The organism is Paraburkholderia steynii, assembly GCF_900100565.1.
Classification (GTDB): Bacteria; Pseudomonadota; Gammaproteobacteria; order Burkholderiales; family Burkholderiaceae; genus Paraburkholderia; species Paraburkholderia terrae.
Genome location: NZ_FNDI01000003.1, coordinates 302,873 through 416,980, shown reverse-complemented (window position 1 = coordinate 416,980; position 114,108 = coordinate 302,873). Strand labels below are relative to the sequence as shown.

The window sequence follows — 114,108 nt, the reverse complement described above, 5'->3', positions numbered from 1 at the left end:
GCGGAACGCAGGATCAGGATTGCCGTGAGGCCGGGCAGCAGATAGGGCCGTTGCAGATGCCACAGAATCTTGCTCCACCTGGGCGTTTCGAGGCGCGCGGCTTCTTCCGCTTCCTTGGGCACCATCGTCAGGCCTGCCAGCAGAATGAGCGCGCAGAACGGCGTCCATTGCCAGATGTCCATGATCATCACCGAGACGAACGCGAGCGTCGGATCGGCGAGCCAGTCCTGCGGCGGCACGCCGACCAGACCGCCGATGTAGTTCGCCACGCCGAACTGCCGGTTGAAGATGAGCCGCCCGATCAGGCCGACGACGGCATACGTCGTCGCCATCGGAATCACCAGGCTGACACGCGCGATGGTGCGCATCCACGGCAGCGTCGTGCGATGGAGCATCAGCGCGGCGAACAGTCCGAGCGCGACTTCGATCGGCAAGGTCACGCACAGGAACAGCGCCGTGCGTCCCAGCGCACCCCAGAACGACGGCTCGCTCAGCGTCGCGATGTAGTTGTCGAACCAGACGAACGGCGTGCCCGACGCCAGATCCGCGAGCTTGTACTGATGAAACGAGTTGTACAACGCCAGCAGCAGCGGATAGATGCCGATTACCGCCAGCGTGAAGATCGCCGGAATCAGAAACCAGAACGCGGCCGAACCCGGCAAGCGCACCCGCGAGCGGGGCCTTGCCGGTGTCATGCCGTTACCGGGTCGAGCAGTGCTGTTCAACATCGATGCTCCCTTCGGTGCGGTGCCGTTACTTCAGCAAGGGCTTCTTGCCGCTGTAATAGCCCGCCTTGTTCAGTATCTCTTCCGTCTTCGAGCCGATGGTCTGCGCGCCGTCTTTCACCGACACCTGGCCCAGCATGATCTTCGTGCCCCATTCGCCGATCACTTCCGACACGGCCGGCCATTCCGGGAAGCGCGGACGATAGTCAGGTACGCCGCCTTGCCACGACTCGACCATCGGCTTCACGAACGGATACTTGTCCTGCACGGCCTTGTCCTGGTACACGGCTGTGCGCGCGGGCACACCACCCGCTTCGAGATACGGCTTGGCCATTTCTTCGGAGGTGATCCACTGGATGAACAGCCACGCCGCCGCCTGCTTCTTCGCATTCGACTTTGCGTTGACGGCCAGCGAGAAGCCGCCGAGCGCGGGCTTCAGACCTGCGGGACCCTTCGGCTCCGTGGTGATCGCGAGGCAGTTGCCGATCTTCGATTTGCTCGGATCGGTGAGCGTCGGATAGAACGCCGACCACTCGGTGATCATCGCGACCTGGCCTTGCGCGAGCGCGTTGACGGCTTCGGCGTGATCGAAGTCGACGATGCCGGGTGGCATGTACTTCATCAGTTTCTGCCGGTATTCGAGGCCCGCCTGCGATTGCGGCGACATCAGGTTCGACTTGAACTTGGCGTCGAGCAGCGAGCCGCCATTCGGCCACAGCACGCGCATGAAACTGTCCGCGGACTGCGTTTCGCCGCGCCGCGACTGCAGCGCGAACGCGAACTGGTTCTTACTGGCCTGCGTCAGCTTTGGCGCATAGGTATTGAGCAGTTCGTCCCAGGTCTTCGGCGGCTCGTTGAAACCCGCTTCCTTCAGCATGCACTTGTTGTAGAACATCAGGCCCGAGTAGTTATCGAACGGCAAGCCGTACGTGACCTTGTCCCATGAGCCGAACGAGTCGAGCAGAATTGGGAAGAAGCCTGGCAGGTTCAGCTTCGGGTCAGCGAGCTTCGGGTTGTCCGTGAAGGTCTTGATGGGCACGAGCCACTTGTTGCTTGCGAATTCACCAATCCAAACGACGTCGACGAGCACCACGTCCTGATCGCCGCCGCCGACGAAGTTGAGCACTTCCTTCTCGCGCGTGTTCTCGTACGGGATCACTTCCCACTTCACGTTGATGCCCGTTTCCTTTTCGAACTGCGGAATGAGTTTCTGCGCGGCCTTGTAGCCGGGGCGATCGAGAAAGATCGCCTTGATGGTGGTGCCCGAGTACGGCTGCGCGGCTTCCTTCAATGTCCATGCATCCGCGTTGGCAGCGCAGAGCAGCGACGCCGTGGCAAGTGACAACGCTATGGCAGAGGGCTGCAGAAAGCGCTTATTCATCGTTCGTCTCCTTGATTGTTCTTGAACCATCGGCAAATGCCGCGGCCTTGATCGTCATTGCGGCGACGTGCATCGACGCGTGCAAAACGTACGGCGCGCCCTCGTCGTTTCACTTGTAATTTGCGTTTTACAAATGTATATTTTGACGCGCACCTGTTGTCAAGAAGAAAATCGTCAAATGCTGGATGGTGCGTCGCGGCATGTGCGATTCGAGTTCGCCGCAGATTCGCCGCGCGAGGTTGTGCATCCGTCATGACGCAGCCATTGCTTTGCATGAGACCAGCGCATGGCGCTGTACGACCTTGCATGGGACAGGAGACACGCATGAGCGCCGTACATTTGCAGCAGATCCGCAAAGCGTTTGGAGGCACCGACGTGCTGAAGGGCGTCGACATCGATGTGAAGGAACACGAATTTCTGGTGTTCGTCGGCCCGTCCGGATGTGGCAAGTCGACCTTGCTGCGCAGCATCGCAGGGCTCGAGCGGATCGATTCGGGCCGCGTCGTGATCGAAGGCGAAGACGTGACGGAGCTCGAGCCGTCGGAGCGCGGCGTGGCGATGGTGTTTCAGTCTTATGCGCTGTATCCGCATATGTCCGTGTACGAAAACATCGCGTTCGGGCTGCGCATGATCAAGCTGCCCGAAGCGCAGATCAAGGAGCGCGTGCATCGTGCGGCGGATATCCTGCAGATCGGACAACTGCTGGAGCGCCGGCCACGCGCGCTGTCGGGCGGCCAGCGTCAACGGGTGGCGATCGGAAGGTCGATCGTGCGCGAGCCCAAGGTGTTTCTCTTCGACGAGCCGCTGTCGAACCTCGACGCCGCATTGCGCGTGCAGATGCGCCTCGAACTGATCAAGCTGCACAAGCAGCTCAACGCTACGATGATCTACGTCACGCACGACCAGACGGAAGCGATGACGATGGCCGACCGGATCGTCGTGCTCAATCACGGCGAAGTCGAGCAGATCGGCTCGCCGCTCGAGTTGTACCGCACGCCGCGCAACCGCTTCGTGGCGGGCTTCATCGGTTCTCCGAAGATGAATTTTCTTGATGTCCGCGTGCTGAAGAAGCACGAGACGGGCGTCACGATCGAGCTGCCCGGCGGCGCGTCGCTCGACGTGCCGTGCAATGGCGACGCCATCGAGCCGGATCAGAAGCTCGTGCTCGGTGTACGACCCGAGCATCTGAGCGAGTCCGCGAATAGCGACACCGACAGCGCGTTATCCGGCGAGGTGATGGTCATCGAACATCTGGGCAGCGAGACGCTTCTGCACGTGCGTCTTGCCGACGAACGGGTGATCCAGGTGAAGGGCTCGGGGGAATCCGCCGCGATGGAAGGGCAGCCGATCAAGCCGGGCTTTTCGAAGCGGCATGTACACCTCTTCCGTCAGGACGGCATGGCGCTCGAACGCAAGCAGCCCGTTGCTGATGCGATGCGCGTGAACTGAAAGCGGACATGGGTCGTCGACGGGCGTAGCCGTCGCGACGGGAGGCGCAGCGCAATGAACAAACAAGGCGTCCACGCGTTGGTATGGGCAGGGGATCTGTCGCCGGAGTCGACGCGCAATGTCATCACCCAGACGAAGAAGGCAGGCTTCGACCTGATCGAACTCTCCTTGCACGGTCCAAAGGTCATGGACCTCTCGCTGACCCGTGACCTGCTACAGGAGCACAACCTCGAGCTTGGCTGCTCTCGCGGTTTGACTTTCGACGCGGACATATCCAGCGAAGACCCCGCGGTGGTTTCGCGAGGCATGGCGCTGCTGGAAGAGGGTGTCAGGATTACCGCGGAACTCGGCGGTGCGTACTTTGGCGGTATTTTGTACAGTGCAATGGGCAAGTACCAAGCGCCCACTACCGCAAAGGGGCGCAGAAACGCAGTGGAATCGCTAAAGCGGATCGCAGAGCTTGCGCAGAAGAAGAATGTCACGCTCGGTCTGGAAGTGGTCAATCGCTACGAGAGCAACCTGCTCAACACGGCGTCGCAAGCGCTTGGCTTGCTGGACGAGATCGGGGCGCCGAACGTGGTGGTGCATCTGGACACCTACCACATGAACATCGAAGAGTGCAATTTCATGCAGCCGGTGCTCCAGTGCGGAGACCGTCTCGGCTACGTCCACATTGGCGAGAGCAACCGTGGATACCTTGGCTCCGGCACGATCGATTTTGCACAGTTCTTCCACGCGCTGGCGATGATCGACTACAAAGGGGTGATCACATTCGAGAGTTTTTCATCCGCCGTTGTGAATGAGCAGTTGTCCAATGCGCTGGCCATCTGGAGAAATTTGTGGGACGACAGCATGGACCTTGCGACACACGCACGCGGATTCATTGCTGGCGGACTTAACGCTGCTGCAAAGGCGAAGCAGCACGGGTAATCGGGTCGAGTGGATTTTTGCTGACCTGCGATCTCACGCCGCCGCCCGGCCGCGCACGCGTCTACCCGGGGTAGCCCTGGGGTGCGCCAGAAGTTCGACGCGACCGCCTTCGTTTTCAGCGCAGATCCTTGTCCGGTATGCCTCGCGGGGCATATCGCGGCCATTGTTTGCATTTCGCGAATGACGTATTCGGTCGTCCTCGCATTCTTTCCATGTTGCACCTGGATCATTCTTCCTCCGTCGGCGCTGTGTACGCCGCGGGCTGCTTGCACTGCGTGCGGTCGCCGTCGAATTTGTCATAGGAGACAAGGATGAGATCGAACCAGTGGGACGTGTCCTACGAATGGAAAGCGGTGACGCTGCTCGCGCTCGGATTCGGGCTGGTGGGCCTGGACCGGTGGCTGATCGCGCCGCTTTTTCCGTCCATCATGAAGGACCTGCATCTGACGGCCCAGGACGTCGGCAACTGTATCGGCATCCTCGGTCTTTCATGGGGTGTCTTCGCTGCGTTGATGGGCGGCATCTCCGACAAGTTTGGACGCCGTAAGGTCCTGATTCCCGCTATTGTTGCGTTCTCGCTATTGTCGGGATTTTCGGGTGTTGCGGGCGGACTCGCGAGTCTGATGGCGGTGCGGGCCCTGATGGGCGTCGCCGAAGGCTCGTTCTGCCCGACGAGTTTCGCCGCGACTGCCGACGCCTCGCATCCGAAACGCCGCGGCTTCAATCTTGGCCTCCAGCAAAGTGGATTCGCGCTGTTCGGACTGGCTCTTTCGCCCATCATTGCGACCCAGCTGCTCAACGTGATGTCGTGGCGGTGGGTGTTCGCTTTGGTCTCCGTTCCCGGGTTGATCCTCGGCCTGCTGATGTTCCGCGTGATTCGCGAGCCGAATACCGCGCCTGCATCGGTGCCCTCCGAGTCGCCTGCGCAGGCGACGGCACAAGCCCGGCGCGGCAACTGGCGCGACGTGCTGAAGAGCGGGAATATCCGTGTCGCGATGGTCGCGCTGTTCTGTGCGATGACGGGCGTCTTCGTGCTGGGGGCGATGTTGCCTCTCTATCTCACCGAGTACCTGGCGCTCGACACGCAGCGCATGGGTATCGTGGTCTCGGCTATCGGCTTTGGTGGATTCGTCGGCCAGTTCGGCTTGCCGGGGCTTTCTGATCTCGTCGGGCGGCGTCTTGCGAGCGTGGTCGGTTTCGCGGGGACGGCGGTCATGCTGTACGTGTTTCGCGGGCTCGGCCCGCAGCCGGTGGCCTTGTTCGCTGTGCTGTTCGTGTCGGCATTTTTCACTCTTGGCCTTGTTTCGCTGCTCTCCGGACCGGTCGCGACGGAAGCGGCACCCGTCGGTATGGTCTCGACGGCAATCGGGATCGTGGTCGGCGCGGGCGAGATCTTCGGCGGCGGGGTGGCGCCTGCGCTTGCTGGTTTCGTCGCGACTCACTTTGGCATTCAGAATATTCTTTGGCTGCCAATCTGCGCAGTGCTGCTTGGCATCGGCGTGAGCCTGCTGCTCAAGGAGACCGCACCTGCCATATTGCGCCGACGCAATGCGTCGACGGGCGAATTTCCTGTGGCCGAGCAATTCGAGTAAAGCCACCGATACTTGGGCTTATGCGCACGGCGTGTTGCTTCGAGAAGAAGTAGCGCGCCGTGCTCGCTTTCATGTGTGCTCAAGCCGATGTTCACGCATGCCACTGTCACCGGCGTCAGCGCGTATACACTGACGTGCTGTACACGATGACAGGGAAGCGGCATGGATCGTTTTCTGAGTATCGAGGCTTTCGTGCGGGTCGCGGAAACGAGCAGCTTCGCCGAGGCATCCCGGCAACTCGGCGTAACCAGTTCGGTCGTGACGAACCGCATCCAGCAACTGGAGCGCTTCGTCAACGCCCCATTGTTTCACCGCAGCACGCGGCACGTGCGCCTCTCCGAAGTCGGCGAGGCTTTCTATCGTGAATGTGCTGAGGTGGTGGGGCGCGTCAACGACCTGACCGATCAGATGCGCGAATTGCGCGCCACGCCCACAGGGCGGCTGCGTATCCAGATGCTGCCGGGTTTCGCGTTGGGTCATTTCGGCGCGGTGTTGGGGGAATTCAACCGGCGCTATCCCGGCATCCAGCTCGACATCATCGTGAACGACCGCGTAGTCGATCCCATCGAAGAGGGCTTCGATGTCGCGTTCCAGGTCTTCCCCGCTATCTCGGAGTCGTTGATCGAGCGGCGGCTCTTTACCGTGAGGCGGCTCTTTTGCGCTGCACCGTCGTACCTCGAAGCGCACGGCACGCCGCAGCATCCTCGCGAATTGCTGCAGCACACGACGGCGCTCTATTCGGGCTATCCATCGCGCAATCACTGGACGATGACGCGCGGCGACGAGGTCTTCGAAATGGAACTGCCCGGCATGATCCGCTCGAACTCTGTGCATCTGCTGCGCGACTATGCGCTGACGGGCGGCGGTGTCGTGTGTTTGCCCACGCTGGTGGCGAGCGCGCCGTTGCTCGACGGCTCGCTCGTGCCCGTTCTGGCGGACTTTGCGCTCTCGCCTTTGAACTTCGCGGCCGTGTACCCAGCCACGCAACGCCAGGCGCTCAAGGTGAAGGCACTGGTCGAGTTTCTGGTGGACTGGCTCGGCACTGAGCCCGGCTGGGATGTGCCGTTGATCGAGCGTGGCTGGGTGCGCTAGAGGGCGGCGCGTCCCATGTGTCGCGCGTGCGGCTGGCCCGGACAGCACCTCCGGGCCGCCGCGCCACTTCGATTAATCAACGCGCGAGCCGTCCAGGTCACGGCATGGGCTTAATTAAGGATCAGTTTCGGATAGCGCTTCGGCGGCTTGTCTTCCAGAATGTCGCGTCCTCGCGCGGTGTCGGCGTAGAGGCGTCCGTGAACGATCCGGCCGTCCCGGACCTTGAACAGAAACAGATGTTCGTTTTCCATCAGATAACCGTTGAGCGCTTTTGCCCGCGTCAGGACAGGGACGATGACGTAATCGTCTGCTTCAAGGACCGCTCTGGCGTCGTAAGTGAAAGTCTCCCACTTGTCATAAACGTGCTTCCAGAAGGCTAGAAACTCCTGCTTTCCCTCGTAGGTTCCGCCATAAGGCAGTGAGTCCGAGAACTCGAAGACGACATCGTCGTCAAGTAAGGCAACGAGGTCGGTCTTGTCGTTGAGCTCGAATCCGCTGAACGCTTTCCGGCATGCCTCGACGATATGGGGGTGTTTCATACGTGTCTCCTGTTTCCATTTCGGATGATGTGTACAACGTTGTGCATATGCACATTATCCGGCGACGTATCCATGAGGGATGCACCGCCAACTCCTGCCCGATCGGCGCGTGCCTAGTCTTTAGCGGTCGCGCCGTCGCCGTCAGCCCAGGGGCTGAATCCGCTATTCAACACGTTGCGCAAAGCGTTGCGCAACGCGACTGCACGCTTTTCGCCGTAGTTTCCTTCGAATTCCTGCTGAACCGCCTGCCACATCGGAAGCGCCGTGCGATAGCGCGCAACGCCTGCGTCTGTAATCACGACCATCCTCACCCGGCGATCCTGTCCGGGGACCATTTCGATGAGCCCGTCCCGTTCCAGCGGTTTCAGGTTCGTAGAAAGCGTCGTGCGATCCATCGCCATGGCGGCGGCCAGATCGCCAATCGTGAGCGGTCCATCTTTGGCGAGCTTGTAGAGAATCGAGAACTGCGTAGCGCGCAGGTCCGCGGGCGCGAGAGCCTGGTCATATGCCGCTGTCAGATACCGGGACGCCTTGCGCGCCGCAAGACAATTGCAACGCCCATCGATATCTTCCAGCAGTTCCTTTTGGATTGCCATGTCGTATTCGCTCAGGTTTCGTCGAACTTGGGAATATACGCGAGGCTCAGCGGCTTTCGTGCGAGGCACCGACGTAGTCGTGCGGTGACGCTTGCGCGGACGAAGCTGGTTTGAGCGTTGCCCATCCAAGGTGTCGCGCGAGAAGTTGTGCCGTCTGCGCCGGCTGCTCCAGATGCGGCCAGTGACCGGAGTGAGCGACGATGCGAAAACTCGCTGCCGGGAAGCGCTCACGGCATTCGGCAGCGATCTGCTCGATCGTGATCACAGGGTCGTCCTGGGCGCCGATCACCATGGTCGGGCCACGATACGCGCACGGTTCATTGCCACGCGAGTCGCCGAGCGTGAACGCATCGTAATACTGGCGAACGGTGGCCTTGTTCATCAATACGTGGGGCGCGGTCAGTGAATCGAGTTGATCGCTGTTCAGATGGGTCGAGAAGGAAACGCGAATCTGACGCTGGACGGCGGGATCGTCACCGCTTTCTCGCAGCAGATCGCGTACTTCGTCCGGCAATGTGTTTCCACGCAAAGGCGTGGGCGTGATCAGCGTCAACGACGCGACCTGCGCGGCACGTTCACTGGCGACGAGTTCCGCGATCTGCGCACCCATGCTGTGTCCGACCAGCGCTACGCGCGACAAACGCATGTCGTCGAACACTTGCACGATATCGGCGACCGCTTGCGCCAGTGTGCATGCGTCGTCTTCATTGCGACGATCACCTGCGCCGCGAAGATCGCGCGCGATCACGGGCACCGAAGAGGGCGCAAGCGCCGCGATCAGATCGTTCCAGACCGTGTGATTGTCGAGGAAGCCATGAATGAAGATCAGCGCGTCGTACGGCGGCTGATCCGGATCATTCGTCAGATCGGATACTGCTGTCATGCTCGTCTCCTCGACAAAGTTGCTTGTCAAACACTGGTGTGGATCATAATATGCGCATATCAACGTATTGTAAAGACGGAGTGCGGCATGATCAGCAGGACTGAAATAGAGTTCGCCGGAGAAGGGGGCATCACGTTGCGCGGCTGGCTGTTTGTGCCCGCCGCGACGGAGCGGCGCGCCGCGATATCGATGTGTCACGGATTTGCCGCCGTTAAGGAACACGGCCTTGAACGTTTCGCGACTGCGTTCGCGGAAGCCGGCTTCGTTGTCCTCGTCCATGATCATCGAAACTTTGGTTCGAGCGACGGCACGCCGCGCCAGGATATCGACCCGTGGGCGCAGATCGCCGATTGGCGCCGAGCTATCACGTGGCTCGAGAGCAGGCCCGAAGTGGACCCCGCGCGCATCGGAATCTGGGGCAGCAGTTTTAGCGGCGGACACGCACTGGTGCTCGCCGCGACGGACCGTCGCGTCAAATGCGTCGTTTCGCAGGTTCCGACCATCAGCGGCTTCGAGCAGGTTCGACGTCGCGTCGCGCCCGATGCGATGCCCGGCTGGACTGCCACGGTGACTGAGGATTTGCGTGAGCAGCATCGTGGCCACGAGCCGCGCGTTCAGGCCGTTGTCAGCGCCGACGCGAGCGTGCCTGCCGCTTATCGATCGCCTGAAGCGATTGCATTCTATTCGCAGCCGCTGGCGGGTGCAGCGTGGGAAAACCGTGTCACGCTGCGCTCGTCGTTTGCCGCGAGCATGTATGAGCCAGGCGTATGGGTAAGCCGTATCTCTCCGACGCCGCTTCTGATGGTCATCGCGAACGACGATCGCGTGACGATGACCGATCTCGAACTCGAAGCCTACGAACGCGCGCTCGAACCCAAGCGGCTCGTGTTGGTGCCGGGTCATCACTTCGATCCGTACGACGCGGCATTTGATCTCGCGAGCGGAGCGGCGGTGGACTGGTTCACGCTGCATCTCGCCGATGGTGGAGCGGCCGGGCGCAAAGAAATTTAACGGGCAGACTTTCACGCCAATCACTTGAGGCAAATGGAGAACACACATGCCGGTATTTCATGCACACATTCCCAAAGGACGCTTCACTCGCGAACAGAAGATCGCGATGGGTAACGCACTCAACATGTCGCTGGTTGAAGCGCTGGGCATTCCCAAGGGAGACCGGTTCATCATGATCAGCGAACACGGCGACGATGAACTGTTCATCGATCCCACGTTCATGGAGATGGAGCGAAGCAAGAACGCGATGATCGTGACGGTCATGGTAGGTGCGCATCGACCTGCGTCGGACAAGGCAGCGTTGATGGCGACGATCACGCGTCTGCTGGAGCGGGACGTCGGCGTGTCGCCCGACGATGTCTTCATCGCGCTCGTGCCCGTGCCAAACGAGAATTTCTCGTTTGGTCGCGGCGTCGCGCAACTGGCCGATATCGCGCCGAGGTGGTAGTCAGGAAGCCGGCCGGGTCGCGACGCAGGTGTTGCGCACACGTCCTGGTTTACGGCGCGGAGGCAGCAATCTGATGCTCAAGTGTTTGGGACCGGCCGTACTAGCGCTCCCGAGCATGCTGATCGTGAAGTGAAAACTGTGGCGGGCTGGCGCGCGAGCACTTCTATCGAAATCTGCGTCGCGCCTACACCGTAGGCACCGTTCCTCCATCGATCACATACTCCGTTCCGCTGATCGCCGATGCGAGCGGCGAAGCCAGAAACGCGATCAGATCCGCGACTTCCGCAGGCTTCGCCGGACGACCGAGTGGAATCCCGCCGAGCGACTTCATGATGATCGCCTTGCCGCCTTCGTAGTCAGTGCCCGCTTCAGCAGCGAGACGTTCCGCCAATGCGACGGCGGCTTCCGTTTCGACCCAGCCGGGCGATACGCGCACGACCCGGATACCTTTGGGCGTCACTTCCTTCGACAGCGATTTGCTATACGCCGATAACGCAGCCTTCGCGGCCGCATAAGCTGTCGTCGATTCGGGCAACGGCAGACGGTTCTGAATCGACGTCACATGAATCACGACGCCTTTTCCCTGCGCAATCATGGCCGGCAAAAGCGCGCGATCGAGTCGCACTGCCGGAAAGAGATTGAGGTCGAGTTCCTTTTGCCATTCGTCGTCGCCGAGCGCAGCAAAGCCGCCGGCGGGCGCGGATGAACCACCGAGCACGTGTACGATTGCATCGATACCGCCAAGCCTTTCCTGAACCGCGCGCGCGACGTTCGCGGAACCCTGTTCGGTGCTCAGATCAGCAGCCACGAAGTGTTGTGCGTCGATATCCTGCGTGTGCGTGCGCGCAGTCGTCAACACCGTCGCGCCCAGTTCGACGAAGCGCTCGACGACCGCTTTGCCGATGCCCTTCGTGCCTGCCGTGACGAGCGTGCGCATGCCTGCGAGGTTCAATGCGTTCAATGCCATATCCGATATGAAGTCGTGAATTGCGATACATTCATTCTCGCTATCAACAACCTGTTCCACAAGAACGCACGAAAAAGTAAGTGACTTACCTATGAGGAAGGTTTATACGGCCGCAACGGCCGCCGCCGATGTTGAAGCCGTTTTTCGTTTGCTCGAAGGACGCTGGAAACTGGTGATTCTTTTTCATCTCTTTGGCGGCCAGGTGCAGCGCTTCTCGGACCTCGAGAAGCTGATTCCCGGCATTTCGCAAAAGATGCTCGCTCAACAGTTGCGGCAACTGGAAGCGGACGGCATCGTCGAGCGGAAGCAATATCCGCAGGTGCCGCCCAAGGTCGAATACCGGATGACCGAGTGGGGACAGGCATTGTGTCCCGCGCTCGATTCACTGCTGAAATGGTCCGAAGAAAAGAACGTGAATAAAGAGGACGTGATTCAAACGAACATGAATCGCGTCGGAGAACCGTGAGGGCGGCTTGACGGCTATTTGTTGCTGCCCGCGCCCGTGCCATAAAGGCCGTTATCGAAGCCACCTGCGCCTTCAGGCTTGTGCGCAGACTTGCCTTTCGCCTTGCCGCTTTGCCCCGGCTTCGCTTCGGCGGCTTGCGGCGTGTTCGATTCGAGCATGTGCGCAGGCGGCGGATCGGACTTCGTCCCCATCGGCGCGGTGCGGTTTTCCTGCGAGCCCGCGCCGCCTGGCGCGGTAATCTGCGCATCGGCGAATGCGGACAGCGACATCGCGGCGCAGAATACGCCCGTCGATGAAAGCAGGCGGCGAGAGAAGGATGAGACACGAGTCGAGTGCATGGCCGGTTGTCCTTACGAAATGATGACGAAGGAGCAGTCGGCGTGCCTGGGGTGTTTCTTTAAGCGCGTGCCGGACAGCCTTACGAGCGGCGCGATGAAGTCATCGCAACGCGCCAGCAGTAACAGGATCACTGCGCGCGCGAGTCGTGGCGATTGACGCTTTTGCGGGCTTGTCCGCTTGCGCAAGCCTTCTTGCCGGAAGAAAGCGCCACACGAGCAGAATCAGTGCAAGCAGCGCGGGCGCCCAGCGGATATCGGTCGCAACGGGTATCGGGTGCGCGTAACGCGCGTCCATCAACGGCGCGCGCAGCGAAGTCGGGCCGACGAGCCGCCTGTAACCGAAGCCGAGATGGCCGGCCAGGGCTTCCAGATACGTTTCCCGGAGTTGCGACAGTTCTTCGTGGCTCTCTGCGACCGCGGGCGCGCCGGGCTCGGGCCGCACCTGCCTCACTTCATCCGCTTGCCAGAAACCGGTGCGCACGCCGTCGGCATTGGTCTTCGGAATCGGCGCGGGCTGGTCGCCGCCGACACCGATCAGCCAGCCATGCACGAGCCCTTGCGGAATGTCGCGCACCGTCGTTTCGTTCGGCGCGACGGGTGGCGCTTCCTGGCCGTCGGTGATGAATACGACATCGGTGTTATGGCCAAGATCGGTGGCGGCGCGGACGGCCGAATAGATTCCGCCTTGCGCGATCACGCTGCTGTTGACCCAGCGCATGTTTCCACCGATCTGATCGAGCGACGAGAGCAGCGCATCGTAGTTGCTGCAGACTTCGACGGGCGCGACCAGCAGCAGCGAGCGCTGATTCGTGAACACGCTCCAGCCGATTTCCGAGCCGCACGGGAAGTGCTGCAATAGGTCGCCCATCGCCGCTTTCGCGAGGTCGATCCGGCTCACGGGCTTGCCGCCGATTGCAACGTCCTCGACGTCCATGCTCTGCGTGATATCGAACGTGACGACATAGCGGAACACCGGGCGCTTGAATTCGACGGGCGGCATCAGGACGGCCGCCGCAAGCAGCAACGACGCAAGCGGAAGCTGCCACCAGCGTCCGCGCACGTAGCGCATCCATGGCCGCGCGTCGCGCTTCACGGCAGTTCCTCCGGCGCTGCGCCGCGCACGTTGATGTTGTGCTGCTCCTTCACATCATTGACGTCATCGGCGGTGTCCTGCGCTTCGGGCGCGAGGCGCAGCGCGCGCTCGAGGTTGTAGCGTGCATCCCAGTTGCCGGGTTCGAGGCGCAGCAGTTCGCGATACCGCGCCTTCGCGGTTTCGAGCATCGGCGGCGAGCGCACGGGGCCTTGCGCGCTGTCGCCCGCAGCTTCGCGCAGATACATGTTGGCGAGATCGTAGAGCGCGAGGCGGCCCGTTTCACTCGAAGGCGCGAGCCGCGACAGGTCGTAGTAGAGCTTGCCCGCCTCTGCATGCTGCCCGGCGCGCGCGAGCGCGACGGCTTGCGCGAGCCGCACGGCGGGCGCGTTGCTGTCCATCGCGGACTTGCTCCATTGCTCGCGCTTTTGCGTGTCGATCGCGGCGATCTCGGCGTTCGCTTGCACGACGTGCTGAAGACGCGCCGCGTAGTAACCGGCGACGCCGACACAGCACAGCGTCGCCACGCCGAACATCAGATGGATGGGCAGCCGCTTCATCGCAGGCTCCGCTTTTGCATGAACCACACGCCGATCAGCAGCGCGCAGCAGACAAGCGCCGTCGCGTAACACCAGGTGCTGCGATCCTGTCTCGGCAGCCGCTCGACGAACGACACGGGCGCGTTTTCATTGCGCGCGATATCGCTCATCGCGCGCGCAACCTGTTGCGGACTGTCGGCCTGATAGAGGCGATAGGGCGTCGGCAGTGACAGGAAGAAGCGGTGAAGTTCGGCTTCGGGCGAATGGTCGGTGTCGGCGGGACGCACGTGCAGGTCGGGGCTGTAAATGCCGCTGCGCAGATAGACGAAGTAAAACGCGACGCCGTTGCGCGACAGCCCGGCGCGTATCTGCTCGCGCGCCACGTCGTCGAGCCGCGCGCCGCCGTCCGAGACCAGCACGATCGCGCGGCTGCTCATGCGCGCGCGGCCATCGAACAGTTCGACGGCATACTGGATGCCGCGGTCGAGCAAGGTATCCGGCGTGCCGCGCCCGATGCCCGTTGCGGCAATCGCAGCGTCGATCACCGTGCGGTCGCGCGTGAAGGGGACGGCCAGCATCGGATGCGTGCCGAACAGCATGAACGCGAAGCGATCGTTCACGCGTTGCGCGACGAACGCGGTGATCGCATCGCGCGCCATCTGGTTTTTGGTTTCGCCTGCCGTGGGCGCGTCGGCGACATTCATCGATCCGCTGCTGATCGGCTGGTTCATGCTGCCGCTGCCGTCCATCAGAATCAGGATCTCCGCGCCCGTTCCCGTGATGCGCGTCTGCTCGCCTGACCAGCCCGGCCCCGCAAGCCCGACGATCACCGCCGCGAGCGCGACCATCGCGGCGGCGCGCCAGATGAACGCGACGACGCGGCCCGCGCGATCGCGCGGCAGCCACGCGACCCACGAATACGGCAGCGTATCGATGCTTCGGCGCAGCAGCGGCAAAGCGGCGAGCGGCAGAAAAACGAGCGCCCACGGATAGAGGAAATCGGGCGGCGTGCTCATCGGTGATGGCGCTTTTCCGCGCGATACAGCGCGCGATACAACTCGCGCAATGAAAATGGCGTCGCTACCGGCAACTGACTGAAGAACCGGTTTGACGAACGCTGGAAGAACTGTTCGAGCTGCGGCTGAAGCTCACGCAGATGTGGCGCTTTCGCCGTCAGGTCCGGTACCGAGCCGGCCAGCACGACGCGTCCCGCCGCTTCGTCGAGCGCGCGATGCAGACCGCGCCACGCATCGGGATTCGCTTCGAGTGCGGCGTCGTCCTGCCGGCCGAAGCGCGACCATGCCTTCGCAAACGGAAGCTGCCGCGCGTCGCGCTGGTTGCGCCATAGCCACCAGCCGAGCCACGCGATCATCACCGCGACGGCTAGCGCGATCCACACGGTCAACGCGCGCCGCAGCGGCGCCGTCGATTCGGGCGCGAGCAGCCGGTCGGGCTGAAGTCCCGTGAGGCGTCCGGCGTCGGCGAGACCCAACGGCGCGAGCGGACCGATCGACAGCGGGCTTGCCGCGACATCGAGCGTCTTGCCCGATGCGAGCCGCAATTGCAGCGGCGGCGTCGAGGTCACGGCGGGCGCGCGCGGCGAGTTCATCACCTGGTAGTCGAGCACGAGCCAGCGGCGGCCGTCGGCATCCGTGCTGATCGACGGTGGCCGGCGTTCGAGCCACGCGTTGACGCGGCCCGTCGACGGCATCGCCGATAGCTCGTTGGCGCGATCGTCCGGGCCGAGCAGCACCTGTTGCGTCACGATGTCGCCGAGCACGTGGCCGAAGGCGCGCGGCTGCTGCACGGTCGCGGGTTCTGCGCGAACGCCAGTGCTTGCGATCATCAAGACGCATGCGAGAGCCGTCGCACAGGTGCCGAGGCGCGTCATGCCGTCATCTCGAGAAAGTAGCGGCTGAGCGCTTCGGGCTCGAACGTGCCTTGATTGAAGAACGGGCGGATGCCGTGACGCGCGAACAGCGCATTGATCTGCGCGCGACGTTCCGTGACGGCGCTGCGCCAGCGCTCGCGGACGGAATCGCGCATCCACATCGAGCGCATTTCGCCCGATTCAATATCGACGAGCGACATCCAGCCGTTGTGCGACGGCGGCTCGATTTCCGCGCGGTCCCACAGCACGACGGGCACGACCCAAGCGTGAGTCAGCGTGTCGAGCAGTCCGGGCAGCGCAGCCAGTGGCCAATGAAAATCGGACACCAGAAAGACAAGACACGCACGGCCGGCAAGACGCGTCGCGATATCGCGCAAGCCGCGCTCGCGCGACTGCGCGCGCGTTTGCCGCGGTACGCAATCGCGCAACAACTCCGCCATCAACGGACCCATGCCACGCGCGTGCCGCGTGGGCACGAAAAGATCCTCGCGCGCGTCGTCGTCGAATGCGAGCATGCCGACCGGGTCGCCGATGCGAAACGCGCTATGCCCGAGCGCTTCGACAAACGCGGCGGCCACTTCGAGCTTCGTGCTCGCGGCGCCGAAGCGCATCGACGCGGACACATCGACGACGGCATGCACGGGCACGGCCACGCGCTGCCGGTGTACGCGCACGAGCCATTCGCGCTGCACGCTGCGAATGCTTGCGCGCACATCGATCCGGCGTGGATCGGGATGATCGAACAGCCGCGTGTGCGCGGCGAACTCCTGGCCGATGCCGACGCTCGACCCGCGATGCCCGCCGGGCCGCGCGCCCGACACCCGCACGGGAAGCCGGTACTGGAACTCCGCAAGCGTGTTCACGGCGCCGCGATCCTCGAAACGATCTGCGTCATCAGCGCATCCGAGAGTTCCTGGCGGCGCAACTCGTAGATGGGCGTGAAGTACACGCGATGCCCGAGCGTCGGTAGCAGCACGCGGTGGATGTCTTCTGGCATCAGATACGTGCGCCCGTCGAGCCACGCGACCACGCGCGCCGCCCGCAGCAGCGCGCTCATGCCGCGCGGGCTCGCGCCGGCGAGAATCAGGCGCTGCATGTCCACGTCGTCGAGCGTGATATCGAACTGCAACGGGTTTTCGGTCGCGCGCCAGATGTCGAGCGCGTAACGTTCGATCGCCTCGCTCGCGTGGATCGTCCGTTGAATGCTCGCGCCGATCGCGTTCAGTCGTTGCCACGGCAGCACGTCGGTCGTGACGCGAGCGAGCAGCGCTTCCGTGTCGTGGAAGTCGGGATCGAAGACGAGCGCGCGCCGTGCGGCCGCGTCCTCGGGCGTCGACATATTCAGTTCGAACATGAATCGGTCGCGCGCCGCCGCCGCGAGTTCGAAGGTTTCTTCCTTCTCGACCTTGTTGCGGTCGGCGAACACGGTCATATAAGGAAAGCGGTATTCGCGATCGAATGCGAACACCGAGCGCTCGGCCATCGCGCGCAACAGCAGCGATTGCACCTGCGGGCGCGCACGGTTGATCTCGTTGAAGAAGAAGGTGGCGAGCCGTTCGCCGTGCTTGATGAGCGGTCCGGGCTCGATGCGCGGCTTGCCCTCGGCATCGACGTACGTGTGATAGACGAGATCGCCCGGCATCAGGTCGATCGTCCCTTCGACGCGCTCGAAATCGCCGCCGATCGCCCGTGCGAACGCGCGCAGGATCGTCGTCTTGCCGACGCCGACACCGCCTTCGAGCAGCACGTGGCCGCGCGCGAATAGCGCGACGTTGATCAGCCGGATGGTCTCGGGCTGCCCGATGACTGCGTTTTCCACCTGATGCTCGATATCGAGCGCGAGCGTGCGCCAGTCTTCGAGTAGCTCTTCGCGGTCCATCGGATTCGCCTCTGCGGTCGGCCAGTGTCGGAAGGGCGACACGTACGCCCGCGGATTCGACGGATTGCGGCGACGAAGCGGTGCTGGAGCGGCGGCGTGCGTATCGGCGACTGCGTGGCGCGCACGGTTCGTGCCAGATTGGTGCAGCGTCGGGCGAGCGGCGCGAGAATTGGACCGCTGGCGGCAGGATGAGGGCACTGTGTCACGCCCGCTGCTACAGAGTGCGCCAGGAATGACGTGCGAGAGCGGTAGAACTCAAGGGCTTCCGAAACGGCGGATGCCCGTCGCGCGCTGGCAAACGGGCATCCTGACAACCTCAAAACATGTGCTGCCGATCAGCCTCCTTCAGCCGAAATGCGCGCCGAGTCGCTGATGCGCGTCGAGGAACCGTAAGGCGTGTCCAGCGACGCCTCCGAATGCTGGAGCGTGTAAGCGCGGCGCATCGGCTTGAGCACGAAGAGCGCCAGGAATGCGGCGACGGCGGCCATGCCCGACGCGAGCATGAACACGGCGTGCCAGCTGCCCGTCGCGGCCGTGACGATGCTCGTGAACGGCACCAGCAACGCTGCCGTGCCCTTCGCCGTGTACAGCAGGCCGGCGTTGGTGGCCGCGAACTTCGGTCCGAACGTATCGCCGCAGGTGGCGGGGAACAGGCTGTAGATCTCGCCCCACGCAAAGAACACGATGCCCGTCAGCACGACGAACGCCACCGGGCTCTGGCCGAACTTCGACAGCGCGAGAATGCCGACCGCCTCGATGGCGAACGCGATGAACATCGTGTTTTCGCGGCCGATGCGATCCGAGATCCAGCCGAAGAACGGACGCGTCAGGCCGTTGAGCACGCGGTCGATCGTCAGTGCGAACGTCAGCGCGGGCAAGGTCAGGCCGAGCAGCGAAACGGGCGAGTCGTGCAAGCCGAAGTCCTTCGCGATCGGCCCGAGCTGCGCCGTCGCCATCAGGCCGCCTGCCGCCATCATCACGAACATCAGGTACATGACCCAGAAGACGGGCGCGGACACCACCTCGCGCGGCGTCGCGTTGTGAACGAGGCGCTTGGCACTGGACAGCGCGTTCTTCGCGGACGCCAGCACGCTGGCGGGCGGCGAGAGCAGGAACATGCCGAGCAGGAACACGACGATGCCCTGGCCGAGGCCGAACCACAGGAAGGTCGCCTCGTAGCCACTGTGCTTGATCATGTTGGCGATCGGCACGACGGTCGCCGCGGAACCCGCACCGAAGCCGGCCGCCGTGATCCCTGCGGCGAGACCGCGGCGGGTCGGAAACCACTTCAGCGCATTGCCGACGCACGTGCCGTAGACAGCGCCCGCGCCGATCCCGCCGATGGCGGCCGCGGTGTAAAGCAGCGGCAGCGACGACGCCATCGAGTTGATCACCCAGGCCACGGCGCACAGCAGCCCGCCGCCGACCACGACAGGCTTCGGCCCGTACTTGTCGACGAGGTAGCCTTCAATCGGCACGAGCCATGTTTCCGTCACGACGAAGATTGTGAACGCAACCTGAATGGCCGCGCGGCCCCAGTGATACTTCTCGTCGATCGGGTTGACGAACAGGGTCCAGCCGTACTGCATGTTGGCGATCATCGCCATGCAGACCACGCCGAATACGAGCTGTACCCACGGTGATGCGTACCACGACGACGGCCCTTCCTGATGCTCTGTCTTCATCGCTGTCTCCTTTGACGACGAGAGTGGGCGCCTTGGCGCCGCTCACGTCGCGTGCACGATAGTTGCGAAACTTGCCTGTTGAGTTTTGCGGGGGCCTGAGCGGCTCTTCCGATCATCGGCGCTAAAAATGCGACGCTGATAGATTCCATACGATATGTGATATATCAAGTAAGTCAAGTGAAAGAGTGGAGGGGTTTTCACCGAGAGGTATGGACTGATGAAAGGAATTTGTATGTAGCCTGCGATTAAGCGAATACACCAAAAAAAAGCCCACCGGCTAGCACGGGTGGGCTGAGGACATGTGCGAGACAGGCGTGTTCGCGACATGCCCTGTCGTTATATATGAAAGTAAAAAGTAAGGAAAGTTTTTTATTTGTAAGTATGTGAGGGTGGTCAGAAGCGTCGGTTGGAGTCGAAATGGGACGACGACTGCGCTTCACGCTCGACGATCTGGCGAGCGGTGCGTTCTCTGTTGCCCCGTTTGTGAAGATGATCTTTGGGCCAGACGCTGTCCGTTTTCGTGATGTGATCGCGTATTTGATAAGGCATCCAAAGCTATTGATGCTTCAGTTTTTGCCTTGTTTTTCAGCTTAAAACGTCACAGAGCATGTTCGATGCAAGGTCGATGTCGCGTGAAGCGCGTTCGTTGTCGCGAGATGCCTGAGGTGCTTCATCTGCCGTCCCAACACCGATCCATCAGTAATAACCCTTCGTTGACGCTTGCCGATGCAAAACGCTAAAGTGTTCGCAATTTGAAAGATTGTGCGATATACGAACAACGGCGCGTGACGTCTTCTACTTCGTATCGCGCCGCGTGTTCGTCACGAGTATGAGTATCGCGCCTCGCTTCTGAGGCAATATAGGATCACAGGCGCAGCATTGCGTCGTGCGTAGCAGGAGACAGTCGATGAACCGCACTTCCGTCGTGAACGTTCAGACGTTCATCAACGAGCAGCCATTCGGTGGCTTTCAATGGCTCGTGTTTTTCATGTGCTTCGTGATCGTCCTGCTGGACGGTTTCGACACGGCGGCGATCGGCTTTATCGCGCCATCGCTCTTGACCGAGTGGGGCCTGTCGCGGCCTGATCTCGCGCCCGTGCTGAGCGCCGCGCTGTTCGGCCTCGCGTGCGGCGCGCTCGGCTCGGGTCCGCTGTCCGACCGGCTCGGACGCCGGTCGCTGCTGCTCACTTCCGTCTTCCTGTTCGGCATCGCGTGCCTCGCGTCGGCGTTTTCGTCGAGCATCGGGCAATTGACCGTGCTGCGCTTCATCACGGGCGTCGGCCTCGGCGCCGCGATGCCGAACGCCGTAACCATGATGGGCGAATTCTGCCCGGACCGCCGGCGCGCGACAGTGATCAACCTGATGTTCTGCGGCTTTCCGCTGGGCGCGGCATTTGGCGGCTTTCTCGCCGCGTGGATGATCCCGCATTTCGGCTGGCGCACCGTGCTGATGCTCGGCGGCGTGACGCCGTTGTTGCTCGGCGTGGTGCTGCTGCTCAAGATGCCCGAGTCGGTGCGCTTCATGGTGGCGAGCAGTCAGCCCGTCGAACGGATTCGCGCGACGCTCGCGCGCATCTCATCGCAGGCGATGAACGCCGGCTCGTTCGTGATGACTGAGACGGCGCCGCAAACGGGCAGCAAGGGGCTTGGCGTCGTGCTGTCGCGCTCGTACATCGTCGGCTCGGTGATGCTGTGGCTCACGTATTTCATGGGCCTCGTGATCTTCTATGCGTCGATCAACTGGATGCCGATTCTGTTGAAGGACGCGGGCCTCACGCCGAAGAGCGCGACGCTGATCTCGGCGCTGTTCCCGCTCGGCGGCGTCGGCGCGGTGCTGGCGGGCGTGCTGATGGACCGCTTCAACGCGAACCGCGTGATCGCCGTGTGCTATGCGCTGACGGCCGTCAGCGTGTACTGCATCGGGCAGGCGGCGGGCAATGTCGGCGCGCTCGTGGCGATCGTGTTCATCGCCGGCGTGCTGATGAACACCGCGCAATCGTCGATGCCCGCCCTCGCGGCTGCGTTCTATCCGACGGAAGGGCGCGGCACGGGTGTCGCGTGGATGCTCGGCGTCGGGCGTTTCGGCGGCATTGCGGGCTCGTTCCTCGTTGCTGAACTGACGCGTCGGCACTTCACGTTTTCCGGCGTGTTCGCGACGATCGCGATTGCCGGTCTGGTGGCGTGCGTCGCGCTGCTGATCAAGCAGATGGCGAGGCCGCAAGTCAGCCAGGTGGCCGGGGCGAAGCTGGAATCGCTGGGCCACTGAGCACGCGGATTTTCTTCGTTTAAAACGGGTTCGGGCTTCGTTTCGCGCCCACGATCGTCGAGATCGTGGGCGCGTTGCTTTTGAGCCTTTGGATTCGAATTGTCAAATGGCTCGACAACCACTAACTCCTCGTTTTCGCGCTTCTAAAGTTTCCGTGACTCGTTGCCGTAAGCATGTTCGAGCGACATGCCGTTTTTGCGCGTGATGGCCCGCGCCACGCATCGCGCAAACGGGTTCTGCGAGACAAGAGTCATGTACAACTATCTGAGAGAGGCCGGGACGCCACGGCCCTGGCTTATTTCGTTTCTGTTTGCAGCCGCGTGCGCAGGCGCGTCGGCGTTCGCCAATCTCCTCGCCCCGCGCATACACATTCAGGCATGCTGCCGACCTGGTCGCCACACTCGCCGCATCACCAGAACATGATGTCGATGAAAAAGCACGTGCTGACGTTGTGCGCGGTTCTGAAAGGCTCGCACGAAGAATTGAAACATCTATATGTCACGCTTTATATCGTCGAGACAGGCTGTCATTGCGCGATCAACGACAATGCAGCAGAACTGTTCGCGATCGACGTGCGGTTCCAGTGAAGGCGCGTGCGCCGTTAGTGAATTGAAATTTGCAAGCAGGTGAGTCAGCGCTGTCGAGCGGTTCAGTCATCCTCGCAAAACACCAGGCAAAACCCAGGTTAAGTCAGCCGTCTTTTTGCCGTTAACCCGAATGGTCCGTTTTCGCGTAGGCTCGCCATCGTCTCGCGAGCGGCCATCCGCGCGCAGCGGACGCAAGCACCACTCACCACCGAACAACGGGGAGCATCAGCGTGATTCACCGCGGACTCATAGGCTTGCTAGTCGTGCTCGTGACACTGGGTGCCACCAGCACCCGCGCATTGGCTGCGGGCGGCCCCGACTGCACACGTCCATTCACACTCGCGCTGCACGACCATGGCCTGCTGTATTCGCAGGACACCAACGCGGGCATCGACAAGGATTTCGCCGACGAACTGAGCCGCCGCAGCGGCTGCGATATCCGCGTGAGCCTGATGTCGCGGGCGCGCATCTGGAAGCTGATCGAGTCCGGCGCGCTCGATTTCAGCCTGTCCGGCATCACCAACGACGAGCGCGACGGCTACGCGCAATTCGCGTGGTACTTCAGCGACAAGTTCTATCTGCTCGTGCGCAAGGACGCCGGCATCCGGCAGCTGTCCGATTTCGAACACAACGACCAGTTTCAACTCGGCGTCATAAGAAGCTTCCGGTATAGTCAGTCCGCTAACGAACTGGTCGATACGCTCGCCGCAGCCAATCGCGTCAGTCAGGCGGGCGGGCTGGAGCCGCTCTACCAGGCGCTGATGCGCGGCACCATTCAGGGGATGATCATCGAGCCGTTCGACTATCCGGCGCTGGATGAGAAGCGCGTCCGCGACATCACCACCATCATCGAATTCAACGACGCCGCCGTGCCGCACGGTCTCATCATGTCGAAGCGGGCGCTGTCGCCGCAGGAGCGGGAGAAATGGCGCGCCCTTGTCGAGGAGATGCGCGCGGACGGCACGGTGCGCCGCATTTTCAGGAAATACTTCAAACCTGAACTCGCGGACTCGATGGTCGACTTCACCCTACCGCGATGAACCGCGCGCGCCTCGTCCTGTTGCCGCTGCTGATTCTCCTGACCGGGTTGAGCATCACCTGGTCAGTGTGGGATCACGAGCGTCAGGCCGCGCGGCGCGAGTTGCTTTCCGAATTCAATTTCGCATTGGGCGATGCCGTCAGTCGCATCGAGCAGCGGATGGCGACCTACGAGCAGATGCTGCGCGGCGTGCAGGGCATGTTCGCGGCGCGCGGCTCGCTCGATCTCGACGCGTTTCACGGCTATCTCGGCGCGATCAACGCGGACGCAAACTTCGCGGGCGTGCAGGCGATCGGCGTCGTGCAATGGGTGCCCGCAGAACACCGGGACGCGCACATGGCCGACATGCGTATCCGCACGGGCCGTCACTACGCGATCAATCCACCTGGCGAGCGCAACGGCTACGCGCCCTTGATCGCGCGCGAGCCGATCTCAGGCGCGGGCAATGCGTTGCTTGGCTTCGACTCGTGGGCCAACGCCGCGCGGCGGCTGGCGATGGAGAAGTCGCGCGATTCCGGCCTTGCCGTCGTGTCGGGCAAGGTGCAACTGGCGTCGGACGCGGGCGCGCCGCCCGTCGCCGGCTTCGTGATGTATCTGCCCATCTACGCGCGCGGCGAGCCGCAGGACAACGTCGAGGACCGCCGCGCGCATCTGCTCGGCTGGGTGTATGCGGCGTTCCGCATGCGCGACGTGCTGGCGAGCCTCTACGGCGAGCAGCCGCCCGGCCTCTACCTGTCGATCTACGACGGCACGCAGCCGTCGGCCGAAGCTCTGCTGTACGGCTCGTCGGAACCGAAGAACCTCGAGGTGATCTCCGCGAACGAATACCTCGTGGTGGGCGGCCACGACTGGACGCTGTCGATGACGGCGCAGCCCGACTTCAAGGCGCGCTTCGGCCGCAACGCGAAGCTGCTGATCGCCTGCACGGGCGCGGGTTTGAGCTTGCTGCTCGCGTTGCTCGCATGGAGCCTCGCGAGCGGGCGCAGCCGCGCGATGCGGCTCGCCTCGAAGATGACGGCCGAAGTTCGCGAAAGCGAGGCCGAACTGCGCATCGCCGCGGTCGCGTTCGATTCGCTCGAAGGCATGATGGTCACGGACGCCGACGGCACGATCCTGCGCGTCAATTCCGCGTTCACCGAATGCACCGGCTACACGGCCGAAGACGTGATCGGCAGGAACCCGCGCATCCTCAGCTCGGGCCGTCACGATGCCGCGTTTTTCCGCGACATGTGGGACACGATCCGGCGCGTGGGTGGATGGCAGGGCGAGATCTGGGACCGCCGCAAGAACGGCGAGATCTACCCGAAGTGGCTGACCATCACGGCCGTAAAGGCGGACGACGGGCGCGTCACGCACTATGTCGGCACGCACTATGACATCACCGAGCGCAAGCTCGCGGAAGAGCAGATCAAGGAACTGGCGTTTTTCGACGCGCTCACGCATCTGCCGAACCGCACGCTGCTGCGCGACCGGCTCAGGCAGGTGATCGCGCTGAGCGCGCAGAACCATACGCACGGCGCGCTGCTGTTCGTCGATCTCGACAACTTCAAGACGCTCAACGACACGCTCGGTCACGACAAGGGCGATCTGCTGCTGAGCCAGGTCGCGCGACGCCTGCTGGCGAGCGTTCGCGAGGGCAACACGGTCGCGCGCATGGGCGGCGACGAGTTCGTGATCGTGCTGGGCGACCTGAGTCGGACCCGCGAAGAAGCGGCAAGCGAGACCGAGAGCGCCGCCGAAAAGGTGCTGGCCGCGCTGTCGAGCCCTTACTACCTCGAAGGCACGGACTTCCGCACGACCGCGAGTATCGGCGCGACGCTGTTCACGGGCCACGAAACGTCGATCGACGAGTTGCTGAAGCAGTCGGATCTGGCGATGTACAAGTCGAAGGAAAGCGGGCGCAACGCGATCTGCTTCTTCGATCCGGCGATGCAGACCGTGGTGATGGAGCGCGCGGCGCTGGAGGCGGCGCTGCGCCGCGCGATCGACGAAGACCAGTTGCTCGTCCACTACCAGGCGCAGGTGTTCAATGGCGCTCGCGTGACGGGCGCCGAGGCGCTGGTGCGCTGGCAGCATCCCGAGCATGGCCTCGTGCCGCCTGCCGAATTCATTCCGCTCGCCGAAGAGACGGGACTGATTCTGGCGGTCGGCGACAAGGTGCTCGATACGGCCTGCCGGCAGCTCGCGCAGTGGGCCAAGCGCGCGGACCGGGCGCATCTGTCGATTGCCGTCAACGTGAGCGCGCAGCAGCTACGGGAGGAAAACTTCGTCGCCACCGTGCTCGACGCGCTCGCGCGCACGGGCGCCGAACCGAGCCGTCTGAAGCTCGAGTTGACGGAGAGCGTGCTGGTCGACAACGTCGAGGACATCATCGGCAAGATGATGTTGCTGCGTACGAAAGGCGTGGTGTTCTCGCTCGATGATTTCGGCGTCGGGTATTCGTCGCTGTCGTATCTGAAGCGCTTGCCGCTGGGGCAACTGAAGATCGACAGGTCGTTCGTGCGCGACGTGCTCGACGATCCGAACGATGCCGTGATCGCGCGCGCGATCGTCACGCTCGCACAGAGTCTCGGCCTGGGTGTGATCGCGGAAGGCGTGGAGACGGAAGCGCAGCGGCAGTTTCTGGCCGATGCGGGGTGTCAGGCGTATCAGGGCTATCTGTTCTGCCGTCCGTTGCCGATCGAAGACTTCGAGGTGTTCGCGGATACGTTCGATTCGAAGGAGTGGGCGCTGGAGACGCCTTGAGTACGCGCGGCTGCGCCTCTGTCTCTTTCGTGCGATGAAGTCGCGACGGCCAGCGGGTGCGACGCACGCCGCCGGCCGGTTGAATCATGCAGGCTTACTTCGCTGCCGCCGTGGTCGGCGTGCCGATGTAATGCAGCCCTTGCAGATGCTCGTTGGCTTCTTCCGTCGATTCGAGCGACGGAATGATGCGCCCAACCAGCAGGCCCAGACCGATGCTCGTCTTCACATACTTGGTCTCGCCGGCGTCCAGATGAAACGTCAGGGTCTTCTCGGTTTCCGTGGTGGTCGAGACGACATAGTCGCCCGCCGGCTCATCGACGTAGAAGAAGCCGCCCGGCTTCGACTTGCCGACCACCTGCCTGTTCAGGTTGATGTCCGGCTGCACAGCCGCGCCGAACATCGAGTTCGAGCGGTAGAAGTAAATCCGGCCCTGCGATTCCTTGATAGTCGGAATCGACGACGCGACGTCCTTGAATTCCGGTCCGCTGGCGCAGCCCGTTGCCAGCAGTGCGGCCGCGGATGCGGCGATCAGAACGCGGGAAAGCTTAATCATGAATGGCCTCGGTGGTTATCGATGTTGTGGGATCGAGCGGCGAGAAGTGCGATTCGCCGGGTAGATAGAAGCCCACCAGACGGTCGCCCTTCACCACAAGCCAGGCTTCATGCATCTGCCGGCCTTCGACGGTGAAAACGTCGTTGACTGGCTTGTACGCGAAGCCTTGGGGAAGCTCGCCCGCGAGACGCCAGAGCGAGCCGCTCGATATACGCCGTGAATACCCCGTCGAGAGTCGGACGCGTACCGTGTCGACCACCCGGATGCGTTGCTGCTGCGTGGCTGCCACCGGCGTCAGGTGTGCGCCCTGAACGGGCAGTGACGGCGCACATGCGCACAACGCAACACAGACGCCAAGCGACGCCAGTAATGTCTTCGTCTTCAAAGCGAGGTCTCTCAGTTTGTTCGGCAACTGCATGTATCGGCTTTTGGACGGGAAACTTGAACCAACGGCCGATTTCGTCGATCGGGCAGAATGTGAGGTATCCGAAACGGCGAGGCCGCAACGATACCTGCTTGCGATGGCCTTCGAAAAGCTTACGTGACGAAGTTTTACGAATACCATTCGACGTACGTCACCTGGCAGAGCGGTCAGGCTGCCTCGTCCCGTCGGAGTTGATAAACTTGCGGATTCAATCGCGCGCTTCACGTGTTGTGCCGTTGTAAGTGGGGCGCTCCGTTATCCTCGAGGAAAAGCACATGATCGATTTGCGCAGCGATACCGTGACCCGTCCGACCAAGAACATGCTCGCGGCGATGACAGCCGCCGAAGTCGGCGACGACGTCTGGGGCGACGATCCGACGGTCCTGCGGCTGCAAGCCACCGTCGCCGAGCGCGCGGGCAAGGAGGCCGGGCTGTTTTTCCCGAGCGGCACACAGAGCAATCTCGCCGCGCTGATGGCGCATTGCGCGCGGGGCGACGAATATATCGTTGGCCAGGCGGCGCACACGTACAAATACGAGGGCGGCGGCGCGGCCGTGCTGGGCAGTATTCAGCCGCAGCCGATCGAGAACGCGCTCGACGGCTCGCTTCCCCTCGACAAGATCGCCGCCGCGATCAAACCCATCGACAATCACTTCGCGCGCACGCGCCTGCTTGCGCTGGAAAATACCATCGGCGGCAAGGTGCTGCTGGCGGGTTACGTCGCCGAGGCCACGCAACTCGCGCGCGATCGCGGGTTGTCGACTCACCTCGACGGCGCGCGCGTCTGCAATGCGGCCGTCGCGTCGAAGCAGCCCGTCGAAGCGCTGTGCGCACCTTTCGATACGGTTTCGATCTGCTTTTCGAAAGGGCTTGGCGCGCCAGTGGGCTCGGTGCTGGTGGGCAGCAAGGCGCTGGTCGACGTTGCGCACCGCTGGCGCAAGGTGCTGGGCGGCGGCATGCGGCAGGCGGGCGTGCTGGCGGCTGCGTGTCTATATGCGCTGGATCACAACGTCGAACGGCTCGCTGAAGATCACGACAACGCCGCGCATCTGGCGGCGGCGCTTGCGCAGATCGATCAGGTGAAGGTGCAGTCGCAGGCCACCAACATGGTATTCGTGCAGTTCCCGCAAGAGCATTGCGCGCCGCTCGAAGCGTGGCTCAAGGAGCGCGGCATCCTTACGCAAATGTTGTATGCGTCGCGGTTTGTCACGCATATGGATGTGTCGCGCGCGGATATCGATACGTTCGTGACGGCGGTGAAGGAGTATTTTGCGCGGTAAGTGAGCGGCATCGCTTCACGCGAGGTTCGTGTGAAGCGCAGTGGCGGCGAGCGCAATACTCGCCCCCGCTTTGCTTACTGTTCTTTCGCCGTAACCGTCGTAACCGTGACGCTTGCCTGCCCCCGATGCGACGGCGCGAACAGCCGCAACCCACTCGCAATACTCGCGGCCCCCGCGAACACGGCGCCCGTCGCCAGCGAAAGCGTCGGGCCATGACGCCCGGCAATACTGAAGCTCAACGCAACAAGCGCAGCGCCCGTTGTCTGCCCAATCAGCCGGGACGTCGCGATGATCCCGCTTGCGCCGCCACTGCGATTGGGCGGCGCGCTCGCCATCAGCGCCTTCAGATTCGGCGACTGGAAAAATCCGAAGCCCGCGCCGCAGATCGCCATGCGGATCGAGATGTCGATCACGCTCGGATGCGGCGGCAGCATCGCGAGCGCGGCCATGCCTGCGCACAGAATCGCAAGGCCGATTGCGCCGAGCAGTCCCGGCGGATAGCGGTCCGACAACCGTCCCGCGAACGGCGCCGCGAGCGCGACGATCACGGGCCAGGGCGTCATCAGAAAGCCGGTTTCGACCTGGCTGCGATGCAGGACATCCTCGAAATAGAAGGGCAGCGACACGAATGCGAGCCCTTGCGCGGCGAACGAGCACACGGCCGTCACCGCCGACAAGGCGAACACGGGCAGCTTGAACAGATCGACGGGCAGCATCGGCGCGGGGTGGCCGGCCTCGCGGCGCATCAGCAGCGCGCCGAATACGATCGCGACAGCCGCCGCGCCGAGCACAACAGCCGTTGACGCGCGCTGCGCCGCTTCGCCGAGCGCGAACACCAGCGCGGCGAACGTGATCACGTTAAGCAACGCCGCAACCCGGTCGAAGTGATGCGTGCCGCGCGGCGTGCGCGGCAGTCCCGGCAACGCGAACGACAGCGCCAGCACGCCGAGCGGCACATTCACGGCGAACAGCCAAGGCCAGTTGGCCACCGACAGGATCAGCGACGCCACCGTCGGCCCCACGGCAAACGACACGCCCACCACCAGCGCATTCAACCCAACCCCCGCCCCCAGCCGATGCGGCGGATACAGATGCTTGATGAGCGCCGTATTCACGCTCATGATGGCCGCCGCGCCGAGGCCCTGCACGACGCGCGCGCCCGCCAGCCACGGCAGCGTCGGCGATAGCGCGCAGGCCAGCGAGGCCGCCGTGAACACGATGATCCCGCTGATATAAATGCGCCGGTGCCCGACGATATCGCCGAGTGCGGCGAGCGGCAGCAGCGTCGCGACCATCGCCAGCTGATAGGCGTTGATGATCCATACCGACGCCGCCGGTCGCGCGTGCAGATCCGCAGCCATGGCGGGCAGCGCTGTGTTGGCGATAGCGGTATCGAGCGAGGCGAGGGCGACCGACAGCATGATCGCCGCCATCGCGAAACGGTGACCGGCGGACATCGGCGCGTCGGCGACGCGTGCCGGATTGGGTGTGTTCTCGGACAAGGACAGGCTCTGCAGAGGACTGAGCGGGGCGCATATCGGCATCGACCGCATCATGGGGCGACGGGCGTGCTCGAAGCGAATGAAGCGATTGTTACAGAGCGGCGCGGATCGTGCTGGGAGCCGCGCAAAAACGGGCCTTCTGAAAGCTGTCTGGAAGCTCGGCCTCACACGCCATCGTCGCAACTAACTGTCAGCTCCCGACCGCGCCGGCGGGGCGAAATGCGCCAACGGCAACACGACGTCAGTTACACGAAGCCAACAGAATCGACAGCTTGCGGATATGCGCCTTGAAGGCGTCGGTCATCTCGCGATCGTGACCGGCGCTCAGATGGGGCGCTTCGGCCAGTTCGACCTGATCCTGGAACTCGTCGGACACTTTGCGCCGTTCGCCCGGCGGAAGCGCGCGGATCAGGGACACAATGAGCAGTTCCTGCGCATGGATGATACCGAGCACGGATTGTGCGTTCATTTCGACCTCCGTCGGAGTACGACGACGCTAGCGGCTTTTACAGCAGGACCCGGCGGGACGCGGCACGGCGATACTGTCTCCGATCCGCCTTGTTACTCATCCATACTAGTGCAAGGAACAGAGCCGTCTGCACCGGCATCGTGCCAGATGCAAAGACTTCAGCGTGAAGCCAGGCAAAATCCAACGCAGCAGTCATGGAACTGCGCAACGGTAGGCGTTGTCTGCTTGGATTAGCGGGCTTTTGATAACGCAATGGCCGCAGACACGGGATTACGCAAATTGTCCTACTCTGCTTATTTATCCACCAGACCGGCTCGCGCCGCCCGCATCCAATACGCAAGCAATCAAGCGCGTGCCGCGTCGTTTTACCGGAGGCTTCGATGACAGCGGTGGATCTGGAATTCGACCAGCTCAACAGTACCGTCGATGCGCTACGGCGCTCGATTTCCAACCGCATGATGTACGGCGTCGGCAAGGACGCCGTGACAGCGCGCCCGCAAGACTGGCTGCACGCCGCGGCGCTTGCCGTGCGCGACCGGCTCGTCGCGCGCTGGATGAAGACCACGCGTCTGCAGTACGAGCAGGATGTGAAGCGCGTGTATTACCTGTCGATGGAATTCCTGATCGGGCGCACGTTCACCAACGCGCTGCTCGCGCTTGGCATCTACGATCAGATGAAGGAAGCGCTCTCGGGCCTCGGCGTCGATATGGAAGCGCTAACCGATCTCGAGCCCGATGCCGCGCTCGGCAACGGCGGCCTCGGGCGCCTTGCGGCATGCTTTCTGGATTCGATGGCGACGCTCGGCATTCCGGGCTTTGGCTACGGCATCCGCTATGAATACGGCATGTTCAAGCAGCAGATCGTCGACGGCGAGCAGCTCGAAACGCCCGATTACTGGCTGCGCGCGGGCAACCCGTGGGAGTTTCCGCGTCCCGAGGTGCAATACATCGTGCATTTCGGTGGACGCACGGTGCAGCGCGACGGTCACGTCGAATGGATCGAAACGCAGCACGTGAACGCGATGGCGTATGACACCGTGATCCCAGGCTTCGCGACGAGTGCGACGAACACGCTGCGCCTGTGGTCCGCGCGCGCGACGGAAGAACTCGATCTGTCCGCGTTCAATCAGGGTGACTATCGTCGTGCCGTCGATGCGAAGAACATGTCGGAGAACGTCTCCCGCCTGCTGTATCCCGACGATTCGACGCCCGCCGGCCGCGAGTTGCGCTTGCGGCAGGAGTACTTCTTCGTGTCGGCGACGATGCAGGACCTGATTCGCCGCTATCAGCGCACGCACAGCACGTTCGGCCGCTTTTCCGAAAAGGTCGCGGTGCATCTGAACGACACGCACCCGGTGCTCGCGATTCCCGAGCTGATGCGTCTGCTGGTCGACGTGCATCATGTGCCGTGGGCGAAAGCGTGGAAAGACATCCAGCAGATGTTCTCGTACACGAACCACACGCTGATGCCCGAAGCGCTCGAAACGTGGGACGTCGAAACGCTCGCGCGCCTGTTGCCGCGCCACCTCGAAATCATCTTCGAGATCAACGCGGAGTTTCTGAAGCACGTCAGCGAGCATTCGGGGCATGACGTCGACATGATCCGGCGCATCTCGCTCGTCGATGAATACGGGCAGCGGCGCGTGCGCATGGCGCATCTGGCGATCGTCGCGAGCCAGAAGGTCAACGGCGTGTCGAAGCTGCACTCGCAACTGATGACGCGCGACATCTTCTCTGACTTCGCGAAAATCTGGCCCGAGCGCTTCACGAATGTCACGAACGGCGTGACGCCGCGCCGCTGGCTCGCGCAGTCGAGCCCGTCGATGTCGCACCTGATCGACGAGCAGATCGGCACGCACTGGCGGCGCGATCTGTTCGAGCTCGGCAAGCTGCGCGATCTGCGCGACGACCCGTCGTTCATCCACGCCTTTCATGAAGCGAAGCGGCAGAACAAGCTGCGTCTGATCCAGCGCCTGCAGCATCACACGAAGATGACGTTCGATCCCGATGCGCTGTTCGATCTACAGGTCAAGCGCATCCACGAATACAAGCGGCAATTGCTGAACGTGCTGCATGTGATCGTGCGCTACAACCAGATTCGCGCGAACCCGGAGCGCGACTGGGTGCCGCGCGTCGTGATGTTCGCGGGCAAGGCGGCATCCGCGTACCGGATGGCGAAGACGATCATCAAGCTGATCGGCGACGTCAGCAAGGCGGTGAATGAAGATCCCATCATTGGCGACAAACTGAAGGTCGTGTTCGTGCCGAACTACGGCGTGAGCGTGGCCGAGCTGATCATTCCCGCCGCGGATCTGTCGGAGCAGATTTCGATGGCGGGCACGGAAGCGTCGGGCACGGGCAACATGAAGCTCGCGCTGAACGGCGCGCTGACGATCGGCACGATGGACGGCGCGAACATCGAGATTTGCGATGCCGTGGGGCGAGAGAACATTTTCATCTTCGGGCACACGGCGGATCAGGTCGACGAGTTGCGCGCGACGGGGTATCGTCCGCGCGAAATCTACGAGCACAACGCCGAACTGAAGGTCGCGCTCGACCAGATTCGCACAGGCTTCTTTTCACCCGACGATCCGCTGCGCTTCTCGGATATCTTCCATACGCTGGTTGATTGGGGCGATCACTACATGGTGCTCGCCGATTTTGCCGCGTTCGCGAAGGCGCAGGACGAAGTCGACAAGCGTTATCTCGACCGGCGCGGCTGGACCAGGAGTGCGATCGAGAACGTCGCGGGCATGGGGCAGTTCTCGTCGGACCGCACGATCGCCGAGTATGCGCGCGATATCTGGAAGGTGAAGCCGCTCGAACTCGAGTGACGCGATGTGATGTGACGTGATGTGCATGACAAAAAGCCGCCGCGCGATTGAACATCGCGCGGCGGCTTTCTGTATTGTGCCGGTTGCTTGACGGACGTTGCGTCAGCTGCCCATGCGCTCGTTGTTGCGCGGCGCGCGCAGTCCGAGCTGGCCATGCGCAAAGTCGAAGTACAAGTCGATGTTCTGCAGCGCCATCAACCCGATCACGATGCGATTGCCGCCGGGCGCGGCTTTCGCGATGGTCGTTTGCGCGTCGTTGAAGCGGTGCGCCCAGTCGCCCACGCCCAGCACCACGTCGTAGTTGCCTTGCGCGATCGGCTTGTGCTCGTCGACGTCGTCGGCCCAGTCGGGCGCCTTGTCGGTTTCGACGCGGATCATGTCGGTGCCGCCCGTCGAGAACACGACGGGCGCGCAGAAGCGCATCTTGCTGCCGACCTGCACGCAGCCGGTCGGCCATTGCGCGGAGCCGTCCTTGCCCATCGTGAGCGGGACGAGCGTGAAGTCTTTCGTCAGCGCGTTCGACGGACTCAACACGAGCAGCGGACGATCGAGATTGGCGCGCACCAGATAGCGCTGGCCGATGTTCGCGGGCAGCGCGCGCAGCGGCTGCGTGCAGCAGGCATCGCGTGGATCGTCGGCGCCGACGCCCAGAATGCCCGAGAATGCCCAGCCGAACTCGCCCGTGTAGCCGTCCTGCGCGATGCAGCGCTTGTTGGTCTTCAGACAGCTGACTTCGTCGACGGCTTGCACGGCGAGATCGACGGACTTCGTGCCGGCGATGCTGAACGGCACCGTGACGGTGGCGCCGGAGACCTGCGCGTCTGTCGCGAACGTGTACGAGGTCCGCATGCCCGCAGCGGGATAGCTCGAACGCGGCAAGACCTTCGACAGCACGCGCACGCCACGCGTGCCCGTATCGAGCATCAGATAGACGGCCTTGCCGTCCATTTGCACGGGCAGTCCGATCGACGCGCGGCCGCGCTTGTCGCTGCGTTCCGCGGACAGCATCACCAGCAGACCGTCGCGTCCTTCGTTGATGAGGCTCGCCTTCGTCTCGGGCGGGACGGGCGTGGAGATCGGCGTTGAACAGGCCACCAGCGAGGCCGCGAGCGCGAGCACGATCAACGCGCCCGCAAAGCCGGCCAGGCGCCGGAAGAAATGGACAGACATCGCACACACCTTGCAGAAGTGCGTGACCTGCGATGACAGCTGTACCAGCCGTTCAGGCTTCGGCGGGTGCAGTCGATCCGGCTCGGCGGTGTGCGCGGGCCTGGCGCGAGGACACGCGAGATGACAGGAGCGCCGACTCTACGCGCGCGAGCATCGCGACCTGCAAAAATGTGTGAAGGTGAATGGTGTTGCTTCAGTGCCGCTGCGCGGCGTGCTGCGGGAGAGCGATCGAGCGCACGCGGCCAATCGTCGCGCGGTGCAGCACGCCCGCGAGTGCGCCGATCACATCGCCGACGCTGCGCGCCATCACATCGACGCGAAACGTGATGGCGTCGTTGCGTTTGTCGACAGTCATCACGAACAGGCGCGAGCCTTCGCCGAGTGCCGCGAGCAGCGCGCGGCGGCCCGCTGCCGACGAGGTGCCGGGTACGGTTACGTCGATCGTCACGAGCGACAGGGCGGCTTGTGTGGAGCGTTCGATGGCGGGCGCGCGGCGCGGCAGCGTGTGCGATGAAGCGATAGCAGTATGCATCGTCGATGCGCCGACGCGAAGTGGGCGGCGCGGCTGTGGAGACGCATTCACTGTAGCGGGCAGCGTCTCAACCCGATGCAAAAAAGGGCTACGTGGGCCGTCAATTTTGTGTAAAGACGGCACGGTGGCGCGCGCGTGCTATTGGCTCTTCGGCGCGGTGGCGGCAGTGGCAGTGGCCGACGCGAGCGCGTCGCGGACCGTTTGCGCGACGCGTTCGACGAACGACAGATCGATGCTCGACAGTGCCTCGCGTTCGCTGCCCGCTGTCTGGACCATCAGGCGATGCGTGACGTCCTGCGTGATCCACGTGAGCCAGCCGACGACGATCAGCATCACGCCGGCCACGACACCCGCCGGCGACGCAAACACCCCGCCGACTACCGCGGCCACGGCGCCGATCAGCGAAATCGCCCAGGGCACGAGTTTGTTCTTCTGCACGGTGACGACGCGCACGTCCTTGATCTCGCGCAACGGAAAGACCTGGCCGGCCGCCGACAGCGCATTGCGCGTGACCGACACGCCGCGTTCGTTGAAAGGGGTATCCATCTATACGGGTTCAAGCTGGGAGAAAGGGCGCAGGGTAACAGAAAATTCCATCGCCCTACCAATTACCGATCAGCCCAAAAACTCCAGCGCTCCCGTGCTCAGGTTGTACATCGCGCCGACGATCTTGATCGTGCCTTGGCTTTCCATTTCGGCCAGCACGGGACTATCGCGACGGATGTTGCCGATCGTCAGTTCGACGTTCTTGCGCGCCACGGCATTCACGAACGCGTAGTTCGTTGCGGAGCGCTCGCCTGTGTACTCAGTGGCCTGCACGGCGGGTTTGATCTTGCCGAGCAGCGCGGTGAGATTGCCCAGCTCGGCGTTCGCGATGGCGCCTTTGATCGCGCCGCAGGCCGTGTGGCCCATCACGACGACGACCTTCGCGCCCGACAGCTTGCACGCAAACTCGATGCTCCCGAGGATGTCGGTGTTCTCGACATTGCCAGCAACGCGGCAGTTGAAGATGTCGCCGATACCGAGGTCCATGATGACTTCGGCGGGTGCGCGCGAATCGATGCAACTCAGCAGCACGGCTGCCGGATATTGCCCCGCTGCGCTCGCGCGTTGCTCGCGCAGATAGTTACGCGGCTTTCGCTCGCCCTTCTGGAAGCGCGCGTTGCCCTGTTTCATGTCGTCGATGATTTCTTGCGGCGACATCCGGTCGCGCTGCGCCTTGGTTAGCGCATCGGCACGTGCCACGCCGGACAGGAACGTGATCTGGGCTAAGCCTGCAGCGGCCACAGTGCCCGTCAACCGGAGAAATTGCCGGCGCCCCGAGCCTTTGTACTGTCGTGGATATTCATACGTATTGCACATGAACGGGCTCACTGGTTTTCGCAACGTCGTTATGACTCAAGGCACTGTGTTCGATGCGTCACGCATGAGTCGAATATAGGCGATGCCGGATTGCGTTCAAGAGAAATGAAACCGCGTAGTGTTTTTGTCGCTACGTCTTGCGAACGCAAGTGACTGTACAATATGGGTAATTTTAGATAAAACGTCTATCATGAGAAAAAACGTGTTGGAGCGGGAGCAGGAGTCGCTTCTCGATCAGGTGAAGCAGATCGCCGATGGTCTGGGGCAGACGTTCGCCCCATTTTGCGAAGTCGTGGTCCACGATCTGCGCGACCCGGGGCATGCGATTCTCGCGATTCACAACAACCTGTCCGGGCGCGCGGTCGGTGACCCGGCGACGGAACTCGGACTCGCGCGGATCGCGGACGAGGACTATCCGCAGTTGCTGACCAACTATCCGAACCAGTTCGGCGACGGCCGCCGGGCGAAGAGCACGTCGGTCGGGATCAAGGATTCGTCGGGACGCTATATCGCCGCGTTGTGTCTGAACGTCGACCTCAATCTGTTTCGCGGCATTCAGAACGTGCTGGAGCAGTTCTGCACGGCTTCTGGCGTCGGCGCAAAAGAATCGCTCGATCCGGCCAATGCCGAGGCGATCCGCGAGCGCATCGACCAGTACGCGATGTCGCTTTCCACCACGCCGCAGGCGCTGAAGACGGAGCATCGGCGTGCGTTGATGCAGGAGTTGAAGCAGGCGGGCTTTCTGGAGGTGCGCAGGTCGATGGAAATCATCGCTGCGCACCTGGGCGTATCGCGTGCGACGGTGTACAACGATACGAAGTGACGTGACCTTGTGGCTTCCGTCCACTTACCAGCCATAGAATCTCGGCCACGTGGACACACCGCCGTCGCGTGACAGCGCGTGATACTCCGGGTGTTGAGCGCCCGTCGCACATGCGTGGTTGGGCAGAATGCGCAACCGTGTGCCGACCGGGAAACGCTCCGCGATCGACGTGTCCGGCTCTCCGACTTGCGAGACGATGCCGTGCTCCTGATTCGCGGCGCTCATCACAAAGCCTTCGACAGGCACGCCGTCTTCGGTGCATACCAGCCCGTAACCGAAGTCCTGCTTCTGGCGCTGCGTGCCGCGGTCGCGGCTCATCGCCATCCAGCCCGCGTCGACGATTGCCCAGCCCTTGCTTTCCTGATGACCGATCACTGTGGTCAGCACGCTGAGCGCGATCTCGTCGATGCCGCACACGCCCACGTTGTGCATCACGAGATCGAAGAACACATAGACGCCCGCGCGAACCTCCGTCACGCCTTCGAGATGCCGCGCGGCGAGCGCCGTTGGCGTCGAGCCGATGCTGACCGTGTCGCAAGGCAGCCCGGCTGCGCGTAGCCGTTGGGCCGCATGCACGCAGCCGGCGCGCTCCTGTTCCGCGATTCGCTCCAGCTCTGCTGACGTGCTGTAGTCGTAGCTCGAGCCTGCATGCGCGAGTACGCCGCCCAGCTTCATTTTTCCTTCATGCAGAATGCGCCCGACGTCGAGCAGCAGGTCGTCATCCGGCGCGATGCCCGAGCGATGTCCGTCGACGTCGACTTCGATCCACACCTCGAACGTCGCGGCATGAGCGTTCCCGAACGCCACGATGGCTTGCGCCGAATGGACGCTGTCCGTGATGATCTTCAGGCGGCAGCCACGACGGAGCAGTTGCAGCGCCTGTTCGAGTTTGCTGGGCGCCATTGCCACTGCATAGACGATATCGTCGATGCCTGCTGCGAAGAACTGCTCAGCTTCCTTCAGCGTAGAAACGGTTATGCCTTGCGCACCGGCGGCAAGCTGCGCGCGCACGACATGCTCGCATTTGGTCGTCTTCACATGCGGCCGGAACGTTACGCCGTGTGCGCTCATCCGCGTTTGCATGCGCTGGATGTTGCGCGTCATGACATCGACGTCGACGATGGCGGCGGGCGTATTGAGCGAGGCGAGATTCACAGTGCTTTCCTTATGGCGAAGTGTGCGCGGATTCACTGTAGGGCCTTTGGACTATAGTGTGGTTAATGATCCATCAACTTCTCATTTAATCCAGTTTAATGGTCGATCTCGACGACATGCGCATGTTCAGGGCGCTCGGCACGACGCATTCACTCGCGGGTGCCGCGCGGCTGCTCGACGTCACGCCACCCGCGCTCACCGTGCGGCTGCAAAAGCTCGAAGAGCGCCTTGGCGTGCATCTCGCGGTGCGCGAGGCGCGTGGCATCTCACTCACTGACGAAGGCACGCGGTTGATGCTCGAAGCAATCGATCTGCTCGAACGCCTCGAAACACTGCCTGAGCGGATCGCAGCGGAACATCAGTCCGTATCGGGGAGCTTGCGCATCGTCGCGCCGCTGGGTTTCGGGCGCGTTCACGTGGCGCCCGTTCTCCGGGACTTTCACCTGATGTATCCGAACGTGAAGGCCAGCCTGACTCTCTCCGATACCCCGCTCGCCGACAGCGCGGGTGCGGATATCGTGATCCATATCGGCGAAATGAAGGATTCGTCGTGGGTTGCGCACGTTCTCGCGCCGAACGAGCGCTACCTCTGCGCGAGCCCGCGACTGGCGGCAAGTCTCGACGCGCTGGAGCATCCTCACGAACTCGCGCACCTGCCTTGTCTTTGCCTACGCGAGAACGACGAGGACGTATCGCGATGGCGTTTCGAAAGGGCGTCGGGCAGAAATGCGAAACCGGGCAAGGCGGTGACTGTGCGCGTGACAGGGGCGCTATCGTCGAACGATGGCGGCGTGATCGGCGATTGGGCGATGCGCGGACTTGGCATCATGGTGCGATCCGAATGGGACGCGGGCGCGTTGATCGCAAGCGGAAAGCTCAAGCGTCTGCTGCCGCAGTGGCGGCTGGCGCCAGCGCCGATCGTCGCGCTCGTGCCGACGCGGAAGGGCGTGCCTGCCCGAGTGCGGCTTTTCCTCGATGCAGCGCGCGCCGCGATGGACCCGCCTCCGTGGCGCAAATAGCGCTGCGTGGCTGTCTTGATAGCGAGAATTTACAAAATGTATTGACATAGACAATATGTCTAATCACAATTCAATCAATCCAGCGGGATAATTGCGCGTCGCTGCAGCTTGCGCGTTCCACGCCCGCGTCGCTCAACACTCCATATCCCGGACGATCATGCTCACTTTGCCTACCTATGACGACGTCGTCGCCGCATCGAAGCGGCTCGAAGGCGTTGCGCACCGCACGCCCGTTCTGACTTCGCGGACCGTCAACGAAATGTTCGGCGCCGAGGTGTTCTTCAAATGCGAAAACCTCCAGCGCATGGGCGCGTTCAAGTTTCGCGGCGCATTCAACGCACTGTCGAAGTTCGATGAGCAGCAGCGCCGTCAGGGCGTGGTCGCGTTTTCGTCGGGCAATCACGCTCAGGCTGTCGCGCTGTCCGCGCGTCTGCTCGGCATGCCCGCGACGATTGTGATGCCGCACGACGCGCCGCAGATCAAGGTCGAGGCGACCAAGGGTTACGGCGGCAACGTCGTCCTGTACGACCGCTACAAGGAAGACCGCGAGCAGATTGGCCGCGATCTCGCGCAGAAGCACGGCCTGACGCTGATTCCGCCCTACGATCATCCCGATGTGCTTGCCGGGCAGGGCACGGCGGCGAAAGAACTGTTCGACGAAGTCGGGCCGCTCGATGCGTTCTTCGTGCCGCTCGGCGGCGGCGGATTGCTGTCGGGCTCGGCGCTGTCGACGCGCGCGCTGTCGCCCGATTGCGCGCTCTACGCGGTCGAGCCGGAAGCAGGCAACGATGGGCAGCAATCTTTCCGCTCAGGAAAGATCGTCAACATCGACACGCCGAAGACAATCGCCGATGGCGCGCAAACGCAGCATCTCGGTGAATACACGTTCCCGATCATCCAGCGCGATGTCACCGATGTGCTCACGGCGAGCGACGCGGAACTCGTCGATTGCATGCGTTTTTTTGCGGCCCGGATGAAGATCGTCGTCGAGCCGACGGGTTGTCTGAGCTTCGCCGCCGCGCGCCAGATGAAGGACAAGCTCAAGGGCAAACGGATCGGCGTGTTGATCAGCGGCGGCAATGTCGATGTGCAAAAGTTCGCGGAACTGGTTTCTGCGAGCTGAAGGAAGCCGCCGCTGTGGCGGCGGACTAGCAGTACACGCCAAGATGCGCTGACATCGACGGCCCGCCGGCGTGGGGCGGAAAGACGCACCAGCCGCCGTCGTGATGACGAAAGAAGAAAATCGCCCGCGCACCGCACGTCGATGATGCTTCGACGTGCGCGTATCTCGTTCCGTCCCTGCGCCTATGTCCAAACCGCACGACCCGAATCTGCCCTTGTGGACCAGGTGCGAGCCACTTTTCGACCTGAGAGTGCAGCGATTTGGCGGCGGTGTTCATGATCAACTCCTGTGGCTCGTCCCGGTGTTTCGCATCGCTGCTTGAGCACGATGCCGTGGGATGAACTGAAGAGTAGGATCGCCATTTCATTTATGATAGTTAATGTTTTTTATGTTTATCATAAACAATTGTGGATATATTTTGCCGGGACGTGGGAGGCGCGGGGCATGTCAACGTCACGGCAAGGATTTGCGCAAGCTCATAGAATCATCGCGCCCGGCAATGCGGGCGGCACTTTTTGATGAACATAGCTGGCGCGGCATGCGAAATGAAGCTTTCCATGTGGCCGCAGCGGGAAGGAAGTACCCGACATGGAAGAGGTTTTCACATCGAGATCGAGCGCAGTCGCACGCATCATGAGCGCGCGTGCAGCGCTGCTGAAGGATTCGGAGGCAGCCGCTTTGAGCGGCGGCGATAAGGCGGCACGGCTCGAGCGCCTGGAGCGCCTGCTCTTCGACGTGCGCGCGGGCCGCATCAACGACTTCACGATGCCAACGGCGAACGGGGAAGTACGGATTTTTGTGTCGCCGGATTAGCGCAGATCAGATACCCATACGTCAAAGCGAAGCCTATCGAATGGTGCCAATAGTGGTACCATTCACACATGACAGAAAAAATCCTTGAACAAATGCGTCGTGAACCCGCGAACGTCCGTTACACGGCATTGTTCAAGGTCTGCGAGGACCATTTCGGAAAACCACGGCAATCGGGTTCGAGCCACGCAGTTTTCCGTATGCCCTGGATGGGCGATCCGCGCGTAAACATTCAAAACGAAAAAGGAAAGGCCAAGGCATACCAGGTGCGTCAGGTGCTGCAGGCCATCGATAAGCTGAAGGAGAGTCAACATGCCCGCTGATCACTACACCTACCGCGTCACGTGGTCGCCGGAAGACGGCGAACACGTGGGACTGTGCGCGGAGTTTCCATCCCTTTCATGGCTTGCCCGTTCGCCCGAGGCCGCGCTCAAGGGAATCCGCGCAGCTGTAACGGAAGCCATCGCCGACATGATCGAACAAGGTGAAGCAGTACCTGATCCGCTTGCGGAGAAGCGCTATAGCGGTGAGTTCAGAGTCCGCATTCCGCCTGAGCAGCATCGCGCGCTGGCGATGCAGGCGGCCGAGCAGGGCGTGAGCCTGAACCGGCTCGTCAGCATGAAGCTCGCAGCCTGAGTTTCACTTTTCACCCATCCCCACCAACAAAAACGCCCCGCAAAAGCGGGGCGTTTCCAGTCCATCTGCAAGCGTGCAGGCAAAGCGCCCGAAAGCGCTTCGCCCTACAACACCGCTTAGAACTTGTGACGCATGCCGACGCGGAACGCCAGCTGGTTTTGCGAGCCCGAACCCGACGTGTTGAAGTACGACGTCGACGAACCGATCTGAGCCTGGATTGGTGCGCCCGAAGCCGTCTTGCCCGATGCGTCCTGATAGATCACCAGGCCGTAGACATCGGTGCGCTTCGACAGCGCGTAGTCGACGCTTGCGTCCACCTGGTTGAAGTGGCCCGTCGTCGCGCCCGTCAGACGCGAGTACGTGTAGCCGAGGCCGGTCGTCAGCGCCGGCGTGAACGCGTACTTTGCGCCGCCTTCGAAGTTGTTGTACGTCGTCGACGCGCCCGTGATCGGCTCGAAGTGCGTGTTCGTCCACAGCGCATACAGCGTTGCCGGTCCGATGATGTAGCGGCCGCCCAGACCGAACGTGCGCAGGTCGCGCACCGTGGTGGTCGTGGCGCTCGTGGTCACGTTGGCGATCGACGTCGAGAATGCCGGCGTTGCCAGGGCCGGGAAACGGATGTCCGTGTACGCTGCGCCCAGGCCGATGGGGCCGTTCGCGTAGTTCACGCCGAAGCTGTAAGCGCGCGACGAGCCCGTCGTCGTGCCCACGGTCGGTGCGCCGCCGAATGCGCCAGCCTGGTTCGAGAAGCCATACATCGCGCCGAACGTCAGGCCCGCGAAGTTCGCGCTGCTGAACTTCACTGCGTTGTTGATACGGCTCGACGTGAGCTGGTCGACGTCGTTGATGTGGTAAGCGTAGTTACCGGCGACCGTCAGGCCACCCGTCGAATAGTTGCTGCCCAGATAGTCAGTCGTGAACGCGTATTGACGACCGAACGTCAGCGAGCCGATGCCGTCCTTCGACAGACCAACGAATGCCTGACGGCCGAACAGTGCGCCGCCTTGACCCGACGTGCCGTTGCCGCTGTTGAAGCCGCTTTCGAGCACGAACAGTGCCTTCAGGCCGCCGCCCAGGTCTTCCGTGCCGCGCAGGCCCCAACGGCTGCCTTGCGCCACGCCGTCGTCATACTTGAACAGCTTGTCGCTGCCGCCTGCTGCGTTCTTCGAGTGGTTTGCGTAGCTGATACCTGCATCGATGATGCCGTACAGCGTGACGCTGCTTTGTGCGTGTGCGGTACCTGCGAATGCCGAGGCGAGTAGAGCGGTGGTAAGTACTTTCTTGTTCAAAACTTTCTCCAGATTGAAAAATGGCGATCGCGAGCCTGACTCTGTGGCAGGTCGCGCGACGGGCGCAAATGTAACGAGGAGAAAGGAAAGGAATATGACAGCAAATCTTTTTGCTAAATATGTAGTACAAATACGACAACATTTGCTTTGCGTGCAAAAGGGTCGCGCGCAAATCTGTGCATATGCTTCATATTCACGACGCCGCCAGGCTAGTCACAAGCAGGTTTGTTTAGTGGCGGTCACGAAACAAGCGCCGATATGCATCGGGCTGGAGCCAAAAAAACGCCCGCACAAAGCGGGCGATTTCATTCGATACGAGGCGGCGTGCAAGCCGCCATCGTCGTCAGGCTGACAGTAACTGCCCTTTCCGGAAGGCCTTCGCGCCTGCAATCCGCACGATCTCCATGCCCGCCTGCGCGAAGCGCGACAGATGGCGCGCATACATCACGCCCGCCACCGTCGACTTCAACGTGATGACCTGATCGGTCAGCGGATCGATGATATCGGCGATGGGCTCGCCGGCATCGATCCACTTGCCCACTTCCTGGCGATACACGACGACGCCGCTCACGGGCGTAACGATCGGCTCGGTGCCGGCGAGCGGCGTCGCGGCGAATTCGAGCGGCGGCATCGGCGCAGCTTCGCCGGCAATCACGCCGCGATGCGTCAGATATTCGATGATCCCTTGCGCGTCGTGCTCGGCGAACTCATACGACACGTCGCGCTGGCTGCGCAGTTCGACCGTCACCGAGATCGAGCCATTCGGAATCGGGAAACGGTCGCCTACGCGCGTGCGCAATTCCGACCAGCAGAAGCTGTGAATCTCGTCGAACGGATTGCCGACGGAATCCACCGCGAGCAGCGAAGCCTTCGAATCCAGGTAGCGCGCAAGCGGCTCGACGTCGGGCCACAGGTCCGGGTTCGTATACAGATGCAGCGCCGCTTCCCAGTCGCAATGCAGATCGAGCACGACGTCCGCGTCGTACGACAGCAGTTGCAACCCGAGGCGTTGCGATTCGACTTCGGTGCGCGGCGTTTGCGCGTCGAGCGCTTCGCGCATGGCCTGGCGGATGATCGTGCGGTTCTGGTCGGCATCCGTCGTCAGACGGCCTTCGATCACCGGCTCGATCAGGTCGAACAGGTTGTAGAAATTGCGGTTGAAGTTCTGCGCGGTGTTGGTTTCGAAGCGGCCGGCGAGCAGGCCGAGCACATGCTGGTTAAGACCGATCGGATTCGCGACGGGCACGATCACGATTTCGCCGCGCAGCTTGCCAGCGGCTTCGAGCGCTTCGAGCTTGCGGCGCAGCGCCCACGACACCAGCATGCCGGGGAGTTCGTCAGCGTGCAGCGATGACTGGATATAGACCTTCTGCCCACCGCTCGGACCGTAGTGGAAGCTCGTCAGGCTGCGAGCGGTGCCGAGGGTCGGGGAAATCAGCGGATGATTGAGGGTTTGCATGATTGGTGTGGCGCCGCCGGCGACGCGCGGGCGCCCTATAGTTGCACAGATATGACTTCGGATTGACTGCTGAAAACGGTGGCACGCACAACGGCTGCGCCGTGAATCGTTCGATCTTAGCCCATTTGCGCAGCGCGGGCGACGCTGTGCCGCCGCATGGACTCGCCTGCATCGGCGTCAAAACAAAACGGGCTCCGAATGGAGCCCGTCTGCATACCGGCGCGTCGCGCGGGCGAACCGCGCTACGCACTGCCGTGTCGATCAGCCGCCGTACACGTCGAAGGTGAAGTACTTCTTCTCGATCTTCTTGTACGTGCCGTCCTTGATGATCTCGGCGATCGCCTTGTCGACGGCCGCCTTCAGATCCGTGTCTTCCTTGCGCATGCCGATGCCAGCGCCTTCGCCGAGGATCTTCTTGTCTTCGAGATCCTTGCCGACGAACTGGAAGCCCGCGCCACGCGGCGTCTTCAGGAAGCCGATTTCAGCCTGCACAGCGTCTTGCAGCGCTGCGTCCAGACGGCCCGAGATCAGGTCGGCATAGACCTGGTCCTGGTTCTGGTACGGCGTGACCTTCGCGCCCTTCGGTTCCCAGTAGGTCTTCGCGTACGTTTCCTGGATCGTGCCCTGTTCGACGCCGACCGTCTTGCCCGACAGCGATTCCGCCGTCGGCAGGATGTTCGAGCCCTTCTTGGCGACGAGGCGCGTCGGCGTGTTGAACAGTTTCGACGAGAAAGCGATCTGTTCGGCGCGTTGCGGCGTCATCGACATCGACGACAGCACGCCGTCGAACTTCTTCGCCTTCAGTGCCGGGATCATGCCGTCGAAGTCGTTTTCGACCCACACGCACTTCGCCTTCAGGCGCGTGCAGATTTCATTGCCAAGGTCGATATCGAAGCCGACCAGCTTGCCGTCGGAACCCTTCGATTCGAACGGCGGATAGCTGGCGTCGACGCCGAAGCGGATGGTGGTCCAGTCTTTCGCGTGTGCGCCGATCGATACGGTGGCGAGCAGGGCAACCGTCAAAGCCGCAAGCAGTTTCTTCACTGATGTACTCCCGGGAGTGGTTCAAAGTGTCCCGCATGCGGTTGTGCCGCTGCGCGACGTTGCCCGGCCGTTGTGCCGGGCTTGTCTATATTGGCCGCTGGCTGGGCAGCCAGCAACGCGCGCCAAGCTTAACAAATCAAAATATTTGCGGTGCTAGTGAAACACCGGATGGCACAGGAGTATTGCCTCTAGCGGGCATTTTTATGATATGGGGTAGGAAGAGGGTAATGAAAGCAAAACGAAGGCAAAAGAGACGGTGAAACAGGCGTTTGCCGCGCATGCGGCAGTGCGGCAAACGCTTTTGGTTCAAGGCCTTAGGTCAGCGACAAGGTGCAAGCGTCGGTCAAACGATCCGCTCGCCGCCGCGATAGGTCGCGCGCGGCACCGGCAATGCGTCGAGCATCGTGACGCGCACGAAGTCGGCGCGCAGCCCCGTCTCGATCGCGCCGCGGTCGTGCAGCCCCGCCGTGCGGGCCGGTTCCGCCGACACGGTCGCCATCGCGCGAGGCAAGCTCCAGCCGGCTTTCTCGACGAGTTCAAACGCGGCCGTCAGCAGGCTGGACGGCACGTAATCGGACGACAGGATGTCGAGCAGATTCGCCTTGGCCAGTTCCAGCGCCGACACGTTGCCCGAGTGCGAGCCGCCGCGCACGATGTTCGGCGCGCCCATGATCGTCGCGATGCCGTGACGGTGCGCGGCTTCGGCGGCGATGCGCGTGGTCGGGAATTCGGCGAGCACGATGCCTTCTTCGGCGGCCTGCTGCACGTGCTCGACGAGCGTGTCGTCGTGGCTCGCGACGGGCACGCCGAGCGCCTTGCAGCGCTCGACGATCTGGCGGCGGTGCTCGTCCGCGAAGCGCTGCTGTTCGTCTTCGAGTTCAACGAGCGTCGCGGCCATGTGCTCGTCCGTCATCTTGCCGTGGCGCTCCTGGAAGCGGCGCCATTGCTCGCGATCGTGCCACTGGCGCTGGCCCGGCGTGTGATCCATCACCGACGCGAGACGCAGCAGCGGGTGGTCCTTCAGCGTATCGAACAGTTCGACCACATCGGCCGTTGCGATTTCGCAGCGCAGATGCAGGAAGTGCTCGGCGCGCAGCAGCTTGCGCTCGGAGAAACGCTGCAGCGCTTCGGCACAGCGTGTTTGCGTGTCGGCGCGGCGCAAGCCGACGTTCGAGCGCGAGCCAATTGCGAGCGCGTCGAACACGGTCGTGATGCCGGCTGCGGCAACCTGCGCATCGTGAATCACGAATGCGGCATCCGTATTCCACTCGACGCCCGGCCGCGGCAACAGATGCTTTTCCAGATTGTCCGTGTGCAGCTCGATGAGGCCGGGCAGCAGATAGTCTCCCTCCCAGTCCTGCGCGCCGGCCGCCGACGTCGTGCCGCGCGCGACGTCGCGAATCACGCCGTCCTCGACGCGCACGACGCCTGTGAATACTTCGTCCCGCGTGACGACGCGGGCGTTCTTGATCAGCATGTCGATGCTCCGTATCGGATCGATATCAGTGTAATGCCGTTGCGTGACGCAGCGGTGGCGTCAATTCCAGCCTGCGTGTGGCGACTTTCGCGCGCGTGTCTTCATCGTGAAAGATGCCGACGATTGCCGCGCCGCGCTCGCGCGCCTCGACGATCAGATCAGCGACGACTTCGCGGTTCTCCGCATCGAGCGAAGCGGTCGGCTCATCCAGCAGCAACACGGGATGCCCGGCAATCAGGCCGCGTGCGATGTTCACGCGCTGCTGCTCGCCGCCCGAAAACGTCGCGGGCGCGAGCGGCCACAAACGTTCGGGTACGTTGAGGCGCGCGAGCAACGCGGCGGCGCGCGCATGCGCTTCGTTTTCATCGACACCGCGCGAGACGAGCGGCTCGGCGACGAGATCGAGCGTGCTGACGCGCGGGATCACGCGCAGAAACTGGCTCACGTAACCGACCACGCCGCGCCGCAAATGCAGCACGTCGCGCGGCTCGGCGCCCGTGATCGACAGATGTTTCGTTTCCTGCGCGTCGTCGCGAATCGCGATCGTGCCCGTGCTCGCCAGATAGTTGCCGTACAGGCAGCGCAAAAACGTGCTCTTGCCCGCGCCCGACGGCCCGACCAGCACGACGCACTCGCCGCGTTTGACGTCGAGTGACACGCCCGCGAGCGCGTCGATCTGCACGCCGCCCTGGCCGTGCAGCGTGAAGGTCTTGCCGATACCGACGGCGCGCAACATCAGCGCGTCGTTGTCGATGAACGATGTTTCGATTGACGTTGTCATCGCGTGAGACCTCAAACGGGAAGAACGGAGGAAACCAGCGTCTGCGTGTACGGGTGCTGTGGATCGTCGAGCACCTGATCGGTGAGACCCGCTTCGACGACTTCGCCGCCTTGCATCACCATCAGCCGGTGCGCGAGCAGACGCGCGACGCCGATATCGTGCGTGACGATCAGCACGGACAGATGCAGCGTCGACGTCAACGTGCGCAGCAGATCGAGCAGACGTGCCTGCACGGATACATCGAGACCCGCCGTGGGCTCGTCCATGAACACGAGACGCGGCCCCGTGACGAGATTGCGTGCGATCTGCAGACGCTGCTGCATGCCGCCCGAAAACGCGGACGGCAATTCGTCGATACGCGACGCATCGAGTTCGACGCGCGACATCCATTGCGTGGCCGTGTCGCGAATCTTGCCGTAGTGGCGCGCGCCGACGGCCATCAACGGCTCGCCGATATTCGCGCCCGCAGACACGGCGTTGCGCAGCCCGTCGCGCGGATTCTGCTGCACGAAACCCCACTCGGTGCGCATCAGCAGACGCTTGCGCGGCTCGGACAACGCGAGCAGATCGAGTGACTCACCGTGCGCGCTTGCATAGTGCAGCGTGCCGGATTCGGCGGCATTACGCAGCGCGAGCGTGTTCAGCAGCGTAGTTTTGCCCGAACCCGATTCGCCGACGATGCACAGCACTTCGCCCGGATACAGATCGAAGCTGACGTTGCGGCAACCGTTGCGGCCGCCGTACTGTTTGGTGAGCGCGCGGGCGCTCAGAAGCGGCGTCATGCGCTTTCTCCTTCGTTGTTATCCTTGCCTTGCTGTTCGCGCCGATCGTGGCAATAGTCGCTGTCCGAGCAGACGAACATGCGCTTGCCCGCATCGTCGACGATCATTTCGTCGAGAAAGCTTTCCGTCGATCCACACAGCGCGCATGCATGCTCCCAGCGCTGCACTTCGAACGGATGGTCGTCGAAATCGAGGCTTTTTACGGGCGTGTACGGCGGAATCGCGTGGATGCGCTGTTCGCGTCCTGCGCCGAACAGTTGCAGTGCGGCGTTCATGTGCATCTTCGGGTTGTCGTACTTCGGGATCGGCGACGGCGACGCGAGATAGCGTCCATTGACGATCACCGGGTAGTCGTACGTCGTCGCGATGCTGCCGTGATGCACGATGTCCTCATAGAGCTTTACGCTGATCAACCCGTAATCCGCGAGCGCATGCAGCTTCTTGCATTCGGCCGTGCGCGGCTCCAGCCGATAGAGCGGCTCGGGCATCGGCACCTGATAGACGAGAATCTGCTTCTCCGTGAGCGGCGTTTCGGGAATCCGGTGGCGCGTTTGCACGATGGTCGCTTCGCTGGTCTTGCGGGTGGTGTTGACGCCCGTGGTGCGCGCGAAGAAGCGTCGAATGTTCACTGCATTGGTCGTTTCGTCGGAGCCCTGGTCGATCACCTTCAGCGTGTCGTCGCGCCCGATGATCGACGCCGTCACCTGAATGCCGCCCGTACCCCAGCCATACGGCAACGGCATTTCGCGCGACGCGAACGGCACCTGATAGCCAGGCACGGCCACGGCTTTCAACAGCGCGCGGCGGATCATGCGCTTGGTCTGTTCGTCGAGATACGCGAAGTTGTAGCCTTCGGCGGCACTGTCGTGCGCGGCCGTTTGCATCGTCGTGTCGGGCGCGTTCATGCCGCTTGCTCCTGTTGATCGCTGTCTTCGTCGCGTGCGGCGTGTTTCGCGCGCAGACGTCGCACGAGTTCGAGTTCGGACTGGAAGTCGACGTAATGCGGCAGCTTCAGATGCTGCACGAAGCCCGACGCTTCGACGTTGTCGCTATGCGACAGCATGAATTCGACGTCCTGCGTCGGCGAGCCAATCGTTTCGCCGAGTTCTTCGGCACGCAGCGCACGATCGACCAAAGCCATCGCCATCGCCTTGCGCTCCGAGTGGCCGAACGCGAGACCGTAGCCTTGCGTGAAGGTCGGCGGCACTTCGTTGCTGCCCGCGAACTGGTTGATCATCTGACATTCCGTCACGTCGATTTCGCCGATCTCGACGGCAACGCCGAGTTCATCGAGTTCCATTTCGACGGCGACCGTGCCGAAGCGGATCTCGCCCGCGAACGGATGCGAATGCGCGTAGCCGCGTTGCGTCGCGTAGCCCATCGCGAGCAGAAAGCCTTCGTCGCCGCGCGCGAGGTTTTGCAGACGCGTTGCGCGGCTGGCCGGAAACGACAGCGGCTCGCGCGACAGATCGCCTGGCTCGGGCGCGGCTTCGGACACGCGTTCCTGTTCGATCAAACCTTCCTTGTCGAGTAGCGAGACGACGCGCGGCATCGCTTCCTGCGCGGCGCTTTCGATGCGCTTCGTGTGCAGCGCGCTGTCGTCATCGCCTTCTGCCAGCAGCGTGAAATCGAGGAGACGTTGCGTGTAGTCGTACGTCGCGCCGAGCATCTGGCCGCCGGGCACATCCTTGAAAGTCGCGGAGATGCGCCGTTCGATCCGCATGTCTTCCGTATCGACGGGTTGCGTGTAGCCGAAGCGCGGCAGTGTCGTGCGATACGCGCGCAACAGGAAGATCGCCTCGACGAGATCGCCGGCGGCCTGCTTGATGGCCAGCGCTGCGAGCTCTTCGTCGTAGACGGAGCCTTCCGTCATGACGCGCGCGACGGCGAGCCGCAATTGCGTGCGAATCTGCGCGACACTCAATTCGGCGAACTGCGTGTCGCCGCGGCGCGCCTTGTCGAGCAGGCGCCACGATGCTTCGATCGCGCGCTCTCCACCTTTGACGGCAACGTACATTAGTTCAGCTCCACGTGAGTTGTGCGCGGCAGGCCGATCAGCGTGTCGCCGCAGACGAGATAACAGTCGATGCCGCACGGAAAGAGCGGCGCAAGTTCCGCGCGCTCGCGCCAGAAGCGCTCGGGCAGGCCGGTGGGCGCGATCGTCTGCGTGTGTTCGATGCCGGGGCCGCGCAATACGACGGGCGAGCCTTGCGTCAACGAATCGACGCGCACGATCAGCGTCACCGATTGCTCCGGCGTTTCCGGCTCGCCGAGCGCAAAGCACGACAGCGGCGGCAACGTGTTTGCGTCGTGCACATAGGCGAACGCGGCGTCCTGCGGTTCGTCGACGAGCGGCGCGCCTGTATGAAAACGCAAGGCGGAACCGAGCACGGCGTCGGGCTGCGCGAGCCAGACGGGTGTCGAGTAGTCGCACAGCGCGAGCAGCGCGGCGAAAGCGGCGAGATCGGCGCGCGCGTGCGGCAGCGTGTTGCGCGCGTCGCTGCGCGATGCGGGCAGCACATTGTCGATCGTGCCGATCTTGCCCGGACGCGACAGCGCATCGAGCAGCGCGCGAAACACGGATTGCGTGTCATGCACGGGATCGGCGAAGCCCGGCGTCAGCGTCGACAGCGCGATCTGCGGGGATTGAGCGGAAGTGTTCATCAGTCGCCTCGGACCATCGTGAAGAATTCGACGCGCGTCGATGCGGCGTCCTGTTGGCGTTGCGCGTGTTTCGCCGCCAGTTGCGAAGCGAGCGGCGCAATCAGTTGCGCCTGCAACCGTGCGTGATGCTGCGGCGTTTGCAGCAGCGCGTCTGCAATAGCAGCCAGTTCGGCGCGGCGGCGGTCGCGGCCCAGATGACAAGCGACGCCAACGGTAGTGCCTTCATCCGATTCGTCGCGCAAACGCAGCGTCGCGCGCGTCACCGTCGCTTCGCCGAGATTGAATGCGTCGCCCGTGCCGCCGATGCGCCCGCGCACCATCGCCAGCCCGATCTCGGGCGGACGCAGCCAGTCGAATGCTGGAAACGGCGTGCCTTCCATCGCGCGGCTCAGCGCGGCTTCGAGATCGGCGCGCGCGGAGCGGGCCATGACGGCCATCCACGCGCGGCGGGCAGGGTTGGCGGAAGTCGGGGAGTCGGCTAAAGGAGGGGCACTCATCGGGTTTCCTGGCGGTTTCCTGGAGAGGGATTTGTTACGGCGAGTCCAGACATTTGAGCATCTATTCGTCTAAACGTCTAGACGTTTAGAGCTAAACTGTCGCTGGCTCGTGACAGAAGGCGCAGTTTCATATTTCCGCCACGGCTTGCGGACTACAATGCACAGAACGCTTATTTGAACCGAAGGGAATGACAGCACCATGACATCGAACGACGGCGCAGCGCCGGGCACGATGCTAGAGCGGGGAGCGGGCGTCGCCGTGTGGCGCCAGATCGAGCAGATACTCGCGAAAGAGATTGCCGCAAGCGGCTTCGGCGACGACGGACGTCTGCCGAGCGAAGGCGAACTGGCCAAACGCTTCGACGTGAACCGCCATACCATCCGCCGCGCGATGCTGGGTCTCGCGGCCCAGGGGCTCGTCAGCGTCGAGCAGGGGCGCGGTACGTTCGTGCAGCCGGGCGCGATCGATTACACGATAGGCCGTCGCACGCGCTTCACCGAAAACTTGCGTCAGCAACATCATTCGCCGGCGGACGCGATGTTGCTATCGGCGGCGCGCGTGAAGGCGGATCCGACTGTCGCGAAGGCGTTGGGTCTGCGAGCGGGGGCATTCGTCTACCGCATCGAGTCGGTGCATGCCGCGGACGGCGTGCCTCTCACCTACTCGCGCAGCTTCTATCCGGCTGCACGGTTCGTCGATCTGCCCGACGTGCTCGAACGCAAAGGTGGTATGACCAAGGCGATGGCCGAGTATGGCGTGACCGACTATCTGCGCAAGTGGAGCCGTATCGGCAGTGTGCTGCCCGAGCCGGAAGTCGCGCGGCGTCTTGGCATCAATCGGCAACAGCCGGTGTTGTGGGTCGAGAACGTCGATGTCGATACGGAAGGCACGCCGATCAAATACGGCTTCACGCATTTCGCCGCCGACCGCGTGCAACTGATGGTGGAGCACGACGTATGAGCGCGCCTGTTCAGCATGCGTGGAGCGCGCAGGCGCGCTTCGCGATCTACTACGCGCCTGCGCGTGCGTCGGGCTGGTGGGATGCCGGCTCGATATGGCTCGCACGCGATGCCGAAAGCGACACATCACTCGATCCGCGTGACGCGCCTGCGCTGTCGCAACCGCTCGCGCAACTGACGAATTCGCCGCGCCGGTATGGCTGGCACGGCACGCTAGTCGCGCCGTTTCATCTCGCGGAGCATGTGAGCGTCGCCGATCTGCTCGACGTATCGGAAAGCTGGGCGCAAAGACAGATGCCCTTTGCATTGTCCGTCGAAGCGGCGACGCTGGGCGACTTCGTTGCGTTGCGTCCGGCCACGCCATCCGGCGACGAACAGATGCGCGCGCTCGCCGCCGATGCCTTGCGCACCTTCACGCCGCTGCGGGTCTTGCCATCCAAAACAGATATTGCAAGACGCCTGGAAGCGCCGCTCACGGAACGTCAACGCGAATTGCTCGTCGAATGGGGATATCCGTATGTGCTCGACGAGTTTCGTTTTCATATGACAGTGTCCAATTCGCTCGACAACGCCGCCGATCGCGCCGCGATAGTCGAATGGTGGCATCGCGAGGCGCAGCGTCTCGGGCCGTTGAAAATCGACGGCGCATCGATCTTCGTCGAGCCTGCGCCAGGCGAGCCGTTCATGTTGTGGCAACGGCTCGCGTTCACGGCGAAAGAAGGACAGGAGAACGCATGAAAGGCCGCTTGATCTATGTGGTCGGCCCGTCGGGAGCGGGCAAGGATTCGCTGCTGCACTTCGCGCGCGAGCATGTCGCGGGCACGTCCGTCGTGTTCGCGCATCGCTACATCACACGTGAGACGGGGCATAACGAAAATCACATTTCGTTGACCCGCGAAGAGTTCGAGGCGCGCTCGGCGCAAGGCCTCTTTGCGCTTGAGTGGTCGAGTCACGAATTGCACTACGGCATTGGCATCGAGATCGATGCGTGGCTCGCGCGGGGCTGCACGGTCGTCGTGAACGGCTCGCGGGCGTATCTGTCGCGAGCGTTGAAGCGCTATCAGCATCTCGAAGTCGTGCATATTCACGCGGCGCCGGATATTCTCGCGGCGCGTCTGTCGGCGCGTGGCCGCGAAACGCGCGAGCAGGTCGAAGCGCGCCTCGCGCGTCAGGCGCCGTTTGCGCTGCCCGACGGCGCGCATCTGACGCATATCGACAATTCCGGCTCGCTCGAAGCAGCAGGCCTGGCATTCGTCAACGTGCTGAAGGGCTTCGCGCGCACGCAAGATCGAAAGCATGCCGCCGAGTCGGCATCGAGTGAAAGCGTCAAGTAAGCTGACGGCGTCTTACGGGAAAAGCTACGCATTGCTATAGTCTGCGGTTTAACGCTGCGCGCCAGACGCAGCGGGCAAACCCCGGAGTACACCCGATGACCGACGCCACCCGCCTCACCGAAATCACCGACCTCGAACCTGCCGCCGCAGCTCTGCGCGACATTCGCCATCACATTCACCACCATCCAGAACTCGCGTACGAAGAGGTCGCAACGGCGGCGCTCGTCGCGGAAAAGCTGGAAGCGTGGGGCTGGCAGGTGACGCGCGGGGTCGGCAAGACGGGCGTGGTCGGTACGTTGAAGGTGGGCGACGGCACGCGCAGCATCGGCCTGCGCGCGGATATGGATGCGCTGCCCATCATCGAGCAGACGGGGCTGCCGTACGCGAGCGGCACGCACGGCAAGATGCACGCATGCGGCCACGACGGCCACACGACGATGCTGCTCGGCGCCGCGCAGCATCTCGCGAAGACGCGCCGTTTTTCGGGCACCGTGCATCTGTATTTTCAGCCGGCCGAGGAAAGCGGCATCGACAGCGGCGCGAAGAAGATGATCGAAGACGGCCTGTTCGAGCGTTTTCCGTGCGACGCCGTGTTCGGCGTACACAACCATCCGGGCGCGGAGCCGGGCAAGTTCCTGTTCCGCAAGGGCGCGTTCATGGCGGCGGGCGACAAGGCGACGATCACGATCGAAGGCGTCGGTGGCCATGCGGCGCGCCCGCATCTGACCGTCGATCCCATCGTGATCGCGTCGAGCATCGTGATGGCGCTGCAGACCATCGTCGCGCGTAACGTGAACCCTTCGCAGCCCGCCGTGGTGACGGTCGGCACGATGCACTCGGGTGTGGCGAACAACGTGATTCCGTCGAGCGCGAAGCTGGAATTGAGCGTGCGCTCGTTCAGCCCGGAAGTGCGCGCGCTGTTGAAAGAGCGCATTACGGAACTCGCGGAAAGCCAGGCCGCGAGTTATGGCGGCAAGGCGCACGTCGAGTATGTCGAGGGCTATCCCGTCGTCGTGAACACGGACGCGGAAACGGAGTTCGCGATCGAGGTGGCGCGCGAACTGGTCGGCGCGGAGAACGTCGAGCCGAACGCGGACATCCTGATGGGCAGCGAGGATTTCGCGTTCATGCTCGAACAACGGCCGGGTTCTTTCCTGCGCCTGGGCAATGGCGTCGGTGAAGACGGCTGCATGGTCCACAACCCGCACTACGATTTCAACGACCGCAATCTGCCTGTTGGCGCGGCTTACTGGGCGCGTCTCGTGGAGCGCTATCTGGGCCGTTGAACGGGTGTGTTGCGCGCAGGGGTCAAGCGACGTCAGCCGCGCAACGCGACCATGTCCGACACCGACTGCGCGGCTTTCTGCAGCGGCTCTAGAAACGCCTTCACCATCTGCTTCGCGGAATTGCGCTGCGCGTTTCCGCTGATGTTCATCGCGGCAATGATCTGCCCGCGCCGGTTGCGGATCGGCGCGGACAGCGAGATCAGCCCGCCCTCCAGTTCCTGATCGACGATGGACCAGCCCTGGCTGCGCACCTGCGCGATCACCTTCTTCAGCTCGTCCTTGTCGGTGATCGTGCGCGGTGTGTGAGCGACGATGGGCGACGCGTCTAGGGTCGCATCGAGTGCCGCCGGGTCGAGCGCCGACAGCAGCACCCGGCCCATCGACGTGCAATACGCCGGCAAGCGGCTGCCGATCGACAGATTGATCGTCATGATCTTGTGCGTCGGCACGCGCAGCACGTAGACGATCTCCGTGCGGTCGAGCACGGCCGCCGAACAGCTTTCGTGAACTTCCGCCGACAGTTCTTCCATGAACGGCTCAGCGAGATTCCAGAAGGGCATCGACGTCAGATAGGCGAAGCCGAGGTCGAGAATCTTCGGCGTCAGCCGAAACAGGCGACCTTCCGCTTCGACATAACCGAGCGTCTGCAGCGTCAGCAGAATGCGGCGCGCGCCCGCGCGCGTGAGACCCGTCGCCGACGCGACGTCCGTCAGCGTCTGCTCGGGCCGCTCGGCGTTGAACGCGCGGATCACCGCGAGGCCGCGCGCGAACGACTGCACGTACGAGTCGCCCGGTTTGTCCGGGGCGTCCGTCTCGTTGGCGGGAACGGTTTGTGACGCGGCGGGTACTTTGCTCATGGGACTATGTGAAATCGGTGCAAAACGTCCGGACGTCGGGACGGGCGTTCGTTAGTCTGCGGAAAGCCGTGACGATAGCGCAAGCGCCAGGATTCGCCAACTTTGCGGCGGTTGTGCCGCTGAGCACGTGTGGTGGCGGGTGCCGACCGTCCGAAAGCCCAGCGGAGCGCGCATTCCTGCCGTTTCCGCCACACCTTATTGCCGTTTTCAACGACCCACCCACCCGCCGGCGCGCTTGACAGTCTTTCCGCGCCCCGCCTATTATCGAACCTGAAATGTTCGATAGATGATCGTTTGTTCGAGTATAGAACAAATCTTGCTTTATCGGCACGTTTTTCTGGCGCTACCCAATGCGCCGACGCTGGCGCCTTCAACGATACGCCGGCCCCGCCATTACTGGAGACATCTCATGACGGAAGCTTTCCTGTGCGACGCGATTCGCACGCCTATTGGCCGCTACGCGGGTTCGCTGTCGTCGGTGCGCGCCGACGATCTGGGCGCCGTGCCGCTCAAGGCGCTGATGGAGCGCAACAAGGACGTCGACTGGAGCGCCGTCGCCGATGTGATCTATGGCTGCGCGAACCAGGCCGGCGAAGATAACCGCAACGTCGCGCGCATGTCGCTGCTGCTGGCGGGCCTGCCGAAAGACGTGCCGGGCTCGACGGTCAACCGCCTGTGCGGCTCGGGCATGGATGCCGTGGGCATTGCGGCGCGCGCGATCAAATCGGGCGAGGCTGGGTTGATGATCGCGGGCGGCGTCGAAAGCATGAGCCGCGCGCCGTTCGTGATGGGCAAGGCGACGAGCGCGTTTTCGCGTCAGGCCGACATTTACGACACGACGATCGGCTGGCGCTTCGTCAACCCGCTGATGAAGCAGCTGTACGGCGTCGATTCGATGCCGGAAACGGGCGAAAACGTCGCGACGGACTACAACATCAGCCGCGCCGACCAGGACGCGTTCGCGGTGCGCAGCCAGCTGAAGGCGGCGCGTGCGCAGCAGGACGGCAAGCTCGCGCAGGAAATCGTCTCCGTGACGATCCCGCAGAAGAAGGGTGATGCAATCGTCGTGTCGAAGGACGAGCATCCGCGCGAGACGAGTCTCGAAGCGCTCGCGAAGCTGAAGGGCGTCGTGCGTCCGGACGGCACGGTGACGGCGGGTAACGCGTCGGGTGTCAACGATGGCGCGGCGGCGTTGCTGCTCGCCAACGCGGAGACCGCGAAGCGCTTCGGCCTGACGCCGCGCGCACGCGTGCTCGGCATCGCGACGGCGGGTGTCGATCCGCGCGTGATGGGTATTGGTCCTGCGCCTGCGACGCAAAAGCTGCTCGCGCGTTTGAACATGAACATCGGACAGTTCGATGTGATCGAGTTGAATGAGGCGTTTGCGTCGCAAGGTCTGGCTGTGCTGCGTGCGCTCGGTGTCGCCGATGATGACGCTCGCGTTAATCCGAATGGCGGTGCGATTGCGCTTGGTCATCCGCTGGGTATGAGCGGCGCTCGGCTTGTGACGACGGCGATGTATCAGTTGCAACGTACGCAAGGCCGTTTCGCGCTTTGCACGATGTGTATTGGTGTGGGGCAGGGGATTGCGATTGCGATTGAACGGGTTTGAGTGAGGTTTGACTCTACGTGTGTAGGCATCGCGTGACGCGCCGTTGAAGCGGTTTGTCACGCGATGCGTGAAGGCTCGTACTGGGTGCGGGCCTTTTTTATTGGTTTGCTTGTGTTTGCGCTGGCATCCGCGATTTGTTAGCGTGCTTCACGCGTCGCCCCTGTGCGGGGCGGCACCTACTTTTCTTTGCCGCCGCAAAGAAAAGTAGGCAAAAGAAAGCGGCTAACACCGCCAACATTTCTCATTGCCTGAGGGCCCCTACAGGGTCTTACGCTTCACACGGCAGCCTTTCTGTTTGCGTGCGTTGCCAACGCTTCGAATGAACGCCTCACCCGCTTCAGACACCCGTACATGGGCTCACGGCAGCGAATGGTATGTGCCGCCCAGGTGGCAAACTGTGTGTAGATTGTCGCGTCGTATAGCCTGGCGCTCTTACATGGAGGTATGCGCGTGCTATCGGTCCGGAGTAAGGCGTGTGCAGTACTACGGCCTACACACAGTTTGCCACCTGGGCGGCGGTGGAATATCTGGCACGGCGTGCGGCGACGCGGGCGCGTGGAGTGGGTGAGGCGTCAATTCAGAGCGTTGGCAACGAACATGGGTCACGTGATTGCCGTGTGAAGCGTAAGACCCTTTGGGGGCCCTCAGGCAAACACAAGAACTGGCGGTGTTAGCCGCTTTCTTTTGCCTACTTTTCTTTGCGGCGGCAAAGAAAAGTAGGTGCCGCCCCGCACAGGGGCGACGCGTGAAGCACGCTAACAAATCGCGGATGCCAGCGTAAGAGCAAAAACCAAAAGCACACCAGCACCGCCTGCGCAGCAAAAAAACCAAACCAACTCACCGCGACCGCGGCGCAAAAATATCCGCGCCCAGCGAAGAACAGCGCTCAAGCAGACGCGCCAGTCTGCCCCGCAATGCCACGGGATGCGTCGTCAGCGAAAGCCTCGCCGGCACATTGCCGTCCGCGCTAATCCACACGCGCTCGCCGCGATGCAACCGAAACGTCTCCCCGATCTGCAACCAGTGATCATACGGCGACGCCGCGCGCGTCAACCACACGCGCGCACCTTGCACGAGAAGCTCTGTGTTCGCATCGACGCGCCACGACATCGTCGCGCCGGGCTGCACTTCAAAGTGGACGACGACTCTCGGCAGACGCTCTTCGTGTGAGCGCGGAAAGCAGAGCGATTCGTCATCGGTGAACTGCTGGCAAGCCTTGTCCATCATGCACTCCGTCAATTGAGCCGGAGAACGGAAGGCACACAAAACAAAAGGCCCCTTCCGTTTCCGGCGGGGCCTTGGGATCGTTTTGCTGACTGCTGCAAATGCTAACGCACGCACGCTCCCATAGGCCCGCCGCGACGGCGTGCCATACGGTTTTTAATGACGTAGGCGTTGGTGAGGAAGGTCAGCATGCATTCGAGTTTGTCTTGACGTCGATGTGTTGTCAACCAGTTTTGTCGCACGTGTTGCATCGTCATGGCATTGCCCTCTCACGGGAAACGAACGTTCGCGTGCTCATGCGCGCGCCTCGGCCAGTTCTTCGGTATGGCGCGATTCAAGCGGCGCGTCGCGCGGGTCTGCGCGCAACGTGTGCCATTGCGTGACTTCGCGCGGTCGCGCGAGCAGATCCGCTAGCGCCTCGTGCCAGGCGCGACGGTACGGGCGATGAATCTGCTCTTCGCTCGCGTCGTCAGGGCTCTCCCACGTCTCATAGAGCATCAGCCGACACGGCGAATCGGGATCGCGATGCAGCACGGCCTCACGGAAATCCGCCTCGCTTCGCATCGCGTCGAGCACACCGTCGAGCACCGACATGAAGCGTTCGAGCCGGTCGGGCAACACCTGAAAGCGCACTACGTAGGTCACCTGCATTTCGCACACTCCTGATGATCTTCGTCTATAACTACCTTTATACTCGTCAATAACTGACAACCCATGTCATGAATTAAAAGGAGCGCAAAAATTGGCGACGGGCCGACTCGTTTCGATGCTGTTGATGCTCCAGGTGAAAGGCCGCGTGACCGCACAGGCGCTCGCCGACGAATTCAACGTGTCGATCCGCACCGTGTATCGCGATATCGACCAGTTGAGCGCGGCGGGCGTGCCCGTTTATGCGGACCGCGGGCCGGGCGGCGGCTTCGCATTGCTCGACGGATATCGCGCGAAACTGACGGGGATCACGCGGGCCGAAGCGGAAACACTGTCGATTGCCGGGCTGACGGGCGCGGCGTCCGATCTCGGTCTGTCGGAGCAACTGCGGGCCGCACAAGTGAAGCTCGTCACCGCATTGCCCGATGCCGCGCCCGATACGTCGCGCATCGGCTCGCGGCTACATATCGATCCTGTCGGCTGGTATCAGCGGCCCTCGCCGACGCCGTGGCTGACGATGCTCGCGGGCGCCGTGTGGGAACAGAAGCGCATATCGATGCAATACCGCACGTGGAACGCCAGCGGCGAAAACGAGGGCGTGCGCGTGCGCGATCCGCTCGGGCTGGTGCTCAAGGGCGGCGAATGGTATCTGGTCACACGTGTGCGCACGCAGTTGCGCACCTATCGCGTGTCGAGCATCGCGCAGCTCACGGTGCATGACGAAACGTTCGAACGCCCGGAAGATTTCGATCTGCGCGACGAATGGACAGCGGCCGTTGCTTCATTCGAGACGAGCCTGCTGAAGCACACCGCGCGATTGCGGCTGTCGCCGGAAGGGATGACGCGTCTGCATCGGCTCGGCGCGGCGGCCGTCGAACAGGCGCAGATTGCGCCGCCTTCGGAGCAGGACGGCTGGCAGGAAGTGATCTTGCCCGTCGAGCAGCTTGGCTACGCGGCCGAGCAATTGCTCGGCCTGGCCGGTCATGTCGAAGTGCTCGATCCGCCGGAATTGCGCGAGCGCTTGCGCAAGCTCGGCGAGCAGATTGCGACGCTCAACGCGAGTTGACTACGACCGTTCGAACGCATCAACTCCGATGCGGCCCGACGATCCCCAGTTTCGCAATCCGCCGATACAGCGTCGCGCGCGACATGCCGAGCGCTTCGGCCGCCGCGTTCGGTCGCCATTGATGCCGCGTGAGCGCATCGACGATACGCGCCCGCTCGTCGTCGAGACCGGCGAGCGCAGGGCGCGGCGCGGCTTCATCGGGCGCGAGCAACGCCGCCACATCGGGCGACACGTGCCGCAATTCGACGCGCGTCGCATCGCACACCGCGCATGCATAGCGCAGCACGTTGCGCAGTTGCCGGATATTGCCAGGCCACGAGAAACGCGCAAGCCGCTCTGCGAGACGCGCATCCAGCGTGAGCACATGTCCCGCGCTTTGCGCTTCTTCATCGAACACGGCACGCACGACATCTAGTACATCGGCGCGCTCGCGCAGCGGCGGCATGTGCAGCGTCGCGCCGCTCAGCCGATAAAACAGGTCTTCGCGGAACGTGCCTTCGTCGACCATGCGCGCGAGATCGCGGTGCGTTGCGCAGATTACGTCGATATCGACGCGCACAGGCGCATCGCTGCCAAGCGGCAGCACTTCGCCTTCGGCGAGCACACGCAACAGGCGCGTTTGCAGATTGAGCGGCATGTCGCCGATTTCATCGAGGAACAGCGTGCCGCCGTTCGCCTGCGCGATCTTGCCGCGCGCGCCGCGGCTGCGCGCGCCCGTGAACGCGCCGGGCGCATAGCCGAACAGCTCGCTTTCGATCAGCGAATCGGGGATCGCGCCGCAATTCACGGCGACGAACGGCTTGGCGCGTCGCGCGCCCGACGCATGCAGCGCCTGCGCGAACACTTCCTTGCCGACGCCCGTCTCGCCGAGAATCAGAATTGGCAGATGCTTGCCCGCGATGCGTAGCGCGACTTCCGCATTGCGCGCGATGCGCGAGTCGCGGCTGTGCAGGAAGCGGCTGATCGCGTCGAGGCTCGTGTCGGCGTGCGCATCGGACGATGCGTTGACGGCGCTCGAGGAAGACACGACGGGCGCGACGCGCGAGGTCCGCTTCAACGGCGCGCGAATCCGTGCATACAGCACGGCGCCCGTTGCGCGCAGACGCAGCGGCACGATCGTATCGGTGCGCGCTACATCGTGCAGATGCACGGCGGACGTATCGAAGATTTCGTCGACGTGACGCGGCCCGCTCAAGCCCGCGATGCACTCCTGCGCCTTGCGATTCGACGCGGCGATGTTGCCGCATTCGTCGAACGCGATCAGCACTTCCGGTTGCGCTTCGACGAAATTGCGGCTCTGGTGGCCGAAGATCACCCAATGCTGCGCGGTCTGATTGAGAAAGTAGCCGTCTTCGATCAGCGCCGCGCTCTGGCGCACCAGCTGAAACACAAGCCGCTGGCTGTCGCGGTTGTCGGGCGATTGCACGGCGGATGCATCGAGCACGCCGATCAGTTCGCCCGTCAGCGAGAAGATCGGTGATGCGCTGCAGGTGAGCGTCGTAAACGCCGCACGGAAGTGATCGGTCTTGTGGACGGTGATGGGCGCGAGATCCGTCAGCACGTTCGCGATGCCGCACGTGCCTTCCTCGCGTTCCGACCAGCACGAGCCGATGTACAGACCTGCATGCTTGAAATCGCCGCGCCGGTCGCGGTCGATGCGGTAGTCGATCGTGACGCCGTGTGCGTCGGTGAGCATCACGCAGTAGTCGGCCACGCGGATCATGTCGTGCAGACGCGTGAGGCATTGGCCCGACGCGCGCAGAAACGCTTCTTCCTTGCCTTGCACTTCGCGCAGCTCGGACGTGGTCAGCACGCGCGGCCCGATCACCGAACTGGGATCGAGCTGGTATTGCTCATACGAACGCTGCCACGACGACACGAGGCGCGACGAATTGGCGGGCGCGGGCAGGCGTCCTTCGATGGCGCCGCGCACGCGGTCGACGTGCTGCGTTTGAGAGACGTAAGGCATGGTCGGCTCCCGTCTATAACGGACGATACGGGTGGATTGATCGCGCGGGTCCCTGCGGTGCTGCCTTCTGCCGGACCTTCTTGTAGCACATCCCGTCCGCCCAATCACACTGCATTGCAGCACGCGAGACACCTGAGACGATCGTCTCACCCATGTGTGAGACAGCCGTGAGACGCGCATCGTTCGATGCCGCAATGCATGCGCGTTGCGTCACCGCGCCGTGAGTGCGGTGAAAGGCGCGATTTGCGTCATGTGCGCTGCGTCATGCGACACGAGCCGTGCTTGCGTCGACGCGTTGCCCATGCCGCGAAAACCTTGCCACACAAGGCTTTCCGCGTTCTTCGCGGACACGTCGAGCGATTGGCATAGCTGTTGCAGTAATGCTCGTCACACGAAACGGCTTTGCATGCGACACGCAAACCGCTTTCGACAAACACAACGGAGACAAGCCAGTGGCATCGCCTATCACCGTCGGCGTGATTGCGAACCCCGCGTCGGGTCGCGACATTCGCCGCCTCACGACGCACGCGTCCGTGTTTCCGACAGCCGAAAAGGCCAACATGGTCGTGCGTCTGATCGCGGGACTCGGCGCGCTTGGCGTCGATCGCGTGCTGACGCTGCGCGATCGTACGGGCGTCGCTGCACTGCTGCTGCGCGCAATCGACACGCACGCGGCGACGGGCACGGCCGAGCGCTGGCCCGAAGTCGAATTTATCGATCTGCCCATCACCGATAGCGTCACCGATACGCACACCGGCACCGCGCATATGGTGCGCGAAGGTGTCGAACTGATTGCCGTGCTCGGCGGCGACGGCACGCATCGCGCGGTGGCTGCGCATTGCGGCGGCGTGCCTCTGCTGACGCTGTCGACGGGTACTAACAACGCGTTTCCAGACATGCGCGAAGCGACCGTTGCGGGGATGGCGGGCGCATTGGTCGCATCGGGCGTCGTGCCGCCCGATGTCGCGTTGACGCGCAACAAACGGCTCGTCGTGCGTTGCGTCGCGGGGCCCAATCGCGGGCGCGAAGAGATTGCGTTGGTCGATGTGTGCGTGAGCCGTCAGCGCTTCGTCGGCGCGCGGGCCGTGTCGGAGCCGTCGGATATCGAGTCGCTGTTTCTCACCTTCGCCGCGCCCGATGGTATTGGCCTTTCGTCGATTGGCGGCGCGTGGGCGCCCGTCGAGCGTACCGCGCCACATGGCTTGCATCTCACCTTCGCGCTGCACGATGAACATGGTTTCGCAAATGGCGACGGTGTACCCATCTTCGCGCCCATCGCGCCCGGCCGCATCGATCAGGTGACGATGCGCACCTGCGAGCGCTTCGAACTCGGCGACTGGCTGCCCATCGACGCGCGCCACGGCACGCTCGCATTCGACGGCGAGCGCGAGATCGAAATCGAGCGTGACGACCGTTATGAAATCTCGCTCGACTGGAGCGGCCCGTTGACCGTCGATGTGAGCCGCACGCTGCGTTTTTCGGCGTCGCGTCAGTTGATGCGCGAGATGGCGGGCGCTTCGATGCGAACCCTTATGCACACACAAGCGCAAGCGAAATAAAGGGAGTTCATTCAACCACGCGGAGCCCATCCGCACCCGTTGCTGTAACGATCGACATCATCAAGGAGACACACCATGTCAAATCAGTTGAGCAGGGAAAAACTGCTGGAAGCGTACCGGCTGATGCGCACCATTCGCGAGTTCGAAGAGCGCCTGCACGTCGAGTTCGCGACGGGCGAGATTCCCGGCTTCGTGCATCTGTATGCAGGCGAGGAAGCGTCGGCCGTCGGCACGATCCTGCATCTGAACGACCGCGACTATGTGGCGACCACGCACCGCGGCCACGGCCACTGCATCGCGAAGGGCGTCGACGTACACGGGATGATGGCCGAGATCTACGGCCGGCAGACGGGCGTGTGCAAGGGCAAGGGCGGCTCGATGCACATTGCCGATCTGTCGAAGGGCATGTTGGGCGCGAACGGTATCGTCGGCGCGGGCGGTCCGCTCGTGTGCGGCGCGGCGCTCGCGGCCAAGCTGAAGAAAACGGGCGGCGTGGGCGTGTGCTTCTTCGGCGACGGCGCGTCGAACCAGGGGACGATCTTCGAATCGATGAACCTCGCGAGCGTGTGGCGCTTGCCGGCCATCTTCGTCGCGGAGAACAACGGCTATGCGGAAGCGACGTCTTCGACATGGTCCGTCGCGTCCGACAACATTGCGGACCGCGCGAGCGGCTTCGGCATGCCGGGCGTGATCGTCGACGGCTTCGATTTCTTCGCGGTACATGAAGCGCTGGGCGAAGCGATCGAACGCGCGCGCGGCGGCGGTGGACCGACGCTCGTCGAAGTGAAGCTGTCGCGTTACTTCGGCCACTTCGAAGGCGATGCGCAGACGTATCGCGCGGCGGGCGAAGTGCAGAAGCTGCGCGACGAGAAAGATTGCCTGAAGCGTTTCGCAGAGCGGGTGGTGCGCGCGGAGATGCTGTCATCCGACGATCTGAGCAAGATCGATGCGGATGTGAAAGTGCTGATCGACGATTCCGTCCTGAAGGCGAAAGCCGCGCCGCTGCCGACGGAAGCCGATCTGCTGACTGACGTGTACGTGTCGTATCCGTAATTCATTGCGATCAACTTCAATCGAACGCAGCTTCGCTGCATGGGATCGGCGTAAGGCGCTAAAGCGCCAACTCCGATCGACAGGAGACAGACATGGCACGCAAGATCACATACTCTCAGGCAATCAACGAAGCACTGAGTCAGGAAATGGCGCGCGACGAAAGCGTCATCGTAATGGGCGAGGACAACGCGGGCGGCGCTGGCTCGCCGGGTGAACAGGACGCATGGGGCGGCGTGCTCGGCGTCACGAAAGGGCTCTTCCACAAGTATCCGGGCCGCGTGCTCGACACGCCGATTTCGGAAGGTGGCTTCATCGGCGCGGCGGTGGGCGCGGCGGCGGCGGGCATGCGTCCCGTCGCGGAGCTGATGTTCATCGACTTCATGGGCGTGTGCTTCGATCAGATCTTCAATCAGGCCGCGAAATTCCGCTACATGTTCGGCGGCAATGCCGTCACGCCCGTCGTGATCCGGACGATGCAGGGCGCGGGGTTGCGCGCTGCCGCGCAGCACTCGCAGATGCTGACGTCGCTGTTCACGCATGTGCCCGGTCTCAAGGTAGTGTGCCCATCGACGCCCTATGACGCGAAAGGCCTGATGATCCAGGCGATCCGCGAGAACGATCCCGTCATCTTCTGCGAGCACAAGCTGCTGTACACCCGCGAAGGCGACGTGCCCGAAGAGATGTACGCGATTCCATTCGGCGAAGCGAACGTGGTGCGTGAAGGCGATGACGTGACCATCGTCACGTATGGGCGCATGGTGCATTACGCCACGGACGCCGCCGACCGCCTCGCGAAAGAAGGCATCAAAGCCGAGGTGATCGATCTGCGCACCACGTCGCCGCTCGATGAAGAAACGATTCTGGAAAGCCTGGAGCGCACGGGCCGCCTGGTCGTCGTCGATGAAGCGAACCCGCGTTGCTCGATCGCCACCGATATCGCCGCGCTCGCCGCGCAGAAGGCGTTTCATTCGCTGAAGGCGCCCGTCGGGATCGTCACCGCGCCGCATACGCCCACGCCTTTCTCGGGCGTGCTGGAAGACCTGTATATCCCGTCGGCGGACAAGATTGCCGCAGCCGTCAAAGCAACGCGACACTGAGCGAGGAACTGAGCAATGTCGATTCACATGATCACGATGCCCAAGTGGGGCCTGTCCATGCAGCAGGGGCAGGTCAACGGCTGGTTGAAGTCGATTGGCGACACGGTTGGGAAGGGCGACGAAGTGCTCGACGTCGAAAGCGACAAGATTGCTTCCGGTGTCGAGTGCGCGTTCAACGGCACGCTGCGACGGCAGGTCGCGCAGGAGGGCGACACGTTGCCCGTCGGCGCGCTGCTCGGCGTGGTCGCCGATGAGCAGGAGGCGGACGCGGACATCGATGCGGCCGTCGAAGCGTTCCAGCGCGACTTCGTGCCGCTCGCCGCCGATTCCGCCGATGCAGGGCCGCAGCCGGAGAAGGCGCAGATCGGCGGGCGCACCATTCGCTATCTGAAGATGGGCGACGGCGGCACGCCGGCTGTGCTGATCCACGGGTTCGGCGGCGATCTGAACAACTGGCTGTTCAATCACGCTGACCTCGCCGCGCATCGCACGGTGTATGCGCTGGATTTGCCGGGTCATGGCGAATCGACGAAAGCGGTGGAGTCGGGCAGCGCCGATGAACTGGCCGATAGCGTGATCGCGTTTCTCGACGATCGCGGTATCGAGCGCGCGCATTTGGTCGGGCATTCGATGGGCAGTCTCGTCGCGATGACGGTCGCAGCGAAAGCGCCGCAGCGTGTGGCGTCGCTTTCGCTGATCGCGGGCGCGGGTCTTGGCGACGAGATCAACCGCGAGTACATCGACGGATTCGTGTCGGGCAACAGCCGCAATACGCTGAAGCCGCATCTGACGAAACTGTTCGCCGACGGTTCGCTCGTCACGCGGCAGCTTGTCGAGGATATCGTCAAGTACAAGCGGCTCGAAGGCGTAAGCGAGAGCTTGCAGAAGATCGCGGCGTCGGCGTTCAGGGATGGCGCGCAGCAGCGCAGCTATCGCGATCGTATCGACAAGCTCGCGCCGCGCACGCTGGTGATCTGGGGCGAGCTTGACCAGATCATTCCCGCGAGTCACGCGCAAGGGTTGCCTGGGGATATCCGCGTGCATGTGCTGCCGGGCAAGGGGCATATGGTGCAGATGGAGTCGGCATCGGAGGTGAACCGCCTGCTCAACGACTTCTTCGGAGCCTGACGATGGAAACCGCGCCGCAGACGTCCACGCACGACAGCGTCACCGCGCTGGGACAGCACGGCCTGAGGAGCCGCGACAAGCTCGCGCGCATTCCCGTGAAGGTCGTGCCGCCCGAACCGGGCGGCGCGCTGCCGAAGCCGGCATGGCTGCGTGCAAGACCGATGATGAGCGAGACGGTGGCGAGCATGGCGTCGATACTGCGCGAGCATCGTCTGCATTCGGTGTGCGAGGAAGCGATGTGCCCGAACATCGGCGAATGCTTCGCGCAGCGCACGGCGACGTTCATGATCATGGGCGGTATCTGCACGCGGCGCTGCGCGTTCTGCGACGTCGCGCATGGAAGGCCGCTGCCGCTCGACGATGACGAACCGGCGCGGCTCGCCGATGCCGTTGCCGCGTTGGGGTTGCGGTATGTGGTGATTACGTCGGTGGATCGCGACGATCTGCGCGATGGCGGCGCGGCGCATTTTGCGTGTTGCGTTGCGCTATTGCGTGAGCGCGTGCCGGGAATTCGCGTCGAGGTGTTGACGCCGGATTTTCGCGGGCGTGTCGAGCGGGCGCTCGATGCGTTGTCGGCGGCGTGGCCGGATGTCTTCAATCACAACATCGAAACGGTGCCTTCGTTGTATCGCGCGGCGCGTGCGGGCGCGGATTATCACGGGTCTTTGACGTTGCTTCGGCGGGTAAAGGAGGCGAATGCTTCAGTGGTCACGAAGTCGGGCTTGATGGTCGGGCTCGGCGAAAGCGATGACGAACTTCTGGAGACGATGCGGGATATTCGTGCGCATGATGTGGACGTGCTGACGGTCGGGCAATATCTCGCGCCTTCGAGGTTTCATATGGCGGTTAAGCGCTATGTCACGCCGGAGACTTTTGCTGTTTATCGAGAGGAGGGGTTGAAGCTGGGGTTTCGCGAGGTCGTGTCGGGGCCGCTGGTGCGGTCTTCTTATCATGCGAATGAGACGGCGGGGTTTTGAAGAACGGCGGTGCAACACGGTGACCGCAGCCGCCTGCCGGGTAGGTGAACCACGTACCGAAGGTCGGATCCAATCCGATCTTCGAAGCCTTTTCGTACACCAGGTCTCCGTGATCTGAATAGTTCTGCGGAAATTTCCGCAACTGCGTTTTACGGCCCGATTCGACCTCGAATCGCGGCCAGTCCTTCGTATCATCGACTTCCGACCCCGGTGAGCGAGGTGAATTCTTGAGATTGCCAAATCATACGCAAGTAACGTATAATTTACTCATGGCGGCGACTTTCGTCGAACTGGCGCCTTTTCGACGGTGCCGGGAAGACTATTTGATGGACGACGAATATCGCGCACTCCAGATTGTGCTGATGCAGAACCCGGAAGCGGGAGATGTCGTCAGGGGAACGGGCGGTCTGCGCAAACTCCGTTTCGGCGACGCACGTCGTGGGAAGGGAAAGCGCGGCGGGCTCAGGGTGATGTATTACTACTGGGTGAAAGGCCCGCAGTTCTGGATGTTCACGCTATACGACAAGGACGAAGCGGAAGATTTATCGTCGAAGGAGCGAGGGGTTCTCTCCGAGATGCTGAGAGAAGTCATCAAGCTTGCGGATCGATAAGCAAAGGGGTGCGACATGAAACGGAATCTGTTTGCCGAATTGACGGAAGGGCTCGATGAACTCAAGTCCGCTCACGAAGGCAAGACAACACTTCACAAGGTCAAGGTTGAGATTCGTGACAAGCTGGAAGTGACGGCTGACGAGATCCGGGCCGTACGCGAATCCATCAACGCGTCGCAGGCGGTCATGGCGCGTCGTCTGCGCGTGAACGAGCGGACCTATCAGAATTGGGAGCAAGGGCGGGCGAAGCCGAACGCCCAGGCTGCTGTGCTGATCAGGCTGGTTGAAAAGCATCCTGAGACGATACAGATGCTCGAAACCCTATGATCTCCGCAGCAGTGACAAAAAAGCCCGCTTTGAGCGGGCTTTGCAGTATCGCGGAACATCCGGCGCAGCGCGAAAGCGCCACGCCGGAGCGGGCTCAAACACCGCCCATGCACATGTACTTGATCACGACATACTCATCGATACCGTAATGCGAGCCTTCGCGCCCAAGCCCTGACTGCTTGACGCCGCCGAACGGCGCAACCTCGTTCGAGATCGCTCCCGTATTGATGCCGACCATGCCGAACTCGAGCGCTTCTGCCACGCGCCAGATACGACCGATATCGCGGCTATAGAAATACGACGCCAGTCCGAATTCCGTGCTGTTCGCCATCTCGACCACTTCCGCATCCGACGAGAAGCGGAACAGCGGCGCGAGCGGGCCGAAGGTTTCATCGCGTGCGACTTTCATGTCCGGCGTGACATCGGCGAGCACGGTCGGTTCGAAGAAGCCGTGACCGAGCGCATGACGCTTGCCGCCCGTGACGACGCGCGCGCCTTTGCCGAGAGCGTCCTCGATATGCGATTCGACCTTGAGCACAGCCGCTTCATTGATGAGCGGGCCTTGCTGCACGCCTTGCTCGGTGCCGAAGCCGACCTTGAGCTTCGTCACGGCTGCGGCGAGTTTTTCGGCGAACGCATCGTAGACGCTGTCGTGGACGTAGAAGCGGTTCGTGCAGACGCAGGTCTGACCGCTGTTGCGGTACTTCGATGCAATTGCGCCTTCGACGGCCGCGTCGAGATCGGCGTCGTCGAACACGATGAAGGGCGCGTTGCCGCCCAGTTCCAGCGATACCTTCTTGACGGTCGGCGCGCACTGCGCCATCAGCAGACGTCCGACTGCCGTCGAACCCGTGAACGACAGCTTGCGTACGGTCGCGTTACTTGTCATTTCGCCGCCGATCGGTTTCGGGTCGCCGGTGACGATGCTGAAGATGCCGGCGGGCACGCCAGCGCGTTCGGCGAGCACGGCGAGCGCGAGCGCGGAGAGCGGGGTTGCTTCAGCGGGCTTGACGACGATCGGGCAGCCTGCGGCGAGCGCCGGTCCTACCTTGCGGGTGATCATCGCGGCGGGGAAATTCCACGGCGTGATGGCGGCGCAGACGCCGACGGGTTCCTTCGTGACGACGATGCGTTTGTCGTTCGCGACGGTGGGGATCGTGTCGCCGTAAACGCGTTTGGCTTCTTCGCCGAACCATTCGAGGAACGAGGCTGCGTAGCCGATTTCGCCTTTTGCCTCGGCGAGGGGTTTGCCCTGTTCCGTGGTCAGGATTAACGCCAGGTCGTCGGCGTTCGCGAGCATCAAGTCGTTCCACTTGCGGAGGATTTCTGCGCGTTGTTTGCCGGTTTTTGCTTTCCAGGCGGGCCAGGCTTTGTTTGCCGCTTCGATGGCGCGGCGGGTTTCTTGTGCGCCCATTCGAGGCACTTGCGCGATGAGTTCGCCCGTTGCTGGGTTCAGGACTTCGAACGTTTCCTTGTTGTCGGCGTCTTGCCATTCGCCATTGAGATACGCCTTGCTTTGCAGCAGGGAAGGGTCCTTCAGTTTGCTACGCAAGTCAGTCATTTTGATTCGTCCTTTGGGGTTTTGATGTCTGCGACGCTGGGTGGTTTGCTCGTTTTTGCGCTGGCATCCGCGTTTTGTTAGCGTGCTTCACGCGTCGCCCCTGTGCGGGGCGGCACCTACTTTTCTTTGCCGCCGCAAAGAAAAGTAGGCAAAAGAAAGCGGCTAACACCGCCAACATTTCTTCTTGCCTGAGGGCCCCCACCGGTCTTACGCTTCACACGGCAATCACGTGACCCATGTCCGTTGCCAACGCTCTTGCGGTGCGCCTCACCCGCTTCACGCACCCGCGCTTCACCATGCCGTGCCAGACAGTCCACGGCCGCCCAGGTGGCAAACTGTGTGTAGGCCGTAGTGATACACACGCCACACTCCGGACCGATAACGCACGTGTTCCACCCTGTAAGAGCACCAGGCTATACGACGCGATAACCTACACACAGTTTGCCACCTGGGCGGCACATACCACTCGCTGCCGCTAGCACTTCTGCGGGCGGTTGAAGCGGGTGATGCGCTTATTCAAAGCGTTGGCAACGGCCATGGGTCACGTGATTGCCGTGTGAAGCGTAAGACCCTTTGGGGGCCCTCAGGCAAACACAAGAATTAGCGGTGTGAGCCGCTTTCTTTTGCCTACTTTTCTTTGCGGCGGCAAAGAAAAGTAGGTGCCGCCCCGCACAGGGGCGACGCGTGAAGCACGAAGGCATAGCGCGGATGCCAGCGAAAAAACAAGCAAACCACCCAGCGTCACAAACAAACAAAACACAAACAAAAACAAAAACGGCGACTTCAAAAAAGCCGCCGCAGGCGAAAAAATCAGGCCGTCACACCCACAGTCTCTTTCAGCACTTCCTCGAGAATCGAGAGCGCCTCATCAAAAACAGCATCCTGCACAGTCAGCGGGAACAAGAACCGAACAACGTTCGAATAAACCCCACAAACGAGCAGCAACAACCCACGCTCGAGAGCCCGCGTCTGCACCCGCTTGGTAAAGTCCGCATCCGCGTCGGACGTGCCGGGCTTGCAGAACTCAACGGCAACCATGCCGCCAGGACCCCGCACATCAGCAATCTGCGGCACTTCCGCCTGCAACGCGGTCAACCGCGCCTTCAGCTTGTCGCCAAGCAAAACAGCCCGCTCGCAGAGCTTCTCTTCATCGATGATATCGAGCACGGCAAGCGCCGAAGCCACCGCCAACGGATTACCCGCATACGTGCCGCCCAGCCCGCCCGGCGCAGCGGCATCCATCACATCCGCACGACCGACGACGCCCGACAGCGGCATCCCACCCGCCAGGCTCTTGGCCATCGTCATCAGATCAGGCACGACGTCGTAGTGATGCATCGCAAACAGCTTGCCCGTACGCGCAAACCCCGTTTGCACTTCATCGGCAATCAGCAGAATGCCGTGCTCGTTGCATAGCTTGCGCAGCGCGCGCACGAACTCGGCAGGCGCCGGATAGAAACCGCCTTCGCCTTGCACCGGCTCGAAAATGATCGCCGCGACGCGCTTCGGATCGATGTCGGCCTTGAACAGGAATTCGATCGCCTTCAGCGAATCCGCCGTCGTCACGCCATGCAGCGGATTCGGGAACGGCGCGTGGAAGACGTCGGCCGGGAACGGGCCGAAGTTCAGCTTGTACGGCGCGACCTTGCCCGTCAGCGCCATGCCCATCATCGTGCGGCCATGGAAGCCGCCCGTGAACGCGATCACGCCCGGACGGCCCGTCGCGGCGCGCGCGATCTTGATCGCGTTTTCGACGGCTTCGGCGCCCGTCGTGAAGAACGCCGTCTTCTTCGGATAGTCGCCCGGCGCGCGCTGGTTGATCTTCTCGGCTAGCTCGACGTACGACGCGTACGGCACGATCTGATAAGCCGTGTGCGTGAAGTTGTCCAGTTGCGCGCGCACAGCCTCGACGATCTTCGGATGACGGTGGCCCGTGTTGCACACCGCAATGCCCGCCGCGAAATCGATGTAGCGGCGGCCCTCGACGTCCCACAGCTCCGCATTCTCGGCGCGCGCAGCGTAGAAATCGCACATCACGCCCACGCCGCGCGGGGTGGCGGCGTCCTTGCGGCTCTTCAGTTCAGCATTCTTCACGGAGATCTCCTGTTTGGGGTTCGTTCGGGCGCTCGCGTTCATCGCAGCACATGCAGCGACTATAATCAGATTTGGCTCCAAATTTCAGAGCCATTTCGGTAAAAAATCAGGAGCCAATTCATGCGCGCGAGTGTTTTGTCCGACTGGCTGGCCCAGCGTCTGGACCGCGGCAATGGTCTGCCGATCTACCGGCAGCTGCATCGGCTGCTGCAACAGGCCATTCTGACGCGCGAACTGCCCGCTGGCAGCAAGGTGCCGTCGTCGCGGCTGCTGGCCAACGAGCTGGGCATCGCGCGCAATACAGTCACCCAGGTCTACGAGCAGCTCGCGCTGGAGGGCTACGTCACTTCGGCGACGGGGCGCGGCACGTTCGTCGCGGATACCTCGCCAGATGAAATCGTCGGCTCGCCAGATGGACAGACTGCGCCTGTTTCCGCTCCCGTGCAGCAATTGCAGCAGGCGTTGCCTCCGCCGCATTCGAAATCGCTTCTGCACGCGCAACAGCCCGCTGCGCGCGCGCTGTCGCAGCGCGGCGCGCGGCTGATCGCGGGCGCGGGCGTGTCGAAGCGGCAGTGGGGCGCGTTCATGCCCGGCGTGCCCGATGTCACGCGCTTTCCGGCGCGCGTCTGGAGCCGCTTGCACAACAAGTACTGGCGGCGCCTGCGGCCCGATCTGCTGACCTACGCGCCCGGCGGCGGTCTGTCATTGCTGCGTCACGCGCTGGCGGACTATCTGCGCACGTCGCGCTCGGTGCGCTGCACGCCCGAGCAGATCATCATCACGACGGGCATTCATCAATCCGTCGATCTCGCCGTGCGTCTGCTATCCGATCCCGGCGACGTCATCTGGACGGAAGACCCGTGCTATTGGGGCGTGCGCAGCGTGATGCACGTATCCGGTCTCAAATCGCGCCCGATTCCCGTCGACGACGAAGGCATCAACCCGTCGCCCGACGATCTCGCGCATCCGCCGAAGCTGATCCTCGTGACGCCGTCGCATCAATACCCGCTCGGCATGGTGATGAGCCTGGCGCGTCGGCGGATGCTGCTCGAATACGCGCGGCAGAACCAGTGCTGGATCATCGAGGACGACTACGACAGCGAGTATCGCTATGGGAGCCGGCCGCTCGCGTCGCTGCAAGGGCTCGATACGGCGGGGCAGGTGATTTATGTCGGCAGCTTCGGCAAGACGCTGTTTCCGGGGCTGCGGATCGGCTATCTCGTAGTGCCCGAGGCGCTTGCAGAGAGTTTCGCGACGGCCAGCGCCGAGTTGTATCGGGAAGGACAACTGCTGCAGCAGGCGATGCTCGCGGAGTTCATCGCCGAGGGGCATTTCACGTCGCACATCCGCAAGATGCGCACGCTGTACGGACAGCGCCGCTCGACCTTGCTCGATGCCGCCGCGCGGCGTTATGGCGATGCGTTGCCGGCTGTCGGCGGCGACGCGGGCCTGCATCTCGTGATGCAACTGCCCGAAGGCACGGATGACCGTGCCGTCGCGGCGGCTGCGCTCGAACGCAATATCGTCGTGCGTCCGTTGTCGGGGTACTACGCGCAACCGTCGAGCTCGCAGTCGGGGCTGTTGATCGGCTATGCGTGCGTGCCCGACGAGGAGATCGCGCCCGCATTCGACACGCTCGCCGACGCGATCGACGCGACGTTGCCGCTTTTCGCGTGAGCCGCGTGGACGGGCTTTACAGACGTATCAGCACGGCGCCGAGCGTGACCAGTGTGCATGCGAACACGCGGCGCGCCGTCAGCTTTTCGTGCATGAAAGAGAAGCCGATCAGCACCGCGAAGATCGAGCTGAGCTCGCGCAGCGCGGAGACCATGGCGATGGGCAAATAGCGATACGCCTCGATGATGAGGCAATACGCGACCAACGCGATCACGCCCGACAGCATGCCTTTCATCATCGTTTCGCGCGACGTGAAGAGGCCTTTTGCGCCGCCGCGCCAATGCCACACGAGCAGAAATTGCGGCACGTTCCACAGCAGGTAGACCCACATGATGTAGCTGAGTCCGTTGCCCGCGACGCGCGCGCCGATTCCATCGACGACGGAGTATGCCGAGATGAAAAGACCCGTGAGCAATGCGTAGGGCACGCTTTCGCCGGAGAAGCGCATGTTGCGGCGAAACGCGAGCGACACGATACCGAGCGACACCAGCGCGACGCCTGTTGCGGCGAGCGGTTTCAAGGTTTCGTGCGCGAACACGAGTGCGCCGGCGAACACCAGCAAGGGCGAGAGTCCGCGCGCGATCGGATAGATCTGTCCGAAGTCGCCGCTGCGGTAGGCGCGCACGAGCGCGAGGCAATAGCCGAATTCCAGCACCACCGATGCCGCTATGTAAGGCCATGCGGCGGGCGCGGGTAGGGGCAGGATGATCACGCCGATCGCGCTTACGGCGAGGTAGGGGATCGACATCATGCCGAGCAGCCAGATGCGGTCTTCCGCGAGGCGCAGGAATGCGTTCCAGCTCGCGTGGAGCATGGCGGATACAAGGACGAGCAGGACGATGAGGGATTCCATGGGTGTCGGGCTAAAGCCGACATTATTCCGCAGATGTGGTGTTTTGTGTTGATGTGGGGGATTTTGGGGTTTTGTTTGCGACGCTAGGGTGGTTTACTTTCGTTTTCGCTGGCGTTCGCGTTATGCCTTTGTGCTTTAAGCGTCGCCGTTTGGTGTTTTGGCCTTTGCGCGGGCATTCGCTTTTGAGCCTTCGCGGTGCGGGTGGTTTGGCTGTTCTAGCCTTTGCGGTGGCATCTACGTTGTGGCTTTTCGCTGGCATCCGCGTTTTGTTAGCGTGCTTCAAGCGTCGCCCCTGTGCGGGGCGGCACCTACTTTTCTTTGCCGCCGCAAAGAAAAGTAGGCAAAAGAAAGCGGCTCACACCGCCAGTTCTAGTTCTTGCCTGAGGGACCCCAACGGGTCTTACGCTTCACACGGCAGCATTTCTGTTCACGCGGGTTGCCAACGCTTCGAATGAGCGCCTCATCCGCTTCAAGCACCCGCACATGGGCTCACGGCAGCGAACGGTATGCGCGGCCCAGGTGGCAAACTGTGTGTAGGTTGTCGCGTCGTATAGCTTGGCGCTCTTGCACGGAGGCATGCGTGCGCTATCGGTCCGAAGTGAGGCGCGTGCAGTGCTACGGCCTACACACAGTTTGCCACCCGGGCGGCCGTGAATTATCTGGCGCGGCATGTGGCGACGCGGGCGCATGGAGCGGGTGAGGCGCCTATTCAGCGCGTTGGCAACAAGCATGAGTCACGTGATTGCCGTGTGAGGCGTAAGACCCGTTGGGGGCCCTCAGGCAAGAAGAAATGTTGGCGGTGTTAGCCGCTTTCTTTTGCCTACTTTTCTTTGCGGCGGCAAAGAAAAGTAGGTGCCGCCCCGCACAGGGGCGACGCGTGAAGCACGCTAACAAAACGCGGATGCCAGCGCAAAGGCCAAAACATCAAACGGCGACGCCTGAAGCACGAAGACAATACGCGGATGCCAGCGAAAGATCGAACAAATCGAAACGCTTGCGCCGCGAAGACGCAAACGCGAATGCCCGCGCAAAGGCCAAAAAAACGAACGCAGAGCAAACCGCCAGAGGCAAGTTAAATCACCCGCTCCCGTAACCTCGCCGACACCACATCAATAACAGTAACAACAACGATGACCATCAACATAACAGCCGCCGTCTGCGAATAATTGAACGACCGAATCGACTCATAAAGCACAACCCCGATGCCTCCGGCGCCAACCATACCAACAACCATCGCCGACCGCACATTCGATTCAAACCGATACAACGCATAAGAAATCCACAACGGCAAAACCTGCGGCAGCACCCCATACACGATCTCATCAAGACTGCTAGCGCCCGTAGCCCGCACGCCTTCAGCGGGACGCGGATCGATAGCCTCGACGGCTTCGGCGAACAGCTTTGCCAGCACGCCCGTGGTATGCACCCACAAAGCAAGCACACCAGCAAACGGCCCAAGCCCAACCGCGACGATGAACAGCATCGCGAACACCATCTCGTTGATCGCGCGGCACGCATCCATCAACCGCCGAACCGGCTGCACAACCCACGCAGGCGCCATGTTGTGCGCCGACATCAGCCCAAACGGAATCGCGCACACGATCGACAGCGCCGTACCCCACACCGCGACCGCGAGCGTCACGCCCATTTCCTGCAAATAGGTGCGCCATTCGGTGAAGTCGGGCGGGAAGAAGTCCTTCGCGAACTGGCCCATGTTGCCCGAGTCCGTGAGCAGATCGAGCGGCCGCATGTCGGCGGCTTGCCACGACAAGCCAAGCACGCCGATCACAGCAATCCAGCCAAGCAACGAAATCCAGCTCCGCTTGCCCGCCGCCGCGGCCAGCATCTCACGCGAAGGCGTGGCGGGCGGCGTCGGGCGGTCGGCGCTCAGGTCGGCTGCGTTCATTGCTTTTGCGCGTTCAGTGCGGACAGCTTCGCATCGATGGCAGCCGTCTGGGTCTTGCGATCCGAATCCGACAGCGACGCGTCGGCTTCGATCTTCTGCTTCTGCTCGAACAGCTTGATCTGGCGAATGGGCTGCAACTGCGCATCCGTCGACGGCGCAAAACCGCCATAGCTGAAGATGTTCGCCATCACGGCCTTTTCACGCGGGTCGGTCTTCGCATAGTTGTAGAAGAACTGGCGCAGCTTTTCCTTCGTCGCGTCGGGCAGATCCTTGCGCCACACCAGCGGGTCCGACGGAATCAGCGGCGATTGCCACAGCACGCGGACCTGCGCGAAGCGGTCGGGGTGCTGTTTCTTCAGCGTCTCGAGCATCTCGGTGTTGTTCGTCGCGATGTCGATCTTGTTGTTCACGACGGCAAGCAGGTTCGCTTCGTGGCTCGACGGCAGCACCGTCTTGAACGACGTGCGCACGGGCGCATTGTGCTGCGCGAACAGGTAGTAGCCAGGGACCAGCGTGCCCGACGTCGAGTTCGGATCGCCGAAGCCCAGCGTTACGTCCTTCGTGTTCTTGAACACGTCGTCGAGCGTCTTGAAGCGGCTGTTGACGTTCGTGATCAGCACCGAGTAGTAACCGGCGTCGCCATTCGCGTAGGTCGTCTTGCCGAATACTTCGCCATTCGAACGATCTACAGCTTCGATCGCCGACGCATTGCCGAGATACGCAACCTGCACCTTGTTGAAGCGCATGCCTTCGATGATGCCCGCGTAGTCGGTCGCGAAGAACGCCTTGATGTTCAGCCCCGTCTGCTTGTTCATGTCATCGATGAGCGGCTGCCAGCGCTGCTTGAGCACGGCCGACGAATCGGTCGAAATGATGCCGAGATTCAGGTCTTCGGCATGGGCGGCGAAGCTCGCGAATGCCGACACGGCGGCGACGCCGGCGAGCAGTGAGCGCAGAAATTTCATGAGTTCTGTTCCAGGTGAGTGAATCGGGTAAAGCGTTTCTTTCCGGAAAGGGGATCAGGCCGAGCGTGCCGTGTTGAGCGGCAGCACGCGCGCGCGAGGCGCGGCGCTCCCGGCACTATCAGCGCTATCGGGCTGCTGACTGTCGTCGAGCAGCTCGCGCGCGTCGTCGCCATAGAGTTTCTGCAGAAGCGCGGGCGTGAGCGCCGCGGACGGTCCGTCGTACACGACCTTGCCGCGCCGCATCGCGATCGTGCGCTGGCAGTACTGCATCGCGATGTCGACCTGATGCAGCGAGACCAGCACCGTCAACCGATGCTCGATGTTCAGCGTCCTCAGCATCTCCATCACGCGGCGCGACGATTCCGGGTCGAGCGACGCAATCGGCTCGTCGGCGAGGATGATGCGTGCCTGCTGCACGAGCGCGCGCGCCAGCGCGGCGCGCTGCTGCTGACCGCCCGACAGGTTCGAGGCGCGCTCGCGCGCATGCTCGCCGATGCCGACTTCGTTCAATGCCGACATCGACAGCGCGCGCTCGCTGCGCGGAAAGCAGCCCGTGAGACGGCGCCACAGCGGCAGGCGCGCGAGCGAGCCGATCAGCACGTTCGCTTCGACCGTCAACCGGTTCACGAGATTGAACTGCTGGAAAACGAAGCCGATGTCGCGGCGAATGCTGCGCACTTCGCGCACGATGCGGCCGTTCTGCTGGATCGGACGCCCAAGTATCGCGATCTGCGAAGGCTGCGCATCCGACACCGTGAAGCCCGCGATATGTCGCAGCAGCGTCGACTTGCCCGAGCCCGACGCGCCGATCAGCGCGACCATTTCGCCCTGCTCGACGCGCAGGTCGATCTCGTCGAGCGCCTTGCGGCCGTTGCCGAATGTCTTGCTCAGGCGTTCGATGCGGATTGCTTCCATGTGTGTCCTGTCGATGACTCCGGTGCAAGCCGGAAGTTGTGGGACATTCTAGAAAGCGTCTGTGACGGTTGAGTGAAGGCGTCGCAACATCTAGACGACTACATCTTTCATCGATTCACACGGCAGCGTGCGGCGCGCCGCAGTGCCGGATCGCGCAGTGTGTCATCGATATGACAAACGCAACGGTGCGGACCACTGTCATCCATTGGCAAGCACGAAACGCTATAGTTCGAAACGTCACGCGTGAGCCGTCTCCAATAACCTCACACCACAACCGGCGCAGCCCATGCAGGCTCTGAGCTTTTTGCCCGATACGTTTACGGAGTACGAAGAACTGCAGGCGATTCTCGAGGTCGGCAGCGGCAGCTTCGAAATTCATTCCGTGTGCGAAACGCAGGTGCGCGGCAGGACGTTTGCCGTGCAGACGGCGAGCATCGGCTCGCGCGATCCGCGGGCGCCTGCGATCGGTTTCTTCGGCGGCATACACGGGCTCGAGCGGATCGGCACGCAGCTCGTGCTCGACTACATGCGCGCGCTGCTCGGCCGGCTCGAATGGGACGAACTGCTGGTGCGCCAGCTTCAGTCGATCCGCCTGATTTTCGTCCCGATCGTCAATCCAGGCGGAATGTGGGCCGCGACGCGCGCCAATCCGAACGGTGTCGATCTGATGCGTAACGCGCCGCAGGACGCCGAAGAGCGCGTGCCTTTGCTCGCGGGTGGACAGCGGGTCGGTTCGTGGCTGCCGTGGTATCGCGGGCGGCGCGGCGCGCCGATGGAAGCGGAGGCGGACGCGCTGTTGCGCGTCGTCGCGGATGAGCTGGCGGCGCGGCCGCTGTCGTTCGCGCTCGATTGCCATTCGGGCTACGGCTGGAGCGACAGCATCTGGTTCCCGTACGCGAAGACACGTCGCCCGATGCCGCATCTGCCGGAAATGTACGCGCTGAAGACGATGTTCGAGCGCGCGCATCCGCACCACGGCTACATGTTCGAGCCGCAGAGCCATCAGTATCTGCTGCACGGCGACCTGTGGGACTGCGCGTACGACCGCGCGCCGCCGCCCAACATCTTTCTGCCGATGACGCTCGAACTGGGCTCGTGGCTATGGATCAAGAAAAACCCCCGGCAGATCTTTTCGCGCCAGGGCATGTTCAACCCGCTGAAAGCGCACCGCACCGCGCGCGTATTGCGGCGCCACGCGAACCTGCTCGATTTTCTGACGCGCGCCGCTTACGCGTCGCAGCGCTGGCTGCCGCAAGGCAGCCGCCGCGAGCAGTTGCTCGAAAGCGCGACGGAACTCTGGTACAAGCCAGGCAAAACATGAGTACGTGGATCCTGTTGCGCGGTCTGACGCGCGAGGCACGGCACTGGGGCGCATTGCCCGACATGTTGCGCGTGGCGCTGGACGGCACGCCGCAAAGCGCATCCGTCACGCACGCCGCGCCCACTCGCGTGCTGACCATCGACCTGCCCGGCAACGGCGAATATGCGAACCTGCGCGCGCCGCTGGATGTCGCCGGGATGGTCGACTTCGTGCGGGCAGCAGCATCCGCCAGCGGCGCGGCGGGACCGTATTGCGTGCTGGCGATGTCGCTGGGCGGCATGGTCGCGACCTGCTGGGCGCAGCGTCATCCCGCCGAGATCGCGCGGCTCGTGCTGATCAACACCAGCATGCGGCCGTTCAGCCGCTTCGACGAACGGCTGCGCCCGCAGGCGTGGCCGGGGCTGGCGCGCATTGCCTCGCACTGGCGCGACGCGCGTGCCGCGGAAGAGACGATTCATCGCCTGACCTGCAATCACCGCGACACGGTCGACGCCGACCTGAAGGAATGGATCGCGATCCGCGAGAGCGCGCCCGTCAGCCGGGCGAACGCGCTGCGTCAGTTGCTCGCGGCCGCGCGCTTCAGCGCCGGGCGGCAGCGGCCGCCGTGCGCAACGCTGGTGTTGTCGTCGCGGGAAGACGGGCTGGTCGATCCCGCGTGCTCAGCGGCGCTGGCCGCGGCGTGGAGCGCCGATCACTGGCGGCACGCATGGGCCGGCCACGATTTGCCGCACGACGATCCCGTGTGGACCGTCGAACGCATCGGCGCCTGGCTAGTGCAGCCGACCGTCGATCCAGACCTCGAAAATGAGCAATCCGATTTAACCGACGAATAATCGATAATTAAATGTCCCATTAAGTTTCAAACACGAACAAAATACGCATCATTGATGCACTGCATTAGTGCAGCGCAATATCGACGCATTGCCTTTAGCAGTAAAGTTGTGCGGGCTCTGATTTTAGTGGACATGCATCGTGATTAATGGCAAATTGGTGCTGCGCGCCATTAACATGTGATAATCGATTGGGGTTCGGTGCATTTAGGCACATACTGAAATTGTAAAATAATTCCGCATACGGTTCGAGAGTGCGGAAATTCTTGCGGAAGAAGGCTGGGTGCGGCTTGCAAGGTCGTAAACGATACGTTTTTTTACGCCACCAATGCGCTGTGTGTCGCCAGCGCCAATCTGGCGCAAACCCATGGTGCGCAAGGCCACTAACGGCCTTTATCGAAGAATCGCGGGGGTTCCGGGGTGGATTATCCTGGCACTCAAGAATCGCGCCCGTCAAAAAAGAAACGTTTTTAAAATCTCGGGTTTCTTCTTAGTATTGTTCGCTAATCGTTTGAATTAAAAGCGATTGTAAAACCCCTCATTTTGGGAAACCGGCGCAATGCCGGTTTATGCGTTTCAAACGCGAAACATAAAACGTAGGTAATTACCCTCATCTTTCCATCCCGCATCACGGGAAATGTGAAATTTCTTTATATTTCAATGCCTTACATGCATGGCATCGCCTATGCGACACGGCGAGCCGGATTGGTGCAGTCTGCCAGCCCGCCCCCCATCTCCTCCAGGAGGATTCCATGCGCAAAACTCTACTGGCGTCCGCAGCAGTCATCGCCTTGGGCTGCAGCGGCTACGCAATGGCAAACCCATGCAGTGATAGCGATTCATCCTGCAACCAGAAGTCATACAGCGGGAGCAACACATCGACAAACTCGGCGACATCCGCTCAAACCAGCACCACGGGCAACAACGCAAATGAAATTACGACGGGTGCGAGGGTCGCGCAAGATTCGTTCAACAGCACCAAGATCGTCGCAGTGAGCCGTCTGTCCGGGTCTGTATCGGGCGTAAGCGTTTATGGCATTGGCAACCATGCCTATAACGACGGCAATGCGAACGGCGGACGCGGCGGCAGCGGCGCGAAAGGCATAGGCGGCAAGGGTGGCAGCGCATTGGCGATCGGCGGCGACGGCGGCTACGGCGGCAATGGCGGCAAGGCCATAGCTGGCGACGGCGGCAACTCCAGGGCATCGGCTGGCGATGGCGGCAACGCCAAGGCCTATGCCGGCGACGGCGGCAATTCCAAGGCCTACGGCGGCAAGGGCTCTGGCAGTGGCGGCGACGCATGGGCCAAGGGCGGCAGCGCGTACGCTGGATCGGCAGCGGCAGGCGGCGACGGACACGGCTCCGGCAAGGGCGCAGGTCTCGCGCTCGGTGCGGGCGCTGGGCTCGCAGGCAGCGGCGATGTGCACTCGAAGGCCAATGGCGGTGGCGGCAGCGCATCGTCGGCGAGCGGCGCAGCGACGGGCACGGGTACGGGCACGGCAACGGCGAGCGGCTCGGGCACGGGTACGGGCACGGGCGGCGCAGGCACGTCTGGCGCAGCAACGGCTACGGCTGGAACGGGCACCGCTACGGGCGGCGCAGGCACAGGCTCAGGCGGCGCAGCGACGTCGACGGCAGGTGCAGGCGGCGCAGCGACGGCTACGGCAGGTGCAGGCGGCACGGCAGGCTCGACGGCCGGTAACGGCGGCGATGCAGCGGGCGGCGCAGGCGGTGCAGGCGGCGCAGGCGCAGCAGCCACGGCGACGGCAGCGGCCGGCGGCGCGGGCACGGGCGGCGCAGGCGCTGCAGGCGGTGCAGGTGGCGCGATCGGCGTCGGCACGGGTGACTTCAGCATGGCCAACACCATGACGAGCGTCGCTCAGTCGGCAGCCGGCATTCTGGTCGCGAACCAGAACAGCGGCATGGCATCGCTGGTGCAACAGGCCGTCACCGTTCAGGCAAACCTGAGCGTTGGCCGTTAATCCAATAGGAGGCTTTCATGCGTAAGACACTTTTGGCATCAGCAGCCATCGTCGCGCTGGGCTTTAGCGGCTATGCGATGGCCAACCCCTGCGCGAATGGCGACTACTCGTGCAACCAGAAGTCGGGCAGTGGCGATAACTCCCTGTCGAACACGGCGTCGTCGACCCAAGGCAGCACGACGGGCAACAACGTCAACGAAGTGACGGGACACTCGAAGGTCTCGCAGGACTCATGGAACAACACGAAGACAGTGGCCGTCAGCAAGCTTGACGGCACCGTGAGCCATGTGAGGGTCACTGGCATCGGCAATGTCGCGACCAACTACGGCAACGTCAATGGCGGCAAGGGCGGCGACGGCGCCAAGGGCATCGGCGGCAAGGGCGGAAGCGCCGGCGCTGGCGGTGGCTATGGCGGCGACGGCGGCAATGGCGGTCGCGCCATTGCCGGCGACGGCGGCTGGTCGAAGGCATCGGGTGGCGATGGCGGCTACGCGAAGGCGTCGGGCGGCGATGGCGGCTGGTCGAAAGCATCCGGCGGCAAGGGCTACGGCAGCGGCGGTGACGCTGGCGCGAAGGGCGGCAGTGCAGGAGCAGGCACGCTTGCCTATGGCGGCTACGGCAGCGGCAAGGGCGCGGCAGTCGGCGCTGGAGCGGGTCTCGGGCTTGGCGCAGCTGGCAGCGGCGATCTGTCCTCACGTGCGGGCGGCGGCGGCGGCACGGCCACCTCGAACAGCGGCGCAGCGTCGGGCTCGGGCAGCGGCTCGGGTAGCGGCACGGCAACCGCTTCGGGTAGCGGCACGGGCGGCGCAGCCACGGCTGGCGCGGCGACCGCGACGGGCGGCGCAGCGACGGCATCGGGCGGCGCAGGCTCGGGCACGGGCGGCGCGGCGACGTCGACGGCAGGTGCAGGCGGCGCAGGCACCGCGTCAGCGGGTGACGGCGGCGCAGCGACGTCGACGGCTGGCAACGGCGGCGCAGCAACGGGCGGAGCAGGTGCAGCGGGTGGTGCAGGCGGTGCGGCGACGGCTTCGGCTGGAGCCGGTGCAGCAGGCACAGGTGGCGCAGGCGGTGCAGGCGGCGCTGGTGGAACCGTCACGATGACGACGGGCTCATTCGACATGTCGAACAACATGGCGAGCGCGGCTCAGTCGGCAGCTGGCGTGATGGTTCTGAACCAGAACAGCGGTATGGCGTCGCTCGTACAGCAGGCTGTCACAGTGCAGGCAAACCTGGCTGTCGGCCGCTAACTGACCTGAAGGACAGTTAGCGTCGATAAGTCGTTGTGTGATGTGCCGTGGGGCGTTCGCGCTCCACGGCTCCTGTTCCATCGTTCCGGCGCACGGGGTAGGCGCGCTGGGCGAAGGTCGCACAAATCGCACCTCGCCGGACGCTGCCGCGCGCGCCGCAAGGCCGTTGCAGCACGGATCGGCGAAGCACCAGGAGACAACCATGCAGGCGTTCAAACGCATTGCGAAGGTGGTACTGCCTGTCGTTATCGGACTGCCTTGCTTTGCAGCCTATGTTTTTGCCGGCGAACTGCGTTCTCCCGTGCAAGCGGATACGTCGATCGCTCCCGTTGTGTCAGCCGCTCCCTACGTGAGTGCGCTGAAGGCCCCGACAGCTGCCGCATCCCCTGCACCGGCGCCCGCCGACGCGACCTTCGGTGTCGCGATGTCGGCCGAGCAGCTCGATGCGCATCGCGGCGGCGAAGCCGTCTTCAACGACATGAACCTGCGCGGCACGGTCGCGAACAATACCGCGCGCAACGTGGACACCGGGTCGAACATGATCACGGGTGGCTCGTTCTCGAACGCGAGCGGCTTGCCGACCGTGATACAGAACACGGGCGCGAACGTGCTGATCCAGAACGCGACGATCGTCAACGTGCGCTTCGGGGAATGAGCGATGAAACTTCATGGAGCCCTTCAGGGAACCTTTCATGGAGCCTTTCATGGAGCCGTGTGGCTGCTTGCGTGCGCGTTGACGGCGGCAACCCCGGCGCGCGCCGACCCCATTACGATCTACGAGCCGTCGGGCGCCGGTTACGCGATGCACGTCACGAGCCTGAAAGAGGCTCGCTTCAAACGCACCATCAAGCAGCAGTTCGACTTCAGTTGCGGGTCCGCTGCCGTGGCGACGCTGCTCACGTTTCAATACAACTATCCGGTGAGCGAGCAGACCGCATTCCAGGAGATGTTCGAGAACGGCGATCAGGCGAAGATCCGCACTGAGGGCTTCTCGTTGCTCGACATCAAGCGCTTTCTCGAGCGGCGCGGGTTTATCGCGGACGGTTATGAGCTGCCGCTGCAAAAGCTCGTCGAAACCAACACGCCCGCGATCGTGCTGATCAGCGAAAGCGGCTATCACCATTTTGTCGTGGTGAAAGGGTTGAAGAACGACCGCGTGCTGATCGGCGATCCCGCAACGGGCACGCGTCCCATGCCGTTGAAGAGTTTCCAGGCGAAATGGGAAGACCAGGTCCTGTTCGTCATCCATAACAAACCTGGCGTCGGGGTCTTCAACGATCCCGTCGACTGGCGAGTCGCGCCGCCCGCGCCGCTCTATACGGGCGTCAATCGCGATGGTCTGTTCTTCACCGTCATGCCGAAGCATGGCGCGAGTGATTTCTGAGGGCCATCATGAGAACCGAGACCCGAAAACTCGCCGGCATTGCCACGATGGTATGTGGTTCGATGGTGACGTTCGGCGCACACGCGTTCGAACAGGGCGCGCCTGCCGCGGCGCCGGTGGTCGCGCCGGATGTCGCGGGCGCAGCGGTCGAGCCGCTGGTGTTGCGCGACGCCGCGCCTTTGGCGGATGCGACGGATGCCATTACGCAGGCTGTCGTCGATGCATTGTCCACGCAAAAGCCGCGCGCATTTTCCGACGATGGCGACGCCGATGGCATGCGTCACGTGCCCGTGTCGTACGCGGCACCGATCGCCGTCGCGACACCGCGCCAGGAAGCTGCTGACGAAGCGAATAGCGCGGCAAAGCAGGATGCGAATGACGAAGCGAGCCGCGTAACGAACGAAGCCGTCATCAACGAAGCGCTGTATGCAGTCGATGCTTCGTCGACGCCGTCTTCGTCTTCGTCTCCGCAAGAAAACGATGTGCTCGCACAGCGCGATGCGGTTGAACACCAGGATGCGGCCGACGTAACCGCGGCCGCAGCGCCCGCAGCGCCCGTAGCGCCCATAGAGCCCGCACTCGCGCAAGAAGCCGAAGCGCCCGTCAAACCGCTTCCGGTGTCGTATGCGGCACCGATCGCGGTTGCCGCGCGCAAAGGTGAAAACACTGAAAAGGCCGAAAAGGCCGAAGCGCCACGCGCACAGCAGGTAGAAGAACGCGCGCAAGCGCAATTGATGCGGCATGAACAACTGACTCTCGATGCAACGCCGACACCGCCCCCCGTGTCGCCCGCGCATGAAGCGCCGGTTGCGAATGAACGCGTGATCGTCAAGCCGCCGGTTTCGTATGCGAGGCCCATTGCCGTGCCTGTTTCGCAGACGGCAAAGAGCGTGCAGAACGATTCGACGGCTTCGACAAATACATCGGTGCAAACAGCCGGGCAACCGCAGATCAAAGAACGCGCCGCGCCGCCCGCGCAGGCACAGGTCAAAGCGCCGCTTTCGTATGCGGCGCCCATTGCCGTGCCTCAAGCGTCGCGCAACGACACGCCCCCCGACCGCGGTCACGAAGTCAAAGCAAGAGCGGACACAGAAGATCCGAACTGGTCATCGAAAACGACAGTCGCCATCAGCGAAGAAAAACTCGACACGATGCGCGGCGGCTTCGATGTGGCAAACGGCCTGAAGATCTCGTTCGGTGTGTCGAGGATGGCAGTCGTGAACGGCAATCTCGTCACGCAGACCAGCTTCAACATTCCGGACCTGAGCAACATGACGACGCAGCAGGCGCAATCGCTCGCCGCGGCGAACATCGGGTCGCTACTGCAAAACGGTGGCGGCAACATCGCGCAGCAGGGCTCGGTGCAGGGCCTGTCGGGCGCGGTGATCCAGAACACGCTCAGCAACCAGAACATTCAGGCGCTGACGACGATCAATGCATCGGTCAATTCGTTGGGGTTATTCAAGAGCATGAATCTGGGCGCGACCTTGAACAATGCATTGATGAATTCAGTCCGGCCCAGATAGAAGCCTGAAAAAAGAAACTCGCGACGCTGGGGAGGCGTCGCGAGTTTTTGTTTCGATAGAGACGTTGCGAGGGAACCAGGTTAGAACTGGATCGGCATGCGGAACGTCAGCGTGAGATCCGGCGTGTCGCGCGTGAGGCCGGCGCCGAGCGAGAAGTTGAGCGTCGTCTTCGGCGTGAGGCGGTACGAGTAGCCGACGAGCAACGTGCCGAGTATCACGCGCACCGAACCTGGCACGGTCGATCCGTTCTGCTTGGTCGGCAGCACGATGCTCTGGTCATAGCCGATACTGAACGAAGCCTTTTCGTTCAGCGCGAGGCCCATGCCGATATTGAAGCCATAGATATCGCCTGGCTGGATCTTGCCGACGAAATCGGTCTCGCCGTTCAGGATGTGCAGGCTCAGGTCGCTGCGGGCAAAGCTGTGCAAGTAGCTGAAGTTGCCGAAGAACACGACCGGGTCGCTCGGGAACAGCCACGTGAGACCCGGCTGGATCGCATAGAAACCGGTGCCCGTTGGCTGTTCGAGCGGCAGGCCCGTCCCCGTCGTATTGCCAATGCAGCGCGTCACGCAATCGGTCACGACGTCGAACGGGCTCTTGCCCGTGGCCGTCTTGAAGCGCAGCCAGCCGATGTAATAGAACTTGTCCGGGCCGCCCTCGTTCAGCTGGTAGCGCATCGTCATTTCGACGTCGCCGATGCCGTGGCCGCTGCTACCGAAGACGTTGTCCTGCGCCGAGCCCGTGAAGATCTCGCGGCTGACGGTGTCGTTGGTCGAATAGACATACGGCACGCGCACTTCGACTTCCATCCGGTTCGTAATGCCGTAACGCGCGGCAACGCCGGCCGTCAGCACGTTCGACTTGATCTCGCGCACGTCGATCAAACCGATCAGCAAGGCGGGAATGATCGTATAGCCAACCAGCGCGACACGGTCCGACGACGAATAGCCGAACTGGAACGAAGGTTCGAGCACGAACTTGTTCTTCGGCGTGAGCACGCCGGGCTGATCGAAGATCGGCGCGACGGCGGGCGGCGCGGTGTCGGGGATAGGCGCCTGGCCGACAGGCTGGACCTGTTGCTCGCCGCCTGCGTTTTGCGCCATGTTGATCACAGGCGCGGGTGCTGCGCCCGTCGCGGCGCCGGCTGTTGCACCAGCTGCCGCACCTGCCGTTGCGGCGTCGGCGGCATTGGGTGCTGCGTCTGCAGGGCCGGCTGGCGTCGCGCTCTGCGCAATGCCGGTGGCGGGCGCTGCGCCCGAGCCGGGCTGGCCAGTGCCACGCGTCACGTCGAGCATGCGTGAATCGAGTGCCTTGCTCAATTGCTGGAATTGCGCTTCTTCTTCCGCGATTTTGCGCTTTAGTGCATCGAGTTCCTTGATACGGTTGTTCAGTTCCTGGCGAAGGGTTGCGATATTTTCTTGTGCGGTTTGATCTTGAAGCGATTGCGCATGAGCTTCAACGTAAAAGAGAAGCATCGTTGCGTAACTGATCGTCCGCACATGTCGAAATGGCTCGCGCTTCATGGGTCTGTTCTCCATGTCAGGCTTGCAGGTTCTACCCCGGTACACCTCGACAACAGGCCAGCGGCATCGACACGTCGAGTCGTTGTGCTGGGCATGAAGCAACCCCTTCGTATGACCGCTTTACGCGACACTAGAGCGTCTCCATGCTCGCGAATGGAATCGGTATTGGAACCGTGATTCGCTATTGGTATCTATTTCCAACTTGTGTTCATGCATCCGCAATAAAACCTTTAAAAAAATGACCGTCTATGGCTTTATTGCGGACCATAAAAGCCTAACGCATCGCTGCTACATAAGCTAATAAGAAGAACCCTGGCCTGTGATGGTTAGCCAACAGAACGAAGCATTTTTCATGGGGCTTTGCAACGCGCGATCCACTCTGCGTACTTGCAATCGACACGCTTCTGTCACAGGCGCGAGCAAGCATGCGCGATGTGCGCATGCACAATCCGTTTCTGCTCAACGGGTGCATAATGCGCTTCAGTCTATGCAATCGATTGTCGCCCGTCGCGGAGGACGTCATGCAAGCGAAGAACGAAGAAGCCGTTGCCCATCTGCTCAACGATGTCGTCGAATTCGCGCGAGGACGATTGCCCGAGCCCGCTTTCGCAGCTGTCGAGCCATTCCTGCGTCACTACTACGACTTTGCCGATGCCGACGATCTGCAAAGCCGCGGCATCGCCGATCTCTACGGCGCCGCGATGGCGCACTGGCAAACGGCGCAACGCTTCGTGCCGGGCAGCGAACGTTTGCGCGTCTACAACCCGATTCTCGAACAGCACGGCTGGCACTCGGATCACACCGTCATCGAGATCGTCAACGACGACATGCCGTTTCTGGTGGACTCGGTTTCAATGGCCGTCAACCGTCTCGGTCTGTCACTGCACTCCGTGTTGCACCCCGTATTTCGCATATGGCGCGGCCAGGACGGCGGCATCGAGCGCATCGCGCCCGGTGGCGCATCGAGCGACGACGGCCGTTCGCAACTCGCTTCGTTCATTCATTTCGAGGTGGACCGCTGCGGCGATGCTGCGAAGCTCGATGCATTACGCAACGAGATCGCGAAGGTATTGGGCGATGTGCGTGCCTCCGTTGAGGACTGGCCGAAGATCGTCGAGATAGCGCGCACGACGATCCGCGACATGGCCGCCCGCGAGACGAGCCCGGAAGGCGTCGAAGCGCGTGCGTTCGTCGAATGGATGGTCGCGGACCACTTCACGTTTCTCGGCCAGCGCGATTACGAACTGGTCACGCATAACGGCGAGTACGGTCTGCGCGGCGTGCCGGGCTCGGGCTTCGGCCTCTTGCGCGAATCGTTGCGGCCGCAGGGCGCGTCTGAAGTGACGCCGTTGCCGGCCGCCGCCGCCGATATCATCGCGGGCGCGACGCCCATCTTTCTGACCAAGGCCAATTCGCGCGCGACGGTGCATCGGCCCGGCTATCTCGACTATGTCGGCGTGAAGCTCGTCGGGCCGGACGGCAAGATCAACGGCGAGCGGCGTTTTATCGGGTTGTATACGTCGACCGCTTATACGGCGTCCGCTTCGGAGATTCCGATCGTGCGCCGCAAATGCGCGAACATCGTGCGGCGCGCGGGTTTTCTGCCGAAGGGGCATCTCGGCAAATCGTTGGTGACAGTACTGGAAACGTATCCACGCGATGAACTCTTCCAGGCCGACGAGAACGAACTTTACGACACGGCGATGGGCGTGCTGCGCTTGCAGGAGCATCAGCGCACGCGGATGTTCGTGCGGCGTGACCGCTTCGACCGCTTCGTGTCGTGCCTCGCGTTCGTACCGCGCGACAAATACAACACCGACTTGCGCCGGCGTATCGCCAGGCTGCTGATGAGCGCGTTCAACGGCACGAACGTCGAGTTCACGCCGCTGCTGTCCGAGTCGGCGCTCGCACGCATTCATTTCGTCGTTCACGCGGAGCCGGGCGCGATGACGGATGTCGATACGCGCGAACTCGAACAGCGGCTCATCCAGGTGTCGCGCCGCTGGCAGGACGATCTCGCCGACGCGTTGCTCGACGCGTTCGGCGAAGAGCAGGGCAACCGCCTGTTGCAGCACTATGCGGATTCGTTTCCGGCCGGCTATCGCGACGACTATCCGGCCCGCACGGCGGTGCGCGATATCGAGCTGATCGAGCGCGTGCAGGGCACGGAGCAGATCGCGATGAACCTGTACCGGCCGATTGAAGCGGGGCCACGCGCGTTCCGCTTCAAGGTGTATCGCGTGGGCGATCCGATTGCGCTGTCGCGCAGTCTGCCAATGCTCGAACATCTGGGCGTGCGCGTCGACGAAGAGCGGCCTTACCTGATCGAAGCGCCGGGTGCCGCACCCGCATGGATTCACGACTTCGGCCTCGAACTGGCCGATGACACCGAGTTCGACATCGAGCGCGTGAAGGGCCTGTTCGAAGATGCGTTCGAGCGCGTCTGGACGGGCGATATCGAAGACGACAATTTCAACCGCCTCGTGCTGCGCGCGCAACTGAGCGCGCGCGAAGTGATCATCTTGCGGGCCTACGCGAAGTATCTGCGCCAGGTGGGCTCCACATTTAGCGACGCGTATATCGAGCGTGCGTTGACGGGCAATCCCGCCATCGCGCGGATGCTGGTCGAACTGTTCATTGCGCGGTCCGATCCTGCGCCTGCCACGACACGCGAGACACGCGTCGAACGGCTGCTGAAGACGATCGAAGGCGCGCTCGACGAAGTGCCGAATCTCGACGAAGACCGTATCCTGCGCCAGTTCCTCGGCGTGATCAACGCGACGCAGCGCACGAACTACTACCGGCGCGACGAGAGCGGCAAGCCGAAACCTTATCTGTCGTTCAAGTTCGATCCCGCGAAAGTGCCGGGCTTGCCCGAGCCGAAGCCGATGTTCGAGATCTGGGTGTATTCGCCGCGTGTCGAAGGCGTGCATCTGCGCGGCGGGCGTGTCGCGCGCGGCGGCTTGCGCTGGTCCGACCGTCGCGAGGATTTCCGCACGGAAGTGCTCGGTCTGATGAAGGCGCAGATGGTGAAGAACGTCGTGATCGTGCCGGTGGGATCGAAGGGCGGGTTCGTCGTGAAGAACCCGCCGCCACCGACCGATCGCGAATCCTGGATGCGCGAGGGCGTTGCGTGCTACCAGACGTTCCTGCGTGGGCTGCTCGATCTCACCGATAACCGCGTGGGCGGCCAGATCGTGCCGCCACCCGACGTCGTGCGGCATGATCCCGACGATCCGTATCTCGTCGTCGCTGCCGATAAGGGCACGGCCACGTTCTCCGATTTCGCGAACGCGATATCGCAGGAATACGGTTTCTGGCTCGACGACGCATTTGCATCGGGCGGCTCGGTCGGCTACGACCACAAGAAAATGGGCATCACCGCGCGCGGCGCGTGGGAGTCGGTGAAGCGCCATTTCCGCGAAATGGGCGTCGATACGCAGTCGATGGACTTCACGGTGGTCGGCGTCGGCGACATGTCGGGCGACGTGTTCGGCAATGGCATGCTGCTGTCGCAGCATATTCGCCTGATCGCCGCGTTCGATCACCGGCATGTGTTCCTCGACCCGAACCCCGATCCCGCGACGAGCTTCGCCGAACGTCAACGGCTCTTCAACCTGGACCGTTCGAGCTGGGCCGATTACGACCCTGCGCTGATTTCGCAAGGCGGCGGCGTGTTCGCGCGCACTGCGAAGACGATCCCGCTTTCGCCCGCCGTGCAATCGATGCTCGGCATCACGGCCGCCGCGCTCGCGCCCTCGGAACTGGTACGCGCGATTCTTCAGGCACCCGTTGATCTGCTCTATAACGGCGGCATCGGCACCTATGTGAAGGCGAGCCGCGAAACGCATGCGCAGGTCGGCGACAAGGCCAACGACGCGGTCCGCGTGAACGGCTGCGATCTGCGTTGCAAGGTGGTCGCGGAAGGCGGCAATCTGGGGCTCACGCAACTCGGGCGCATCGAGTTCGCGCAACGCGGCGGCCGCATGAATACCGATGCAATCGATAATTCCGCGGGCGTCGACTGCTCGGACCACGAAGTGAACATCAAGATTCTGCTCGGCCTCGTCGTCGCGGATGGCGAGATGACGGACAAGCAGCGCAATGCGTTGCTCGCGGAAATGACGGAGGAAGTGGGCCTGCTGGTGTTGCAGGACAATTATTATCAAACCCAGGCGTTGTCGATTGCAGGCCGCTATGCGGCCGAACTGTTCGACGCCGAAATGCGCATGATGCGTTATCTCGAACGCGCGGGAAGGTTGAATCGAGTGATCGAATTTCTCCCGTCTGAAGACGAGATCAACGAACGTCTTGCCGCGAAACAGGGTTTGACTTCGCCCGAGCGCGCGGTGCTGCTCGCGTATAGCAAGATGTGGCTCTACGATGCGCTGCTCGAAACCGACGTGCCGGAAGATGCGCTGGTGGCGGGCATGCTGACCGAGTACTTCCCGAAGCCGTTGCGCCAGCGCTTCAGCGAGCCGATGCATCATCATCCGCTGCGCCGCGAGATTCTGGCGACGCATTTGACGAATGCGCTGGTGAATCGTGTTGGCTGTGCGTTCGTACACCGGATGATGGAAGAGACTGACGGGAAGCCCGGCGACATCGTGCGCGCGTGCATGATTGCGCGTGACGTGTTCGATCTCAACGAGGTGTGGCGCAATATCGACGCGCTCGACAATCGCGTCGCCGACGACGTGCAGGCGCGCATGTTCGTCGAGATCACGAAGCTGCTGGAGCGCGCCGCGCTGTGGTTCCTGCGGCATCTGCAGTCGGGCGAAGTGAAGGACGGCGGCGTGGCGGAACTGATTGCGCGCTGTCGCGACGCCGCGCAACGGCTCGCGCCGCAATTGCCGATGCTGTTGCCCGGCGCGGAACTCGAAGCCTTGTCCGAGCGGCAGCGCGTGCTCGTCGATGCGGGCGTCGACAGCGAGCTGGCGGTGCGCGTCGCGAGCGGCGACATACCTGCTGCGCTGCTCGATATCGCGGAAGTGTCGGCGACGACAGAGCGCGGGCTCGAACTCGTCGCAGGCGTGTACTTCGCGTTGGGCACGCAACTGAACTACGGCTGGATCGGCGAGCGCGCCGAGGCACTGCCGACATCGACGCATTGGGACGTGATGGCGCGGGCCGCCGCGCTCGCCGAGCTTGCGCGACTCAAGCGCGTGCTGACGACGAGCGCGCTCACGGAAGCGCCCGAGGCGACGACTGCGGAAGGCGTCGTGGAAGCGTGGCGCGCAAAACGCGAGAACGCGCTCGCGCGCTATGCGCAACTGCTGACGGATTTGCGCGCGGCGGGCGGCGCGACCCTGTCGATGCTGCTCGTGATCGTGCGGGAGATGGCGACGCTCGAACGCCGCTAAACGCGCCCGGTTGCCTTCAAAGGAACGCGCTGTCGTCACACAGACGAGGGTGCGTTTCTCTTTGCGCGACCTGTTTGACAGCGCTTTCGCGGATTGCCGGATAATAGCCCTTATCGACCCACCGGCACCTCACCATCATGAGCGAATCTGCTGTCAGTTCCAACGTTCCACGACTCACGAGCCTTTCGCACGGCGGCGGCTGCGGCTGCAAGATCGCGCCGGGCGTGCTGTCCGATCTTCTGAAGCGCAGCGTGCCGATGCCAACGTTTCCGGACCTGCTGGTCGGCACGGAAACCTCGGATGACGCTGCTGTGTATCGCCTGAACGACGAGCAGGCGATCATCGCGACGACCGACTTCTTCATGCCGATCGTCGACGATCCGTACGACTTCGGCCGCATCGCCGCAACCAACGCGCTCTCCGATGTCTATGCGATGGGCGGAAAGCCGATTCTCGCGCTCGCGCTGGTCGGCATGCCGATCAACGTGTTGCCGCACGATGTGATCGCAGCCGTGCTGCGCGGCGGCGAGGATGTGTGCGCGCAGGCGGGCATTCCCGTCGCGGGCGGTCATTCGATCGACTCCGTGGAGCCGATCTACGGTCTTGCCGCGCTCGGCGTCGTGCATCCGAAACGCGTGAAGCGCAATGCGTCCGCGCAAGCCGGCGACGTGCTCGTGCTCGGCAAGCCGCTCGGCGTCGGCGTGCTGTCGGCGGCGCTGAAGAAGAATCAGCTCGACGCGGCAGGCTATGCCGCGATGATCGCGGCCACCACCAAGCTCAATCGCCCGGGCACCGAACTGGCTGCACTCGAAGGCGTACACGCGATGACGGACGTGACGGGCTTCGGCCTGCTCGGCCATACGCTGGAACTCGCGCGCGGCGCGCAACTGACCGCGCGATTGCGTTACGCGGATCTGCCGTGGATCGCAGGTGTCGATGCGTTCGCGGCGGCGGGCGTCATCACGGGCGCGTCGGGCCGCAACTGGGCTTCGTATGGCGAAGACATGCGTCTTGCGGATTCGCTGCCCGACACGGCACGCGCGTTGCTGACCGATCCGCAGACCTCGGGCGGCCTGCTGGTGTCGTGCGCGCCTGCTGCCGTCGACGACGTGCTCGCGATCTTCCGCGCGGACGGCTTCGATCGCGCGGTGGTAATCGGCGAATTGCACGATGGCGCACCGCGCGTCGAAGTCGTTTAATTCTTTCTCACTCCAATTGCATCAAGACAACTCGAAGAGCCTATGAAAGAAGAATCACCGAAGGCCATTTTTTACGCGCTGGCAGCGAATCTCGGCATTGCGGTTTGCAAGTTCGCGGCCGCGGCATTCACGGGTTCCGGTTCGATGTTCGCCGAGGCGATTCACTCGACGGCCGATTGCGGCAACCAGGTATTGCTGCTGTTCGGCCTCAAGCAGGCGCGTCGTCCCGCAAGCCTGTTGCATCCGCTCGGCGCGGGGCGCGTAATCTATTTCTACTCGCTGATCGTCGCGCTGCTGCTGTTCTTTGTCGGCGGCGTGTTTTCTGTGTATGAGGGTGTGCATCGTCTGATGGCGCATGAGCCGTTGTCGCATGCCTATATTGCGCTTGGCGTGCTGGGTGTTTCGGTGGTGCTCGAAACTTTTTCGCTGATGGGTGCGATCCGGGAAATCCGCAAGACCAATCCCGACAAGTCGATGTGGCGATGGTTTCGCGAAACGCGCGAATCGGAATTGCTCGTCGTCACGGGCGAAGACGTGGCCGCGCTGCTCGGTCTTGCGATTGCCTTCGTCGCCGTGCTGATGACGATGATCACTGGCAATCCCGTGTTTGACGCGTGGGGTTCCGTCGGCGTCGGTGTGTTGCTGATGGTGATTGCGGTTCTGGTGGCGCGCGAGGTCAAGTCGATGATTATCGGCGAATCCGCGAGCCCGGAAGTGCGGCGTGCAATCGAAGCGCATCTGCACACGCGCAAGGAGATACGCAGCATCATCAATCTGATCACGCTGCAGTGGGGCCGTCATGTTGTCGTCGCGGTGCAGGCCGAAATGATCGACTACGACAGCGGCCGTGCAATGGTCGACGCGATCAATATCGTCGAAGCCGATTTGCAGGCGACTTTTCCGCAAGTGCGATGGGTGTTCTTCGAGCCGGACGTGCCGAGAGTGAGAACCGAGTCGTCGCTCGATTAAGCGTTGATATCTGTCTCAAAGGCCCGCGAACGATGCACTCGATGCAACGTTCGCGGGCCTTTTCGTTTCTGATGCATTTTTCGTATTGCAGTTCTTTTTCGATTTATGCGAATCAGCTATTTGAAATGACAAGTGGAATTAGCTAATGGAAAACAATTCGACGCCGCCTATACTTAGCTCCGCCCTGTTACGCGAGGGCATGCATTCCATTCCCAATCCTTTAACAAGCTTAAAGAAAGGACTTGTCATGGTAACTCGCACGGTAGGCGCATTGACGGCCCTGGCACTGGCCGCATGCACGGCGGTCTCGCCATTGGCGAATGCGCAGGACGACAGCTTTGCGCAAGACAACGGCGAATCGCACGGCCGGCCCGTCAAGGTGATGATCATTTCGATGTTCGGACCGGAAGGGCAGGTGTGGCTCGATAAACTCGGGCCGTGGCAAGACATTCCTGTCGCGGGTCTTTCGCCGGATTATCCGAATATCCATTGCAACAGGCAGGACATCTGCGTAATGACGACGGGCATGGGCCACACGAATGCCGCCGCGTCGACCATGGCGCTCGCATTCTCGCCGCGGTTCGATTTGCGGCACACCTATTTCATGGTGGCGGGCATTGCGGGCATCGATCCAGGTCAAGGTACGGTCGGCTCCGCTGCGTGGGCCAAATACCTTGTCGACTTCGGCATTCAATGGGAAATCGACGGACGCGAAATTCCGCCGGGCTGGAACACCGGCTATCTCGGCATCAATACGAAAAGCCCTTCGGAGAAGCCGCCACTCGACTACCGCACCGAAGTGTTCAAGTTGAATCCACGCCTCGCCGAGGTGGCTTTTGCATTGTCGCAAAACGTCGTGCTGTCTGACAACGCGCAGGCGCAAGCAGCGCGCGCCAAATACAACTATGCGCCTGCCAATCATGTGCCTACGGTCATTCAGTGCGACACACTAGCAGGCGATACGTGGTGGTCCGGTACGAAGCTGGGCGAACGCGCGCGCGACTGGACGAAGATTCTCACGGACGGCAAGGGCGTCTATTGCACGACGCAACAGGAAGACAACTCGACCTATGAAGCGTTGAAGCGCGCTGCAAGCGTGCATCGCGTCGATTTGAATCGCGTTGCGGTATTGCGTGCGGGTTCGGATTTCGATCGTCCTTATGATGGACAGACGAGCGCCGACAACTTGCTCAACTACGCTGCGCAAGGTGGCTTCACTATCGCGCTTGAGAACCTGTACCGCGCGGGCAATCCGCTCGTTCAGGACATCGTGTCGCATTGGGGCGAATGGCGCAACGGCGTGCCGCATCGCTGATCGCGTAGCGAAGAACTTTAAATCTGCACCAATGCAAAGCGCTCAATCGCTTTCATGCGATTGAGCGCAGTTCACACACTTCGCTATCTTCCAACGCGCGCTTAATGCGAGCGATAGGGCGTCCAGACGGGAATGTCCGCCGCCCAGTCATCGAGTTCCGATGGGCTCATGTTTGACTCCTGCGATCAAAATAAAGTAATGCTTACTGGCCGCGAGCGACGCGCACGCTACCGTCGCTTTGCGCTTCGAGGCGCGCAGCTTGCGTGCGGCCAATCAGGCCTTGTTCCGGATACGAGGTCTTGTTCAGCGAAGGCAGCGTGCCGTCGCGATACGCGTCGGTGACTTCCGCGCGCACTTCTGCGCGAGACTTCGGTGCCGATGCGTTAGCCGAGTGTTGCCACCATTGATCGTTATACGACCCAGCGTGGCCAATGCCACCGCCGCCGCCGGCAAATGCCGGTGCGCTGACGAGCAGCGAGAGAGCAAGACCTGCCAGCAGATTGCGCTTCATGATTCACTCCTATCGTCTAATTCATTTGCTTCGCCGTCGTGGTCCGGCGTTGCGACAGGGTGAAATGTAGGCTTTGACGCGCGGGCGATAAACCCGGCTTTCGTGAAATGAATTGTCGCAATTTCAGAACAATCGCGGCGTGATGCCGCGATCGTCCCTTAAACAAAGGCCTGGCAGCCTATGCGACCCACTCCGACATCACCGGCGTTTTGAATTCCGGCGCGGCCTCTTTCTGCTCGAACGTGCGTTGCGTGCAGGTCTTGTCGAGGCTTGCACGGCCACTCAGCAGCGGGCAGCGATCGAAAATCTCCGCAATCCAGTCGACGAATACGCGCACTTTCGACGACAGATGCCGGCTATGCGGATACACCGCGGAGATCGGCATCGGCAGCGGTTTCAGGTCGGGCAGCACTTCGACGAGCTGGCCCGAACGCAAATGCGGCAGCACCATGAAGAGCGGCGGCTGAATCAGGCCGAAGCCTTCGAGTCCGCACGTCACATAAGCGTCCGCGTCGTTGACGGACACTACGCCCTTCATTTTCACCTCGACTTCCTTGCCGTCGACAAGGAATGACCAGTCCATAACGCGGCCAGTCCGGCTCGAAAAATAATTGACGGCCTTGTGCTGTTCGAGATCGTCGAGCGTCTGAGGAATGCCCGCGCGATCGATATACGCGGGCGCCCCGCACGTTACGCCTTCGAATAACCCTATTCTGCGTGCGACCAATGACGAATCCTGCAGCGCGCCGACCCGCACCACGCAATCCACACCTTCCTGCAGAAGATCGACCGGGCGGTCGGACAAGCCGAGTTGCAGATCGATATCCGGGTACTTCGTGTGGAATTCGCACAGCGCGGGAATCACGAGTAGTCTGCCGATCGATCCCGGCATATCGACGCGCAGCTTCCCATTCGGCTTCTTGTTGCCGCTCTGGAAACTCTGTTCCGTCTCTTCGACGTCCGCGAGAATGCGCACGCAACGCTCGTAGTACGCAGCGCCGTCCGGCGTCAGCGACAGACGGCGTGTCGTGCGATGCAAGAGGCGCGTGCCGAGAAACGCTTCGAGATTCTGAATGATCGTCGTGACGGAAGCGCGGGGTAGATCGAGCGTTTCCGCAGCCCGGGTGAAGCTGTTGGTGTCGACGACCCGGGTGAACACTTGCATGGCCTGAAGTCGGTCCATTGCAAACCTCCGAAAGAGCCGGAGCACTGTTGAAGCAGTCGCATCAGCCATTTAACGATTGGCCAAGGCGCCGAATAAAGTCATTCGATTGTTCAGGTGCTCCGAATTGTGTTGCCGGATTATAGGCATTTATTTGGAAGTCTGCTGGTCCCACAATTCGCACCATTCGATAGCTTCGCGCATTGCGCTGTTCCGACATGGATGCATTCAACCCGCGTCACACCTTTGTCCCGTCTGGCGCGAGCCTCGGCGAAAACGCCGCGTTACTCGACGTCACCGACGTGCGGATCGAAGGGTACGCACAGGACATCACACTGCGCCTTTACCGGCGAGCCGCCGCCAAAAGCGGTCTGCCGATCCTGCTCTATTTTCACGGCGGCGGTTTCGTGCGCGGCTCGATCGAGGAAGCCGACTACGCCGCGCGCTATTTCGCGCAGCACACGCCGGCGCTCGTCGTTTCCGTCGGTTATTCGCTCGCGCCGCAGTTTCCGTTTCCCGCCGCGCCCGAAGATGCGCACCGTGCAGCGCTGTGGGTACAGACACGCGCACGGGCGTTCGGCGGCAACACGAAGAAAATCGGCGTAGCGGGCCACGATGCGGGTGGCTCGCTCGCCAATTGCCTTGCGTTCATCGGCCGCGATCGCGGGGATGTGCGGATCGATGCGCAGGCTTTGTTCGGACCGATGCTCGATCCGAGCCTCACGCGTCTCGGCGACGAGAAGCGCCTGAGCTCGGACATCACGGCGAGCGAATGCGCGGCGTGTTATCGCGCGTATCTGCCGCAGGCAGCGCAACGCATCCACCCGTATGCGGCGCCGCTCGAGTCGGTGCGGCTCGCCGGCTTGCCCGCGACGCTGATTGCCACCGCGCAAAACGACGTGCTGCACGTCGAAGCGGAGAAGTACGCCAGCAATCTGATCGATGCGGGCGTGCAGACGCAGGTGGTCCGTTACCCAAGCGTGTCGCACGCGGCGCTGGCCAATCATCCGGCGGCGTTGCTCGAGGCGGTCCGATTCTTCCAGTGGCGCTTCGATGAGCGCGCACTCCGATAAACAAACTTCTATTAACTAAATTAAATCCGGAGTCTGTCATGTCTGTTTTTCCTCTCTCGCGTTCGAAGCTGGCGGTAGCGGCGCTAGCGGTGCTTGTGATTGCGGGCCTCGGCACGTTCGGCGCGATTCGCGTCGATGCGCGCGCGCCGGCGCAGTCCGCGCCGACCATCGTGCCGGAAGTCGACGTCGCCACTGTTGTGCAGAAAACCATCACCGACTGGCAAAGCTATTCGGGCCGTCTTCAGGCTGTAGAAAAGGTCGACGTGCGGCCGCTCGTGTCGGGCACGATCGTGTCCGTGAACTTCCAGGACGGCGCGCTCGTGAAGAAAGGCGACGTGCTGTTCGTCATCGATCCGCGTCCGTATCAGGCGGAAGTGGATCGTGCCGCCGCGCAGCTGGCGGCCGCGCAGTCGCGCGCGGGCTACACGCAAAGCGACTGGGAGCGCGCGCAACGGCTGATCGGCGATAGCGCCATTGCCAAGCGCGACTACGACGAGAAGCAGAACGCCGCGCGCGAAGCGACCGCGAACGTGAAGGCCGCGCAGGCCGCGCTCGAAACCGCGCAGATCAATCTCGGCTATACGAAGATCGTCGCGCCCGTGGCGGGCCGCGTGTCGCGCGCGGAGATCACGCTCGGCAACGTCGTGAACGCGGGCGCAAGCGCCGCGCCGCTGACGACGCTCGTGTCCGTCTCGCCGATCTACGCGGAGTTCGACGCCGACGAGCAGACGTACCTGCAGTACATCAGCCAGGTGAAGGGCGACAGCAAGGTGCCCGTCGAACTGGGCCTGGCCAATGAGACGGGCTATTCGCGCAAGGGCACGATCCAGTCGGTCGACAACCGCCTCGATACGTCGTCGGGCACGATCCGCGTGCGCGCGCGTTTCGACAACAGCGACGGTTCGCTCGTGCCGGGTCTCTATGCACGCGTGAAAGTGGGCGGCAGCGAGCCGCATGGCGCGCTGCTGATCGATGACGCCGCAATCGGCACGGACCAGGACAAGAAGTTCGTGTTCGTGGTCGACAAGGACGATCACGTCGCGTATCGCGAGATTCAGCCTGGCGACCTGCAAGGCAATCTGCGCGTCGTGAAGAGCGGCTTGCACGCGGGCGACCGCATCGTCGTGAACGGCACGCAGCGTGTGCGTCCGGGCGCGCAGGTTCGCGCGCACATGGTGCCGATGGGCGAGGGCGACGCGAACAGCGCGCCCGTCGCGGATGACGCGCAGGCCGACAAGCAGGCGCAGCTCGACGGAACGAAGCAGAAGCACACCGAACCGCAAGCGCAGAAGGGTACGCAAACGCAGGCACAGGCGCAGCCGCGCACGAAGGCGCGCAAGGATTCGTGATCGGTCGACCAACCGTCACCCATCCTTCGATGCATGCGCACAAGACGTAAGCGCTCCAACATCAAGAGCTTCACATGAACATATCCAAATTCTTCATCGACCGGCCGATCTTCGCTGGCGTGCTATCGGTCCTGATTCTGCTCGGGGGGCTGATCGCGGTGTTCCAGCTGCCGATCTCCGAATACCCCGAAGTGGTGCCGCCTTCCGTGGTGGTCCACGCGCAATATCCGGGCGCGAACCCGAAGGTGATCGCCGAGGCCGTTGCGTCGCCGCTCGAAGAGCAGATCAACGGCGTCGAGAACATGCTGTACATGCAGTCGCAGGCCAATAGCGACGGCAATCTGACGTTGACGGTCACGTTCAAGCTCGGCACGAATCCCGATCTCGCGACGCAGCTGGTGCAAAACCGCGTGAATCAGGCGCTGCCGCGTCTGCCGGAAGACGTGCAGCGTCTCGGTGTGACGACGATCAAGAGCTCGCCGACGCTGACGATGGTCGTGCATTTGATCTCGCCGAACGACCGCTACGATATGACGTATCTGCGCAACTACGCGCTGCTCAACGTGAAGGACCGCCTGGAGCGGATCAAGGGCGTCGGGCAGGTGCAGCTGTGGGGTGCGGGCGATTACGCGATGCGCGTGTGGCTCGATCCGGCGAAGGTCGCGCAACGCAATCTGACGGCGATGGAAGTCGTCAATGCGATTCGCGAGCAGAACATTCAGGTGGCGGCGGGCGTGATCGGTGCATCGCCTTCCGTGCCGGGCACGCCGCTGCAATTGTCGGTGAATGCGCGCGGTCGTCTGAAAACAGAAGCGGAGTTCGGCGACATCGTTGTGAAGACGGCGCCCGATGGCGCGGTCACGTACCTGAAAGATATTGCGCGTGTCGAACTCGCGGCTTCGGAATACGGCTTGCGCTCGCTGCTCGACAACAAGCCGGCCGTTGCAATGGCGATCAACCAGTCGCCGGGTGCGAACTCGCTGCAGATTTCCGACGAAGTGCGCGCGACGATGAAGGAACTCGCCGCGGACTTCCCGGCGGGTGTCGAGTACAAGATCGTCTATGACCCGACGCAGTTCGTGCGTTCGAGTATCGAAGCCGTCGTACACACGCTGCTCGAAGCGATTGCGCTCGTCGTGATCGTGGTGATCGTGTTCCTGCAGACGTGGCGCGCGTCGATTATTCCGCTGATCGCCGTGCCTGTGTCGATTGTCGGTACGTTCTCGCTGCTGCTGGCGTTCGGTTTCTCGATCAACGCGCTGTCGCTGTTCGGAATGGTGCTCGCCATCGGTATCGTGGTCGACGATGCGATCGTGGTGGTGGAGAACGTCGAGCGGAACATTGAAAGCGGTTTGAGCGCGAGAGATGCGACCTACAAGGCCATGCAGGAAGTGAGCGGGCCGATTATCGCTATCGCGCTGACACTGGTCGCCGTGTTCGTGCCGCTCGCGTTCATGACGGGCCTGACGGGCCAGTTCTACAAGCAGTTCGCGATGACGATTGCCATCTCGACGGTGATCTCGGCGTTCAACTCGCTCACGCTGTCGCCCGCTTTGTCGGCGCTGCTGCTGCGCGGCCACGACGTGAAGGAAGACTGGCTGACGCGCGCGATGAACCGCGTGCTGGGCCCGTTCTTCAGGGGCTTCAACAAGGTGTTCCATCGCGGCTCGGAAAGCTATGGGCGCGGCGTGAACGGCGTGCTCAAGCGTAAGGGCGCGATGCTCGTCGTGTACGCGGTGCTGCTGGGGCTGACGGTACTCGTGTCGCGTGCCGTGCCGGGCGGTTTCGTGCCGGCGCAGGACAAGGAGTATCTGATCGCGTTTGCGCAGTTGCCCAATGGTGCATCGCTCGATCGCACCGAGAAGGTGATTCGCGACATGGGCGCGATCGCGCTGAAGCAGCCGGGCGTCGAAAGCGCGGTGGCGTTCCCGGGTCTGTCGGTGAATGGCTTCACGAACAGTTCGAGCGCAGGCATTGTGTTCGTTACGCTCAAGCCGTTCCATGACCGCAAGGGCAAGGCGCTGTCGGCGGGTGCGATTGCGGGCGCGCTGAACCAGCAATACGGCGCGATCAAGGATTCGTTCGTCGCCGTGTTCCCGCCGCCACCCGTGCTCGGTCTCGGTACGCTCGGCGGCTTCAAGATGCAGCTGGAAGATCACGGCGCAGTCGGTTACACAGAGCTGAACAAGGCGACGGAAGCGTTCGTCAAGAAGGCTGCGACGACACCCGAACTCGGCCCGACGTTCTCGAGCTATCAGATCAACGTGCCGCAGGTGAACGTCGATCTCGACCGTGTGAAGGCGAAGCAGCTGGGCGTGCCCGTGACGGACGTGTTCAGCACGATGCAGGTGTATCTCGGCTCGCTGTACGTGAACGACTTCAACCGTTTCGGCCGTGTGTACCAGGTGCGTGTGCAGGCGGACGCGCCGTATCGTCAGCAGGCCGACGACATCCTGCAACTGAAGACGCGCAACGTGAATGGCGACATGGTGCCGTTGTCGTCGCTGGTGACGGTGACGCCGACGTATGGTCCGGAAATGGTCGTGCGCTACAACGGCTACACGGCAGCCGATATCAACGGCGGCCCGGCGCCCGGCTTCTCGTCGGGTGAAGCGCAGGCAGCCGCCGAGCGCATCGCGGCGCAAGTGTTGCCGAAGGGTGTGAAGCTCGAATGGACCGACCTGACGTATCAGCAGATCATCGCGGGCAACGCGGGGCTGTGGGTGTTCCCGATCAGCGTGCTGCTGGTGTTCCTCGTGCTGGCTGCGTTGTACGAGAGCCTGACGCTGCCGCTCGCAGTGATCCTGATCGTGCCGATGAGCGTGCTGTCCGCGCTGGCGGGTGTGTGGCTGACGCAGGGCGACAACAACATCTTCACGCAGATCGGTTTGATGGTGCTGGTGGGGCTGGCGTCGAAGAACGCGATTCTGATCGTCGAGTTTGCGCGTGAACTGGAGCACGACGGACGCACGCCGCTGCAGGCCGCCATCGAAGCAAGCCGCATGCGTTTGCGGCCGATTTTGATGACGTCGATCGCGTTCATCATGGGCGTGGTGCCGCTGGTGGTGTCGAGCGGCGCGGGTTCCGAAATGCGTCACGCGATGGGTGTGGCCGTGTTCTTCGGGATGCTGGGTGTGACGCTGTTCGGCCTGATGCTGACGCCGGTGTTCTACGTGGTGCTGCGTACGTTGGCGGGCGGCAAGATTCACGTCGCGCAAAAGGACTCGCCGCATCTCGTCGCGCATACGACGGACGCCTGATGGAGAAAATGACAATGAAAAGCTTTGAACAGATGAGCGGCCTGGGTCGCGCGGCGGCAAGTACGCTGCTGATGTTGCTGCTCGCGGCGTGCTCGCTCGAGCCGACTTACAAGCGTCCCGACTCGGCGACGCCCGCGGCCTTCAAGGAAGCACCAGTGTCGGCAACGACGACGGATGCAGCGGCGACGCCGCTGCCGGCGAGCGAAGCGGGCACGTGGAAGACGGCTGAGCCCGCAGAAGAAGCGCATCGCGGCGAATGGTGGACGATTTTTGGCGATTCGACGCTCAACGATCTGGAAAAGCAGGCCGCCGATGCGAACCAGAACCTGAAGGCAGCCGCGGCGCGCGTGCAGGAATCGCGCGCGCTGACGCAGCAGGCGCGGGCCGACTGGTTCCCGTCGTTCGATGCGGGCTTTGGCCCGACGCGCGAGCGTCTGTCGCCCGCTTCGCAGTTCCTGCCGAACGACACGCATGTGCCGACGCAAACGCTGTGGCGCGCACAGGTGACGGCTGCGTATGAAGTCGATCTGTTTGGCCGCGTCAGTTCGAACGTGAACGCCGCGCGTGCCGACCAGGCGCAGAGCGAAGCATTGTTCCGCTCGGTGCAGCTCGCGTTGCAGGCGGACGTCGCGCAGAACTACTTCCAGTTGCGCGAATTCGACACGCAGTTGAGCTTGTATCGTCAGACGGTGACGTTGCGTGAGGACGCATTGAAACTCGTCGAACGCCGCTTCAACGAAGGCGACATCAACGAGCTCGATGTGTCGCGCGCCCGCAATGAACTGGCGACGGCGCGCGCCGATGCCGTCGGCGTAGCGCGTCAGCGCGCGGCGTCCGAGCACGGCCTCGCGATTTTGCTCGGCAAGGCGCCGGCGGACTTCTCGTTCCCCGAGACGCCACTTGCGCCTGTGACGGCGCGCGTGCCTGCTGGATTGCCGTCTGCGCTGCTCGAGCGTCGGCCGGATATTGCGGCGGCGGAGCGCGCGATGGCGGGCGCGAATGCTCGGATCGGCCTTGCCAAATCTGCGTTTTTCCCGAAGCTCGATATCACGGGTGCGTTCGGTTACGAGTCGACGACGCTTGGCGATCTGTTCCAGTGGTCGAGCCGGGCGTTCCTGCTCGGTCCGTTTGCGGGCACGGCGCTGACGGTGCCGCTGTTTGACGGCGGACGTCGCAAGGCGAATCTCGCGAATGCGCGCGCGAAGTATGACGAGGATGTGGCGCAGTATCGTCAGCAGGTGCTCGTGGCGTTTCGTGAAGTTGAGGACAACTTGTCCGATCTGCGTTTGCTTGGGGATCAGACGCGTGAGCAGAGTGACGCCGTCAACGCGTCGAAGCGGGCGGAGCATTTGTCGCAGACGCAGTATCAGGAAGGGCAGGTTGCGTATCTGGATGTGATTGATGCGCAGCGGCAGACGCTGCAGTCGCAGTTGCAGTTGAGTCATCTTGCTGGCACGCAGGCTGTCGCGACGGTTAACTTGATTCGCGCGCTCGGCGGGGGGTGGGGTGATGTGAAGGCGGATGTCGGTAGCGGCGACGGCGCGCAAGCGCAGCAGGTGGCGAAGCAGTAGGTTTTTTTTTTGCTGCGCAGGCGTCCGCATTATGCCTTTTCGCTGGCATCCGCGATTTGTTAGCGTGCTTCAAGCGTCGCCCCTGTGCGGGGCGGCACCTACTTTTCTTTGCCGCCGCAAAGAAAAGTAGGCAAAAGAAAGCGGCTAACACCGCCAGTTCTTGTTCCTGCCTGAGGGCCCCCAAAGGTTCTTACGCTTCGCACGGCAACCACGTGACCCACGTTCGTTGCCAGCGCTCTTGCGCTGCGCCTCACCCGCTTCACGCGCCCGCGCTGCATCATGCCGAGCCAGATATTCCACGGCCGCCCAGGTGGCAAACTGTGTGTAGGTCGTAGTGCCTCGCACGCTTCACTTCGGACCCGATAGCGCACGCTCCACCCTGTAAGAGCGCCAAGCTATACCTCGCGACAACCTACACACAGTTTGCCACCTGGGCGGCACATACCATTCGCTACCGCTTGCACATGTACGGGTATTTGAAGCGGGTGAGGCGCTCATTCGGAGCGTTGGCAACGAACGCGAACAGGAAGGCTGCCGTGTGAAGCGTAAGAACCTTTGGGGGCCCTCAGGCAAACACAAGAATTAGCGGTGTTAGCCGCTTTCTTTTGCCTACTTTTCTTTGCGGCGGCAAAGAAAAGTAGGTGCCGCCCCGCACAGGGGCGACGCGTGAAGCAGGCTAACGAATCGCGGATGCCAGCGCAAAGGCCAAAACACCAAACGGCAACGCGTCGAGCACCAAACCAAACCGCGGATGCCAGCGCAAAGGCCAAAACACCAAACGGCAACGCGTCGAGCACCAAACCAAACCGCGGATGCCAGCGCAAACGCCAAAACACCAAACGGCAACGCGTCAAGCACCAAACCAAACCGCGGATGCCAACGCAAAGGCAAACAACACACCGCCCACAGCGTGCATCCCTGCACGCCCCTCCCGGGACACGTCCCCAAATTTCTTTGTACACTTGAAGCCGTTTCGCGGCAGCGATCCAGCCATCGCACTGCGACTTCACATCCACCTCGAGGTCACCGGCTTTGCAGTTCAAACTTCCAACCACAGCTACCGCGCCGTTCTGCCCATCCGAGGTGCAGGGCACCGTCACCGTCACGCAGTCCGCCCCATTCTGGAAAAAAATCCTTCAATTCGCAGGTCCCGGCCTGCTGGTATCGATCGGTTACATGGACCCCGGCAACTGGGCCACCGACATCGAAGCCGGCTCGCGCTACGGATATAGCCTGCTGTTCGTGGTTGTGCTGTCGAGCCTCGCGGCAATGGTGCTGCAGTGCCTCAGCATGCGCCTTGGCATCGTGACAGGCCGCAATCTCGCGGAACTATCGCGCACGCGTTACTCGCCGGGCATCGCGCGTATTCAATGGCTCCTCGCCGAACTGTCGATCATCGCCTGCGATCTCGCCGAAGTGCTGGGCGGCGCGCTCGCGTTTCATCTGCTGTTCAAATGCTCGCTGACGGTCGGCGTGATCCTCACCGCGTTCGACACGCTGATCGTGCTCGGCCTGAAGGGCAAGAATTTCCGCGACCTCGAAGCGATCATGCTCGGTCTGGTTGCGACCATCGGCGTCGGATACGTCATCGAACTGGCGCTGGTTCATCCGCACTGGCCGTCCGTTGCGGCCGGGCTCGTGCCGTCGTGGCAAGCCATCAGCGAACGCGAGCCGCTTTATCTCGCGATCGGCATTCTCGGCGCGACGGTGATGCCGCATAACCTGTATCTGCATTCGTCCATCGTGCAGACGCGCGCGATCAAGCGCGATCGCGAGGGCATCGCGGGTGCGATCTCGCTGTCGCGCATCGACACGATCGTCGCGCTCATTCTCGCGCTGCTGATCAATGCCGCGATCCTGATTCTCGCAGCGGCCGCGTTCCATTCGACAGGGCACACCCAGGTCACCGAAATCGAGGACGCCTACCGGTTGCTCGCGCCCATCGTCGGCACGGGCTTCGCGGCCGTGCTGTTCGCGATCACGCTGCTGGCGTCGGGGCAAAGCTCGACGTTCACGGGCACGGTGGCCGGGCAGGTCATCATGGAAGGCTTTCTGCAACTGAAGATTCCGTGCTACCAGCGGCGCTTCATCACGCGCGCGCTCGCGTTGATTCCCGCGCTGGTCGGTGTGCAGATGCTCGGCAATGGCGCCGTCGGGCAGTTGCTCGTCGCGAGTCAGGTGGTGCTGAGCCTGCAGCTGCCGTTCGCGCTCTATCCGCTGATCCGCATGACGAACGACCGCGCGCTGATGGGTGAATTCACGAACCGGCTGCCGACGCGTGTCCTCGCGTGGGGGCTGTTTGCCGTAATCAGCGCGGCCAATATCTGGCTTGTCGTGCAGACGTTCGGGTTCGCAGGCTGAGCTTTGAAGCACACATAAAAAGCACGCATAAAACACGGACGAAAAAAAGCCGGTCTCGCGAGACCGGCTTCAAAGTAATGCGTAGCTTCGGATGGACTGAGCGATGCGCGGCGCTAGGCCGCCAACGCAGTTTCCTCGAGCATCTGTTCTTCGAGTACTTCGATTTCTTCCGCGACTTGCGGCACGGATACGATGTCCTTCTCCGCCTCGCGCTTCGCGGCGGCGGCCTTCTTCGTCTTGCCCGCGCGCGACGGCGGCTGGCAGGCGCCGCACACGACGTTGTGCTGCAGGTCGTGCTTGTGCGCGACAAACTTTCCGCTGCAACGGCAGCAGGGCGTCAGTTGCAGGATCTCGGCGTCGAAGAAACGCACGAGCGTCCATGCGCGCGTCAGGTCGAGCACCGGCTCGGTTTCGCTATGACGGCAATGCTCCAGATACAGGCGATAACCCTTGGTCAGCGCGTCCAGGTGCGAGCAGCGCGCTTCGTTCTTCAGGAACAGGTACGTGTTGTAGAACAGCGATGCGTGGATGTTCGCGAGCCACGTCATGTACCAGTCCGCCGAGAACGGCAGCATGCCCTTCGGCGGCGATACGCCCTTGACCTCGCGGTACAGGCGGATCATCCGGTCGCGCGACAGCGTCAGCTCGCTTTCGAGCACCTGCATGCGCGCGCCCAGTTCAATCAGCGCGATCGCGCGGAACACTTCCTGCGCGTCTTCGGTAAGGCTCTTTTTCAGCATGGCAGTCCTCTCCGGTCTTAAGCGAACTGCTCTGCGGGCTGTCCTGCCAGCAGGATCGCGGCATGCGTCGATGCCACCTCCGCGTGACGGGACGTGTGCGTCAACGCCGACAACATCGTGTGGTCGTTGAAGCGGAAGAAGCACAAAAGCTGATCGGAGCTGGCCAGCTTGACGATCTGCGCGAGCGACAGCCCGGCAAGAATATCAGCCAGCTCCGATGACAAGCCCAGGCGGAACATGCCGACTGCCTTGTCCTCGCGCAACATGCGTTGTGCGAGCATGATGTAAGACAAATTGATTTCGCGGATTGAATCCAGCGTCTCGCTGCTACGGTCCATTTTCTCTTTTCCGAAGCCCCGAATTACTTATGTCGGCATTTTCTGCCGTTATGGTCTTATGCCCCGCCGGACACTGAGGATTTCCGGCGTCAACTTGGTGCACAGATACAACCAGCCAACCTTTGATACAACCCGTTACATTTCGTAACAGCTTGGGCGGAATTGTATGAACAGGATTTCCAGAAATCAATACCTTTCTCAAAAAAAAGATACGACAAAACAACAGTCGTTTCGGTAACTCTTTCACGGCGACGTCATAATCGCCAGGCAGGCGGAAAACGTTTGCAACGGGCTCCGGTTAAACCCTTGTCAGATAAGGCCTCAAGCAAGAGTTTCCGATTAACGCATGCAACTTGGCTTATGCGAAAATCATATTAGTTCAGAAAGCCGGGAGAAAGAAAACAAAAAACCGGCAGGTAAAAAATACGCTGCCGGTTAGCGGATGAGGGATAACCCGAGATGTAACGAAAAGGAGTTACAAACAGGGAAGAAAGTGTAACGAGTGCGGCCGCAGTTGTTACAGACTCACCCGGAGTTTGTAACGGGTCAGCAGCCGGTTTGGCGGATACGCTCGACTTCCAGTCCGAAAAGGGGGCGCAGCCGCGTGCCGATGACGTTGCCGGCGAACGCGGCGACGAGCCACAGCCAGCCATGCAGGCTGCCTGACACGATGCCGCTGAAATACGCGCCGATGTTACAACCATAGGCCAGCCGGGCGCCGTAGCCGAGCATCAGGCCGCCCACGACGGCGGCGATAAGGGATCGCATGTGTACGCGCCACAGAGGCGCGTAGCGGCCCGCTAAAGCGGCCGCAGCCATCGCGCCGAGCACGATGCCCGCATCCATTACGCTCGTGACATCGCGTGTAACGGACGATGTGAGGGCGGTGGCATTCGTGTGAGAACTCCAGTAAGGCCAACTGGCGACGTCGATGCCCGCCAGCGAGAAGAGCTTCGCGCCCCACAGCGCGAATGCCGAAGTCACGCCCCACGGACGGCCGGACAGCGCGAGCGTCGCGAAGTTGAGCAGCGCGAGCGCGACTGCGCCGGCGAACAGCGGCCACGGTCCGTGCAGCCACGGCGACGCGTTGGCGGCGCGCGGCGCGTCGTCGACGAGGCGCCCGTGACGGCGCTTTTCGATCACGACCGTCAGCGCGGCAATCGCCGCGAACACGGCAAGATTGACCGCGATCGCCCAGCTGGCGCCCAGAGTTGTAACAAGCGACGTCGGTTTGAGCGACGGCAGCGCGGTCCAGAACGGCATATGCGCGGTGGCGACCACTGAGCCCACGATGAACGCCGCAAGCGTCACCAGCATCCGCGTGCTGCCGCCGCCGACCGTGTACAGCGTGCCCGACGCGCAGCCGCCGCCGAGCTGCATGCCGATCCCGAACATGAACGCGCCGACGATCACCGACGTGCCCGCGGGCGACACCAGCCCCGCGACGGGATGGCCGAACAGCGACCCCGCCGACAGCGCCGGAAAGAACAGCAACACGCCGATGCCGAGCATCAGCATTTGCGCGCGCAGGCCGGCGCCGCGGCCATCGGCGATGAACACGCGCCACGCGGACGTGAAGCCGAACGCCGCGTGATACAGCGACATGCCGAGCAGCGCGCCGACCACGTAGAGCGCCGCCTGCCGGCCGCTGACGGTTTGCGCGAGATAGACTGCGCCGAGCGCGATGAGAAGGAGCGAGAAGGCGAGCGGCTTCGGATTGATGTCGAAGCGGCGCGGAAGCGGTGTGGCGAGATCGGACATGACGAACGTTGTGCGAGCGTGTGGATGGTGCGGAGCGCGTGAGCACGGCGACAGAGTGTGCCGTGCGTGGCCGCGATACGGATGGTGAAGATATCCGGCTTCGGGTGCCGATTTGCAACCGGAAGCCTGTCAAACAACATAGCACGTTGTGACGGATGATGCCGGGCGTGGCCCGCTAGCTGGCCACTTGTCGGGGCGGTTCGCAGCGCGTTCGAGGCGCACCGCGGAGTCGTAAGACCTATTTTGCGTCGTGAAAAATCACCCCAAGCGTATGCCGATGCCCCGAGCGCAACCGGCTCACGCCATGCCGCATGTGTACCCGATATGCGCCGCGCGCGCCCTGCACGGGCCGGTGATGCACCGCAAAGATCACCGCATCGCCCTTGCGCAGCGGCACGACTTCCGCGCGCGACTGCATGCGCGGACGTTGCTCCGTCAGAACGAACTCACCGCCCGTGAAATCCTTGCCCGGCTCGGACAGCAGGATCGCGAGCTGCAAAGGAAAAACGTGCTCGCCATACAGGTCCTGATGGAGGCAGTTGTAGTCGCCAGCCGTGTATTGAAGGATCAGCGGCGTCGGACGCGATTGCCCGGCCTGGTGACAGCGGCGCAGGAGGGCGGCGTGCGTCGGCGGAAACTGGACGTCGATGCGCATGGCTTCGTTCCATGCGTTCGCGAGCGGTGCGAGACGCGGATAGACGGCCGTGCGCAACGCGTCGACCACGTCGGGCAGCGGGTAGTCGAAGTATTTGTACTCGCCGCGCCCGAAACCATGCCGCGCCATCACGACGCGGCTGCGATACAGGTCGTCGCGCGGATAGAGGGAGCTTAGGGCGTCGCACGCTTCGGCGCTCAGCAGGCCTTCGAGCGTTGCGCAGCCGTGCGCGTCCAGTTCGGCTGAAGCATGCGTCCAGTCGATCGCGTCGACGCGTCGTTCGATCGACTGAGGCGTGGCGATTGCAGGCGCGGGCCTACGCTGGCCTTTGCCCAGTGGTTCATCGCCGCTGAACAGCGTGGCTTGAGTGTCGAATGCGAAATCTTGCATGAGCGGCTCCGTATCGGCTTCGGTCTTTTCGATGCCACCCACTCTACCCAAGCGGCGGTGCTTGCACACCCCGGGACTTGCTCTCTCATTCGCCGCGTGGTCGTCGATCAGATCAGAACGGGGACTGCCTGCATGCGGATACGTTCCTTGATGAAGCAAGAGAAGCAAAAAAAATGGCCTCGACTTCCTGAACAAAGTCGAGGCCGTAAACATCGCCACCCTGACCGACCGTTGCGGAGACAGCCCATCTCCAACGGCAGATGACGATGACCCTTGGTTTCCCATGAAGCCACGAGCGTTGCGCAGTTCATCGTGACGGGATCAACAGATGAGTGTCCGTCTGTGCCCAATGACACCGGGCCAATTTCAGGTACGCCTATGTTCTCTGCACGCGCATTTCTTTTTCGCCCCTGCGGACCACCGTTGCCGGCTCCGTTCAATGGCCTGCCTTGCAATGGACTCCATGTCACCGACGCTTAGCGAACTGGCAATGGTCTGTGCATAGGCGTGGTGCTGTCTCGTCAGTGGTGCCGCCAGGTCTTTGGCATCCAGGTACCGAAGCAGCGCAATTCTTTTGTGCCCGCATTGAATGCTATGGTCATATAGCGCCAGCGCCGCCATTGCGTCGCGCTTCTTCCCGACATCCTCGACTAAAGTTCTCGTGTCAGATCGTTTCATTGGGAACGGTGCTGTGATCGAATACGCGTGAGACGGCGGTCACGGCAATTCGTGGCCAACTCAGGATAAGCATCCAGTCGGCGGACAGTATCGGTTTC

At 62.6% G+C, this 114,108-nt stretch carries 99 protein-coding genes (1 of these 99 running past the window's edge); 49 read left to right on the top strand and 50 right to left on the bottom strand.

Annotation, left to right across the window (positions count from 1 at the left end):
* A protein-coding gene (locus BLT65_RS08290) for a carbohydrate ABC transporter permease (RefSeq protein ID WP_244186455.1) crosses the window boundary here: on the bottom strand, positions 1-728 show its 5' portion. The gene continues 208 nt to the left of window position 1, outside the view; 728 of the gene's 936 nt are visible here — the first part of the coding sequence; the start codon lies at positions 726-728; its stop codon lies beyond the left edge, outside the window.
* A 25-nt stretch (positions 729-753) separates the two neighbouring features.
* Positions 754-2,106 carry an ABC transporter substrate-binding protein gene (locus tag BLT65_RS08285; protein WP_091776793.1) on the bottom strand — a complete coding sequence of 451 codons (1,353 nt, stop codon included), beginning with the start codon at positions 2,104-2,106 and terminating at the stop codon, positions 754-756.
* A 324-nt stretch (positions 2,107-2,430) separates the two neighbouring features.
* Here BLT65_RS08285 and BLT65_RS08280 point away from each other — a divergent pair, with 324 nt between their 5' ends.
* From BLT65_RS08280 to BLT65_RS08265, 4 genes are all read left to right on the top strand, one after another.
* Positions 2,431-3,555: an ABC transporter ATP-binding protein gene (locus BLT65_RS08280; RefSeq protein WP_091776791.1), complete on the top strand. Its 1,125-nt coding sequence runs from the start codon at positions 2,431-2,433 to the stop codon at positions 3,553-3,555.
* 54 nt (positions 3,556-3,609) lie between these two features.
* Positions 3,610-4,485 (top strand): sugar phosphate isomerase/epimerase family protein, encoded by an 876-nt coding sequence (locus BLT65_RS08275; protein ID WP_091776790.1) that lies wholly within the window; start codon positions 3,610-3,612, stop codon positions 4,483-4,485.
* Positions 4,486-4,796: 311 nt separating this feature from the next.
* Positions 4,797-6,077, top strand: coding sequence for an MFS transporter (locus BLT65_RS08270; protein ID WP_091776789.1), 1,281 nt, complete (start codon positions 4,797-4,799; stop codon positions 6,075-6,077).
* A gap of 162 nt (positions 6,078-6,239) precedes the next feature.
* Positions 6,240-7,169, top strand: coding sequence for a LysR family transcriptional regulator (locus BLT65_RS08265; protein WP_091776787.1), 930 nt, complete (start codon positions 6,240-6,242; stop codon positions 7,167-7,169).
* 110 nt (positions 7,170-7,279) lie between these two features.
* Here BLT65_RS08265 and BLT65_RS08260 read toward each other — a convergent pair whose 3' ends face one another.
* The 3 genes from BLT65_RS08260 to BLT65_RS08250 all read right to left on the bottom strand — a co-directional run bounded on the left by BLT65_RS08260 (position 7,280) and on the right by BLT65_RS08250 (position 9,187).
* Positions 7,280-7,708: a nuclear transport factor 2 family protein gene (locus tag BLT65_RS08260; protein WP_091776786.1), complete on the bottom strand. Its 429-nt coding sequence runs from the start codon at positions 7,706-7,708 to the stop codon at positions 7,280-7,282.
* Positions 7,709-7,821: 113 nt separating this feature from the next.
* Positions 7,822-8,304, bottom strand: coding sequence for a MarR family winged helix-turn-helix transcriptional regulator (locus BLT65_RS08255; RefSeq protein ID WP_091776784.1), 483 nt, complete (start codon positions 8,302-8,304; stop codon positions 7,822-7,824).
* A gap of 46 nt (positions 8,305-8,350) precedes the next feature.
* Positions 8,351-9,187 carry an alpha/beta fold hydrolase gene (locus tag BLT65_RS08250; protein ID WP_091776783.1) on the bottom strand — a complete coding sequence of 279 codons (837 nt, stop codon included), beginning with the start codon at positions 9,185-9,187 and terminating at the stop codon, positions 8,351-8,353.
* A gap of 87 nt (positions 9,188-9,274) precedes the next feature.
* On the opposite strand from BLT65_RS08250, the gene BLT65_RS08245 reads away from it, so the two are divergent.
* Positions 9,275-10,198 carry an alpha/beta hydrolase gene (locus BLT65_RS08245; protein WP_091776782.1) on the top strand — a complete coding sequence of 308 codons (924 nt, stop codon included), beginning with the start codon at positions 9,275-9,277 and terminating at the stop codon, positions 10,196-10,198.
* Positions 10,199-10,244: 46 nt separating this feature from the next.
* Complete coding sequence (locus BLT65_RS08240) at positions 10,245-10,646, top strand: tautomerase family protein (protein WP_091776780.1); 402 nt, start codon at positions 10,245-10,247, stop codon at positions 10,644-10,646.
* 184 nt (positions 10,647-10,830) lie between these two features.
* On the opposite strand, the gene BLT65_RS08235 is transcribed toward BLT65_RS08240, so the two are convergent.
* On the bottom strand, positions 10,831-11,613 hold the full coding sequence (locus BLT65_RS08235; RefSeq protein ID WP_091776779.1) for an SDR family oxidoreductase: 783 nt from the start codon (positions 11,611-11,613) through the stop codon (positions 10,831-10,833).
* A gap of 91 nt (positions 11,614-11,704) precedes the next feature.
* On the opposite strand from BLT65_RS08235, the gene BLT65_RS08230 reads away from it, so the two are divergent.
* Positions 11,705-12,079, top strand: coding sequence for a winged helix-turn-helix transcriptional regulator (locus BLT65_RS08230; RefSeq protein ID WP_091776777.1), 375 nt, complete (start codon positions 11,705-11,707; stop codon positions 12,077-12,079).
* A gap of 14 nt (positions 12,080-12,093) precedes the next feature.
* Here BLT65_RS08230 and BLT65_RS08225 read toward each other — a convergent pair whose 3' ends face one another.
* From BLT65_RS08225 to oxlT, 8 genes are all read right to left on the bottom strand, one after another.
* A complete protein-coding gene (locus BLT65_RS08225) occupies positions 12,094-12,417 on the bottom strand; it encodes a hypothetical protein (protein ID WP_091776776.1) in 324 nt (107 codons plus the stop codon).
* Positions 12,418-12,517: 100 nt separating this feature from the next.
* Positions 12,518-13,510 carry a vWA domain-containing protein gene (locus BLT65_RS08220; RefSeq protein ID WP_091776774.1) on the bottom strand — a complete coding sequence of 331 codons (993 nt, stop codon included), beginning with the start codon at positions 13,508-13,510 and terminating at the stop codon, positions 12,518-12,520.
* A complete protein-coding gene (locus tag BLT65_RS08215) occupies positions 13,507-14,067 on the bottom strand; it encodes an MxaK protein (protein WP_091776773.1) in 561 nt (186 codons plus the stop codon). Before BLT65_RS08215 ends, BLT65_RS08220 begins: the two co-directional genes overlap by 4 nt.
* Complete coding sequence (locus BLT65_RS08210; RefSeq protein WP_091776772.1) at positions 14,064-15,062, bottom strand: vWA domain-containing protein; 999 nt, start codon at positions 15,060-15,062, stop codon at positions 14,064-14,066. Before BLT65_RS08210 ends, BLT65_RS08215 begins: the two co-directional genes overlap by 4 nt.
* Positions 15,059-15,892, bottom strand: coding sequence for a hypothetical protein (locus BLT65_RS08205; protein WP_244186454.1), 834 nt, complete (start codon positions 15,890-15,892; stop codon positions 15,059-15,061). Before BLT65_RS08205 ends, BLT65_RS08210 begins: the two co-directional genes overlap by 4 nt.
* Before the next feature lie 41 nt (positions 15,893-15,933).
* Positions 15,934-16,800, bottom strand: a complete 867-nt coding sequence (locus BLT65_RS08200) for a DUF58 domain-containing protein (protein ID WP_091776768.1) — start codon at positions 16,798-16,800, stop codon at positions 15,934-15,936.
* Positions 16,797-17,816 carry an AAA family ATPase gene (locus tag BLT65_RS08195; RefSeq protein ID WP_007581153.1) on the bottom strand — a complete coding sequence of 340 codons (1,020 nt, stop codon included), beginning with the start codon at positions 17,814-17,816 and terminating at the stop codon, positions 16,797-16,799. The genes BLT65_RS08200 and BLT65_RS08195 overlap by 4 nt, the downstream gene beginning before the upstream one ends.
* A gap of 335 nt (positions 17,817-18,151) precedes the next feature.
* A complete protein-coding gene (gene oxlT, locus BLT65_RS08190) occupies positions 18,152-19,501 on the bottom strand; it encodes an oxalate/formate MFS antiporter (RefSeq protein ID WP_042307660.1) in 1,350 nt (449 codons plus the stop codon).
* A 907-nt stretch (positions 19,502-20,408) separates the two neighbouring features.
* Between oxlT and BLT65_RS08185 the strand changes: the two genes are divergently transcribed.
* From BLT65_RS08185 to BLT65_RS08170, 4 genes are all read left to right on the top strand, one after another.
* Entirely contained in the window at positions 20,409-21,767 is a 1,359-nt protein-coding gene (locus tag BLT65_RS08185) for an MFS transporter (protein WP_091776766.1), read from the top strand.
* 173 nt (positions 21,768-21,940) lie between these two features.
* Positions 21,941-22,354, top strand: a complete 414-nt coding sequence (locus BLT65_RS46370; protein ID WP_143036494.1) for a hypothetical protein — start codon at positions 21,941-21,943, stop codon at positions 22,352-22,354.
* Between the two features lie 230 nt (positions 22,355-22,584).
* On the top strand, positions 22,585-23,394 hold the full coding sequence (locus BLT65_RS08175; protein WP_091776762.1) for a substrate-binding periplasmic protein: 810 nt from the start codon (positions 22,585-22,587) through the stop codon (positions 23,392-23,394).
* Complete coding sequence (locus tag BLT65_RS08170; protein ID WP_091776760.1) at positions 23,391-26,138, top strand: bifunctional diguanylate cyclase/phosphodiesterase; 2,748 nt, start codon at positions 23,391-23,393, stop codon at positions 26,136-26,138. The genes BLT65_RS08175 and BLT65_RS08170 overlap by 4 nt, the downstream gene beginning before the upstream one ends.
* 94 nt (positions 26,139-26,232) lie before the next feature.
* Here the strand turns inward: BLT65_RS08170 and BLT65_RS08165 are convergent, their stop codons facing one another.
* Positions 26,233-26,691, bottom strand: a complete 459-nt coding sequence (locus BLT65_RS08165) for a DUF2846 domain-containing protein (RefSeq protein WP_091776757.1) — start codon at positions 26,689-26,691, stop codon at positions 26,233-26,235.
* Positions 26,684-27,076 (bottom strand): hypothetical protein, encoded by a 393-nt coding sequence (locus BLT65_RS08160; RefSeq protein WP_341865828.1) that lies wholly within the window; start codon positions 27,074-27,076, stop codon positions 26,684-26,686. The genes BLT65_RS08165 and BLT65_RS08160 overlap by 8 nt, the downstream gene beginning before the upstream one ends.
* A gap of 314 nt (positions 27,077-27,390) precedes the next feature.
* Between BLT65_RS08160 and ltaE the strand changes: the two genes are divergently transcribed.
* A complete protein-coding gene (ltaE, locus tag BLT65_RS08155; RefSeq protein ID WP_091776753.1) occupies positions 27,391-28,395 on the top strand; it encodes a low-specificity L-threonine aldolase in 1,005 nt (334 codons plus the stop codon).
* Positions 28,396-28,469: 74 nt separating this feature from the next.
* Here the strand turns inward: ltaE and BLT65_RS08150 are convergent, their stop codons facing one another.
* Both BLT65_RS08150 and BLT65_RS08145 read right to left on the bottom strand, forming a co-directional pair.
* Positions 28,470-29,852, bottom strand: coding sequence for an MFS transporter (locus tag BLT65_RS08150; RefSeq protein WP_091776979.1), 1,383 nt, complete (start codon positions 29,850-29,852; stop codon positions 28,470-28,472).
* 286 nt (positions 29,853-30,138) lie between these two features.
* Positions 30,139-30,366, bottom strand: a complete 228-nt coding sequence (locus BLT65_RS08145; protein WP_042307667.1) for a hypothetical protein — start codon at positions 30,364-30,366, stop codon at positions 30,139-30,141.
* Between the two features lie 380 nt (positions 30,367-30,746).
* Between BLT65_RS08145 and BLT65_RS08140 the strand changes: the two genes are divergently transcribed.
* A complete protein-coding gene (locus BLT65_RS08140) occupies positions 30,747-33,200 on the top strand; it encodes a glycogen/starch/alpha-glucan phosphorylase (RefSeq protein ID WP_091776751.1) in 2,454 nt (817 codons plus the stop codon).
* A gap of 102 nt (positions 33,201-33,302) precedes the next feature.
* Here the strand turns inward: BLT65_RS08140 and BLT65_RS08135 are convergent, their stop codons facing one another.
* The 4 genes from BLT65_RS08135 to BLT65_RS08120 form a co-directional block, all read right to left on the bottom strand.
* Positions 33,303-34,370, bottom strand: a complete 1,068-nt coding sequence (locus BLT65_RS08135; protein WP_091776749.1) for a hypothetical protein — start codon at positions 34,368-34,370, stop codon at positions 33,303-33,305.
* Positions 34,371-34,563: 193 nt separating this feature from the next.
* Positions 34,564-34,902 (bottom strand): hypothetical protein, encoded by a 339-nt coding sequence (locus BLT65_RS08130; RefSeq protein ID WP_091776747.1) that lies wholly within the window; start codon positions 34,900-34,902, stop codon positions 34,564-34,566.
* Positions 34,903-35,040: 138 nt separating this feature from the next.
* Positions 35,041-35,448 (bottom strand): DUF6232 family protein, encoded by a 408-nt coding sequence (locus tag BLT65_RS08125; RefSeq protein ID WP_091776745.1) that lies wholly within the window; start codon positions 35,446-35,448, stop codon positions 35,041-35,043.
* 69 nt (positions 35,449-35,517) lie between these two features.
* The gene (locus tag BLT65_RS08120; protein ID WP_091776743.1) at positions 35,518-36,264 is read right to left on the bottom strand and encodes a carbonic anhydrase family protein; all 747 of its coding nucleotides are present in this window, start codon (positions 36,262-36,264) and stop codon (positions 35,518-35,520) included.
* Positions 36,265-36,454: 190 nt separating this feature from the next.
* Between BLT65_RS08120 and BLT65_RS08115 the strand changes: the two genes are divergently transcribed.
* On the top strand, positions 36,455-37,087 hold the full coding sequence (locus tag BLT65_RS08115) for a helix-turn-helix transcriptional regulator (protein WP_042307764.1): 633 nt from the start codon (positions 36,455-36,457) through the stop codon (positions 37,085-37,087).
* Positions 37,088-37,111: 24 nt separating this feature from the next.
* Here the strand turns inward: BLT65_RS08115 and BLT65_RS08110 are convergent, their stop codons facing one another.
* The gene (locus tag BLT65_RS08110) at positions 37,112-38,242 is read right to left on the bottom strand and encodes a DSD1 family PLP-dependent enzyme (RefSeq protein WP_091776741.1); all 1,131 of its coding nucleotides are present in this window, start codon (positions 38,240-38,242) and stop codon (positions 37,112-37,114) included.
* 98 nt (positions 38,243-38,340) lie between these two features.
* Between BLT65_RS08110 and BLT65_RS08105 the strand changes: the two genes are divergently transcribed.
* From BLT65_RS08105 to BLT65_RS08080, 5 genes are all read left to right on the top strand, one after another.
* Positions 38,341-39,261, top strand: coding sequence for a LysR family transcriptional regulator (locus BLT65_RS08105; protein WP_091776738.1), 921 nt, complete (start codon positions 38,341-38,343; stop codon positions 39,259-39,261).
* A gap of 157 nt (positions 39,262-39,418) precedes the next feature.
* Positions 39,419-40,384 carry a threo-3-hydroxy-L-aspartate ammonia-lyase gene (locus BLT65_RS08100; protein WP_091776736.1) on the top strand — a complete coding sequence of 322 codons (966 nt, stop codon included), beginning with the start codon at positions 39,419-39,421 and terminating at the stop codon, positions 40,382-40,384.
* Positions 40,385-40,972: 588 nt separating this feature from the next.
* Entirely contained in the window at positions 40,973-41,197 is a 225-nt protein-coding gene (locus BLT65_RS08090; RefSeq protein WP_091776732.1) for a hypothetical protein, read from the top strand.
* Positions 41,198-41,265: 68 nt separating this feature from the next.
* A complete protein-coding gene (locus BLT65_RS08085) occupies positions 41,266-41,517 on the top strand; it encodes a toxin HicA (RefSeq protein WP_208545746.1) in 252 nt (83 codons plus the stop codon).
* Entirely contained in the window at positions 41,507-41,830 is a 324-nt protein-coding gene (locus tag BLT65_RS08080) for a type II toxin-antitoxin system HicB family antitoxin (RefSeq protein ID WP_091776730.1), read from the top strand. Before BLT65_RS08085 ends, BLT65_RS08080 begins: the two co-directional genes overlap by 11 nt.
* A 116-nt stretch (positions 41,831-41,946) precedes the next feature.
* On the opposite strand, the gene BLT65_RS08075 is transcribed toward BLT65_RS08080, so the two are convergent.
* The 10 genes from BLT65_RS08075 to phnG form a co-directional block, all read right to left on the bottom strand.
* On the bottom strand, positions 41,947-43,119 hold the full coding sequence (locus BLT65_RS08075) for a porin (protein WP_091776728.1): 1,173 nt from the start codon (positions 43,117-43,119) through the stop codon (positions 41,947-41,949).
* A 343-nt stretch (positions 43,120-43,462) separates the two neighbouring features.
* A complete protein-coding gene (locus BLT65_RS08070) occupies positions 43,463-44,578 on the bottom strand; it encodes a succinylglutamate desuccinylase/aspartoacylase family protein (protein WP_091776725.1) in 1,116 nt (371 codons plus the stop codon).
* A 261-nt stretch (positions 44,579-44,839) separates the two neighbouring features.
* Positions 44,840-45,622, bottom strand: a complete 783-nt coding sequence (locus BLT65_RS08065) for an ABC transporter substrate-binding protein (RefSeq protein ID WP_091776723.1) — start codon at positions 45,620-45,622, stop codon at positions 44,840-44,842.
* 343 nt (positions 45,623-45,965) lie between these two features.
* Positions 45,966-47,099 carry an alpha-D-ribose 1-methylphosphonate 5-triphosphate diphosphatase gene (locus BLT65_RS08060; RefSeq protein ID WP_042307776.1) on the bottom strand — a complete coding sequence of 378 codons (1,134 nt, stop codon included), beginning with the start codon at positions 47,097-47,099 and terminating at the stop codon, positions 45,966-45,968.
* Positions 47,100-47,124: 25 nt separating this feature from the next.
* Positions 47,125-47,880, bottom strand: coding sequence for a phosphonate C-P lyase system protein PhnL (gene phnL, locus BLT65_RS08055; RefSeq protein ID WP_091776721.1), 756 nt, complete (start codon positions 47,878-47,880; stop codon positions 47,125-47,127).
* Positions 47,881-47,891: 11 nt separating this feature from the next.
* Positions 47,892-48,662 carry a phosphonate C-P lyase system protein PhnK gene (gene phnK / locus BLT65_RS08050; protein ID WP_091776718.1) on the bottom strand — a complete coding sequence of 257 codons (771 nt, stop codon included), beginning with the start codon at positions 48,660-48,662 and terminating at the stop codon, positions 47,892-47,894.
* A complete protein-coding gene (locus BLT65_RS08045) occupies positions 48,659-49,567 on the bottom strand; it encodes an alpha-D-ribose 1-methylphosphonate 5-phosphate C-P-lyase PhnJ (RefSeq protein WP_091776716.1) in 909 nt (302 codons plus the stop codon). Before BLT65_RS08045 ends, phnK begins: the two co-directional genes overlap by 4 nt.
* Positions 49,564-50,679 (bottom strand): carbon-phosphorus lyase complex subunit, encoded by a 1,116-nt coding sequence (locus BLT65_RS08040; protein WP_091776714.1) that lies wholly within the window; start codon positions 50,677-50,679, stop codon positions 49,564-49,566. The genes BLT65_RS08045 and BLT65_RS08040 overlap by 4 nt, the downstream gene beginning before the upstream one ends.
* Positions 50,679-51,326 carry a phosphonate C-P lyase system protein PhnH gene (gene phnH, locus BLT65_RS08035; protein ID WP_091776712.1) on the bottom strand — a complete coding sequence of 216 codons (648 nt, stop codon included), beginning with the start codon at positions 51,324-51,326 and terminating at the stop codon, positions 50,679-50,681. Before phnH ends, BLT65_RS08040 begins: the two co-directional genes overlap by 1 nt.
* Positions 51,326-51,823 (bottom strand): phosphonate C-P lyase system protein PhnG, encoded by a 498-nt coding sequence (phnG, locus tag BLT65_RS08030; protein WP_091776710.1) that lies wholly within the window; start codon positions 51,821-51,823, stop codon positions 51,326-51,328. The genes phnH and phnG overlap by 1 nt, the downstream gene beginning before the upstream one ends.
* A 199-nt stretch (positions 51,824-52,022) precedes the next feature.
* Between phnG and phnF the strand changes: the two genes are divergently transcribed.
* From phnF to BLT65_RS08010, 4 genes are all read left to right on the top strand, one after another.
* Positions 52,023-52,784 carry a phosphonate metabolism transcriptional regulator PhnF gene (gene phnF, locus BLT65_RS08025; RefSeq protein WP_091776708.1) on the top strand — a complete coding sequence of 254 codons (762 nt, stop codon included), beginning with the start codon at positions 52,023-52,025 and terminating at the stop codon, positions 52,782-52,784.
* Entirely contained in the window at positions 52,781-53,521 is a 741-nt protein-coding gene (locus BLT65_RS08020) for a DUF1045 domain-containing protein (RefSeq protein ID WP_091776706.1), read from the top strand. Before phnF ends, BLT65_RS08020 begins: the two co-directional genes overlap by 4 nt.
* Complete coding sequence (gene phnN, locus BLT65_RS08015; protein ID WP_091776704.1) at positions 53,518-54,117, top strand: phosphonate metabolism protein/1,5-bisphosphokinase (PRPP-forming) PhnN; 600 nt, start codon at positions 53,518-53,520, stop codon at positions 54,115-54,117. The genes BLT65_RS08020 and phnN overlap by 4 nt, the downstream gene beginning before the upstream one ends.
* Positions 54,118-54,212: 95 nt before the next feature.
* Positions 54,213-55,403, top strand: a complete 1,191-nt coding sequence (locus tag BLT65_RS08010; RefSeq protein ID WP_091776702.1) for a M20 aminoacylase family protein — start codon at positions 54,213-54,215, stop codon at positions 55,401-55,403.
* A 32-nt stretch (positions 55,404-55,435) separates the two neighbouring features.
* On the opposite strand, the gene BLT65_RS08005 is transcribed toward BLT65_RS08010, so the two are convergent.
* Entirely contained in the window at positions 55,436-56,260 is an 825-nt protein-coding gene (locus BLT65_RS08005; RefSeq protein WP_091776700.1) for an IclR family transcriptional regulator, read from the bottom strand.
* Between the two features lie 409 nt (positions 56,261-56,669).
* On the opposite strand from BLT65_RS08005, the gene pcaF reads away from it, so the two are divergent.
* Entirely contained in the window at positions 56,670-57,872 is a 1,203-nt protein-coding gene (gene pcaF / locus BLT65_RS08000; protein WP_091776698.1) for a 3-oxoadipyl-CoA thiolase, read from the top strand.
* 837 nt (positions 57,873-58,709) lie between these two features.
* Here pcaF and BLT65_RS07995 read toward each other — a convergent pair.
* Positions 58,710-59,099, bottom strand: a complete 390-nt coding sequence (locus tag BLT65_RS07995) for a DUF2917 domain-containing protein (protein ID WP_244186453.1) — start codon at positions 59,097-59,099, stop codon at positions 58,710-58,712.
* Positions 59,100-59,390: 291 nt separating this feature from the next.
* Positions 59,391-59,747, bottom strand: a complete 357-nt coding sequence (locus BLT65_RS07990; protein ID WP_091776694.1) for a putative quinol monooxygenase — start codon at positions 59,745-59,747, stop codon at positions 59,391-59,393.
* A 91-nt stretch (positions 59,748-59,838) separates the two neighbouring features.
* Here BLT65_RS07990 and BLT65_RS07985 point away from each other — a divergent pair, with 91 nt between their 5' ends.
* On the top strand, positions 59,839-60,810 hold the full coding sequence (locus BLT65_RS07985; protein ID WP_091776692.1) for a helix-turn-helix transcriptional regulator: 972 nt from the start codon (positions 59,839-59,841) through the stop codon (positions 60,808-60,810).
* A 19-nt stretch (positions 60,811-60,829) separates the two neighbouring features.
* Here the strand turns inward: BLT65_RS07985 and BLT65_RS07980 are convergent, their stop codons facing one another.
* Positions 60,830-62,779, bottom strand: coding sequence for a sigma-54-dependent Fis family transcriptional regulator (locus tag BLT65_RS07980; protein WP_091776690.1), 1,950 nt, complete (start codon positions 62,777-62,779; stop codon positions 60,830-60,832).
* 452 nt (positions 62,780-63,231) lie between these two features.
* Here BLT65_RS07980 and BLT65_RS07975 point away from each other — a divergent pair, with 452 nt between their 5' ends.
* From BLT65_RS07975 to BLT65_RS07945, 7 genes are all read left to right on the top strand, one after another.
* Positions 63,232-64,338: an ATP-NAD kinase family protein gene (locus BLT65_RS07975; RefSeq protein WP_091776975.1), complete on the top strand. Its 1,107-nt coding sequence runs from the start codon at positions 63,232-63,234 to the stop codon at positions 64,336-64,338.
* A gap of 75 nt (positions 64,339-64,413) precedes the next feature.
* Entirely contained in the window at positions 64,414-65,391 is a 978-nt protein-coding gene (locus BLT65_RS07970; RefSeq protein ID WP_042316654.1) for a thiamine pyrophosphate-dependent dehydrogenase E1 component subunit alpha, read from the top strand.
* A gap of 92 nt (positions 65,392-65,483) precedes the next feature.
* A complete protein-coding gene (locus tag BLT65_RS07965; RefSeq protein ID WP_042316651.1) occupies positions 65,484-66,488 on the top strand; it encodes an alpha-ketoacid dehydrogenase subunit beta in 1,005 nt (334 codons plus the stop codon).
* Between the two features lie 15 nt (positions 66,489-66,503).
* Positions 66,504-67,616: an acetoin dehydrogenase dihydrolipoyllysine-residue acetyltransferase subunit gene (locus BLT65_RS07960; protein ID WP_091776688.1), complete on the top strand. Its 1,113-nt coding sequence runs from the start codon at positions 66,504-66,506 to the stop codon at positions 67,614-67,616.
* A gap of 2 nt (positions 67,617-67,618) precedes the next feature.
* Positions 67,619-68,593 (top strand): lipoyl synthase, encoded by a 975-nt coding sequence (gene lipA, locus BLT65_RS07955; protein WP_091776685.1) that lies wholly within the window; start codon positions 67,619-67,621, stop codon positions 68,591-68,593.
* Between the two features lie 326 nt (positions 68,594-68,919).
* Positions 68,920-69,204: a type II toxin-antitoxin system RelE/ParE family toxin gene (locus BLT65_RS07950; RefSeq protein ID WP_416365487.1), complete on the top strand. Its 285-nt coding sequence runs from the start codon at positions 68,920-68,922 to the stop codon at positions 69,202-69,204.
* A 15-nt stretch (positions 69,205-69,219) separates the two neighbouring features.
* Positions 69,220-69,531, top strand: a complete 312-nt coding sequence (locus BLT65_RS07945) for a helix-turn-helix domain-containing protein (RefSeq protein ID WP_042316643.1) — start codon at positions 69,220-69,222, stop codon at positions 69,529-69,531.
* A 94-nt stretch (positions 69,532-69,625) separates the two neighbouring features.
* On the opposite strand, the gene BLT65_RS07940 is transcribed toward BLT65_RS07945, so the two are convergent.
* Together BLT65_RS07940 and BLT65_RS07935 are read right to left on the bottom strand one after the other, a co-directional pair.
* The gene (locus BLT65_RS07940; protein WP_042316640.1) at positions 69,626-71,092 is read right to left on the bottom strand and encodes an NAD-dependent succinate-semialdehyde dehydrogenase; all 1,467 of its coding nucleotides are present in this window, start codon (positions 71,090-71,092) and stop codon (positions 69,626-69,628) included.
* An 810-nt stretch (positions 71,093-71,902) separates the two neighbouring features.
* Entirely contained in the window at positions 71,903-73,186 is a 1,284-nt protein-coding gene (locus BLT65_RS07935) for a 4-aminobutyrate--2-oxoglutarate transaminase (RefSeq protein ID WP_091776973.1), read from the bottom strand.
* Positions 73,187-73,306: 120 nt separating this feature from the next.
* Between BLT65_RS07935 and pdxR the strand changes: the two genes are divergently transcribed.
* Entirely contained in the window at positions 73,307-74,863 is a 1,557-nt protein-coding gene (gene pdxR / locus BLT65_RS07930; RefSeq protein ID WP_042306564.1) for a MocR-like pyridoxine biosynthesis transcription factor PdxR, read from the top strand.
* Positions 74,864-74,879: 16 nt separating this feature from the next.
* On the opposite strand, the gene BLT65_RS07925 is transcribed toward pdxR, so the two are convergent.
* From BLT65_RS07925 to phnC, 4 genes are all read right to left on the bottom strand, one after another.
* Positions 74,880-75,716, bottom strand: a complete 837-nt coding sequence (locus tag BLT65_RS07925; RefSeq protein ID WP_091776681.1) for a DMT family transporter — start codon at positions 75,714-75,716, stop codon at positions 74,880-74,882.
* A 1,072-nt stretch (positions 75,717-76,788) separates the two neighbouring features.
* Positions 76,789-77,622 carry a phosphonate ABC transporter, permease protein PhnE gene (gene phnE, locus BLT65_RS07920; protein WP_208545745.1) on the bottom strand — a complete coding sequence of 278 codons (834 nt, stop codon included), beginning with the start codon at positions 77,620-77,622 and terminating at the stop codon, positions 76,789-76,791.
* Positions 77,619-78,587, bottom strand: a complete 969-nt coding sequence (phnD, locus tag BLT65_RS07915) for a phosphonate ABC transporter substrate-binding protein (protein ID WP_091776679.1) — start codon at positions 78,585-78,587, stop codon at positions 77,619-77,621. Before phnD ends, phnE begins: the two co-directional genes overlap by 4 nt.
* Positions 78,588-78,641: 54 nt before the next feature.
* Complete coding sequence (gene phnC / locus BLT65_RS07910) at positions 78,642-79,502, bottom strand: phosphonate ABC transporter ATP-binding protein (protein ID WP_091776677.1); 861 nt, start codon at positions 79,500-79,502, stop codon at positions 78,642-78,644.
* A 286-nt stretch (positions 79,503-79,788) separates the two neighbouring features.
* Here phnC and BLT65_RS07905 point away from each other — a divergent pair, with 286 nt between their 5' ends.
* The 7 genes from BLT65_RS07905 to BLT65_RS07875 all read left to right on the top strand — a co-directional run bounded on the left by BLT65_RS07905 (position 79,789) and on the right by BLT65_RS07875 (position 87,792).
* A complete protein-coding gene (locus BLT65_RS07905; RefSeq protein WP_042306538.1) occupies positions 79,789-80,823 on the top strand; it encodes a M14 family zinc carboxypeptidase in 1,035 nt (344 codons plus the stop codon).
* Entirely contained in the window at positions 80,820-81,656 is an 837-nt protein-coding gene (locus tag BLT65_RS07900) for an alpha/beta fold hydrolase (protein ID WP_091776675.1), read from the top strand. Before BLT65_RS07905 ends, BLT65_RS07900 begins: the two co-directional genes overlap by 4 nt.
* 749 nt (positions 81,657-82,405) lie before the next feature.
* The gene (locus BLT65_RS07895; RefSeq protein WP_042306536.1) at positions 82,406-83,635 is read left to right on the top strand and encodes a hypothetical protein; all 1,230 of its coding nucleotides are present in this window, start codon (positions 82,406-82,408) and stop codon (positions 83,633-83,635) included.
* 17 nt (positions 83,636-83,652) lie between these two features.
* The gene (locus tag BLT65_RS07890) at positions 83,653-84,882 is read left to right on the top strand and encodes a hypothetical protein (RefSeq protein WP_042306535.1); all 1,230 of its coding nucleotides are present in this window, start codon (positions 83,653-83,655) and stop codon (positions 84,880-84,882) included.
* 202 nt (positions 84,883-85,084) lie between these two features.
* The gene (locus BLT65_RS07885; RefSeq protein WP_091776673.1) at positions 85,085-85,537 is read left to right on the top strand and encodes a hypothetical protein; all 453 of its coding nucleotides are present in this window, start codon (positions 85,085-85,087) and stop codon (positions 85,535-85,537) included.
* 3 nt (positions 85,538-85,540) lie between these two features.
* On the top strand, positions 85,541-86,266 hold the full coding sequence (locus tag BLT65_RS07880; protein WP_091776671.1) for a C39 family peptidase: 726 nt from the start codon (positions 85,541-85,543) through the stop codon (positions 86,264-86,266).
* An 8-nt stretch (positions 86,267-86,274) separates the two neighbouring features.
* Positions 86,275-87,792 (top strand): hypothetical protein, encoded by a 1,518-nt coding sequence (locus BLT65_RS07875; RefSeq protein ID WP_091776668.1) that lies wholly within the window; start codon positions 86,275-86,277, stop codon positions 87,790-87,792.
* A gap of 80 nt (positions 87,793-87,872) precedes the next feature.
* Here BLT65_RS07875 and BLT65_RS07870 read toward each other — a convergent pair whose 3' ends face one another.
* The gene (locus tag BLT65_RS07870) at positions 87,873-89,315 is read right to left on the bottom strand and encodes an acetate kinase (protein WP_091776666.1); all 1,443 of its coding nucleotides are present in this window, start codon (positions 89,313-89,315) and stop codon (positions 87,873-87,875) included.
* A gap of 521 nt (positions 89,316-89,836) precedes the next feature.
* On the opposite strand from BLT65_RS07870, the gene BLT65_RS07865 reads away from it, so the two are divergent.
* From BLT65_RS07865 to BLT65_RS07850, 4 genes are all read left to right on the top strand, one after another.
* Positions 89,837-94,678, top strand: a complete 4,842-nt coding sequence (locus tag BLT65_RS07865; protein ID WP_091776968.1) for an NAD-glutamate dehydrogenase — start codon at positions 89,837-89,839, stop codon at positions 94,676-94,678.
* Positions 94,679-94,815: 137 nt separating this feature from the next.
* Entirely contained in the window at positions 94,816-95,877 is a 1,062-nt protein-coding gene (gene selD / locus BLT65_RS07860) for a selenide, water dikinase SelD (protein ID WP_091776664.1), read from the top strand.
* 42 nt (positions 95,878-95,919) lie between these two features.
* Positions 95,920-96,846 (top strand): cation diffusion facilitator family transporter, encoded by a 927-nt coding sequence (locus BLT65_RS07855; protein WP_042306530.1) that lies wholly within the window; start codon positions 95,920-95,922, stop codon positions 96,844-96,846.
* Positions 96,847-97,093: 247 nt separating this feature from the next.
* Positions 97,094-98,161 carry a purine-nucleoside phosphorylase gene (locus tag BLT65_RS07850; RefSeq protein ID WP_091776662.1) on the top strand — a complete coding sequence of 356 codons (1,068 nt, stop codon included), beginning with the start codon at positions 97,094-97,096 and terminating at the stop codon, positions 98,159-98,161.
* 202 nt (positions 98,162-98,363) lie between these two features.
* Here BLT65_RS07850 and BLT65_RS07845 read toward each other — a convergent pair whose 3' ends face one another.
* Positions 98,364-98,672 (bottom strand): DUF4148 domain-containing protein, encoded by a 309-nt coding sequence (locus BLT65_RS07845; RefSeq protein ID WP_042306528.1) that lies wholly within the window; start codon positions 98,670-98,672, stop codon positions 98,364-98,366.
* A gap of 178 nt (positions 98,673-98,850) precedes the next feature.
* A complete protein-coding gene (locus BLT65_RS07840; RefSeq protein WP_091776660.1) occupies positions 98,851-99,855 on the bottom strand; it encodes a LysR family transcriptional regulator in 1,005 nt (334 codons plus the stop codon).
* 197 nt (positions 99,856-100,052) lie between these two features.
* Here BLT65_RS07840 and BLT65_RS07835 point away from each other — a divergent pair, with 197 nt between their 5' ends.
* The 5 genes from BLT65_RS07835 to BLT65_RS07815 all read left to right on the top strand — a co-directional run bounded on the left by BLT65_RS07835 (position 100,053) and on the right by BLT65_RS07815 (position 109,448).
* The gene (locus BLT65_RS07835) at positions 100,053-100,907 is read left to right on the top strand and encodes an alpha/beta hydrolase (protein WP_042306526.1); all 855 of its coding nucleotides are present in this window, start codon (positions 100,053-100,055) and stop codon (positions 100,905-100,907) included.
* A gap of 38 nt (positions 100,908-100,945) precedes the next feature.
* A complete protein-coding gene (locus tag BLT65_RS07830; protein WP_042306525.1) occupies positions 100,946-102,256 on the top strand; it encodes an efflux RND transporter periplasmic adaptor subunit in 1,311 nt (436 codons plus the stop codon).
* 74 nt (positions 102,257-102,330) lie between these two features.
* On the top strand, positions 102,331-105,516 hold the full coding sequence (locus BLT65_RS07825; RefSeq protein ID WP_042306524.1) for an efflux RND transporter permease subunit: 3,186 nt from the start codon (positions 102,331-102,333) through the stop codon (positions 105,514-105,516).
* 14 nt (positions 105,517-105,530) lie between these two features.
* Complete coding sequence (locus BLT65_RS07820) at positions 105,531-107,087, top strand: efflux transporter outer membrane subunit (RefSeq protein WP_091776658.1); 1,557 nt, start codon at positions 105,531-105,533, stop codon at positions 107,085-107,087.
* Between the two features lie 1,032 nt (positions 107,088-108,119).
* Complete coding sequence (locus BLT65_RS07815) at positions 108,120-109,448, top strand: Nramp family divalent metal transporter (RefSeq protein ID WP_042306523.1); 1,329 nt, start codon at positions 108,120-108,122, stop codon at positions 109,446-109,448.
* 113 nt (positions 109,449-109,561) lie between these two features.
* On the opposite strand, the gene flhC is transcribed toward BLT65_RS07815, so the two are convergent.
* From flhC to BLT65_RS07795, 4 genes are all read right to left on the bottom strand, one after another.
* Entirely contained in the window at positions 109,562-110,188 is a 627-nt protein-coding gene (flhC, locus tag BLT65_RS07810; protein ID WP_007585799.1) for a flagellar transcriptional regulator FlhC, read from the bottom strand.
* A 17-nt stretch (positions 110,189-110,205) separates the two neighbouring features.
* Positions 110,206-110,526 carry a flagellar transcriptional regulator FlhD gene (gene flhD / locus BLT65_RS07805; protein WP_007585797.1) on the bottom strand — a complete coding sequence of 107 codons (321 nt, stop codon included), beginning with the start codon at positions 110,524-110,526 and terminating at the stop codon, positions 110,206-110,208.
* A gap of 546 nt (positions 110,527-111,072) precedes the next feature.
* Positions 111,073-112,287 carry a YeeE/YedE family protein gene (locus BLT65_RS07800; protein ID WP_042306522.1) on the bottom strand — a complete coding sequence of 405 codons (1,215 nt, stop codon included), beginning with the start codon at positions 112,285-112,287 and terminating at the stop codon, positions 111,073-111,075.
* Between the two features lie 238 nt (positions 112,288-112,525).
* Complete coding sequence (locus BLT65_RS07795; RefSeq protein WP_244186452.1) at positions 112,526-113,332, bottom strand: 2OG-Fe(II) oxygenase; 807 nt, start codon at positions 113,330-113,332, stop codon at positions 112,526-112,528.
* Positions 113,333-114,108 lie beyond the last annotated feature (776 nt).

What these genes read in the sequence shown, in the direction of transcription:
- BLT65_RS08285 (WP_091776793.1), bottom strand. Translation starts at nt 2,106, where the DNA reads ATGAATAAGCGCTTTCTGCAGCCCTCTGCCATAGCGTTGTCACTTGCC.
- BLT65_RS08280 (WP_091776791.1), top strand. Translation starts at nt 2,431, where the DNA reads ATGAGCGCCGTACATTTGCAGCAGATCCGCAAAGCGTTTGGAGGCACC.
- BLT65_RS08275 (WP_091776790.1), top strand. Translation starts at nt 3,610, where the DNA reads ATGAACAAACAAGGCGTCCACGCGTTGGTATGGGCAGGGGATCTGTCG.
- BLT65_RS08270 (WP_091776789.1), top strand. Translation starts at nt 4,797, where the DNA reads ATGAGATCGAACCAGTGGGACGTGTCCTACGAATGGAAAGCGGTGACG.
- BLT65_RS08265 (WP_091776787.1), top strand. Translation starts at nt 6,240, where the DNA reads ATGGATCGTTTTCTGAGTATCGAGGCTTTCGTGCGGGTCGCGGAAACG.
- BLT65_RS08260 (WP_091776786.1), bottom strand. Translation starts at nt 7,708, where the DNA reads ATGAAACACCCCCATATCGTCGAGGCATGCCGGAAAGCGTTCAGCGGA.
- BLT65_RS08255 (WP_091776784.1), bottom strand. Translation starts at nt 8,304, where the DNA reads ATGGCAATCCAAAAGGAACTGCTGGAAGATATCGATGGGCGTTGCAAT.
- BLT65_RS08250 (WP_091776783.1), bottom strand. Translation starts at nt 9,187, where the DNA reads ATGACAGCAGTATCCGATCTGACGAATGATCCGGATCAGCCGCCGTAC.
- BLT65_RS08245 (WP_091776782.1), top strand. Translation starts at nt 9,275, where the DNA reads ATGATCAGCAGGACTGAAATAGAGTTCGCCGGAGAAGGGGGCATCACG.
- BLT65_RS08240 (WP_091776780.1), top strand. Translation starts at nt 10,245, where the DNA reads ATGCCGGTATTTCATGCACACATTCCCAAAGGACGCTTCACTCGCGAA.
- BLT65_RS08235 (WP_091776779.1), bottom strand. Translation starts at nt 11,613, where the DNA reads ATGGCATTGAACGCATTGAACCTCGCAGGCATGCGCACGCTCGTCACG.
- BLT65_RS08230 (WP_091776777.1), top strand. Translation starts at nt 11,705, where the DNA reads ATGAGGAAGGTTTATACGGCCGCAACGGCCGCCGCCGATGTTGAAGCC.
- BLT65_RS08225 (WP_091776776.1), bottom strand. Translation starts at nt 12,417, where the DNA reads ATGCACTCGACTCGTGTCTCATCCTTCTCTCGCCGCCTGCTTTCATCG.
- BLT65_RS08215 (WP_091776773.1), bottom strand. Translation starts at nt 14,067, where the DNA reads ATGAAGCGGCTGCCCATCCATCTGATGTTCGGCGTGGCGACGCTGTGC.
- BLT65_RS08210 (WP_091776772.1), bottom strand. Translation starts at nt 15,062, where the DNA reads ATGAGCACGCCGCCCGATTTCCTCTATCCGTGGGCGCTCGTTTTTCTG.
- BLT65_RS08205 (WP_244186454.1), bottom strand. Translation starts at nt 15,892, where the DNA reads ATGATCGCAAGCACTGGCGTTCGCGCAGAACCCGCGACCGTGCAGCAG.
- BLT65_RS08195 (WP_007581153.1), bottom strand. Translation starts at nt 17,816, where the DNA reads ATGGACCGCGAAGAGCTACTCGAAGACTGGCGCACGCTCGCGCTCGAT.
- oxlT (WP_042307660.1), bottom strand. Translation starts at nt 19,501, where the DNA reads ATGAAGACAGAGCATCAGGAAGGGCCGTCGTCGTGGTACGCATCACCG.
- BLT65_RS08185 (WP_091776766.1), top strand. Translation starts at nt 20,409, where the DNA reads ATGAACCGCACTTCCGTCGTGAACGTTCAGACGTTCATCAACGAGCAG.
- BLT65_RS46370 (WP_143036494.1), top strand. Translation starts at nt 21,941, where the DNA reads ATGTTCGAGCGACATGCCGTTTTTGCGCGTGATGGCCCGCGCCACGCA.
- BLT65_RS08170 (WP_091776760.1), top strand. Translation starts at nt 23,391, where the DNA reads ATGAACCGCGCGCGCCTCGTCCTGTTGCCGCTGCTGATTCTCCTGACC.
- BLT65_RS08165 (WP_091776757.1), bottom strand. Translation starts at nt 26,691, where the DNA reads ATGATTAAGCTTTCCCGCGTTCTGATCGCCGCATCCGCGGCCGCACTG.
- ltaE (WP_091776753.1), top strand. Translation starts at nt 27,391, where the DNA reads ATGATCGATTTGCGCAGCGATACCGTGACCCGTCCGACCAAGAACATG.
- BLT65_RS08150 (WP_091776979.1), bottom strand. Translation starts at nt 29,852, where the DNA reads ATGTCCGCCGGTCACCGTTTCGCGATGGCGGCGATCATGCTGTCGGTC.
- BLT65_RS08145 (WP_042307667.1), bottom strand. Translation starts at nt 30,366, where the DNA reads ATGAACGCACAATCCGTGCTCGGTATCATCCATGCGCAGGAACTGCTC.
- BLT65_RS08140 (WP_091776751.1), top strand. Translation starts at nt 30,747, where the DNA reads ATGACAGCGGTGGATCTGGAATTCGACCAGCTCAACAGTACCGTCGAT.
- BLT65_RS08135 (WP_091776749.1), bottom strand. Translation starts at nt 34,370, where the DNA reads ATGTCTGTCCATTTCTTCCGGCGCCTGGCCGGCTTTGCGGGCGCGTTG.
- BLT65_RS08130 (WP_091776747.1), bottom strand. Translation starts at nt 34,902, where the DNA reads ATGCATACTGCTATCGCTTCATCGCACACGCTGCCGCGCCGCGCGCCC.
- BLT65_RS08125 (WP_091776745.1), bottom strand. Translation starts at nt 35,448, where the DNA reads ATGGATACCCCTTTCAACGAACGCGGCGTGTCGGTCACGCGCAATGCG.
- BLT65_RS08120 (WP_091776743.1), bottom strand. Translation starts at nt 36,264, where the DNA reads ATGTGCAATACGTATGAATATCCACGACAGTACAAAGGCTCGGGGCGC.
- BLT65_RS08115 (WP_042307764.1), top strand. Translation starts at nt 36,455, where the DNA reads ATGAGAAAAAACGTGTTGGAGCGGGAGCAGGAGTCGCTTCTCGATCAG.
- BLT65_RS08105 (WP_091776738.1), top strand. Translation starts at nt 38,341, where the DNA reads ATGGTCGATCTCGACGACATGCGCATGTTCAGGGCGCTCGGCACGACG.
- BLT65_RS08100 (WP_091776736.1), top strand. Translation starts at nt 39,419, where the DNA reads ATGCTCACTTTGCCTACCTATGACGACGTCGTCGCCGCATCGAAGCGG.
- BLT65_RS08090 (WP_091776732.1), top strand. Translation starts at nt 40,973, where the DNA reads ATGGAAGAGGTTTTCACATCGAGATCGAGCGCAGTCGCACGCATCATG.
- BLT65_RS08085 (WP_208545746.1), top strand. Translation starts at nt 41,266, where the DNA reads ATGACAGAAAAAATCCTTGAACAAATGCGTCGTGAACCCGCGAACGTC.
- BLT65_RS08080 (WP_091776730.1), top strand. Translation starts at nt 41,507, where the DNA reads ATGCCCGCTGATCACTACACCTACCGCGTCACGTGGTCGCCGGAAGAC.
- BLT65_RS08070 (WP_091776725.1), bottom strand. Translation starts at nt 44,578, where the DNA reads ATGCAAACCCTCAATCATCCGCTGATTTCCCCGACCCTCGGCACCGCT.
- BLT65_RS08060 (WP_042307776.1), bottom strand. Translation starts at nt 47,099, where the DNA reads ATGCTGATCAAGAACGCCCGCGTCGTCACGCGGGACGAAGTATTCACA.
- phnL (WP_091776721.1), bottom strand. Translation starts at nt 47,880, where the DNA reads ATGACAACGTCAATCGAAACATCGTTCATCGACAACGACGCGCTGATG.
- phnK (WP_091776718.1), bottom strand. Translation starts at nt 48,662, where the DNA reads ATGACGCCGCTTCTGAGCGCCCGCGCGCTCACCAAACAGTACGGCGGC.
- BLT65_RS08045 (WP_091776716.1), bottom strand. Translation starts at nt 49,567, where the DNA reads ATGAACGCGCCCGACACGACGATGCAAACGGCCGCGCACGACAGTGCC.
- BLT65_RS08040 (WP_091776714.1), bottom strand. Translation starts at nt 50,679, where the DNA reads ATGTACGTTGCCGTCAAAGGTGGAGAGCGCGCGATCGAAGCATCGTGG.
- phnH (WP_091776712.1), bottom strand. Translation starts at nt 51,326, where the DNA reads ATGAACACTTCCGCTCAATCCCCGCAGATCGCGCTGTCGACGCTGACG.
- phnG (WP_091776710.1), bottom strand. Translation starts at nt 51,823, where the DNA reads ATGAGTGCCCCTCCTTTAGCCGACTCCCCGACTTCCGCCAACCCTGCC.
- phnF (WP_091776708.1), top strand. Translation starts at nt 52,023, where the DNA reads ATGACATCGAACGACGGCGCAGCGCCGGGCACGATGCTAGAGCGGGGA.
- BLT65_RS08020 (WP_091776706.1), top strand. Translation starts at nt 52,781, where the DNA reads ATGAGCGCGCCTGTTCAGCATGCGTGGAGCGCGCAGGCGCGCTTCGCG.
- phnN (WP_091776704.1), top strand. Translation starts at nt 53,518, where the DNA reads ATGAAAGGCCGCTTGATCTATGTGGTCGGCCCGTCGGGAGCGGGCAAG.
- BLT65_RS08010 (WP_091776702.1), top strand. Translation starts at nt 54,213, where the DNA reads ATGACCGACGCCACCCGCCTCACCGAAATCACCGACCTCGAACCTGCC.
- BLT65_RS08005 (WP_091776700.1), bottom strand. Translation starts at nt 56,260, where the DNA reads ATGAGCAAAGTACCCGCCGCGTCACAAACCGTTCCCGCCAACGAGACG.
- pcaF (WP_091776698.1), top strand. Translation starts at nt 56,670, where the DNA reads ATGACGGAAGCTTTCCTGTGCGACGCGATTCGCACGCCTATTGGCCGC.
- BLT65_RS07995 (WP_244186453.1), bottom strand. Translation starts at nt 59,099, where the DNA reads ATGATGGACAAGGCTTGCCAGCAGTTCACCGATGACGAATCGCTCTGC.
- BLT65_RS07990 (WP_091776694.1), bottom strand. Translation starts at nt 59,747, where the DNA reads ATGCAGGTGACCTACGTAGTGCGCTTTCAGGTGTTGCCCGACCGGCTC.
- BLT65_RS07980 (WP_091776690.1), bottom strand. Translation starts at nt 62,779, where the DNA reads ATGCCTTACGTCTCTCAAACGCAGCACGTCGACCGCGTGCGCGGCGCC.
- BLT65_RS07970 (WP_042316654.1), top strand. Translation starts at nt 64,414, where the DNA reads ATGTCAAATCAGTTGAGCAGGGAAAAACTGCTGGAAGCGTACCGGCTG.
- BLT65_RS07965 (WP_042316651.1), top strand. Translation starts at nt 65,484, where the DNA reads ATGGCACGCAAGATCACATACTCTCAGGCAATCAACGAAGCACTGAGT.
- BLT65_RS07960 (WP_091776688.1), top strand. Translation starts at nt 66,504, where the DNA reads ATGTCGATTCACATGATCACGATGCCCAAGTGGGGCCTGTCCATGCAG.
- lipA (WP_091776685.1), top strand. Translation starts at nt 67,619, where the DNA reads ATGGAAACCGCGCCGCAGACGTCCACGCACGACAGCGTCACCGCGCTG.
- BLT65_RS07950 (WP_416365487.1), top strand. Translation starts at nt 68,920, where the DNA reads ATGGACGACGAATATCGCGCACTCCAGATTGTGCTGATGCAGAACCCG.
- BLT65_RS07945 (WP_042316643.1), top strand. Translation starts at nt 69,220, where the DNA reads ATGAAACGGAATCTGTTTGCCGAATTGACGGAAGGGCTCGATGAACTC.
- BLT65_RS07940 (WP_042316640.1), bottom strand. Translation starts at nt 71,092, where the DNA reads ATGACTGACTTGCGTAGCAAACTGAAGGACCCTTCCCTGCTGCAAAGC.
- pdxR (WP_042306564.1), top strand. Translation starts at nt 73,307, where the DNA reads ATGCGCGCGAGTGTTTTGTCCGACTGGCTGGCCCAGCGTCTGGACCGC.
- BLT65_RS07925 (WP_091776681.1), bottom strand. Translation starts at nt 75,716, where the DNA reads ATGGAATCCCTCATCGTCCTGCTCGTCCTTGTATCCGCCATGCTCCAC.
- phnE (WP_208545745.1), bottom strand. Translation starts at nt 77,622, where the DNA reads ATGAACGCAGCCGACCTGAGCGCCGACCGCCCGACGCCGCCCGCCACG.
- phnD (WP_091776679.1), bottom strand. Translation starts at nt 78,587, where the DNA reads ATGAAATTTCTGCGCTCACTGCTCGCCGGCGTCGCCGCCGTGTCGGCA.
- phnC (WP_091776677.1), bottom strand. Translation starts at nt 79,502, where the DNA reads ATGGAAGCAATCCGCATCGAACGCCTGAGCAAGACATTCGGCAACGGC.
- BLT65_RS07905 (WP_042306538.1), top strand. Translation starts at nt 79,789, where the DNA reads ATGCAGGCTCTGAGCTTTTTGCCCGATACGTTTACGGAGTACGAAGAA.
- BLT65_RS07900 (WP_091776675.1), top strand. Translation starts at nt 80,820, where the DNA reads ATGAGTACGTGGATCCTGTTGCGCGGTCTGACGCGCGAGGCACGGCAC.
- BLT65_RS07895 (WP_042306536.1), top strand. Translation starts at nt 82,406, where the DNA reads ATGCGCAAAACTCTACTGGCGTCCGCAGCAGTCATCGCCTTGGGCTGC.
- BLT65_RS07890 (WP_042306535.1), top strand. Translation starts at nt 83,653, where the DNA reads ATGCGTAAGACACTTTTGGCATCAGCAGCCATCGTCGCGCTGGGCTTT.
- BLT65_RS07885 (WP_091776673.1), top strand. Translation starts at nt 85,085, where the DNA reads ATGCAGGCGTTCAAACGCATTGCGAAGGTGGTACTGCCTGTCGTTATC.
- BLT65_RS07880 (WP_091776671.1), top strand. Translation starts at nt 85,541, where the DNA reads ATGAAACTTCATGGAGCCCTTCAGGGAACCTTTCATGGAGCCTTTCAT.
- BLT65_RS07875 (WP_091776668.1), top strand. Translation starts at nt 86,275, where the DNA reads ATGAGAACCGAGACCCGAAAACTCGCCGGCATTGCCACGATGGTATGT.
- BLT65_RS07870 (WP_091776666.1), bottom strand. Translation starts at nt 89,315, where the DNA reads ATGAAGCGCGAGCCATTTCGACATGTGCGGACGATCAGTTACGCAACG.
- BLT65_RS07865 (WP_091776968.1), top strand. Translation starts at nt 89,837, where the DNA reads ATGCAAGCGAAGAACGAAGAAGCCGTTGCCCATCTGCTCAACGATGTC.
- selD (WP_091776664.1), top strand. Translation starts at nt 94,816, where the DNA reads ATGAGCGAATCTGCTGTCAGTTCCAACGTTCCACGACTCACGAGCCTT.
- BLT65_RS07855 (WP_042306530.1), top strand. Translation starts at nt 95,920, where the DNA reads ATGAAAGAAGAATCACCGAAGGCCATTTTTTACGCGCTGGCAGCGAAT.
- BLT65_RS07850 (WP_091776662.1), top strand. Translation starts at nt 97,094, where the DNA reads ATGGTAACTCGCACGGTAGGCGCATTGACGGCCCTGGCACTGGCCGCA.
- BLT65_RS07845 (WP_042306528.1), bottom strand. Translation starts at nt 98,672, where the DNA reads ATGAAGCGCAATCTGCTGGCAGGTCTTGCTCTCTCGCTGCTCGTCAGC.
- BLT65_RS07840 (WP_091776660.1), bottom strand. Translation starts at nt 99,855, where the DNA reads ATGGACCGACTTCAGGCCATGCAAGTGTTCACCCGGGTCGTCGACACC.
- BLT65_RS07835 (WP_042306526.1), top strand. Translation starts at nt 100,053, where the DNA reads ATGGATGCATTCAACCCGCGTCACACCTTTGTCCCGTCTGGCGCGAGC.
- BLT65_RS07830 (WP_042306525.1), top strand. Translation starts at nt 100,946, where the DNA reads ATGTCTGTTTTTCCTCTCTCGCGTTCGAAGCTGGCGGTAGCGGCGCTA.
- BLT65_RS07825 (WP_042306524.1), top strand. Translation starts at nt 102,331, where the DNA reads ATGAACATATCCAAATTCTTCATCGACCGGCCGATCTTCGCTGGCGTG.
- BLT65_RS07820 (WP_091776658.1), top strand. Translation starts at nt 105,531, where the DNA reads ATGAAAAGCTTTGAACAGATGAGCGGCCTGGGTCGCGCGGCGGCAAGT.
- flhC (WP_007585799.1), bottom strand. Translation starts at nt 110,188, where the DNA reads ATGCTGAAAAAGAGCCTTACCGAAGACGCGCAGGAAGTGTTCCGCGCG.
- flhD (WP_007585797.1), bottom strand. Translation starts at nt 110,526, where the DNA reads ATGGACCGTAGCAGCGAGACGCTGGATTCAATCCGCGAAATCAATTTG.
- BLT65_RS07800 (WP_042306522.1), bottom strand. Translation starts at nt 112,287, where the DNA reads ATGTCCGATCTCGCCACACCGCTTCCGCGCCGCTTCGACATCAATCCG.
- BLT65_RS07795 (WP_244186452.1), bottom strand. Translation starts at nt 113,332, where the DNA reads ATGCAAGATTTCGCATTCGACACTCAAGCCACGCTGTTCAGCGGCGAT.